Here is a 112,694-nt window from a genome sequence, read left to right as displayed (position 1 = left end):
GGTCAGGCTGACATTCTTTTCCCCCGCCTCGATTGCCACCAGCATTCGGCGGCTGACACCGGACTTTTCGGCCAGCGCGGTCTGGCTCAGGTCGGCGGCATGACGCAAACGACGAACATTTTGGCTGACGTGCTGGAGGACCGAAGCCCGTTGGGTAGAATCTTTGTGCACTATATTGCTCACTGAGTGGGGTTGGGCAGTATACTGCGCAACATTCGGCGCATTGTGCGTCCCCCTCCAGTAGCGTGCAAGGTCATGACGTCGGTGAATTCCCCAAAGGCTTCCTCCCGTTTCACAAGGTTCAGCAAGGCCGAATGCGTGCTGGTGCTGATCACGATGGTCTGGGGCGGAACCTTTCTGCTGGTTCAGCATGCGATGACCGTCAGCGGCCCGATGTTTTTCGTCGGCCTGCGCTTTGCCGCCGCCGCGAGTATCGTCGCCCTGTTCTCCTGGCGTCACCTGCGCGACCTGACCCTGTTCGAACTCAAGGCCGGGTCGTTCATCGGCGTGGCGATCATGCTCGGCTACGGCTTGCAGACAGTCGGATTGCAGAGCATACCCAGCAGCCAGTCGGCATTCATTACCGCGCTGTATGTGCCGTTCGTGCCATTGCTGCAATGGCTGGTGCTGGGGCGGCGTCCGGGGTTGATGCCGAGCATCGGCATCATGCTGGCCTTTACCGGGCTGATGCTGCTGTCCGGGCCGGCCGGTGCGTCGTTCAACTTCAGCCCCGGTGAAATCGCCACCTTGATCAGCGCCGTGGCCATTGCGGCCGAGATCATCCTGATCAGCACCTATGCCGGCCAGGTCGATGTGCGCCGGGTAACGGTGGTGCAACTGGCGGTCACTTCGGTGTTGTCGTTTCTGATGGTGGTGCCGACCAACGAGGCGATTGCGGACTTCTCCTGGCTGCTGCTGTGCAGCGCACTGGGCCTTGGGGCGGCGAGTGCGGCGATTCAGGTGGCGATGAACTGGGCACAGAAAAGCGTGTCACCGACCCGCGCCACGCTGATCTATGCCGGCGAGCCGGTATGGGCCGGGATTGTCGGGCGCATCGCCGGGGAACGCCTGCCGGCGATTGCCCTGGTCGGGGCCGGGTTGATTGTGGCGGCGGTGATTGTCAGCGAATTGAAGACCAAGGGTAAGGCAGCTGCGGTCGAAGAAGAACTGGAGCGGGAAACACAGGGTTAAGCCGTAGCCTCTGCTTTGTTTGTTGAATCGCCTTCGCGGGCAAGCCCGCTCCCACAGGTTCAGAGGCGTTCACATAACTTGTGTACGACGCGGACACTGTGGGAGCGGGCTTGCCCGCGAAGGGGCCGGTCCAGACACCCCCTCTCTGAAACAATGTTAAACAGGGTTTTTCCGTCTACCGTGTAGGATTCTGCGACAGCTTGGCGTTTGGCGATCCGGGAGCTGGCACGTATGATGCTTCACAAACTTCCGCAGATTAGAAGCCTATGTCCCTGATAGTTCTACTGCTTCTGCCTTTCATAGGCAGCTGTTTGGCGGCCGTGTTGCCGCACAATGCCCGTAACGCCGAATCCCTGCTGGCTGGCCTGATCGCCCTGATCGGCAGCGTTCAGGTCGCATTCCTGTACCCGCAGATCGCCCATGGCGGCGTCATTCGCGAAGAGTTTTCCTGGCTGCCCAGCCTGGGCCTGAACTTCGTCCTGCGCATGGACGGTTTCGCCTGGCTGTTCTCCCTGCTGGTGCTGGGCATCGGCACCCTGGTGTCGCTGTACGCCCGCTACTACATGTCGCCGAACGATCCGGTGCCGCGCTTCTTCGCGTTTTTCCTGGCCTTCATGGGCGCCATGCTGGGGCTGGTGATCTCCGGCAACCTGATCCAGATCGTGTTTTTCTGGGAGCTGACCAGCCTCTTCTCGTTCCTTCTGATCGGCTACTGGCACCATCGCGCCGATGCCCGGCGCGGTGCCTACATGGCGCTGATGGTCACCGGTGCGGGCGGTTTGTGCCTGCTGGCGGGGGTCATGCTGCTCGGCCATGTGGTCGGCAGCTATGACCTGGACAAGGTCCTGGCCGCCGGCGACCTGATTCGTGCCCATGACCTCTACCCCGTCCTGTTGCCCCTGATACTGATCGGCGCCCTGAGCAAAAGTGCGCAATTCCCCTTCCACTTCTGGCTGCCCCACGCCATGGCCGCGCCGACGCCCGTATCGGCGTACCTGCACTCGGCGACCATGGTCAAGGCCGGGGTGTTTCTGCTTGCGCGGCTATGGCCGTCGCTTTCGGGCAGTGAAGAATGGTTCTACATCGTCAGCGGCGCCGGTGCCTGCACCCTGTTGCTCGGGGCGTATTGCGCGATGTTCCAGAACGACCTCAAGGGATTGCTGGCCTACTCGACCATCAGCCACCTCGGCCTGATCACCCTGCTGCTCGGCCTGAACAGCCCGCTGGCCGCCGTCGCCGCGGTGTTCCACATCCTCAACCACGCGACGTTCAAGGCCTCGCTGTTCATGGCCGCGGGCATCATCGACCACGAAAGCGGCACCCGCGATATCCGCAAACTCAGCGGCCTGTACAAACTGATGCCGTTCACTGCCACCCTGGCCATGGTCGCCAGCGCCTCGATGGCCGGCGTGCCGTTGCTCAACGGCTTCCTCTCCAAAGAGATGTTCTTCGCCGAAACCGTGTTCATCAATTCCACGCGCTGGGTCGAGCTGAGCCTGCCGATCGTGGCAACGATCGCCGGTACCTTCAGCGTGGCTTACTCCCTGCGTTTCACCGTGGATGTGTTCTTCGGTCCGCCCGCGACCGACTTGCCTCACACCCCCCACGAGCCACCACGCTGGATGCGCGCGCCGGTCGAGCTGCTGGTGTTCACTTGCCTGCTGGTGGGGATCTTCCCGGCGCAGGTGGTCGGCCCGCTGCTCGCCGCGGCGGCGCAACCGGTGGTCGGCGGCGCCCTGCCCGAATACAGCCTGGCGATCTGGCACGGCCTGAACGCGCCGATGATCATGAGCCTGATCGCCTTGTCCTGCGGCACCGTGCTCTATCTGCTGCTGCGCAATCAATTCAAGCGCGGACGCTTCAACCGTCCGCCCGTCTTGGGTCGCCTGGACGGCAAGCACCTGTTCGAATGGGCACTGGTCGCAAGCATGCGCCTGGCCCGCCGCCTGGAGCCGCGGATTGGCACCCGGCGCCTGCAGATGCAGTTGTTCCTGGTGGTGCTCGCCGCCGTGCTGGCTGGCTTGATTCCCATGCTGCACAGCAGCCTGCACTGGGGCGACCGGCCGAAGATCCCCGGGTCGATCGTCTTCGTCACCCTGTGGTTGCTGGCCATCGCCTGTGCCCTTGGCGCGGCGTATCAGGCCAAGTATCACCGTCTGGCGGCCCTGACCATGGTCAGCGTCTGCGGCCTGATGACCTGCGTCACCTTCGTCTGGTTCTCGGCGCCGGACCTGGCCCTGACCCAACTGGCGGTCGAAGTGGTGACCACGGTGCTGATCCTGCTGGGCCTGCGCTGGCTGCCACGACGGATCGAAGAAGTCTCGCCGTTGCCGGGCAGCCTGCGCCGGGCGCGGGTGCGGCGGATCCGCGACTTGCTGCTGTCGACCGTGGTCGGTGTCGGCATGGCGCTGCTGTCCTACGCCATGCTGACGCGCCAGACCCCCAACGACATTTCCTCCTTCTACCTGAGTCGCGCCTTGCCCGAAGGCGGCGGCAGCAACGTGGTCAACGTGATGCTGGTGGACTTCCGCGGTTTCGACACCCTCGGTGAAATCACCGTACTGGTGGCCGTGGCCCTGACCGTCTACGCCCTGCTGCGCCGCTTCCGTCCGCCGAAAGAAAGCCTGCAGCTGCCGGCCCAGCAACGCTTGCTCGCACCGGATGTGGTCACCGACCTGGTCAACCCGCGTCACGCCAGCGACACCGCGCTCGGCTTCATGATGGTGCCGGCGGTGCTGGTGCGCCTGCTGTTGCCGGTGGCGCTGGTGGTGTCGTTCTACCTGTTCATGCGCGGGCACAATCAGCCGGGCGGCGGCTTTGTCGCCGGGCTGGTGATGTCGGTGGCGTTCATCCTGCAATACATGGTTGCCGGCACGCAGTGGGTCGAGGCGCAAATGAGCCTGCGACCGCTGCGCTGGATGGGCACGGGCCTGATGATTGCCACGGCCACCGGCCTGGGTGCGATGCTGGTCGGCTATCCGTTCCTGACCACCCATACCTGGCATTTTTCGTTGCCGCTGCTGGGTGACATTCACCTGGCCAGCGCACTGTTCTTCGACGTCGGCGTGTACGGCGTGGTGGTCGGCTCGACCCTGTTGATCCTCACCGCCCTCGCCCACCAATCGGTGCGTGGTCACAAAACCGCCGCCCAGCCTAAATCCGTTGCCGCCAAGGGAGCCGTCTGATGGAAGAAGTCATCGCAATCGCCATCGGCGTACTGGCCGCGTCCGGCGTCTGGCTGATCCTGCGCCCACGGACGTTCCAGGTGGTCATGGGCCTGTGCCTGCTGTCCTACGGCGTCAACCTGTTCATTTTCAGCATGGGCAGCCTGTTCATCGGCAAGGAGCCGATCATCAAGGACGGCGTACCGCAGGATCTGTTGCACTACACCGACCCGTTGCCGCAAGCGTTGGTGCTAACGGCGATCGTCATCAGTTTCGCCATGACCGCGCTGTTCCTGGTGGTGCTGCTGGCGTCCCGGGGCCTGACCGGCACTGACCATGTGGATGGCCGGGAGCCCAGGGAATGATGGCGATGACCCACCTGATCGTCGCGCCCATCCTGCTGCCGTTGCTGACGGCCGCGATCATGCTGATGCTCGGCGAGAAGCACCGGCCGCTCAAGGCCAGGATCAATCTGTTCTCCAGCCTGCTCGGGCTGGGCATTGCCGTGGCGTTGTTGCAATGGACGCAAACCACCGGCGTGCCAGGCTCCATCGGCGTGTACCTGCCGAGCAACTGGCAAGTGCCGTTCGGCCTGGTGCTGGTGGTCGATCGTCTTTCGGCGCTGATGCTGGTGCTGACCGGCATCATCGGCGTCAGTGCCCTGCTGTTCGCCATGGCTCGCTGGGACAGCGCCGGTTCGAGTTTCCACGCGCTGTTCCAGATCCAGTTGATGGGGCTTTACGGCGCATTCCTCACCGCAGACCTGTTCAACCTGTTCGTGTTCTTCGAGGTGTTGCTGGCCGCGTCCTACGGGTTGATGCTCCACGGCTCGGGCCGGGCGCGGGTGTCGTCGGGGCTGCATTACATCTCGATCAACCTGCTGGCCTCGTCGCTGTTCCTGATTGGCGCGGCGCTGATCTATGGTGTGACCGGCACGCTGAACATGGCCGATCTGGCGGTAAAAATCCCGCTGGTAACCGAAGCTGATCGGGGCTTGCTGCACGCTGGCGCGGGGATCCTGGCCGTCGCTTTTCTGGCCAAGGCCGGCATGTGGCCGCTGAACTTCTGGCTGGTGCCGGCCTATTCCTCGGCCAGCGCACCGGTGGCGGCGATGTTCGCGATCATGACCAAGGTCGGCGTCTACACCTTGCTGCGCCTGTGGACGCTGCTGTTTTCCGCCCAGGCCGGGGCATCGGCGTTCTTTGGCGGGGAGTGGCTGATCTACGGCGGCATGGCGACCATCGTCTGCGCCGCCCTTGCGATCCTCGCCGCGCAACGCCTGGAGCGCATGGCCAGCCTGAGCATTCTGGTGTCGGCAGGCATCCTGCTGTCGACCATCGGTTTCGCCCAGCCGAACCTGGTGGGCGCAGCGCTGTTCTATCTGTTCAGCTCGACCCTGGCGTTGAGCGCGCTGTTCCTGCTGGCCGAACTGATCGAGCGTTCGCGCTCGGCCAACGAGATACAGCTCGAAGATGAAGCCGAACTGCTGCCCCGCCCTCTGGAATCCCTGCATCCCCCCAAAGGCACCAACCTCGACGACGATCAGAAAGCCGTGGTCGGCCAGGTGATCCCGTGGACCATGGCGTTTCTCGGCCTGAGCTTCATCGCCTGCGCCTTGCTGATCATCGGCATGCCGCCGCTCTCCGGGTTTATCGGCAAACTCGGATTGATCGGCGCCCTGCTCAATCCGCTGGGCCTGGGCAACAGCGGCGACACACCGATTTCCAACGCTGCGTGGGGCCTGCTGGTGCTGTTGATTGTGTCGGGGCTGGCGTCGCTGGTCGCCTTCTCGCGCCTGGGCATCCAGCGCTTCTGGACGCCGGCGGAACGACCATCGCCCCTGCTGCGACGCCTGGAATGCGTGCCGATCTTCGCGCTGCTGGGCTTGAGCATTGCACTGACCTTCAAGGCCGGTCCGCTGCTGCGCTACACCCAGGCCGCCGCCGATGCCTTGTACAACCCGCAGCAATACGTGATGGCGGTACTCGACACCCGCGTCGTACCGAACCCCACGGCCAAGGCGGTCCCGCAGGAGGTGCAACCATGAGGCGTCTGTTTCCCGCACCCTTGCTGTCGCTGGCCTTGTGCCTGCTGTGGCTCTTGCTGAACCTGTCGACCAGCCCCGGCAACCTGCTGCTGGGTGCGGCGCTGGGGTTCTGCGCGCCGCTGATGATGCGCAGGTTGCGTCCGCTACCGGTGCGCATCCGTCGTCCCGGGGTGATCCTGCGCCTGGTCCTGCTGGTCGGGCGTGACGTGCTGGTGTCCAACCTCGCCGTGGCCTGGAGTGTGCTCAATGCCGGTCGCCGTCCGCCACGCTCGCAATTCATCAAGGTGCCACTGGACTTACGTGACGCCAACGGCCTGGCCGCGCTGTCGATGATCACCACGGTGGTGCCCGGTACGGTCTGGTCGGAGCTGGCTCTGGACCGCAGCATTCTGCTGTTGCACGTCTTCGACCTGGACGACGAGGCGCTGTTCATCCAGCACTTCAAGGCAACCTACGAGCGTCCGTTGATGGAGATCTTCGAATGAGCCCCTTGCTGGCGAACGCGATCCTGCTGAGCCTGTTCCTGTTTTCCCTGACGATGGTCCTGACCCTGATCCGCCTGTTCAAAGGGCCGTCGGCCCAAGACCGGGTCCTGGCGCTGGACTACCTGTACATCGTCGCGATGCTGATGATGCTGACGCTGGGTATCCGTTATGCCAGTGACACCTACTTCGAGGCGGCGCTGCTGATCGCCCTGTTCGGGTTCGTCGGCTCCTTCGCCCTGGCGAAATTCCTGCTGCGTGGTGAGGTGATCGAATGAATACGCCCTTGTCGTTGTGGGTGGAAATCCCGGTGGCGATCCTGCTGGTGCTCGGCAGCCTGTTTGCCTTGATCGGCGCCACGGGCCTGCTGCGCATGCAGGATTACTTCCAGCGCATGCACCCACCGGCCCTGGCCTCGACGCTCGGGGCCTGGTGCGTGGCGCTGGCTTCGATCATCTATTTTTCGGCGCTCAAGTCCGCGCCGGTCTTACACGCCTGGCTGATTCCGATCCTGCTGGCGATTACCGTGCCCGTGACCACCTTGCTGCTGGCCCGGGCGGCGCTGTTCCGCAAACGCATGGCCGGGGATGATGTGCCGGCGGAGGTGAGTAGTCGGCGGACCGAGAGCGGCAGCTAGACCAAGGATTTGCATCGACTGGACCGGCCTCTTCGCGAGCAAGCCCGCTCCCACAAGGGTGGGTGTCTAACTCAAAAGGTGTGTACGGCACCAGACACTGTGGGAGCGGGCTTGCCCGCGAAGGCGATAGACCTGTCAATGCATCAGGACCGGTCTGTCTCAGACCCAGGCCACCGCCAACAACCCCGCCCCCAACACCACACACAAGGGCGAATAGACCCAGGTGTCCAGCCGGGCAAATTTCGAGTCTTTGACCTCCTTGAAAAAACCCACCAGCTCCGAATCGCCAATGGCCCGGGCAAACAGCAAGATCGCAATGGCGCTGATCACCCACTGCAGCGACCGGTGATGCAAGGGTGGCAGGCACCAACCCACCCGCAAGCACACCAGCATGGCAATCAACAGCAACAGTCCGGCCACCACCAGCGTGACCCAGCCTCGCGGCTTGAACGCCGGCCTCAGTCTTGCGCTGCCCTCCTGCGGTACTTGCGGGACCGCCGCCACCGCCGCCCACTCGCCACCCAACGCCCAATACACATGCACCACACTGATCACGGTGAAGATCGTCACCAGCGACTGAGCCAACAACAGGGTCATGGTTCAGAGATCCTTGAAAGGGATATGAACCGAACATTGTAGGAGCTACCGCAGGCTGCGATGTCTTGATTTTGCTTTTTCATGACGAAGATCAAAAGATCCCGACCTGCGGCAGCGCCTACAGGGCGGCGGAGACTTTATCCGCCACGTCCTTGGGCAGCCAGGCCCGCCAGACGTCTGGATGAGCCTTCATGAACGCCTCTGCCGCCTGGCGCGGCGGTGTATGTTTCTCGCTCATCTCGGCCAGCGCCTTGTTCAGCGGGCCGATCGGAAAGTCGACCTTGGCAAAGAACTCGGCAATCTGCGGATATTGCTTCTGGAAGGGAGTGGACACACCGATCGACAGCTTCGAAGCCAGGGAACGGGTCGGCCGTGGATTGGGGTTGTCGGCGTCGGTCAGGGTCTTCCAGGCCTCGGCGTCGAACGGTGGCTCTTCCAGTTGAATCAGCTTGAAGCGGCCGAGCAACGGCGTGGGCGACCAGTAGTAAAACAGCACCGGCTTGCCACGATGAATGGACGAACTGATCTCTGCATCCAGGGCCGCGCCCGAACCACTGCGGAAGTTCACGTAGCTGTCGTCCAGCCCGTATGCCTTGAGCTTCTGCTTGTTGACCACTTCCGAGGTCCAGCCGATAGGGCTGTTGAGGAAACGTCCCTTGGTCGGAGCTTCCGGGTCCTTGAACACGTCCTTGTAGCGTGGCAGGTCGCTGACGCTGCGCAGGTCCGGCGCCAGCGGCTTGATGCCCTTTACCGGGTCGCCCTTGATCACGTATTCCGGCACCCACCAGCCTTCGGTAGCGCCCTTGACCGTGTCGCCGAGGCTGACGACTTTGCCTTCGGCTTCGGCCTTGACCCAGACCGGGCTGCGACCGGCCCACTCTTCGCCAATGACCTGGATGTCATTGTTGGCCAGCGCGGTTTCCAGGGTGATGGTGGTACCCGGCAAGGTATCGGTGGGTAGCCCGTAGCCCTTCTCGACAATGATGCGCAGGACATCGGTGATCAGGCTGCCGCTTTCCCAGTTCAGGTCGGCGAAGTGGATCGGCGCCTGGGCGGCAAACACCGGGGCGGGTGTCGCCAGCAAACCGAAAGTGGCCAGGACAGCAGCCAGCAACCGTCGAAATCCGTTCATGCTTTTGCACCTCGTGCTGTTCACAGCAATAGCAGGATGGCCTGGCAGTAGACCGCGAAGCCTCTGAATACTCAGTCCAATGACTGTAGTAGAGGTTCCTGCTTTCGAGGTGCGTGGATCAGTTTTCGGAAGTTTCCTGCAAGCGCGCCAGCTCTCGTCTGACCATGCTGGCGTATGGCGCCGGTTGCAGTTGGTAAAGCTGTGACGCCACCCAGTTCAGCCAGGCTCCTTGCAGAAGGGACTTCTGCCCGAACAGCCGCCGCGCTTCGTCTTGAGCGCTGGCCAGGTTCTGTTCGTGGAAGTCGGCGCGGGTCAGGGTCATCACTCGCTGGCCTTGAAGGTCACCAGCTCGCCCTTGCGCCACTTGGCCACTTTGGTGGTCACGGCCTTGAGGGTCTTGGTCAGGCCTTCCTGCAACTGTTGATGGGCGGCAAACACCATCACCACGCTATGACCTTCCTTGAACACTATCCCCTGACCGTCGGGCGTGGTCACGAAGGCGTAATCGCCAATTCCGTAAACCGTCAGCTTGATGTCGCGGAACCTGATGTCCAGCTTGCCGCCTTCGCGACTGGGCAGCACGGAGGCGCTGAAATGATCGCCGACCTTGAGTTTGAGCCCGGGTTTGTCGTCCACCACCAGGGCTGATTCGGTGTCGATTTCGGCAATGTAAATGCCTTCAGCGTTCTGTTCGGTGATGTAAACGAAACGTGACTGAAATTGCTTGACAAGCTTTGCGCGCAAATCGCCCAGCACGAACAAGGCATGCATATCGAGATTACTTACTGCCAAGGAAACATCCCCACATCTGAAAAATGGCGCCGTACGCGAAAATAAACGCACAGCCAAAAAAGCGGCAATGCCGAAGGTGTCGCCAGAGAACCCGGATTGAAGTCCTGAATGAGCAGTGCACTCATTTATCACGAAGCTTGAGAAGACTACTGGAACGTCACTCGCGTCGTCCTGACTGGCGTTCGTCACAGGCTGAAGGAAAACGCCCTTCCTGCTGCCAGAAAATTATGGACTATCAACTTCGGGGAAAAATCTCACCAAGAGAACAAATTTTCCTACATATCATCAGCAAAAAATTGCTTTAGATAAACATCATTCACCCACCAATAAGGGTGATTCTAGAGCAGCGATGCTCCTGAAGACTAGCCAAAACGACGTACATACGTCGGCAAAACAATGAAAAGGACTTCATATGTGCACACTGACACACTTTGCCTATCCCTTGGTACCTGACTCGAAAACAGCAGCGATCTCGCAGCCGATACCGTTCGGCCCCTCTGAGCCGCTTCTCGATGCCCCTCCCCGCCCGCGATTTCAGGTGGTGATGGCGGGCATTGCCTTCTTTCACATCAAGGATATTTCTACAGGCTGTGTAAGAGGTTTCCGAGCCAATCATAACGAAGCCTGCGCCCTCGCCCGGTTTCTTGAATCACACGGTTGACATACCCGCCGCGCTCATTTCCATCGACGTTTGCTCTGCCCGTCGACTTATCTCAGCCGTCGACGGGCAACTACTGCCATACTGCCCGCCCAATAAAACGGATCCGCAACAAATCGGATGGCGTTGACAACAACAATGTATTTCCAGGGGAAGTCTGCAACGTGACGGAATTTGATATCGGCGAGTTTTTTATCCGCGGTGAAGCCAGAGAAGTCGAGGGTGAATTCCAGGCCGTGATTGTCATGCGCGCCAAACCTCCGCTCAAGACCGTGACCTATCACCAGGTCGAAAAAGATCGCTGGTTCAAAACCCCGGATGTCGCTGCCATTGCGGCCCAGGAATCGGCCAGGGAACTGAAGGCGGCGGTCGATGCCGGGGCACTGAAAGCCTGACACCCGGATTGGCGGTCTATGCTCTGTGTTGCGTTTGAACATCGTGATCGAACTCCACCCGTGCGGCGCCCTCCAAATCAGGAGACCGCACATCGCCCCTCGACCCGACTGATGACCTGCAAGGAGATGAAGATGGAATCACCGACACACGACCTGAAAGGCCTGTTCGACCAGCTCGGCCTGGACTCCAGCCAGAAAGCGATCGACGACTTCATTGCCGGCCATTTCCTGCCCGACGACAAGAAGCTCATCGACGCCGAGTTCTGGTCACCGCAGCAGGCCGGCTTCCTCAAGGAACAACTGCGCGAAGACGCAGACTGGGCGCGGGTGGTCGACGACCTGAACCTGCGCATGCATCAGACCCACTGACCATTTCAATGCTGGCTGTCAGGTCTTTCGGCGTTCAATTGCGCCAACCAGGCAGCCTTGCACTCCTGCGCTTCGTCGCGACTGGAGAACGCCGTGCCCCGGCGCTCGCCATTGAGCAACACCACCCAGCAAACCTTGCGTCCCATGGAGCGCAGATTGGCAGGTACGCCGCTGCCGATCATGACCGCGATATCAACTTTGCCTTGCATGCTGCCCCCCGAACTTCATTAGCAACCTAATTAATAGCTATGTTAATTAGGTTGCCAGTGAGGAAACAGCAAAACCCTGCACAGGTTAGTTGCAGGATTTGTAACAATCACCCGGCAACCCGATCCACTGTAGGAGCGAGCTTGCTCGCGATGGTCGTTAACGATGACGCGTGTTTACTGTCTAAACGCGGCGCTCTTGAGTCCATCGCGAGCAAGCTCGCTCCTACAGTTGAACGGCATTACACGGCAACCCGGGGTTCCTAGCGCGGCTTTTCCGGCTTGTAGCCCAGGCGCAAACCGCCCCAATGCCGCCCCTTGAGCATGATCGGCACCGAAAGATCGTGCATCAACTCGCCGGTGTCGCGGGTATAGGTTTGCAGCAGCACCGCCTTCTGATGGCTGCCGCAGCGGATCCCGGTGCGGTCGGCGAACTTGCGTTTGGTCCGGTTCTGCAAGGCATCGACCTGTGCGTCCCCCGTCAGCGGCTGGCTGAACGCATGGTTGTGGGTCGGCACATAACCCTGCTGGGTGCAGGCGATGGCGAACACCAATCCTTCGTGACGCGGCAACAACGGTTCCTGGATCGTTGGCAACACCTGATCGGTGTAGCGGTCGAAACGCGTCTGGTACTTGGCCGGGCTGGTATGGGGGATGACCTGGTAGTTGCGGTCGAACAGATCGTCCAGACTGATTCGACCGGCATCGATATCCGCCTCGAAACGCTCTGCAATCCGGCTCGCGCCTTCCCGGGCCAGGTCATAGATCCGCTGGTGATAATCATCCAGCCCCACCTCGGCCAGTCGCTCGCTGATGGTTTCGGCCTGCCCTTCCATTTGCACCGCCGCCTGGGCCAGGCGCTGAGTCTGCTGGTCGCTGACCGCCAGGTCGCTGCGCATCTGTTCAATGGCATGAAACAGGCTGTCGAGCTGTTCACGGTTGGTGTCTGCGCCCTGGGCGATTTCCCCGACCTGGGACTCGACACTGGCCGCCAGACGGGCAATGTTCTCCAGATGCTGCCCCGTGCGCTCGACCTGCTCGACGCCGGTGTCGAGGTCGCTGGACAGTTGGCGGATCTGCTCCACCACCTGTGTCGTACGTTGCTGGATATCGGCCACCATCTCGCCGACTTCGCCCGTCGCGGTCGCCGTGCGCGCGGCAAGCCCGCGAACCTCATCGGCCACCACGGCAAAACCGCGACCGTGCTCCCCCGCCCGCGCCGCTTCAATGGCGGCGTTCAACGCCAACAGGTTGGTCTGGCTGGCGATGGACTGAATCACCAGGGTCACGCGCTGGATATCATCGCTGCGCAGGCTCAAGGCTTCGATCAGTTCACGGCTGTTACTGGCGCGCTGGCTGAGCTGATGCATGCGGGCAATGGACTCGATCAGTTCAGTACGCCCCATCACGCCGCTTTGATGAGCCTCGCTGGCGGCGCTCAGCGCCTGGCGACTGAGCAGCGAGGTGGCGTGTTCGGTGGTAATCATGACCTCGGCGTTGCTGACGATCTGTGCCGCCGCCGAGAGTTGCGATTGCAGCTTTTGCGCCAATTGCCGAACCGAGAACGCCACCCCGGCGGCCGAGAGCGCGTTATGGCTGGTGGTGTAGGAAAGATCGCGAGTCAAACCGCCGATGGCATCAGCGTTGTCGGGGGAAGCCGCCTGTGGGGTCGCGCGCGAACGCAAACGAGGCAGCCAGATGATCAGTACGGCCAGGGGCAGGCCAAGGTAGAGCGACCAACCGCCCAACGTCATGCCACATAACAACAGCATCAGGGCGATGCTTTGCAGCGTCGGTGTCAGCCAGCGGTTTTTCGGCAACAGCATTGGTGCAGACACTGCCGCAGCCAGAGACCCGTCTCTTGTCATCATCGTCACCCCGGAAAACTTCTAATTGTTGTCTTCGCATTAAACGCCGGCATAAGGCCATTATCCATGAGCCTTTAGTCGCGAACCTTGCAGCAGATCAATAGAAGAATCGGGAAATCGCAGACGACCGAAAACAAAGATCGCAGCCTGCAACAACGCCCTACTTCAATTGCGTAGGAGTTGCCACAGGCTGCGATCTTTTCAAGGCAGCCCGGTTTAACCGGGCTGCCTCACAGAATCAGGCCTGACGCTGGTGCTTGTCGATTTGCTCGTGACGCTCTTGAGCTTCGATGCAGTACTTGGTGGTCGGACTGATCAGCAGGCGCTTGAGGCCAATCGGCTCGCCGCTGTCGTCGCACCAGCCAAAGCTGTCTTCCTTGATGCGCTCAAGGGCTTGTTCCAACTGAGGCAGCATGCGCTGGTCGCGATCGATCGCGTTCACCAGCCAGGTGCGCTCTTCTTCGACCGAAGCCGCGTCTGCCGGATCGGCCGGGGTGTCCAGGCTTTCGATGGCGATGCGGTTCTGTTCGATGCGCTCATGGGTTTCGACTTTCATGTTCTGCAACAGCTCGGAGAAAAAAGCATGTTGCTCGGCATTCATGTAGTCATCCGCCGGCATGGCCAGCAACTTGTCCTTTGTCATTGATATCTCTATAAAAAAACGTGCATTAAGGCGAATTAGGGAGCGTTCCGGCAGACCTTGGCAGGCCATCGGAAAGGCGCCGTTTGTTCCAAGCGCCACCCGGCACTCAATTTACGAGGGGCGGCAGTCTAAGGCCGACTTGAGGCCTCAGCAACTGAAAAGACAGCGAATTTGTCCGACAAAGCCCTGAAAATGCTCTACGGCAGGCTTTGAGGCGGTAATCGGAGTGCGTTTATAGCAAGAAATTCAATCGAGCGGCTGTATATAGAAGACAAACGGCCTGCACGGGGCCATTTTCCCTGCCATTTGCACGACGGCGAACCTCAGCTAAGGTTGTCCTCCCGAAATGGCCATATAAAGGAAAGGACCATGAAGCTGATCGGTATGCTGGACTCGCCCTATGTCAGGCGCGCCGCCATTTCTGCCAAATGCCTGGGAATCACGCTGGAACATCAATCGGTTTCGGTGTTCCGCCATTTCGAACAATTCCGGCAGATCAACCCGGTGGTCAAGGCGCCCACCCTGGTGCTGGATGACGGTGAGGTGTTGATGGACTCGACGCTGATCATCGACTACCTGGAAACCCTGGCCGATAACAGCCTGATGCCCGTCGAACCGACTCAGCGTCTGCGCGCGTTGCGCCTGATCGGCCTGGCGCTGGCCGCCAGCGAAAAGTCCGTGCAGCTTTACTACGAGCGCAACCTGCGGCCGGTGGAAATTCAATTCGAACCTTGGGTGCAGCGGGTCGAAGGACAACTGGTGGCGGCGTATTCGGCGCTGGAGCGGGAGCTGGAAAAGCAGCCGCTGAAGACTGAGGGTGTGATCGAGCAGGACGGCATTACGCTGGCGGTAGCCTGGAGCTTCACCAACCTGGTGGTACCGGACCAGGTGAGTGCGGCGCAGTTTCCGCGGGTCGCCGCGTTCACGGCGTATGCCGAAGGGCTTGAGGTGTTTGTCAGTACGCCGATTGACTGACGGATTCATTTCGCCTCATCGACCGTCATCGCGAGCAAGTCGGATCGCCGCACCGTCGCTCCCACAGGAACGCGTGATTCCCTGTGGGAGCGAGCTTGCTCGCGATGGCTTAAGCAAAAGCGCCGCTTCACCCAAAGGCAGAAGCGGCAGTCGAATCAATGCACAAACAACGCAATCAAGATAATGATCGGGATCGGCACGCCGAGAAAGAACAGCAGTAATGAACGCATGGTAGTTCTCCTGGATTAACGAATCGATGCAGTGGTGACGTAGGTATCGGTTTCCAGATACACCACCGCATCCCGACGACGACCGCCGAAGGTCGCGGCAAGGCTGGCGAAAAACGCACCGGCCAACAGCGCAACGAACATCCACAGCGTGGTCCACGCCGCAACTTTCGCGGCGGTGTCAGCGGCTTGTTGAGCGGCCAGCTTGGCGTCGGCCACGGCTTGCCGGGTGCGGGCATAGACTTCATCGACACGACGTTCGGCGTCGGCCTGGGTGAGGTTGGTCCGCTGCGCGACCAGTTGCGCCAGGTAAGTCCGGTCTTCGGCGGCCAGCTCACCTCTGTTCAGGGAACGCACAAAGATCCGGGTGACGGTGCCCCGGGCCGCATCATCACTGACGGCAACCGGGCGATCATCACGGAACAGGCTGTCGACGAAGTAACCGTACTCATCGCCTTGGGTATTGCCCGCCGCAGTGCCCACGGCTTGCGTCGCGGCACTGGCGGCACCGCCGACCAGGTTCGCCCCGGCCTGCACGCCACCGCCGACCAGACTGCTGACCGACCCGGCGACCAGCGTGGCCGTCACCAGCGTCGCCACGCACCAGGCCAGAAAACCATGGGCCGTGTCGCGAAAGTAAACTTCATCGCCGTGCATGTACGCCCACTTCACCCGCAGTCGCCCGGCGATGTAACCGCCAAGCCCCGAAGCGACAATCTGGGTGAAGGCCAGCCAGACAATGGTCGAGATTCCCAGGCCTTTGGCGCTCACGCCTTCATTGGCCCAAGGCGACACCGCCGAAAAACCCAGGCCGAAGCCAAGCAACACCAGGATCAGCGACAACGCCGCCGCGGCAGCGGCACCCGCGAAAATCGCCCCCCAGGACACGCCGGACAGCGTGGTTGACTCGTCCATGGCGGGATAGAAACCGTCAGAGGATCTATTCATAGTTGTATCGCTCCAGGCAGAAAGATGGTGTTACAACTCTTCGAGGAAGGAATTGCAGTCACCGTGCCAGTCACGCACTTTGAATAAATCGTTGCGCTTCAATCGTTTAGAAAGTTTGAACTTCCCGGCCCCATGCAAACTGCAAGGATCAGGTTGAGCCAACGGGTTTTATGCATGGGTTATTTGCGTTGCCACTGGCGGTCAGACAACCTTTTTTTTTGGGGGGGGCGTTCACTGGTTTTTCGGGAGCTGGCTTGTCGGGTCGCCGCATCGCAGCGATGGTCGTTAACGATTACGCGTGTGAACTGGATAAACGTGGCGCATTTGAGTCCATCGCCAGCAGGCTGGCTCCTACAATTCCCCGGGAATGCGTGAAGCGACCCCGCCCAGATGAAAGTTAATTTATTAAGTCGCGTTTTTTTCTTGGCAAAATGCTCGCAACTTCGTATTGAACTGCAAATCAGGCCAGCCTTATGACCCGCATCTTGACCATCGAAGACGACGCCGTGACCGCCCGGGAAATTGTCGCCGAACTGAGTAGCCACGGCCTCGACGTCGACTGGGTCGACAATGGCCGCGAAGGGCTGGAGCGTGCTGTGAGCGGCAACTATGACCTGATCACCCTCGACCGCATGTTGCCCGAGCTCGATGGCCTGGCGATCGTCACCACGCTGCGGACCATGGGCGTGGCGACACCGATCCTGATGATCAGCGCACTCTCCGACGTCGATGAGCGCGTGCGCGGCTTGCGCGCCGGCGGCGACGACTACCTGACCAAACCCTTCGCCACCGATGAAATGGCCGCCCGGGTCGAAGTCCTGCTGCGCCGGCAGAACACCGTGACCGCCCAGGCCACCACGTTGCGGGTGGCGGATCTGGAGCTGAACCTGATCAGCCACGAAGCGAGCCGCGACGGTCAACTGCTGACGCTGCTGCCCACCGAGTACAAACTGCTGGAATTCCTGATGCGCAATACCGGGCAAATCCTCTCGCGGATGATGATTTTCGAAGAAGTCTGGGGTTACCACTTCGACCCTGGCACCAACCTGATCGACGTACACATCGGCCGTCTGCGCAAGAAAATCGACCCGCCTGGCAATGTTCCACTGATTCGGACCGTGCGAGGCTCGGGTTATGTCATTGCCGAACCCGTCTAAAGGCTGGCGTTCCTCCAGCAGCCGTTTGCTGGCGCTCTACAGTTCGCTGTTCGTGATCTGGAGCGGGATTCTCATGGGGGTCATGTACTACGAGGTTTCCGCTTACCTGGACAACCTGGCCAAGCATTCACTGATGCAGCGCCAGCACCTGTTTTCGCGTTTCTCGGGCGAGCAACTGGTGGACGCCCTCGCCGTCAGCATGGCCTTCGACATCCGCGGCATCGACGCCTACGGCCTGTTCGATGCCCGGCACCACTATCTCAGTGGCGCCCTGCGCTACATTCCGGAGGGCTTGCCGCTCGATGGCAAGATCCACATGCTGCGCGACTGCGATGCCTACGGCGACAATGATGACCAGACGCTGCCCGCCGACAGTTGCGACGCCGTGGCGACCCGCACCCTCGACGGCCGCTGGCTGGTGCTGGTGCGCGACAACGGTTCGCTGTTCGCCGTGACCCGCATCATTCTTCACGCGCTGTTCTGGGGGGTGACCCTGACCATCCTGCCGGGCATCGTCGGCTGGTATCTGCTGCGGCGCCGGCCGTTGCGCCGCATCCGCGGGATCCAGGCCAGTGCCGAAGCCATAGTCGCGGGCGACCTGAGCCGGCGCCTGCCACTGTCCAATCGGCGTGACGAACTGGACATGCTCGCCGCCATCGTCAACGCCATGCTCGAACGCATCGAGCGCCTGATGCATGAGGTCAAGGGCGTGTGCGACAACATCGCCCATGACCTGCGCACGCCCCTGACCCGTCTGCGCGCGCAGCTTTACCGCATGCAGCAGCAAGCCGGCGAAGGCTCACCGCAGGCCATGCAACTGGACCTGGTGCTGGCCGAAGCCGATACGCTGATGGCGCGTTTCCGTGGCCTGCTGCGGATTTCCGAACTGGAAGATCGCCGGCGCCGCTCCGGGTTCGTGCAACTGGACCCCGTGGCGTTGTTGCAGGAACTGCATGAGTTCTACCTGCCCCTGGCGGAAGACGACGGCCTGGTTTTCCAGTTGCACCTCCCCGCGTCATTGCCCTCACTCAACGGCGATCGGGCGCTGCTGTTCGAAGCCGTGGCGAACCTGCTCAGCAACTCGATCAAATTCACCCCACCCGGCGGTGCGGTGATCTTGCGCGGGGTCAATGCTGGCGGGCATACACGGATCGAAGTGCTCGACTCCGGCCCCGGCATTCCCGAGGCGGAGCGTGAAGCGGTATTCCAGCGTTTCTATCGTGCCGAGGCTGGCAATCAAAAGACCGGCTTCGGGCTGGGCCTGTCCATCGTCGCGGCGATTGTCAGCCTGCACGGATTTACGCTGGAGGTGGGCAGCAGCGAACTGGGCGGCGCGCGGCTGGTGCTTGATTGCCGGGAGAGTTTGATTGCACCGGCCTGACAAACGCTTACAAACAATGATCCTCCCACAGGGGATTGGTGGTGTTTTCCGCTGGGTGAATCAGGCCGGGTAGTTGGCCCGCAAGGCCTCAAGTCCACCCTGATAGATGCCGGTAAACAACGCCTCCACCTCCTCATTGCTCACGCCCACCGGTTCAAACCGCCCGGACCAGGTCACCCGCGCGCCATCGCCTTGCGCCTCGACCTTGATCGTCGCCAGATATTCAGTCGCCGGAAAGGGTGCCTGCTCAATCGAGTAGCTGTAGGTTCGGCCCATGTTGTCGAAGGTTTGCAGGCGTTCGATCACCACCGCGCCATCCGCCGTTTGCAGGCTGCGCACGCGCCCGCCGTCACTGAGCTCGCTCCTGGGAATGAACGGCAGCCAGTCCGGCAGCGAGTTGAACCCGCCAATCAATTGCCAGACCTGTTCGGCCGAAACCGGGATGTCGATGAAGGCTGTTGCAGTTGCCATGAAATGCTTTCTCCAATCAATAAGGTTCAGATGGCCAGGCTGTCGACGACACCGCCGTCGACCCGCAAGGCAGCACCGGTGGTGGCCGAGGATAACGGCGAAGCGATGTAGGCCACCAGATTGGCAACCTCCTCGACGTCCGCCACGCGCTGGATGATCGACGTCGGCCGGGCCTTGCGCACGAACGCATCGGCTTCGTCCCGGGCGCTGCGCCCGGATTCGGCCGTGGCGTCCTTGAGCATGTCTTCCAGGCCATCGGTAAAGGTCGGGCCGGGCAGGATCGCGTTGACCGTCACCCCGGTGCCGGCCAGGCGTTTGGCCAGGCCATGGGACACCGCCAGGTTGGCGCTTTTGGTCACGCCATAGTTGATCATGTCCGCCGGTGTCGCCACGCCGGATTCCGAAGACAGGAAGATCACCCGCCCCCAACCCTGCTTGACCATGCCCGGTGTGTAGTGCCGGGACAGGCGCACACCGGAGATCACGTTGACCTCGTAGAAGCGCGTCCACTCACTGTCCGGGGCGTCGTAGAAGTCCACCGTGTTGAAGATCCCGAGGTTGTTCACCAGGATGTCTGCCCGTGGTTCGGCGGCGAACAGTTTCTCGGCGCCTTCGGCGGTGCCCAGGTCGGCGGTCACGCCACGCAATTGCGCAGCAGGAACACGCTGACGGATGCTCGCCAGTGCCTGCTCGACCTTGGCCGTATCGCGGCCGATCACCACCACCGTGGCGCCCGCCTCGGCCAGTGCCTGGCTGATGCCCAGGCCAATGCCGGCGGTACTGCCGCTGACGATTGCCAGTTTTGCGCTCAAATCAATCTTCATGTTCAAGCTCCAATGAGGGGCAAGGGGGCGCGCTCGCAAATCAGCTTCGCCTCACGCAACGCCTGCCAGAAAGCAGCGGGAATCACCGCCGACAACGATTTCGACTTGCTGCGCCAGGGCGGCGTCCATCAAACGCTGCAAGGCGCGATCATGGTCCGGAAGAGTGTAGCGACCGGCCAGCAGAAAACCGTCCGGCTGCGCTTCGCTCAGATCAAGGGTCAGCTCGCAGGGTTCGACCTTGTTCACCCCCCAGGCCCCAGCCCTTGATCACGCCCTCCTCGCGCAAGCAGTGAACCGGGCGCTGGATCGACTCGATCCGTCTGAATAAAGCGCCGAACCTGTGGGAGCGAGCTTGCTCGCGATGAGGGAGCATCAGTAAACGATGATGTGCCTGATGCACCGCAATCGCGAGCAAGCTCGCTCCCACAGGTATTCAGCGAACGCTAGATTCCGCAGGGTTTGCTGCTTTACTGAAAAAACCCACCCCCACCGAGCCATCACCATGAATCGCAACGACCTGCGCCGCGTGGACATGAACCTGTTGGTGATTTTCGAAACCCTGATGTTCGAGAAGAACCTGACCCGGGCCGGGGAAAAGCTGTTCCTCGGTCAACCTGCTGTCAGTGCGTCGCTGGCCAAGTTGCGCGATCTGTTCGACGACCCGTTGCTGGTGCGCAACGGTCGAACCCTGGAGCCGACCCCGCGGGCGTTGCAGATTCTCAAGGAGTTGCAACCGGCGATGGACACCATTTCCGGGGCAGTCAGCCGGGCCAAGGATTTCGAGCCCTCCACCAGTCGCGAGGTGTTTCGCATCGGCCTGTCCGACGACGCCGAATTCGGGCTCTTTCCGCCGCTGCTCAAGCAGATTCGCGAAGAGGCGCAGAACGTTGTGGTGGTGGTGCGCCGGGTGAATTTCCTGCTGATGTCGTCGATGCTGGCCAGCGGCGAGATTTCCGTCGGTATCAGCTACACCACGGAGTTGCCGGCCAACGCCAAGCGCAAGAAATTGCGCGACCTGAGTGTGAAGATCCTGCGCGGCGATGACCGTCCCGGCCCGCTGACCCTCGACGAGTTCTGCGAACGCCCTCACGCACTGGTGTCGTTTTCCGGGGATCTGAGTGGCGCCATCGACAATGACCTGGCCCGCATCGGCCGTTCGCGCCGGGTGGTGCTGGCGGTGCCACAGTTTGCGGGCTTGCGGGCCTTGCTGGCGGGGACTGACATGCTCGCCACCGTACCGGATTACGCGGCCAGTGCGCTGATCGAAGGCAGCAGCCAGTTACGGGCGGACGATGCGCCCTTTGAGATCAACCTGTCCGAACTGTCGATGGTCTGGAACGGGGTCAGCGATAACGATCCGGCAGAACGCTGGTTGCGTTCGAAAATTGCACAGCACATGGCGGCGCCACCGTCGGGGCATTGATCGACTGCAGGAGCACCGGCTCGGATTCGCGCAAGTACACCGGCATGTCGGTCACCGGTGGCATGGCCGGAATCTCGAAGTACATCTGCACCACCCAGCCGCGGTGGTAGCTGGCGTGGTTGACCACATGCATCAGCATCGCGCCGGCGCTCATGGTGCCGCTTTCGCCCGAGACAAAGGTGAACTCCACAGGCCTGTCCAGGGAGGCATCGGTTTGCCGGGCGCTCCAGTCGCAGTACCAGCGATCGATCTCTTTTTGCGCCTGGCGCAGTTCGGACAGGTCGGCATGCAGCAGATCGTGCGAGGTCTTGAAGCCATGTCCCCGGCCTTCAAGATGCGCCCGCCAGATGCAATCCACCACGTAGACATGATTGAGGGTGCCGATCATGTTGTTGAACACCGACACCCGTTGTTTTTTGACTTCGCCCGGAGGAAGCGCCGCAAGGCTGTCAAACAGACGCAGATTGGCCCAGCGTTTGTAATCGGCCAGCAGGCAGGCAGTGCGTACAGTGATCATCAGAGGTCTCCGATGGCAGTAAGCGCACTCCCTAGCATAGACCCGATGCCCGCAAGGCAGGGCCAGCACTGATCATCGGTCGTCAAGGCGTTTCACCACGTGCCCGGCAAGCGCCAGGCAACTGGTCAGCCCCGGTGATTCGATGCCGAACAGATTCACCAGCCCCGGCACGCCATGTTCGGCGCATCCGCTGACGAGAAAATCGGCGGCCGGCTCGGTCGGCCCGCTGATTTTCGGGCGAATGCCGCTGTAGGCCGGTTGCAGGCTGTTGTCCGGCAACCCCGGCCAATAACGGCGGATCGCCTGATAGAAGACCTCGGCCCGGCGGGGTTCGACGCGGTAATCAATGTGCTCGACCCATTCGACATCCGGCCCGAAGCGCGCCTGGCCGCCCAGGTCGAGTGTCATGTGCACGCCCAGTCCGGCGCTCTCCGGGGCCGGATACACCAGGTGCCGAAAGGGTGCCCGGCCGCTGAGACTGAAATAACTGCCCTTGCACCAATGCGCCTGGGGCACGAACTGTGCTGGCAGGCCGACGATAGTGCGCGCCACTTGGGGAGCGGACAGCCCCGCGCAGTTGATCACTTCGCGGCAGCACAGGGTCATGGGTTGGCTGCCGCCCATGTGCAGCTCGAAGCCCTGGTCGATGCACAGGGCCGACAGCAACGGCGTGTGCAAGGCCAGCGTCGCACCGAACCGCTCGGCGTCGCCCTGAAGTGCCAGCATCAGCCCGTGGGAATCGGCGATGCCGGTAGAGGGCGACCACAGTGCCGCGACGCAGGACAACGCCGGTTCAAGCTCCCGCGCCTGCGGGCCATCCAGCCATTGCAGGTCATCGACACCATTGAAACGCCCCTGCTGCAACAGGCGCTGCAAAGCCGCGTGCTGCAGTTCGTCGGTGGCCACGATCAGCTTGCCCACGCGCCGGTAATCGACACCGTGCTCATCGCAATAGGTGTAGAGACGCTGCTTGCCCTCCACGCACAACCGCGCCTTGAGGCTGCCGCCCAGGTAATAGATGCCGGCGTGAATCACTTCTGAATTACGCGAACTGATGCCCGTGCCAATACCCCCTCCAGCCTCGACCACCAGCACGTCCCGCCCGCTCATGGCCAGCTGCCTGGCCACCGCCAACCCGACGACTCCGGCTCCGATCACCACGCTTTGAATATCCACGCTCAACGACCCTGCCTCCTACACCTGCTCTCACCGGCGACGCCTCAGAGCCCTCCTCACGGAACTCTCGTCGACTGCCACGTATCCTAAACTATGTGGTACATCCCTTATGCTTAATGCTGTCGGAGGACACCGTCATGCGCCGCCTATTTATCATCTCTGCACTGGTACTTTGTTTACCCGCAGGCTCGGCTCTGGCCGATGTGGATGCCAAAGATGTCGCTACCTCGGCCGGGGTTTCCGCCTCGCTGTACTCAACGTTCAAAGACGACAAACTCATGATTCCCGCCCGGGATGACGCCTCCAGCTTCGTCGCCAGCGGCGGTGCGATTCGTGGTGCTTATCTGGAGTCGGTGTTGAAAAAGATCCGTCAGGACAATCCCGCCCTCAACAACGCAAGCGACGAAGACCTGGCCCGTGCCATCCTCGTCCAGGAAGGCGTTGCCGCCGATCACTGAAGACCGTCTTCGCCAGCGGTGGGGCTTGTGACACCGGGATAGCGTTTCCAGCCCTGCCTCGCGTGTGTGCCAGTGGACAGGCGTGCCCACCCGGCCACGAGCTGCGCGTTGATACTCACCCCGCCACACACCACGATCACCACGTCATGGGCGTCGGCAATCGCCGGGTGATCCAGGTAGGCGGTCGCCAATGAAACGCCGCACGCCGGCTCGACCAGCTGACGCAAATCATTGGCGTAACGCACCACGCCCATGATCGCCTCATCATCACTGAGCACCACGCACTCATGGGGGAAATCGTCGATGTGCCTGACCGGCCAGGCGGCCACTTGCGCGGCGCCCAGGGACGTGGCAACCGTGTCGATTTTCGGCAATCTGACCGGGTGCCCGGCCGCGACTGCTGCAGCGAACGACGCCGCGCCTTCGGTTTCGCAGGCGACGATGCGGCAATCGGTGTGCCGATGACGAATCAGGCCGGTGAGCAGCCCGGCCAGCAAGCCACCGCCGCCCACCGATGCCACCAGCACATCCACTGGCGGGCAGTCGGCAAGGATTTCATCGACCATCGTGCTGTGCCCTTCCCACAACACAGGGTGGTCAAAGGCCGGCACGAATTCACTGCGTGGGTCCTGGGCGAGTTCCCGGGCCCATTGATTGGCTTCGTCCCAGACCTTGCCGTGCTCGATCACCTCGGCGCCGGTCTTGCTGATCCGCGCCCGAGTGCTGTGCGGGGTGGTGTGCGGCACCACGATACAGGCCTTGAGCCCCAGGCATGCCGCGGCCATGGCCGTGGCCAGTCCCGCATTACCGCCGGAGGGACAGACCACCTTGCGCTTGCCCTGCTGCGCCGCCCGGCTGCACAGCAAGCCGATGCCGCGTATTTTGAACGAGCCGCCAGGTTGCAGGTTTTCCAGTTTCAGCCAGATACGGCGGGTCGGGGTCGAGAGGCCAGGGTGCAGAATCAAAGGCGTGCGGATGTGAAGCATGTCGGTTCCTGTTACACGCCACCGGCTCGCCGAACAGGTCGACGAGCCAGCGGTGAACGGTCCTCTCATGGAAGTTTAGTTCACCCGGTACCGGGGCGACCGTCTCAGCGGGCTGACGCTGGCTGCGATCTTTTACCCATGGAAACTCGAAGGCCAATGAACGATCAAAAGATTGCAGCCTACGACAGCTCCTACGTAAGCCAATTCGTGGAGGCTCCATGAAAATCTCGGCCAAACTGGCGTTTTTCGCCGTCGCCAGCACCCTTGCCTACCTCGCCGTGGCGATCTGGGGGCTGGGTGGTTTCGCGGCTTTCTTCAGCCACGGTTCACTGGTCGTCGTTGCCCTGGCCACCCTGATCATGGCCGTCGCATCGCTGTTCACCGAGGCCAACCTGAGTTCGGGAGAACGCGAAGACCGGGGCAATCGCTGGGTCCTCCCGGTCTTCGGCGTGATCGGCGTGCTCAGCGGCTTTGTGCCGGCTTATACCGACCGCATCGATTTCTGGACCTTTGGAGGTGAAGGCGTGCGCTGGCTCGGGGCCCTGTTGTTCATCGCGGGCGGTGCGCTGCGGTTGTGGCCGGTGTTTGTGCTGGGCAAGCGTTTCAGCGGGCTGGTGGCGATCCAGCCGGGGCACCGACTGGTCACCGAGGGCATTTACCGGCGCCTGCGCAACCCCAGTTACCTGGGGATGATGGTCATCGCCGTGGGCTGGGCGCTGGCGTTTCGCTCAAGCGTCGGTCTGCTGCTGGCGGCGTTGACCCTGATCCCGCTGATTGCCCGGATTCACTCGGAAGAGACCTTGCTGAGAGCGCAGTTCGGCAGCGAATACGAAGCCTATTGCGCCCGCACCTGGCGGCTGGTTCCCGGGCTTTACTGAATGCAACCCTATCCCCTGTGGGAGCGAGCCTGCTCGCGAAAGCGGTGTGTCAGCCAATATCAATAGCCACTGACACGACGTCTTCGCGAGCAGGCTCGCTCCCACATTAGACGGCGTGCAGGCGCAGACCTGCAGCATCCACCTGAACCCGGACCATGTCATAGTCAACCAACGTCCCATGCAACGTCTCGACCGGCTGCTCATGGGTCGCCGTGACAATCACCAAATCCGCCCCCGCCGCTTCAGCCGCCAGAATCCCCACCGTGGCATCTTCAAAAACCAGGCACTGCCCAGCCTCCACGCCCAGGCGCCGGGCCGCGAGTCGGTAACCCGCGGGGTCCGGTTTGCCGGCAGTCACATCCTCGGCGGTGATCATCACGGCAGGCTCTGGAATCCCCGCCGCCGCCATCCGCCGCAACGCCAGTTCCCGTGGGGCGGAGGTGACGATGGCCCACTGCCTGGCCGGCAAGGACCGCAGGAATTTCGCCGCGCCCGCCACTTCGAAGACCCCGTCGACGTCGTCGATTTCCGCTTCGGTGATCCACGCGGCTTCGGCCTCGGCATCCACCCCGGGCAAGCCCAGGCGCCTGATGGTATCGATGGCCCGGGCGCCGTGAATGGTCGGCAGGAAGGATTCGACATCGACACCATGGCGCACGGCCCAGGTGGTCCAGACCCGCTCGGCAGCGGCAATGGACGTCAGGACGGTGCCGTCCATGTCGAACAGAAAGGCACGGTAAGTCGAGTTGAATACAGGGTGATCGGACAAGGAAAGGAACCTCGCAGTTGCCGGACGGATTTGCCCGGCAATGTAGCATCTGCGAACGCCTCAGTTGAGTCGTTTGGACTTGAAGGTCTGGCTCACACAATCGAGCAGCCCACCGATCATCCAGGGCTTCTTGATGAACGAGACCGCGTGCCGCACGCCGGAGCTTTCAGGGGTTTCGAAACCGGACATGATCATGATCGGCTTGTCCGGCCAGCGATCGCCGAACTGGTTGGCCAGGTCCGCGCCATTAAGCGTGCCAGGCATGGTGATGTCTGTCAGCAGCATGCCCACCTGCGGCGCATGCTGTTCCAGATAGACCGCTGCCGCATCCGCACTGGTGTGCGGCTCGACGACAAAACCCTCCTCCTGGAGAATCTCACAGAGAAACTCCAGGATCAGCGGGTCGTCCTCGACCACCAGAATCAACCCGCCAGGACGATGTCCGTCCGCCGTCGGTACTCGACTCATGACCGTGCCGCTCCCTGATTGCCTCAATGATTTCGCGGAATTGGATCCGCTGCCTAAAGGTATGAGCAGCGCAGACCGCGGAAATTCATTTTTGATACAGCCAGGTGACCGGCATCACGCGTCCTGCAGAATCAGGTCGGCGCCCTTTTCCGCCACCATCAACACAGCGGCATGGGTGTTGCCCGACGTCACGTTGGGGAAAATCGACGCATCGACGATGCGCAATCCGTCCAGCCCGTGGACCTTGAGGCGTTTGTCCACCACCGACTTCTGCTCGTCCGGGCCCATGGCGCAGGAACCGCACAAGTGGTAGATCGAGCCGCTGTTTTCGCGGAAGTACTGCAGCATCTGCTCGTCGGTTTCGACCACCGGTCCGGGCAACACCTCTTCGACGGTGATGCCCTTGAGCGCCGGCGCCTGCATGATCTTGCGCATCAGGCGGCTGCCCTGGATCACCTCGTCGATGTCCTTCTGGGTGCTCAGGTAATTGGGGTCGATCAGCGCCGCATCCCGCGGGTTTTTCGAGGCGATTTCGATATGCCCGCGACTGGTCGGCCGGCACGGGTTGAAGCACAACAGGAAGCCTGAGTACGGCTCGGGCTTGAGGCTGGCCTTGTTGTTTTTCGGGATCTGGTACGACAGCGGGTTGAAGTACAACTGCAGGTTCGGGTTGGTCTGCTGCTCGTCGCCACGGAAGAACCCGCCGGCCTGGTTGACGCTCATCGCCAGCGCGCCCTTGCGGGTGAACAGGTACTTCAGGCCCAGTTTGAACTGGCCGAACAGCGAACTGAGCTGGTCGTTCAGCGTCGGGATGTTGGCCTTGTAGTAGTAACTGGCGCACAGGTGATCCTGCAGGTTCTGCCCCACCGCCGGCAGGTGTTTGACCAGCGGGATGTTGTGCCTGGCCAGCAGCGCCTGATCGGCCACGCCGGACAGTTGCAGGATCTTCGGCGTGTCCACGGCACCGGCGCAGAGGATCACTTCCTTGTTGGCGCTGAAGGTTCGCACCACGCCGTGCTGGGTGATGGAGACCCCGGTGGCACGTTGTCGGTCGTCGAACAGTACCCGGTCCACCAGGGCAAAATGCTCGACCGTCAGGTTCGGCCGGCTCAATGCCGGATGCAAATGGGCGAAGCTGCTGGAGCAGCGTTGGCCGTCGCGGGTGTTGACGTCATAGATGCCCGCACCTTCGAATTTCGGACCATTGAAGTCGTCGCTGATGGGGTAGCCCAGTTCGTCGCAGCCCTTGAGGAACACATCACAGATCGGATGGGTCTGGCCCTTCATCGGGGTGATGCTGATCGGGCCGCTGCCGCCGTGGTAATCGCTGTCACCCAGCGGGTGGTTTTCCAGCTTGCGAAAGTACGGCAGCACGTCCTTGAAGCCCCAGCCGTCGTTGCCGTTGGCCGCCCAGTCATCGAAGTCATGGGCCTGTCCACGCACGTAGACCATCGCGTTGATCGAGCCCGAACCACCCTGCACCTTGCCGCGCGGGGCATAGATCTCACGGTTGTTCAGTTGCTTTTGCGGGCGGCTGTAGTACATCCAGTTGAAGGTCGGGTTGTAATACATTTTGGCGAAGCCGACCGGGATCTTGAACCAGAAGGACGAGTCTTTCCCGCCCGCTTCCAGCAGCAGCACCGTGTGTTTCCCGGAAGCCGAGAGGCGATTGGCCAGAACGCAGCCTGCTGCGCCGGCGCCAGCGATGATGTAGTCGTATGTCATGCACGGTTACCGCGTAAGTCGTTGTTCAAAAAAACCGCAATGGGTCACACCCTGTAGGAGCGAGCTTGCTCGCGATGAACCTGAGAACACCGCGGGGTATCAGGCCCTCAGCGTTATCGTTGACGATCATCGCGAGCAAGCTCGCTCCTACAAAAATCTCCCGTCAGCCCCGGGCCGGCGATGTGTCTTTGACATCAGCCGGAGTCGGCGCCATTTGCAGGTGCAACCGCTCACCGGTGTAAGGCGAATGCTTGCGCACCACATCCATGTTCAGCTCCACGCCAAGGCCCGGCTCGGTGGACGGGATGATGTAGCCGTCCTCCCACTGCAAGGGTTTGGTCAGGACTTCGGCATGGAAGCCACCCCAGGTCATGATGCTTTCCTGGATCAGGAAGTTCGGCGTGCAAGTCGCCAACTGGAAGCTCGCCGCCGCGCCAATCGGCCCGTTGTAGAGGTGCGGGGCGATCTGCGCGTAATACGCCTCGGCCATGCTCGCGATCTTCTTCGCTTCCAGCAGGCCGCCGCAGCGTGCAACGTTCATTTGCAGGATCGACGCGCCGCCGGCCTGCAGCAGCTTGAAGAATTCGTACTTGGTGGTCAGGCGTTCACCGGTGGCGATCGGGATGCTGGTCTTGGCCGCGACTTGCGCCATCGCATCTTCCTGGCCTGGCGGCACTGGCTCTTCGAACCACAGCGGGTCGTACTTCTCCAGACGCTTGGCCAGGCGAATGGCCGAGGACGGCACCATCTGCCCGTGGGTGCCGAACAGCAGGTCGCACTTGTCGCCCACCGCTTCGCGGATCTTGCGGCAGAAGGTTTCGCAGCGCTCCAGCACTTGCAGGGAAATCTGGTGACCGGAGTACGCGGTGTACGGCCCGGCCGGGTCGAACTTCACGGCGGTGAAGCCTTTGTTCATGTTTTCGATGGCGCACTCGGCGGCCAGGTCCGGGTCGTCGTAGTCGTACTCACCCTTGCTGTTGACCGGGTACAGGTAGGTGTAGGAGCGCAGTTTTTCGTGGACCTTGCCACCGAGCAACTCGTAGACCGGTTTGTTCGCCGCCTTGCCGATGATGTCCCAGCAGGCCATCTCCAGACCGCTGACCACACCCATCATGGTCAGGTCCGGGCGCTGGGTGAAGCCGCTCGAATAGGCCTGGCGGAAAAAGCGTTCGATGTGGTGCGGGTCCTGGTTCAGCAGGTAGCGCTCGAACACGTCTTCGATGATCGGCAGCATGGCCTTTGGGCCGAAGGTCGCGGCGTAGATTTCGCCGACGCCTTCGATGCCGCAGTCGGTCTTGATCTTGACGAACAGCCAGTACATCCCGCCGATGTGCGGTGGCGGAACAGCAACGATATGGGTTTCAAGGGCGACGATTTTCATCTCAGGCACCTGTCTTCTTATTCATGGATTTACGATTGATGCGCGCACGCAGCGTGAGGGCCGCCAGGGTCCCGAGCAGGCCGACGAACGCGATGTAGCCGAAATACAGCTTGTAGCCAAAGGCACCGGGGAAATGCTCGGTGAGGTAGCCGTTGATCAAGGGAATGAAGGCATCCGGCAGGTAACCCACCACCGAGACGATGCCGATGGCCAGGCCGGTGATGCGCAGCGGAATGTTGCAGGTGTCAAGAATCGCCCAGTACAGCCCGCGAATGGCGTAGGTCATCAGACCGATGAAAATCACCGTGCCGATCAGCAGGCCGAGGCTATTGAGGGCCGGGAACACGATCAGGCCGATCATCGCCAGGGAAGCGAGGAACAACGCGACGACCAGGACCGAAATGTTCGAGAACTTGTCACCCAGCCAGCCGCCACCAATACCGCCGATGGGGCGCATCCACAATTTGAGGGTGGTGATGGTGCCAGCCATGACCGCGGTCATGCCGCCGCCCTGCAGGTAATCGGAGAAACTGTAGGTAGCCCAGAAGATGTGGTAACCGCAGAACACAATGGCGGTAACCAGCCACAGTTCAGGGATTTTCACCAGGATGGCCAGGTCGCTGAGCAGATTGAACTTGCCCTTCTCCACCGCCGCCGTGTCTTCCATCGACTTCGGATCCTTGATCAGCACCAGCACACACCCGATGGCAATACAGGTAAAGGCATAGAGGTAAACCACGTGCTTGAAGCCTTCGGCCGCCGACTCGCCACGGCTTTCGGTGGCGAAGGCGAACAGGCCCAGGGCAACCGTCGCCAGCAAGGCTTCCACCAGACCGCGACCGCCGTCGAGGATACCGAAGAACCGCCCCTGCTCGGAGTGATGGGCAATCATCTTCACCCGCTTGAGCACCGAGGCCCAGAAGGTCAAACCGGTGGTCAGGCCCCAGCAACCGAAGATGATCATCAAACCGGTCATCGACGGCGCGGTGGAGTACCACAGGCCCAGGGCGCCGGTGGCCACCAGCGAGAAGAAAATCAGGAAACGCGGGGCAATGCGGTCGGCCAGCCAGCCGCTCGGCAGGTAACTGAGGAGGAAAATCGTCCCGAGCATCGAGTACAGATAACCGAGCTCGGTGGGGCTGATCTGGAACACTTCGAGCATGGTGGTCTGGTAGACCTGACGCAGGTACAGGATCGGATAGATCGCACCGGCGGCGAGCACCAGCAGCAGCAGTTGGAAATAACGACTTCCCTTGTCGCTGTGGCTTTGTGTACCCGCGTTCGAACCCTGAACAGCGGCAGCAGTGGATGCTTGCTTGGACATTGATGAGACCTCGGGCAACCCGGCGTCCGGGTGCCCCTGATAATTGTTTTTATGGGTGCAGCGTGAGGCATGTTGCCGGTGGATCAATATTTCATGACAACCAGACGGGTCTGGGTGAATTCGAGCATGCCGTGCTTGCCGTCATCACCGCCCAGGCCCGAGCGCTTCCAGCCGGCGTGGAAGCCCTGGTACGGGTCGGCCGGGGTGCGATTGACGTACAGTTCGCCGGCCTCGATGGCGTTGGCGACTTTCTGCGCGGTACGGTAGTTCTCGGTGTACAGCACCGAGGACAGGCCGAACTGATGGTCGTTGGCCATGGCCAGGGCTTCGTCGATGTCGCGGTACTTGAGCACCGGCAGCACCGGGCCGAAGATTTCTTCCTGGATGATTTCCATGCCCTGGCGACAGCCACTGAGCAGGGTTGGCGGGTAGAAATGGCCTTTGCCCTCAGGCAGCACGCCGCCGGTTTCCAGCACCGCGCCGTCGGCGATGGCGCGCTCGACCATGGCGTGGATGTTCTGTTGCGAGCTGGCGTTGACCAATGGCCCCATCAGGCTGGCGTCGGTGGCGCGGTCGCCGAATTTCACGGCACTGATTTTCTCTTTCAGCAGGCCGAGGAACTGGTCGTAGACGCTTTCCTGCACATAGACCCGCTCCACCGCCGTGCACAACTGGCCACAGTGGGTGGTCTTGGAGGCGACGATTGCACTGGCGGCGGCTTCGAGGTCGGCGTCGGCCTCGATGATTGCCGGGGTCTTGCCGCCCAGTTCCAGGGACGGCTTGGCAATGTTGGCCTTGCAGTAGTCGAGCACGATGCGCCCGGCGTTGACGCTGCCGGTCAGGGTAATCAGGCCCACGGCTTTGTGGGTGCAAACCGTGGCGGCGGTGGCGTGATCCATGGTCAGGATATTGATCACACCCGCCGGCATGCCGGATTGCTGTACAGCCTTGGCGATTTCGAAGGCCGAGGTCGGCGTGTTGTTGCTCGGGCGTACGACCACCGTGTTGCCGGCAATCAGCGCCGGAGCGATCTTGCGCAGCAAGGTGTAGACCGGGTAATTGAACGGGATCAGGCAGGCGACCACGCCAATCGGCTCGCGATGCAGAAATAGGTTTTCGTTCGGTGTGTCGCTGGGAATGATCTCGCCTTCGATGCGGCGCGCCCATTCGGCGTGATAACGGGTGATCTGCGCCGCGTAACGGGCTTCGTTGCTGGCATCGCTCACGCTTTTGCCGGACTCGGCGGCCAGGGCTTCACCGATGTTGACCGCGCGGGCCTCGAGCGCATCGGCGAAGGCGCGCAAGTAATCGGCGCGTTCAATGCTGGTGAGCTTGCCCCATACTTTTTGTGCTGCCTGGGCCACTTCGACCGCGGCCGTGGCTTCATCGGCCGTAGCCGCCGAGACGTGGCCCAGCAGCGCTTCGGTCGCGGGGTTGTAGACCGCGATCAGCGCATCGCTGACCGGTTCAATGAAGTGACCGTTAACAAAATTTCGCTCGAGTCGCATGTGAATCGCCCATCGTTGTTTTTTTCAATACCGCCAGTCTTGTCATGCAGACCGGGTTGAACAAACGATTTATTGAGCGGTTAAACATTCGAAAAATGCAGGTTACCCCTGTGAACGGTGTGATCCCCTGTAGGAGCGAGCTTGCTCGCGATGGTGGCAGGGTCACCGGGTTCATCCTGGTTGCCATCGTTATCGTTGACCACCATCGCGAGCAAGCTCGCTCCTACGGGGGGGCGTGGTGTTTCAGGAAGCAGCGGTAGAGGGCTCCAACTGCCTTTGCGCCAACCAGACTTCCTCCTGCAGCCACTGGCTGAAGACCTGCAACTGCGGCATCTCGGTCTGCTCCGGCCGGGTCACCAGCCAGTAGGATTGATGCCCGTCGACGTGCACATTCAGCACCTGGGTCAACTGCCCGCTGGCCAGTTCCGAGGCAACCATGTGCCAGTCGGCAATAGTGATCCCCAGGCCATCGGTGGCAGCCTGGATCGCCAGGTCCAGCAGGTCGAACTCATAACCGCCCTGGGTGTCGACACCGCTGATGCGCGCCGCGTCCAGCCAGTGTTTCCAGGTCAGGTAGCGCTGGTCTTCCCGGGCCAGCACATGCAGCAGCGTCAGGCGATTGAGGTCCAGGCCCTGCTCGCCCCACTCCCGCGCATACAGGGACGGCGCGCACACCGCAATATGCCGCTCCTGTATCAGCAGCGAACTGTCCAGCCCGTCCCATTCGCCATCGCCGAAACGGATCGCACAATCCAGTGTGCTGGTCTCCGCCAGGCTGTCCTGCAAGCGCGTGGTGATGCTCAATTCCAACTCCGGATGCTGCTCGCGCAAGCGCCCCAGTCGCGGCATCAACCAGCGGCTGGTGAAGGTCGGCGGCGCGTTGATGTGCAGACGGTTGGAATGAGTTTTCTGCTGGATGCTGCGCACCGTCAGCTCGATCTTGTCGAACGACTGGTGCAGCGCCCGCAACAGTACCCGGCCGGCGCTGGTCAGTTCGAGGTGATGGTGACGGCGCTCCAGCAGGTTTTCGCCCAGTTGCTCTTCCAGCTGCCGCACCTGGCGACTGACCGCGCTCTGGGTGACGTTGAGCAGTTCGGCGGCACGGGTGAAGCTGCCTGTGCTACCGGCCACTTCGAACGCTTTGAGCGCATTCAGGCCGGGCATTTTGCGTTTCATGAAAGGCTCTCAAGGACCAGTGACAGGGCGCAAGGATCCCATGACGGCGATACATTGTCCTACAGGATTTTTTCAGTAACATGCGTTCGAGGAAGGTTTCAGTGGATTTTTAATCGTTTGTTCATCGCAGCTCAGATCGCAAGACTGGCCGGCATCTCAAATAAAAATAACCGAGAGCTGCCACATGCCCTTCCCTGTTTCCCTGCGCTTTAGTCCTTTGTACCTCGCTCTACTCTGCACCTTTGCGGCCCCTGCCATGGCCGTGCAAGTCACCGACAACCTGGACCTTGGCGGCGCGGTGCGGGCCCGTTGGGACTACGACCCGGATCGCGACATCCAGAAATTCGGCCTGGACACCGTATTCCTCAGCGCCAAGTACAACTCCGACACCTGGATCGGTGAGGCCCAGTACCGTTTCTACGGCCGTTCCTATCCGTACCAGTACACCAGGAACTATGGCGATATCCAGTTCGCCAAGTACGCGTGGGCCGGCTACAGGTTCAACCCCGACCAGCAGGTGCAAGTGGGCCTGAACTCGGTGCCGTTCGGATTGCAGCCGTACTTCGGCAGCACCTTCTACGAAACCCTGGGCAACGTCATCGGCCTGGAAGACGTGCAGCAGGTCGGCGCCAAGTACATCCAGCAAAGCGGCGACTGGAACGTCCAGGCCGGTTACTACCTGCGTCCGGCCTGGCAAGGCAAAGGCACCAGCAATGGCGTCACCTACTCCAGCGTGGTATCGGAAGCCGACAGCTACGTGACCGACGGCAGCGACAACCAGGAACGCCACACCGTGGTGCTGCGCGTGGCCAGGGCGCTGGACCTGGGGCCATGGAAATCCGAGGTCGGCCTGTCCGGCCTGACGTCGAGCATTCAAAACCGCGACACCGACAATGACGGCCGGCGCAATGCCGTCGCGCTGCACTACCTGGGCAAGAACGGCCCCTGGGGCGTGCAGTTGCAGGCAGCGCGCCAGCAGATGTCGCCCCGCAACCCCGGTACCGATGAACTGGTGACTTTCGGCGGTTACGACGGCACCTACAACGTCGCCAGCCGCGGCAACCTGTACGTGGCGGACCTCAGCTATGACGTGGCCGGCAAGTACCTGTTCGACCAGATCAGCGGGGTCAAGCTCTACGCCAACTACAGCGCCTTCGACAAATCCGCCGATGACTTCAAGACCTCTGAGCGGGCGATCCTCGGTACCTCGTTCTCGTTCAGCAAATTGTGGATCGCCACGGAATGGATCTTCGGCAAGAACGATCCGTACATTGGTGGCAGCAGCTATACCCAGAGCCTGGGGGCTGGCGGTACGGATCAGTGGGAAAACCAGTTGTACATGAACATCGGGTATTACTTCTGATCCGGAGGTTTTGGCGTCCATGAGGACGCCTTCGCGGGCAAGCCCACTCCCACAATGTCCGCGTCGTACTAAAAAATCCGTGCACACCAAAGAACCTGTGGGAGCGGGCTTGCCCGCGATGGCGTCAGCCCAAACAACACTTGCATCGGCTCGTTGCCAATAGTCAGATAGACGCTACAAAACACATCAGAAATGAGCCCCCTCCCATGCGTCAACTGCCCTCGCTCAACATGCTGCGCGTCTTCGAAGAGGTCGCGCGGCATCGCAGTTTCAGCCAGGCAGCCCTGGAACTGAGCGTCACCCAGGGCGCCGTCAGCCGGCAGATCAAACAGCTGGAAGATTACCTTGGCGTGGCGCTGTTCGTCCGCACGCCCCAGGGCCTGACCCTGACCGAAACCGGCACCGCCCTCTCCCCGCACCTGGCGCAAGCCTTCGACCACATCGAGCGCGCCCTGCAAGCGGTGCGCGTGCCCAATCTGCGCCAACGCCTGCGCATCGTCGCGCCGCCAACCTGGGCCACGCGCTGGCTTTCCGCTCACCTGCGCGCCTTCGTTCAGCGCTACCCCGATATCAGCCTGAGCGTGACCAACCAGATGGGCCACGAGAGTCTTGCGGAAATCGACTGCCATATCCGCTTCGGCCTCGAAGCCGCCAGCCATTGCAGCAGTCGGTTACTGGTGATGGAGCGGCACATCGCCGTGGCCAGTCCGGAGTTGTTCAATGGCGAGCAGCCACCGGACCTGCGGCAATTTCCATTGCTGCACATCCTGCACGACGGCAAGCGCCTGAAGGTCTGGGAGAACTGGCTGGCGGCCATGGGCCGGGAGGATGTCGATGCCGGGCAAGGGCTGGAGTTCAGCACCCTGGACCAGGTGATCCACACCGCGCTGGCGGGCGGCGGGCTGGCGGTGATCGACCGGCAGATGATCGAAAAGGAACTGGCCAATGGCAGCCTGGTGCCGATCACCCCAGTGGAAGTGGTCGGGCCGTATGGCTATTGGCTGGATGTGGCGAATGACAAGCAGGGCTTGTCGAAGGTGCGGTTGTTCACGCAGTGGCTGGAACTGGTCAGCAATCCCTGACACACCAAGATCCCTTGTAGGAGCGAGCCTGCTCGCGATGGACCAAAGAACACCGCGGGGTATCAGGCTCCTCGCGTTATCGTTCACGACCATCGCGAGCAGGCTCGCTCCTACAGGGGGACGGTGGCGTTCTTCAAACCGTGGCAGCCACTTTCACTGCCACCGCAGCACCAGCTTCCACCGGGCTCTGCGCCTTGCACGCCTGGCTCAAGGTCAGGGATTTGGTCTCCGGCGCCCAGGCCCAGGACAGCAAGGCACCCAGAGACAGAATCGCCGCGAGAATGCCCATGGTCGGGCTCAAACCAATCCCCGCTACGCTCACCGGCAACAGGAAAGTGCTGATCGCCGAACCCAGGCGACTCACCGCCGTGGCCAGGCCGATACCGCTGGCGCGCACTTCAGTCGGGAAGCTCTCGGCCGGGAACACACCCACCAGGTTGCTCACCGCCGACAACACCAGGGTGAACACGCCGAACACCAGCACCATCAGCCACGCCGCACTGCCCGGCAATACCGCCAGCAGGAACAACGCCAGCGCCAGAATGATGAACGAGTTGATCAGGAACCCGCGTCGGGTGAACTTGATGGTGCACCAGATTCCGATCAGTGCGCCGAGGATCAGCAGCATGTTCAGCATCAGTTCGGTGCCGAAGCCTTCGGCCAGGCCCATCGTCTGCAGGATCGACGGCAGGAAGGTGTAGATGGCGAAGTACGGCATCACGATGCACACGAAGAACAGGCAGTTGAACGCCGTGCGCTTGCGGTATTCACGGCTGAACAGCACCGCGTAGCCGGAACGGGTTTCGCTGGACGGGGTCTCGTCGAGTTCGACGTGCTCGCCCAGGTGTTTCTTGACGACGGCCCGGGCCTCGGCAATGCGGCCCTGATTGACCAGCCAGCGCGGCGATTCCGGGGTGCCTATACGGGCGATCAGAATCAGTGCCGCCGGAATGGCCGACGAGGCGAGCATCCAGCGCCAGGCATCATCGCCGAGGCTGAGCATCGCCGTACCGATGAAAGTCGCGGCGACGTAGCCGAAGGTCCAGATCACGCTGAACGAGCCGAGCAACACACCGCGGTGCTTTCTTGGTGCAAACTCAGCCAGCATGGCGTGCCCGACACTGTAATCGCCGCCCAGGCCGATGCCGATCAGCACCCGGCACAGGAACAGCGCCATGGCCGACTCGACGTAGAACTGCATGACCGAGGCGAGGGTGATCAGCACGAAGCTGACCAGGAAGATTTTCTGCCGGCCGACCTTGTCGGAGATCCAGCCGAAGAACAGGCTGCCGAGAAACAGGCCGATCAGGGCCGAAGCGCCGATCAAGCCCTGCCAGAATGCATCCAGCTGCATCTGCGGGCTCAGCAAGGTGAATGCGATACCGATCAGGCCGAGGATATAACCGTCGGTGAAGTGTGCGCCAAACGTCAGGCCGGCGATCTTGATATGAAAGCGGCCGATGGGCAGGTCGTCGATTTTTACCGGTGTTACGGACATGTAATTCTCCAATTGTTGTTATTGACGGAGAAATGAAGCGTGTAACTCCTGTAGGAGCGAGCCTGCTCGCGATGGACTTGAGAACTCCGCGGGGTGTCAGGCTCCCCGCGATATCGTTAACGTCCATCGCGAGCAAGCTCGCTCCTACACAAGGGCGTCGTAGCGTTACAAACCGCCCATCAACAGGTATTTGATTTCCAGGTAGTCATCCAGACCGTATTTCGAACCCTCGCGACCCAGGCCCGATTCCTTGATGCCGCCAAACGGCGCCGCTTCCGTGGAAATGATCCCTTCGTTGATCCCGACCATTCCGGCTTCCAGGCCTTCGGCCATGCGCCAGACGCGGCCGATGTCGCGGCTATAGAAGTAGGCGGACAAACCGAATGGCGTGTCGTTGGCCTTTTGCAGCACCTCGGCTTCATCCTTGAAACGGAAGCAGGCAGCCACCGGTCCGAAGGTTTCATCCTGGGCGATCAGCATGTCGCTGCTGGCTTCGGCAAGAATCGTCGGCTCATAGAACGTACCGCCCAAGGCGTGACGACGACCACCGCACAGGACCTTGGCGCCCTTCTTCACCGCATCGCTCACGTGCAGCTCGACCTTGGCCAGTGCGGCGCCGTTGATCAGCGGGCCTTGTTCGGTTTCACCGTCCAAAGCACTGCCGACGCGCATGGCTGCAACGGCTTCGGCAAGTTTGCCGGTGAAGGCTTCGTACACGCCGTCCTGAATGAAGAAGCGGTTCACGCAAACGCAGGTCTGCCCGGTATTGCGGAATTTCGAAGCCATCGCGCCTTTGACCGCCGCGTCCAGATCGGCGTCGTCGAACACAATGAACGGCGCGTTGCCACCCAGTTCCAGCGAAACTTTCTTCAGGGTGTCGGCGGCCTGGCGCATCAGCAATTTGCCGGTGCGGGTCGAGCCGGTGAACGACAGCTTGCGCACGATGCTCGACGCTTGCAGCGCGCCACCGATCGCCACGGCATCACCGGAAACGATGTTGAACACACCGGCCGGAATCCCGGCCTGCTCGCCCAGCACCGCCAGGGCGAAGGCCGACAGCGGGGTTTCTTCCGAGGGTTTGAGGATCATGGTGCAACCGGCGGCCAGCGCCGGACCGACCTTGCGGGTCACCATGGCCAGGGGGAAATTCCACGGGGTGATCGCCGCGACGACGCCTATGGCTTCCTTGACCACGATGATCCGCGCATCGGCCTTGTGGCTCGGGATCACGTCGCCGTAGGCACGCTTGGCTTCTTCCGCGAACCACTCCAGGAAGCTCGCAGCGTAGACCACTTCGCCCATGGCTTCGGCCAACGGCTTGCCCTGTTCGCGGCTGAGCAGCGTGGCCAGTTCCTTCTGGTTGCACAGCATCAAGTCGCTCCAGCGCTTGAGGCGCTGACTGCGTTCCTTGGCGGTCAACTTGCGCCACGCCGGCAAGGCACGATTGGCCGCTTCGATGGCTAACCGGGTCTCTTCAGCGCCGGCCTTTTACACCTCGACGATCAGCTCGCCGTTGGCCGGGTTCAGCACCGGGTAAGTCTGCCCGCCGCTGGACCATTGGCCATCGATGAAATTGCCGTGACGAATCAACGCGCTCATGCCACGGCCTCGGTCAGGTGGAAGCGCTCCAGCCCCGGACGGGCGGTACGCAGGATGCGCTTGCCGGCGGTGTAATCGTTGATCACGTCGCACGGCGTGTAGTTGCGCTCCAGTTCATGCAGTTCCTCGGCGTCGAGCCTGGTCTCCAGAGCCGCCAGGGCACTGTCGAACTGCTCGGTGGTGTCGGCGCCGACCAGCATGCAATCCACGCCCGGGTGGTTGGCCACCCACGCCTGGGCGATCTGCGCGTTGGACACGCCACGGGCACGGGCTACACGTTGCACCGAATGGGCAATTTCGAACGAGGCTTCGTCGCTGTACATCTGCTGGGTGAAGAAGTCCGTCTGGTTGCGGGTCGACTGTGCGTCGCCGGTCAGCAGGCCACGGGCCAACGGGCTGAACACCGAGACGCCAAGGCCCTGGTCGCGGCAGAACGGGATCATCTCGCGCTCTTCTTCACGGTAGGCGCAGTTCAGTTGCAGCTGCATGTTGATCGGCTTGACCCAGCCATTGCGCTCGCAGGCCATGAGGATTTTTGCCAGTTGCCCGGTGAGCATGGTCGACACGCCGACGTAGCGGGCCTTGCCGGAACGCACGATGTCATTCATCGCGCTCATGGTTTCTTCGACCGGGGTGTTGACGTCGAAGTAGTGCAGCATGAAGACGTCGACGTAATCCATGTCCAGGCGTTTGAGCGAAGCATCGATGCTGTCCATGATGTGCTTGCGCGAGTGGCCGCTGGCATTGATACCGCTGCGGGTGCCGTAGCCGACCTTGGTGGTGATCACCAGGTCTTCGCGCCGGCTCAGGCGCTTGACGATGCGCCCCACCACCTCCTCGCCGACACCGGCGGAATAGAAGTCCGCCAGGTCGATGAAGTTCACGCCGTTGTCCAGTGCGTGCTTGACGATCGGTTCGCTTTTCTTCTCATCGAAGATCCACGGTTTCCAGTCCGGGGTGCCCATGTTCATGGTGCCCAGGCACAGGCGGGAGACTTCAAGGCCGGAATTGCCCAAACGAATGTATTGCATGGCGCGGACCTCAGGCTTTTGGCGTGTAGAAAGGGTTGCTGATGTGATTGACCACATCCTTGAGCTGTGCGGTTTCCGGCTTGCCGGTGAGGGCGGCACGGATCGCGGTGCGGCAGGCGTTGTAGTTGTTCAGGTACACCGCATCGAGGTCGTCGCAGGCCGGGTTAACCCAGTTGGCAGTAACGATGGCCCACTCATCCTCGGCTTCCGGCGGCAGGGTGCCGTCGAGCAGCGCTTCCAGAACGGCCTTGGCGATACCGGCCTGGGACGCGCCCCAGGTCGCATTGCCGTGCAGGTCGCTGCCGATCGCGGCCTTGTTCACATACAGGGTCATCGGCTTGACAGGGATGTTCGGCTGGGCGATCACCATGAACGGGCAATGGCCCTGGCTTGGCGATGCGAGGCTGTTGGCGAACGCCTGCCCTGCCGGGCCGTTGCGCGGGCCGATCAGGATGTTGATGTGCGCGGCGTTCACGCCAGGGCCTTCGAAGCCTTCACCGATGTACAGGTCGAGTTCTTTCATGAGTCGTTACTCTTCAGGGAGTTTTGGTTGATCAGCAGCGCACGCCAGCACGAGGCCTGGCGTGGCAGATGTCTGGGTTCGAAGAGCGCAGCAGATCGCTGGCGAAGACGCGGCAGTGATGATGAGTCATGGTTGCAAACGCTCTTTTTTGTTGTTGATGAGCTGGTTTGCGATTTTTTAACACCGGGGGTTGGCGGGGCTGTAACCATTAAAAGTCATGGGGATATGACTTCAGGTCATACCCTTTGGATCATGTGAAAAAACTGTAGGAGCGAGCTTGCTCGCGATGGAGTGTCAGCCGATGACGGGCTGACTGATACACCATCGCGAGCAAGCTCGCTCCTACAGGGGGCGGGGTGTTCGGGATTACTGCGACATCGCGTCCTTTTTCATTGCATCCTTGGACATCGCATCTTTTTTCATCGCGTCCTTGGACATTGCATCCTTGGACATTGCATCCTTGGACATGGCGTCCTTGGACATCGAATCGGTCTTCTTCATCGCATCTTTATTCATCGCATCCTTGGGCATGGCATCTTTGGACATCGAATCCTTGCTCATGCCGTCGTTACTCATCGTGTCAGCTGCAAACACGGAGGCAGCGCCAACGGCCAGGCACATGGACAGTACAACGGTGGTCAACTTTTTCATGATGAAACTCCCTGGAGCGTGGGTTGTGGAGGTGTGAAAGGGCCAGGCATCCGTCAGCTGCCACCGAACCAGTTGTAGCCCTGGTCTTCCCAATAGCCGCCGCTGTAGGTGTTACTGACGAAAATTGCCTGAATGTGTTTGGGGTTCTTGTAGCCAAGTTTGGTGGGCATGCGCAGCTTCATCGGGAAGCCGTACTCGCGCGGCAGCACCGCGCCGTCCCAGGTCAGCGCGAGCAGGGTTTGCGCGTGCAGCGCAGTGGCCATGTCGATGCTGGTGTAGTAGTCGTCGGCGCATTTGAAGCCGACGTATTTGGCGTCGGTGTCGGCGCCGATGCGCTTGAGGAAATCGCTGAAGCGCACGCCGCCCCAGCGTCCGATCGCGCTCCAGCCTTCGACGCAAATATGCCGGGTGATCTGCTCGGTCTGGGCCATGGCGCGCAGTTCGTCGAGGCGCCAGCTGCGCTTGTCGGCGACCAGGCCGCTGACCTCCAGGCGATAGCTCTCCTCCTCCACTGTCGGTGCCTCGTCGATGCCGTAAAAGGCATTGAAGGGAAACGGCCGGGTGATCATCGATGCGGGATAGGTCGGCGCCATGGCGTTGGGGTTGAACAGCCAGCCCTGTACCCGGTCGTTGAAGCGCGACATGGAGGACAGCGCGGTGTCGACGCTTTCGTTGTCGGTGATGTTGCAACCGGACAACATGGCAACGCCGCCGAGGGTCAGGCCACGCAGCAGGAATGATCGGCGTGAGCGGTCTTCGATTTGCGGGGCGAGGATCTTGCGGGCGTCGGTGAGGATCGAAGACTCGTCCAGTCCGGGGATCTGAATGCGCTTTTTCATGCTTGCTCCTTGCGGCCAACGATCATGGCCAACAGTGTTTTCGGAACCAGCGCGACCATCAGCAGATGCACCGCCACGAAGGCCACCAACAGCGCCATGGCGAAGAAATGCACCCGGCGTGCGCCTTCGTAACCGAACATCAATTCACGCAGCAGCGGGAACTGCACCGACTTCCACAACACCAGCCCGGAGAGCACCAGCAGCGTGATGTCGACCATCACGAACAGGTAGGCGACACGTTGCACCTGGTTGTAATGGTTGAGGTCGGCGTGTCCGAGCTTTCCGCGCAAGGCGGCCCACAGGTCATGCAGCACGCGGCTGGGCGACACCGGGAAGAAACGCCGCTTCAGGCGCCCGCTGAACAGGTTGAAGGCCAAGTAGATCAGACCGTTGATCGCCAGGAACCACATCGCCGCGAAATGCCATTGCAGCGCGCCAGCGAGCCAGCCGCCGAGGGTGATCGACGCGGGAAAGCTGAATTCGTAGAGGGGCGAGGCGTTGTAGATACGCCAACCGCTGGTGACCATCACCAGCACCGCCAGGGCGTTGATCCAGTGGGTCAGGCGTAGCCAGCGTGGATGACTGGCCTTGGGTGAAGCAGTTGACTGCGACATGTCCGGCTCCCGTGTGTTGTTGTTCGTTGGGGCCGAGTATGAGAGCCGGAAGATCGCCAAATCCTCACGTAAAGTTAAATTAAACGTGATAACTCGTACTCGATAACCTGTGGCAGAACCTGTGTGTTTTTTCCGTGGTCCGCCGGATGCGCAATTATGGTTAAATGCCGCCCCTTTCCACGCCACCGACCCGACCCGATGAACCCTGAAGCCCTCGCCACCCTCGACCAGCACCTGCTGACCGCCCTCGCGGCCGCCCCCGCCGAAACCCGTCGCCTGTTCCACGGCCGTGGCCGCTGCTGGCCGGGGTTGGAGCAAGTGACCGTGGACTGGTTGCAAGGCGTGGTATTGGTGGCGTTGTTCAAGGAGCCGGAGACGGCGCAACTGGAGGACTTGAAACAGCGGCTGATGACAATCACTCAGTCTGAACAGTGGGCAAAATCCGGCGCCCATTCGCTATTGCTGCAACATCGCTACCTGTTGCAAAGCACCACCGAATGGCTGCTGGGCGAAGTCATCGAAGAAATGACCATCACCGAGGGTGGCCTGAAGTACCGGGTCGACCTGGGCCGCAAGCAGAACACCGGGCTGTTCCTCGACATGCGTTATGGCCGCAACTGGGTCCGCGCCCATGCACAGGGCAAGCGGGTGCTGAACCTGTTCGCCTACACCTGCGGCTTCTCGGTGGCGGCCATCGAAGGCGGCGCGAGCCACGTGGTCAACCTCGACATGTCCAGCCCGGCCCTGAGCCGTGGCCGCGACAACCACCGGCTCAACGGCCACGACTTGGGCAAGGTCACGTTTCTCGGCCATGACCTGTTCAAGTCCTGGGGCAAAGTCATCGGCAAAGGCCCGTACGACCTGGTGATCATCGACCCGCCGTCGTTCCAGAAAGGCAGCTTTTTGCTGACCAAGGATTACCAGCGGGTGCTGCGTCGGTTGCCGGAATTGCTCAGCCCTGAAGGCACGGTGCTGGCCTGCATGAACGACCCGGCGTTTGGGGCGGACTTCCTGATCGACGGCGTGACCCGCGAAGCACCGAGCTTGCGGTTTGAGCAGCGGCTGGAGAATCCGCCGGAGTTTCCGGATGCGGATGTCGAGTGTGGGTTGAAGGCGTTGGTGTTTCGGCAGTAACACCGATTCGTGCATTCACCAAACCACCAAGGTTCAACGCGGCTGCAACACCAGCGCAAACAACTCGCCATGCCCGTTCACGTTGAGCTTGTGATAGAGGTTGCGCCGGTGCACTTTCACTGTCTCCGGGGAGATGCCCATTTGCTGGGCGATGGCCTTGCTGGAGAAGCCCTGGAGAATCAGGCGCGCGGTTTCGATTTCCCGCACGGTCAGGCGGGCGTCGAAGCGATCGAGCAAGGTCGCCAGATCGCCGGCCGGCGGTTCGGCGACCGGTCCTTCCGGAGGCAACAAATCCAGGTGTCGGCGCATCGCGGACAGCACCCAGTCACGCACGCATAGCAGGCGCCCCTGATCCTCAAGGCCAAAGCGCGTCGAACGCCCGAGGGACAGGCCGAGCACGGCGCCGTCGAGGTTGACCATGAACTGCAACTCGTCGCCACCGACCACGCTGCTGAAGTAACTCAGGTAGTACTCGCTGTGCTGGAACTGGTCGGGGGCCACCGATTCGAGGCTGTGCAAGCCGTCAGCGATGCCAGCGCACACGGCTTGATAGAATGGGTCAAGCAGGTACATGCCAGCGCGGTAGTCCGCCAGTTCTTCCTGCTCGGCACTGTTGCCCTTGGCATCGAAATCAATCAGCAGGCGCGGCACGTGGCCCGGGCGCATCAGCGCCACCAGAGCGTTGTCCAGCGGCACCAGCAGCCGCAGGGTATCGACCAGCGCCCGCCAGAAGCCGTCTCGCCCCACCGTCGTGAAGACCCGCGCCAGCCCCTGGTGCACCGGCAACTCTTTCAACAACGCGTCCACGCACTACCCCTTTTGAGTAACCCATGATGGGAATGGGTGAAGGTCACCCAGGTCGATACGCTGCAAACTCCTGATTACCACCGGCCGCAACAGGCCAGGAGTGCCGCATCATGAGTCGTCACCGCTTGTATTTCAATCTGGGGTTTGGCGCCTGTCTGGCGGTGTCGCTGTCAGCGCTTGCCGTCGAAGCCCCGACCGTGCACGTGTACAACTGGTATGACTACATCGGCCCCACGACCCTGCAGGACTTCAAGCGAGACACCGGGATCGCGCCGGTCTACGACACCTTCGACAGTGCCGAAGTGCTCGAAGGCAAGTTGCTCACCAGCCGCAGCGGCTACGACGTGGTGGTGGCCAGCAACTTCAGTCTGCCCACGCTGATCAAGGCCGGTGCCCTCGCCCCACTGCCCCGCTCGCAGATGCCGGACTTCAAGAACATGGACACCGATCTGCTGGCGAAACTGGCCAGCAACGATCCGGGCAACCAGTACGCCGTGCCGTACCTGTGGGGCACCAACGGCATCGGCTACAACGTCGACAAAGTGCGCGCGGTACTGGGCGACAAGGCGCCGGTGGATTCCTGGGACCTGGTGTTCAAGGAGGAGAACCTGGCCAAACTCGGCGAGTGCGGCGTGGCCATGCTCGACTCGCCGTCGGAGATGCTGCCCGTTGCCCTGCATTACCTCGGCCTGCCGCCCAACAGCACCAACCCCGAAGACTACAAGAAAGCCGAAGCGCTGCTGCTCAAGCTGCGTCCGCACATTGCCTACTTCAACTCGTCGAAGTTCATCAGCGACCTGTCCAACGGCAACATCTGCGTGGCGGTCGGCTGGTCCGGCGCCATGCTCGAAGCCAAGACCACCGCCGAGCAGGCCGGCAACGGCGTGAAAATCGCCTACAGCCTGCCCAAGGAAGGCGCGCCGGTATGGTTCGACACCCTGGTACTGCTCAAGGACGCCCCGCACCCGGAACAAGGGATGGCCTTCATCGAATACCTGATGCGCCCTGAAGTCATCGCCCCGGTCAGCGACCACCTCAACTACCCCAACGGCAACCGCAGCGCGACCACGCTGGTGGCCGAAGCGACCCGCAACAACCCGGCTGTCTACCCGTCAGCCGAAGCCATGGCCACCCTGTTCACCCTCCAGCCCCTGCCGCCGACGACCGAGCGCGTGCGCACGCGAATCTGGAGCAAGGTCAAAAACGGTCAATAGCAAGGACACCGCATACCCCTGTGGGAGCGAGCTTGCTCGCGATAGCGGTGGATCAGTTGCCATAGATGTTGAATGTAACGACCCCATCGCGAGCAAGCTCGCTCCCACAGTGTCCGTGGTGCCCAACAAATATTTTTTTCTGCCACGAATCGAAGATGAGAAAACCCATGAAACCACGCGCTCGCGACCTGAACATCCAATTCGGCCAACTGCAACCCGGTCCGCTCAATGCCATCACCGACGTCCCCGGCGTGCGGATCGGCCACTGTGATGTACGAGGACGCACGGCCAACGGCCGCGACATCCTCACCGGAGTGACCGTCATCGAACCGCGTGCCGGTTCCACCAGCCAGCAACCGTGCTTTGCCGGCGTGCATGTACTCAACGGCAATGGCGATGCCACGGGGCTGGAGTGGATACGCGAAGCGGGCTTGCTGACCAGCCCCATCGCCTTCACCAACACCCACAGCCTGGGCGTGGTGCGCGATGCGCTGATCGTGGTCGACCGCGAACAGCAAGCCGATGACGGGCGCCTCTACTGGAACATGCCGGTGGTGCTGGAAACCTTCGACGGCTTGCTCAACGACATCAACGGTTTTCACGTGAAGCCCGAACACGTAGCCCAAGCCGTGCACTCGGCGGCGGGTGGCCCGGTGGCCGAAGGCAATGTCGGAGGCGGCAGCGGCATGATCTGCCACGAATTCAAGGGCGGCATCGGTACCGCGTCGCGACGCTTGAACAGCGCCCAGGGCGGCTGGACAGTGGGGGCGATTGTCCAGGCCAACCATGGCATCCGCCATGAACTGCGCGTCGACGGGTATCCGGTCGGGCGCTACATGGAACAGGTCGATTCGCCGTTCCTCAAGGCCTCGCTGCCCCATCCGGGCATGGGTTCGATCGTGGTCTGCCTGGCCACCGATGCGCCGCTGCTGCCACACCAGTGCACGCGCCTGGCCCAACGCGCCAGCCTCGGCCTGGCCCGCACCGGCGGTGGCAATGAAGACCACAGCGGCGACATCTTCATCGCCTTCGCCACCGGTAACGATCACGTGCCACCGGCTGCCTACGAGAGCAAGAAAGCGCCGACCACAAACAACCTGAGCATGGTCAACAACGACCACATCAGCGAGCTGTTCCTGGCCGCCACCGAAGCCGTTGAAGAAGCCATCATCAATGCCCTGCTCGCCGCCGACACTGCCGAAGGCAACGGGCACGGGGTGCCGGGGCTGGATGCCGAAACCCTGCTCAAGGCGTTGCGCAGCGCCGGCTGGCCGGGGGATGCGACTAGCGGTACTTGAGTGAAACACTTGGTCTTTTTAGGATGAACTTACGCAGTCGCTTGCTTGTGCAAGCCGCTGCGTAGGTGGTGAGTGCACTGAACCCCTACCAAGCTCACCGCCTGTTTCATGCGCATCTTGAGCCTCGAGGGCTCTACTTCCTCCCCATCAAAGAGCTTTGAGGCTCTTTTTTTGTCTCTGAAAAACCAACACAAATCACTGTGGGAGCGAGCCTGCTCGCGAAAGCGGTGGGTCAGGCAGCTTTGATGCTGGATGTGGCGCCGTCTTCGCGAGCAGGCTCGCTCCCACAATGGATCTAGACCAAACGCAGTTTTGGGCCAAACGCCGGCACTGCATCATCACCCAAACGCTCGCGCACACATTCATTGGCCTTGCGCGTCAACTGGTCCAGATGCCGGTCGCGCTGTTTTTCCGCGTCGGTCATGGCCCGCTTGCCGTGTTTTTGCAGCAGATAGGTATGAATCTGCCGCACCTCCAGCGAGCTGTAGATCGACGCCACGTCCAGCAGCGCCATCAAGCCACCGGTACTGTGATCGCGGGTATTCATCAACACCTGGGTCGCACGCACGCCCACCACCTGAAAACCCATCGCCTCGAAATACGGCACCTTGGCCACCGCGCAGGTCAGCTCGGCATGGGGATAGCGGCCGACCATTTCCCGCAGCATCCGCCGGGCCACACCCTGGCGCCGATACTCGGCCTGCACCGCCATATACGCCACGCCACAGGCCTCGGGGTCGTCCTGCACCGGCAGGTACAGCAAAAAGCCCAGCACCTTGTGCGGATCGTCTACGTCCGTGGCAACGATCAACTCCACGGCAATGCCTTTTTCACCGTTCAGCGCCTCCAGGTACAGGTGCACCTCATAGCCGATCGCGTATTGATAGAGGTTGTACAGCAGGTTGCTGGGCGGGATCGCGACCATACTGATGTCGGTCAGGTTGTCGACCACCATCTGCAGGATCTGGCTATTGATGTGCTCGGGGCACGGGGTCTTGAAGTGGCTGATCAGGGGCATTGCGGTGACAGGCTCCGGGAGGCATGGGCCGCCTATCATAACGCGCCTGACACCTGCGGTCCGAAGGGTGATGGTGGTGTGGCAGGGGATTGGGGAAATGGGTGGGTCAAGCCCCCCCGAACTTGAGGATTGCCACCCACTTCGGCGCTACAGAAAAGTCTTCAATGTTTTGATACAAATCAATCTTCCATATCTCCCGAGACCCTCTGGTGATTGGCGTAGCTCTTGCATAGACCGCATTGCGTACGTCAGCCACATCGGCGCGCCTCGAGGGAAACAATATGAAAAGCCTGCCTGACCTCAAACCGCTCGGTTTCAGCAAAACGGGCATCGCCGCTGTGCTGCTGATCAGCATCGGCACCCTCAACGCCTCACCGCTGGACGATGTCAGCCAACCACCACCGACGGACCCCTCGGCGTATACCAACCCGCCGGCCGACCCCCAGGCCGCGGTGGATGCCATAGAGGCCATGCCACCCACCAACACGGGTGCCTTCGCCCTGCCCAATGGCGTGTATGGTACCCGCACCACGCCGACGACCGACAACGTACTGCCGCCCGCGCTGCAGACATCGTTCAAGATCCCCACCAACGGCAAGCCCAGCCCGTTGTTCGGGGCGCAGCCGTACACCCAGCAATTGCTGTTGTTCGAAGAATTCGGCACGGAAAAACTTGACCCGACACTGCCGCCGCCCACCCTGACCTTCCCGCCTCCGACCGTCGGCCCGGCGCCCGTGCAGGACCCGAACAACATCGCCCGCAGCGGCCCTTCGGCTGCGTCGCTCGAAGCCTTCATGCGCCAGCCGGGGCTGTACCCGTTTCCGTCACAGTTTTCCAACGTGCTGGACCGTAACCCGTGGCAAGCGCAGATCGAAGCCTTCCTCAACCGCCATCCGGTCGGCTCGCCGGCCGAGGGGCGTCCGCCAGGAAAAGGCTGGTCGCACCAGCGCTGGAACGAGTTCTACCCACAGGTCGCCTTCAAGACCGCCCAAGCAGGCGCCAAGCTCAACGGCGGCATGCGCGACCGCCGGCAATTGCACAACTACGCGGTTGGTGAGTTCGGACCGGGTGGCCTCTACTACCAGACCTCGGACATCCCGACCACAACGGGCACCACCAAAGGCATCGACACGCGTTTCCACCCCAACATGCCGATTCAGAACCACAAGGCGCTCTGGACCTTCGACGGCACCTTTCCGGCAAAACTGTTGATGGTGCGCTACGGCCAGGGCGTGCTGATGCGCCACTACAACGCCCTGCCGATCGACCCGTCGGCCAACATGGGTTTTGGCCTGCACACCCTCAGCACCCACGAACACAACGGCCACTCCCCGGCCGAAAGCGACGGCTATGCCAATGCGTTTTTCTTTCCGGGGCAGTACTACGACTATCGTTGGCCGATCCAGTTGGCCGGCTACGACAGCATCAACACCAATGCGCAGGATCCGCGCGCCGCGTTCCCCTGCGCCCCGGGCGAAACCCTGTATGTCAACGATGCCACGCCGGGCCTCAAGACCTGCAACAACGGCAGCATCAAGATTCGTGGCGACTGGCGCGAAACCATGAGCACCCACTGGTTCCACGACCACATGCTCGATTTCACCGCGCAGAACGTCTACAAGGGCAACGCGGTGATGATGAACTATTACAGTGCCATGGACCGTGGCAACGAAGCGCTGGAAGACGGCGTCAACCTGCGCCTGCCCAGCGGTTCGGCGTTGCCCTGGGGCAACCGTGACTACGACGTCAACCTGATGCTGGCCGACAAGGCCTGGGATGCCAATGGCCAGTTGTGGTTCAACCCGTTCAACACCGATGGTTTTCTCGGCGATCAACTCTTGGTCAACTGGCAGTACCAGCCGCGTCTGAAAGTGCGGGCGCGCAGCTATCGTTTCCGTATCCTCAATGGCTCGGTGTCGCGCTTCTTCAGGATCGCGCTGGTGCGTGAAATCGTCGGTACCGGTGGTGAATTCCCTGGCCCGACAGGTTCCGGCCTGTCCTATACCCGCGTGCCCTTCCACATGATCGCCAATGACGGCAACCTAATGGAGCACGCCGTACCGTTCGACGGCAGCCTGGATCTGGACGGTGACGGCGATGTCCAGGACCACAACGCGATCCTGCCCGCCCAAGGTATCGCCGAACGTTACGACATCATCGTCAACTTCGCGAAAAACGGGATTAGCGTTGGCGACAAGCTGTACTTCGTCAACCTGATGGAGCACCAGAACGGCAAGGGGCCGGAACCTGTGCCGCTGAGCCTGGCCGATGTCCTTTCCGGCAAGTACAAGGCGGTGCTCAAGCTGGGCAGCAAAGGGCTGGAATGGGACGGCGGCGACCCGGTGGTGGGCAAGTTCCTGCAGATGGTGGTCCAGCCTTACGCTGGCCAGGACGTGAGCATGAACCCTGCCGACTACGAACCTGCCAAACCGGGCAAACCGGTTGGTAAGGTCATGATCCCGTTGACGATCAATCGCGACGACCCGACGATGCAGGCCAAGCTCAAGGCGGCGCGGCATCGCGAGTTCATCTTCGGTCGCTCCGACGGCACCGACGAAGAACCCTGGACCATCAAGACCGATGGCGGTTTCGGCTACCAAATGGATCCTCGGATCATCAGCGCCGCTCCGCAACTGGCCACCGGTCCGACCCCTGCCGGGTTCTCCGGCGATGGCACCCTGGAAGTTTGGAAAATCAGGAACGGCGGCAACGGCTGGAGCCACCCGGTGCACGTGCATTTCGAAGAAGGCGTCGTCCTGAGCCGCGACGGCAAGGCACCGCCGGAATGGGAAAAATGGGCACGCAAGGACGTCTATCGCATCGGCGAGGGCATCGACAGCTCGGTGGACGTGGACATTGCTATCCGCTTCCGTGAATTCGCCGGGACCTACATGGAGCACTGCCACAACACCCAGCACGAGGACACGTCCATGCTGATGCGTTGGGATGTCGAGCACCCCGGCCAGTTCCAGTTGATGCCAACGCCCCTGCCCGGCTGGGACGGCGTCAACTACGTCAACTCCGCCGCACTGCCGACTTTCCGCACTGGCGATGAACGCGTCGAAGACCTCGCCAACCAGAAACCTGTCGCCAACCCCGACAGCGCCATCAGTAACACCGGCCAACCGCTGACCATCAACGTGCTGGCCAACGACAGCGGCCCTGACGGTAACGTGCCACTTAAAGTGGTGGGGCTGGAGCAACCGGACTCCGGCAAGGGCTCGGTCAGCACCGACGGTCTGCGCGTGATCTACACACCACCGGCCACGATCCCCGCGCCGTTCACCGCGACCTTTACCTATAGGGCCAGCGATGCCAAGAACGCGGAGTCGGCACCGGCGACGGTGTCCGTGGCGGTCTCGGCAGGGGTCGTCGAGAACCTGATCGTCACCAGCGCCACCGTCACCGCCCGCAGCAACAGCCGCTGGTATTGGGTGCTGTCCGGCACCACCTCGCGTGGCACGGGCAATACCATCACGGCGACGGCCACGACCACAACCGGCACGGTGAACCTTGGCGCTGCCACCCTGACGCCTACGGCAACAGGCGCGCGCTGGAATATAGCGGTGACGACCGTCGGCAGTGGCCCATCGCCCAACCCGACAGCGACCATCAAGTCGTCCTTCGGCAAAACCGTGACAGTGCCAGTGCACTAGCGCGGATTGATCGGCGCCCGGTCCATGCAATGTGGACCGGGCGCTTTTTTTTGCGGATCGTACGGTGGGACCGAGAGCCTTTGTATTGACTGTTACAACGCCTTCGCGAGCAAGTCGGATCGCCGCACCGCCGCTCCCACAAGGGATCTGCGCCGAGCATAATTTCTGTGCTCTCTGAAAATCCCTGTGGGAGCGGGCTTGCCCGCGAAGGCGGCCTCACAGTCACCGCTGCGGCGCCACCATCCGAAAGCGGATATTGATCTCGTTGGACACCATACTGTCCGCCCACTCGCCCTCGCCAATCTTGAAGTCGTTACGCTTGAGCACCAGTTGGCCATCGAAGATGCCGATGGAACTCTCCGACCTCAGCTGCACCGGCACACTCACTTCCCGAGTGAGCCCGCGCAAGGACAGTTTGCCGGTGATGGTGTAACGGTTATTGCCGAGGGCCTTGATGGACGTCGATTCGAACGTCGCCACCGGATAAGTCGCGGTGTCGAACCACGCCGGTTTTTGCAGCTCGGTGTTAGCGTCGTCGCTGCCGGCATCGATGCTGCTCAGGTCGATGGTCAGCGCGGCATGGGCGGCACCCGGGTTATCGGTGTCGAAATCGAGATTGGCCTTGAACTTGCCGAAGGTGCCGTAGGTTCTCGACCCCATCTGCTGATAGGTGAAACTCAAGGTGCTGGCCTTGGCGTTGACCTCCTTGTATTCCACGGCTTCAGCGAACAGCACCGGGCCGAACACCAACGTGCCGGCCAGAGCGATGCAACGCGCGGATCGAAGGTTCATGGCACTCTCCGGGAGGACTCCCGTCTTGAGTTGACATGCCGCACACAAAGGCCGGCACCAGATGGACTAAAGCAAACAACCGGCGTTTATTCCACCTCGGCCGTTCAATTGCGACCACCTGCCAATGACCGCCAGCGCTACCCGCACGCCTCGCGTTGCCACGCCCGCCGCAACAGTTCGATCACCTCGGCATCGCAAGTCTGGGAAAAGTCCATGTACCAATGGCCAATCGAAGTGAACCACTCGGGCATCAGTGGGCAAACCAGTTCATCCACCTCGCTGCGCAGCGCCTCCACCGTCTCGATCGGTGCCACCGGCACCGCCACCACAATGCGCGCAGGTTCCTGCACCCGCAGCGCCTGGATCGCCGCCCGCATCGAAGCGCCGGTGGCCAGGCCGTCGTCGATCAGGATCGCCACCTGATCCTTGAGCTGCACCGGCGGCCGCGTGCCACGGTAGACCTGCTCGCGGCGCAGCAACTCGCGGCTTTCCCGTTCGACCACAGCGTCGAATGCAGCCTTGGAAATCGGATGCACCCGCAGCGCCTCTTCATTACGAATCCGGATGCCACCGCTGGCAATCGCGCCCATGGCGTACTCCGGATGGGACGGCACGCCGAGCTTGCGCACCAGCATCAGGTCCAGGCGAACCTTCAGCGCCGTGGCCACCTCATAAGCCACCGGCACACCGCCACGGGGCAAGGCCAGAACGATGACATCGGGGCGATTGGCGTAAGGCAGCAGCGGCTCGATCAAACGCCGCCCGGCCGCTGGCCGGTCTTGCAGGATGGAATGGGACAAGGGGCTCATGTGAAAACCTCCCCAGGCGATTGCGCCTGACTTTTTCAGTCACACCGTCCTTTTGTGGCAAGGGGGCTTTTGTGGCGAGGGGGCTTGCCCCCGTTGGGCCGCGCAGCGGCCCCAATCTCATAACAAACTCAGATCTTTGTGAGCGCTTCGCACTCAAACGGGGGCAAGCCCCCTCGCCACAGGGTTAAGTGAACAGCATGCCCCTCCCGACGCGTCCCGCCTACACCAACCGCTCAATCTTCTGATGCTGCCACACCAATTTGTAATACAGCGTCTGCAACACCAGCATCCCCAGATACGCCACCGGAAACGCCATCCACACCCCTTGCAGCCCGAACTTCGCATCCAGCAGATAGGCCGCCGGCAATTGAATCCCCACCACGCAGACAATGGAAATCGCCACCGGCACCATCACCGTGCCGCTGGCGCGCATGATGCCGCCGATGATCGCCTGGAAGCCAAACACCAACAGGCTCCAGAGCATGATGTGCAACAGGTGCTGGGCCATGGTCCGCGTCGCCTCTTCCGTGAGGAACGACGCCAGCAGCCAATGCGACAGCAGATACCCGAGCACCACCAGACCACCGGTCAGGCACACATTGATCATCAACCCCGTGCGCAGAATAGGCCCCATGCGCTCGATGCGTCCGGCCCCAATCGCCTGTGCGCCAAGAATCGACGCGGTAATCGCAATCGACAGCGCCGGGAACTGCACGTAATTGACGATCTGCGTCACCGCGCCATAGGCCGCCGTCGCCTGGGAACCGTGCTGGTTCACCAGCGCCAGAATCACCAACTCCGACAGCGACAACACCACCATCTGCAACCCGGTGGGCAAACCGATGCGCAGCACCTTGCCGAGAATCGCCATGTCCAGCTTCATCGCCGCAAAAAACTCACGGTCCGGCGCCAGCGGATGGCCCTTGCCAATCAGCCGCCACGCCAGCAACCCCATCGCCACCAGGTTACCCACCAACCCGGCAAACGCCGCACTCTGAATCCCCATCGGCGGCAAGCCAATCCACCCGCGAATCAACGCCGGCGTCAGCGCCAACCCGACCATGGTCGACACCACCAGCGCCAACAACGGCGACAAGGTATCGCTCACCCCGCGCAACAACTGCGTGAACAGCACAAACACCAACAGCGACGGCATGATCCACAACATCACATGGGCATACGCCACCGCATCGTCCAGCACATCCGCCGGCGTCCCCAACCCGACCAACGCCGACCGCGCAAACACACTGCCCACCACCGCCGCCGTCAACCCGATCAACACCCCCAACAACAAGGTTGCCCCGGCAATCGCCTTCACCAGATGCGTCTCCCGCGCCCCCCACGCCTGCCCGATCAACACCCCCGCGCCAGCGCCGAGGCCGATCACCAGGGCGATGAAGAAAAACACGATGGGGAACATCCCCGAGACCGCCGCCAACGCCTGGGTGCCGAGCATCTGGCCGATGTAGATGCTGTTGACCGTGCCGGACATGGATTGCAGGAAGTTCGACAGGACCATCGGGGCGAGGAAAAACAGGTAGGTTTTCCAGAGGGGGCGTTGGGGGTTGGGGGTTTGCATGGGCGAAGATCCATCTCGACGGCAGGAGCGATGATTAAGGATAGCGTGGGTGGCTGAAACCAAGGGGCGATGACCATCTCAGGTCTGTGTCTGGATTTCCAGCGAACTGAGGTGAAAGGTCTGAAGTTTCATCCTCAAAGGTCCTACACAAAGCTCGGAATGCCTCACCTTCCCGCGCTGATCTCGTGAGGCTTATAATCGGCGCCGTCGCCCCAGAATGGCGGCCGGGTTTGGCGACCTGAACACAGAGAATGACCAACTGACGGCCTTGAGCCCATCAAACAGAGATCATTCAAAATGAATCGATACATGCCCCTCACCGGAATCGACCTGGTTCCGGCCTCCCTGCTCATCGACACCCAAGCCCCACTCGACGTCCTGCAAGCCATGGCCGATTACCGGATTCGGACGGTTACACAGGTGCTGGAAAACATCGCCTACCGTTCCGAGCTCGGATGCGACACGGTGGTGCTGGAGGACTTTTCCAAGCTGCTGGTCATTCCGTTGAGGGATGGCTGTGATTTGATGGATGTGATTGGTCGGCGGCTGCGGGCGCAGGCGGCGGAGTAAAAAAAACGGGTGCTCTCGCGCCCGTTTTATTGCTACTCCAGAAAGGGATTACCCATCAGCTTGATTCGAGGCCGCGAAAAACCAATCAGGCGAAGATACTCAATATGCCCGTAACAAAGAGAAGAGCCGCTGGGTAGCGGCTCAACCTGGGAAACCTTCGATGATTTAAACGACTGGACAAGGGAACCGGACGGCCACGAAATGATGGCTACGGTCACCGCTCTCTGGCACCTGCGTTCAGGCACTTGGTGCTGTCAATCAAAGGTATATTTGCCTTCGAGCATGAATGCCGGCTCTCTCCAGTTGGGTCCTCTCACAACTCCGCACCCACTATATTTGATAAACCCGGCATCACACATTTTATGGACAAGGTTCAATAGCCCTATGTTGTTCTCCACATGCGCCCAGTTAGCCAGATTATAAAGACCATCAAGCCGCGGAAGGGAGATGCCTAATTTATTTTTTGTAAGAAATAGAATTACCTCTTCAGGCTTTTCGTTAAGTACGATGGTTGCAATGACGCTCATTATTTTACCCCTCCAAGTTCCTTGTACTCTCGCTCACTTTGCTTTCGATGCGCTTCTATAGCATCAGGTGTATAGAGCAGTTCAAAAGCATCCTTGACTTTGTAATCCTCCAGCGTCGCGGCATGTGTATTATTCCAAATAACGCCCTCGTCATTCGGTTCTACACCGTCTACCACACCTAATGCTCTGAAACGTTCCAGCTCTCTGATTTCATGAGTATAGAAGCGTTTATCCACTTCTGTGACCACCAATTTACCCAACAGAATTTTTTCCAAGCGCTCAATCATGATGGCATTGGCATCCGAAGGCATGAAGCGTCCCGTATGCAATTTGACCAGGTCAATACCCGCTTGGGTCACGGTAGCACTTGTCCAATCGAGATCGAGGATTGGGCCTCCGGCTTTGGCGGGATTGAAAAGTCGACCGCTGTATTTCCCCCTTGTGGTTGCTCCTTCATAAGGACTATTAAAAACAACGTAGATTGGCGGCAGACCGCTTTCGATCGGAAAGCAGTAAATGCAATCCCTGAAATCAGGCAATTCGAACGCGGGAAAGGTTTCAGGCTGCACAAGCAATGGCGACAGCGTCACTCCAGTGTACGTCGGTACTTGCGCAGGTCGGGCAGGCGAAGTTGTCGAATTGCTTCCCAAGTGAATAATGGGAAAACTGAGGATATTGGGCGGCGTATCGTTTGACGTGAAACTGTAGCTGCTGGTCGTTGGATCGAACACCAATGCTCGCACTGGCACTTTTGCCGAGACACTCCCTCCAACCGGGGTTGCAACAAGTGAGTATTGGTTAAGGTCGCCAACAATCCGATAAGGAAGGTCAATGGTTCCTTCGGCAGCGGCGATTTCACTCAGGTTTGGCGGCAGCTTTGGCAAAAAAGTGCTACCGGGTAGTGTGAGTACTGTTTGAGGAAAGCGTTCGCCGTTAGCAAGAGCAGGTGAATAGAGCAAGGCCCCTATCCCAACAGCAGTGGCCGGACTGATAAGTGCTTCCCCCAACCCTGCCAACAACTTAATGCCTTTATGGATCACTGCCTCGAAGGGCCAACCTTCGGCGAAATGGATGGCAATGGCACCCGCCACAGTTCCCGCCTCTATGTCATTACCAATGTGTAGCCTGTAGGTATAAGCGACTTCATCCCTTGCCAAGGCGCGATGGATTTCAGCGTCTGCAGTTGCGGAAGCGTCCTCCAAAATGCGAACGGCCTCGATTAGAATTCGTTTAACGTAGGCGACAGTTAGTGATAACAGGAATTCTTCATAAAAACTTAGTCGTACTTCATCATCATCTTTTTCTGACTCCACATCACCTGCAAAATTCTCGGCAATTGTTTCTCTGCCTAGTGACAATGCGTCCACGCCAATATGTAATATTGCATCGCCCCAACTCCCGTGCATTTCGACCCTTTGCAAAAGCTCAACGATGACCACTTTCTTTTTTAAGGCAGCTTCCAACGCATTTAACTCTTGGGACTCAATGGCTGCGGCTATGCATTTCTCTAGATAACCTCGAATATTCGGGGCTCCACCCGAAAAAACATCCTTTATCTGATCGTACACCGAAAGCAACATCTCCACTAATTGTTGGTATTCGTTTCGGGTATTTTTGACGCTCTCAATACTATACGGCGTAGTAACCGCCGGGACAGCCTTATCCCAAAACAAAATACTATCGAAGCTTGAAGGAAAAACTGAGGCTTCCGCAACTTTAACCGGCAGAGACCCTGACGTTATTAAGGGTGAATTATGATTAACTGCTTTTTGCATATAGCACTCTATGCAACAATATTAATTCCATAGACAGAACAACAGTTATGCCGCAATCACCTAGCAACTTCAACGCATCAACATTTACTACATACGTCGCGCACGAAAGGTTACATCAGACCCAAACAACCTCTGCGACTCTCCAGAAAATCACTCACAGCAAAAGCTGTCGAACTCAATCTGCCATATATGGACTACTAAAATAAAAGAACTGATTTATTTTTATGAAGCCCTTTAAAAATGGCGAATATCGTGTTCGAACGGTTACGCAGGTGCTGGAGAGCATCTACCGATCCGAACTCGGTTGCGACACGGTGGTGCTGGAAGACTTTTCCAAGCTACTGGTCATTCCGTTGCGCGATGGTTGTGATTTGATGGATGTGATTGGCAGACGCTTGCGAGCACAAGCAGCGGAGTAAACGAAAACGGGCGCCTGATCTAATCAGGCGCCCTTTTTGTTTGCGCTGCGTGAAGACGGTTCTGATCACTCCCCCCCCCAAGTGCCAAACGCCCCTGCCCACAGTCAATTAGCTAAACTTCATGAGTAAACCACTTCGCGAAACCCTGAAAATCAGGAGGCGAACCATGAGCAAGCAACCTCAACCCCAAAGCCGCTCCAACCCCCAACCCAGATCCCGTCCGTTGGTGCCGAACCTGCCGAGCAAAACCGGCAACAAGTCGGGCGGCTTGCGCGGTAACTATCCGCCGAAGACGTCGTAATTGCCTCGGGCGTACGACAGGCTTTGCAATGGAGCCTGTCGTACACCCCGTCACTTCAGCATTACTTGCCTCTATATCGGACATTGTTTTCCACAAGCGACGTCGTTCCGGCCAAGAGTGATGGCCAAGGGCTACGCTCTACACGGTTTCTCAAATACACCTCGTGCATGCCGCCGGCAATCGATTTGCCTCAATGGCTCAAGCGATAAAAATCCTGTGGCGAGGGAGCTTGCTCCCTCGCCACAGGGTCGGTGTCAGGCTTGTCTTCCGGTATCAGTCCAACCCCTGCTTCTTCCCGGTTCGATTACATGGAGTAAGCGTACATGCCCTTCCCCCCTCGTTTCCTCGACCACTACCGCAAAGCCGACCGCATCATGCTGGGCCTGATCTGGTTGATGTTCGCTTTCGCGGTGGGCCTGGCGTTCTGGCACGACACCTTCAAGCAGGCGCTGTTGGTGGGTGGCGGTACCAGCGTGTTGCTGACGCTGTTGTATCGCGCCATCGGCGGTTCTCGGTTGATGCGCTGTTTACTCGGCACAGGCTTGATGGTGATGGCGGCATTGCACATCAATCAGGCCGAGGGGGTCATTGAGTCGCACTTCGGGATTTTTGCGTTGTTGGCGGTGCTCACGTTTTATCGGGACTGGCTGCCGATTCTGGTGGCGGCGGTGACGATTGCGCTGCATCACGTGGTGTTTCATGTGTTGCAGCATCAGGGGTTTCCAGTGTTCGTGATGGCGCATCACGGTGGCTGGACGATGGTGTTCGTTCACGCCTTTTATGTGCTGATGGAAACGGTCGCGCTGCTCTATCTGGCGGTGCACAGCCAGGCCGATGCGGTGGAGAGCCAGGACATGCTGGACAAGATGCTCGCCGCTACTTCACAGCTGACAACCGATCCCGGTCAGGGTGACAAGGCGCGGGTGCATGTGTCGCTGGCGCAACGGTTCGATCAGTTCCTGATGCAAATCACCGCGCTGGTGGACGGGGTGGTGCGTGACTCCAACGGCTTGGGTCAGTTGGGCCAGGAGTTGGCCAAGGCCAGCAACACGCTGGAGAAAGGCGCCAAACATCAGTTGACGGAAATCGCGCAGATGACCGGGTCGATGCAGCGCATGGGCGATGCGATGGAGCACATCGTGGTGCAGGTCGAGCATGCCGTTGCACATGCCGGCCAGGCCAGTGTGCAGATCACCCGCGGGCAGGAAAGCGTGAACCGTGCCCGGCAGGAAATCACCCAGCTGGCTTCGCGCCTGGACGGCACCAACCAGACCGTGCAGGTGCTGGCCGGGCAGGCGCAGCAGATCGGTACGGTGCTGGAGGTGATCAGCAGCATTGCCGAGCAGACCAACTTGCTGGCGCTCAACGCGGCGATTGAAGCGGCGCGTGCCGGCGAGCAAGGTCGCGGCTTTGCGGTGGTGGCCGATGAAGTGCGCAGCCTGGCGCAGCGCACGGCGGTGTCCACCAAGGAAATCAGGACCATTATCGAGGCCTTGCAGCAAGGCAGCCGCAAAGCCGTGGAGGCCATGCAGGACAGCCGCGAAGGTGTGGAGCGCTGCGTCGAGGACAGTCAATTGGCGGCAGCCATGTTGCAGGCGGTCGGCAGCGACATCTCGCAGATCGATGAACTCAACGGGCGGATTTTCACGACGACCCGCGAACAATCCACGGCGAGTGTCGAGATTGTCGGGCGCTTGCAGTCGGTGCAGAGCATCGCGCAGAACACGGCGGATGATGTACAGACGCTGGCGTCGAGCAGTCGGCGCTTGCCGCCTATTGCGACTCGGCTGGATGCGTTGGGGCGCACGTTTCATCAGTGATGGAGTCGTGGGTGCCCAATTTGTACTCGATAGCGATCGGCACTTCCGAATTCTGGAGTTTTTCAAATAAATTTGTGAAATAAAATGTGAAGACAGATCAATTAATAATCCTCACACACCCACACAAACCCCAACAAAATAAGGCTTGTTAAACGATCTACCATGTGAAATAAAATGTGAAGATAACTCCGACGAAACGAACTACCATGTCCTTAATCACATCGAAATCCTGGCTGGATCCGGTTCTCCCGGAGTCACTGCCCCCATCGATCATTGATCTTGCCGATGCGTTACCCAGAAAAACCCAGTTTCTAGCCGGGCGACTACCGCCTGAAACCGCCGCACGACTCGGCCGTCTCCTGCAAATCACCAATACGTACTACTCGAACCTGATCGAAGGGCAATACACCGAGCCTGCCGATATGCAGAAAGCACAAACGGCGCCGGTCAAAGATCGCAAGCGGCTCAAAAGCCTGGCGGTTGAACAAATGGCGGTGCAAGCCTTGTTTGAGCGGACGTTGCGCCAGCGAGGCCCCTTTACCTGGGGCGACATGTTCGCACCCGAGTTCGTGAGCGCTGCGCATAACCGGCTTTTTCGCGGCGCCAGTGACGCAGAACGTACGCTGTCAGATGGCTCAATCATGCAGCCCGGTATTCTTCGGTCGGTCACGGGGCAAAACGTGATCGTCGGCAATCATGATGCGCCGCACGCTTCAGTTGTCGAGGCGATGCTGAGACACCTGCAGTCAGGGTTTGGCCGGCAGACGGACCCTCGCCGCCAGCTGATTTCTTCGCTTGCCTACCACCATCGGCTCGCCTGGGTTCACCCCTTTACCGACGGGAATGGTCGGGTTGCACGGCTGATCACTCATTTGCAGTTGGTACATCTGGGGCTGGAGCCAACCCTCTGGTCACTGTCACGCGGCCTTGCTCGACGGCATCAGGATTACTACAGCGCCCTGACCATGGCCGACCGCGCACGAGAGGGTGATTTGGACGGACGGGGTCAATTGTCTCAGCGACGTTATTTCGAATTCATTGAGTTCATGCTGCAGGTTTGTCACGACCAGGTCGACTACATGATTGCCGCAGTGGACCCATCCCGACTGCGTGAACGTGTAATACGTGCGTTTCGCTACAACGAGAGACTTCTACAGCAAGGTATCCGTCCGGAAAGTGCACCTGCGATTATCGCGCTAATCACCCAGGGCAGCTTGCCGCGCAATGAAATCAAGACGTTCACCGGCCTGACACCGCGCCCGGCAATCGACGAGTTATCCAGGCTTGTAAAAGTCGGCCTGGTAGAAAGCCGAACACCGAAATCCAGAATCGTGACCCCCGGCCTGCCCGCCTGGTTTGCCCAGGATGTCTTTCCAGACTTGCATCGACGTTTTCAGTAGCAAATAGCCTCAGCAAGATAGCGGTACTGATGCATTGGCACGCCAAGCCCACCTATCGCATAAATATTGCTCTACAGACTCATTAGATCTACATTTGAATCTATAGATGCAAGACAAGGACACGAACATGGCCGTCCCCGCCCAAGCCCAATCCTTCAGCAAAAACCAATGCGTCACCGGCCTTCGCGCCGCGGTGAGCATTCTGGAAAAGTGGCAGGCCAGCAGCGACCAGGCCTGTCGCATCCTGCGTATTTCCCGCAGCACCTACACCCGCGCCCGGCAGCGCGATGTGGAGTGGGCTGTGGCGCTGGATGCGGACCAGATGCAGCGCATCAGCTTCGTGCTGAACATTCACGCCACGCTGCGCCTGGTGTTCGACAACCCGGACAACGTGTACGGCTTTGCCTCGATGGCCAATGACAATGAGTTTTTCAATGGCCGCAGCCCGTTGGAGATCATGGCCCAGGGCGACATGATTGCGCTGTATGAAACCTTCCGCCGCATCGACATGTTGCGGGGTGCGCAATGGTGATGGCGAGTGAGCTGGCGGTGTTTGCCAGTCAGTCGCTGCAAGCTTATCGCCTGGTCAATTCGAAGTTTCCGCCCATAGCGTTGTTTGATGACGTCGCGGACGCGGATGAGTTTGAGGTGCTGTTCGAGATTCAGGCGCTGACCAATCCGCGGTTGAAGAATGAAGTGGGTCAGCTTGAGTTGATTGCGCGCAGCGAGATCCCGTTCGGGATTGCCGGTTGCTCTTACGCCATCGCGCCGTTTACCCATGTGAATCCGGCGGGGTCGCGCTTCAGTGACGGCAGTTTCGGGGTGTTGTACCTGGCGGATTCGATGGAAGCGGCGCTGGCCGAAGTGCGGCATCACCAGGCTCTGTATTGGTCGAAGGTGCCGAGCCTGAACTATGAGCGGTTTGTGTTTCGCGGGTTGGCCTGTGCCTTTGGCGATGGCGGAATGAAGGACGCCACCGCCCTGCCGTTGACCGATCCGGTGTATGCGTCGGACGATTACAGCCATTCCCGCGTGCTGGGGCGGGCGGTGCGGGACGCCGGTTGTCCCGGTTTGCGTTATCACTCGGTGCGCATGCCGGGCAGTCATTGCTGGGCGTTGATGACACCGAGGCCGGTCTCTTCGATTGTGCAGACGGCGCATTACGAGATGGTGTGGAATGGGCAGATCACCAGTGTCAGCCAGATCAGCGAGGCTTGAGCCCCGTTGTCAGGCACATGAAAACCTGTGGGAGCGAGCTTGCTCGCGATTGCTGTGTGTCAATCGACACAGATGTTGAATGTGAAACTGCCATCGCGAGCAAGCTCGCTCCCACATGGATCTGCGATCCATTGACCGCATCGATAGTCACCATCAGTTCAATGAAGTTCTCTTAAAAAATCCCCGGCGTAACATCTGCTCCATACCAACCCATAAGCACCCCGGAGCACACCATCATGAAACGCCAGACCCTCCTCAGCATCGCTTTCTCGGTTTTCGCAGTTAACGCTTTTGCCGCAAACTCTGCTCAACCTGTGGTCGCTGAAGGCGGCTCGGATCGTCTGATTGAAAGCCGTGTGGCTGAAGGTGGTTCCGATCGACTGATCGAGAATCGTGTGGCCGAAGGTGGTTCGGATCGCCTGATCGAAAACCGCGTCGCCGAAGGTGGCTCCGATCGCCTGATCGAGAATCGTGTGGCCGAAGGTGGTTCGGACCGTCTGATCGAAAACCGCGTCGCCGAAGGTGGCTCCGACCGTCTGATCGAAAACCGCGTCGCCGAAGGTGATTCGGATCGCCTGATCGAAAACCGCGTTGCCGAAGGCGGTTCGGATCGTCTGCTCGAAAGCCGCGCTGTCTGAATGCAGTGCTTTACCGCAGGACTCAACGAAAAGCCCGGCCTCAACCGCCGGGCTTTTTCGTGCGCATAGAATAAATCAGTCCCAACTACTTCAGCGCCCCCCCCTGTAGTGCCTGCTCTTCTTTCATTCAGGATAAAAGGTATATTCACGCGACAAACGGTACCCGTTTTTCGCCACGACCTGTCATTTGTTACAGTTGTCACGCCCCCACTTGTGCCCCCTAATGAACCTGTCGTCTACAGAGGGGACTTGCCCCACTCCTTGCGATGAATTGAAGCAATCAAATCTTCTCTTTGGAGTTTCCGCCGTGAACGAATTTCAAAACGATGCGATTCTCAAGTCCAAATTCGAAAACGATAGATCCCGCACGGGCAGCGTCGAACTCCTGCCTGCGCCAATGGTGATGGAGCGGGATGAACGTACCACCATTCTTTATGAAGGCGAGATCGAAGAGTCGGGGGCGATTACTCGACTGGCGGTCTATCCAGGCATGGCGCGCGGCGACCGCATAAAACTGACCTGGGAGAACACTTCAACCGAAATAGTGAAAAAATACTCAACCGAGCTGAAAGTCAGCGATCCTGAATCCTTTATCGACATCACAGTGCCGAAGAGTTTTGTGTGCTATTTCATCAATAATCTCGGAAGGTTTCAGGTCACGTATAAGGTCTTCCCCGCCGCTGGTGGCCCCCCGCTGCCTTCCGAATCAACCATCGTCACATCCGTCAAGTTAACGGGTTCCGTGATCCCCGCCCCAAAGGCTCCCGAAGCCAAAGATGGAAATCTGAGCTCGCAGCATGATTACCCCGATGGATTGACCATTCTACTCAGTCCCAAGTTGACAATTAACTGCACCTGGACGAGCTACGGTCGGGATGGCCGAATCCTTTATCTTGAGAGATGGAATCCGGAAAGTGACGAGAAGACGGTCGTAGTACCTGAAGTACTGAAACTCATAGAGACAGGCGGAGAAGTTCGTGTCAGCTCCTTTAGTAACAACCTGGAAGATTATATTTTCGACTCCTTGCCTCTGGTTCTGAAGGTGTTGTAACGCTCGACTGCAACTTCTGCTCAACCTGTAGTCGCTGAAGGCGGCTCGGATCGTCTGATCGAAAGCCGCGCTGTCTGAATGCAGTGCTTTACCGCAGGACTCAACGAAAAGCCCGGCCTCAACCGCCGGGCTTTTTCGTGCGGGTGATCAATTCGTCCGTTGTTCATGCGCTTTCGCATAGCGCGTCAGGCCAATCTTGATGCCGACCAGGATGGGCGCGGCAAAGACGAACAACAGGGCCACGGCGAAAAATGCCGTGTCGAAGGCAATCACCGTGGCCTGACCCGACACCGCCTTGCCCAACAGGCTGGTGGCTGCCCGGCCGGCGGCCACCGGGTCCATGCCCTTCCCCGCCAGCATCGCGGTGGTGGTCGTCAGCCGCTCGACGAGCGCGTGCCCCCCCGGAGTGACGTGGGTGCCGAGGACCACGCCGTTGGTGACGGCGTGATTCTCGATCAGGGTCTGCAGCCCGGCGACGCCCATCAGGCCACCCAGCTGGCGCCCTGTGTTGAACAGGCCGATGCCGCTGGCCAGGTTGCGGCTGTTGAGGTGGGTGAAGGCAATCAGTGTGATCGACAGAAACAGGAAGCCCAGGCCCAGGCCGCGCAGCAGGATGGCCGCCATCATGTCATCGCTGCCGCTTTCGCTGGTGGAGCCGGACAGCATCCACATAGCCGCCATGATCAGCAAGATGCCCAAGGGCACGGTGGCCACAGGCGGCACGCGGCGGGCCTGGAACAACCAGGCGGCGATGAGCAGCGACCCGACAAAAAAACCGCCGCTGGGCAATAGAAGCAACCCGGCATCGGTCGGTGTGAAAGCGAGTACCGACAGGGCGAACGCCGGGATCAGGTAGGCGCTGCCGAACAGCGCGGCACCGGCGACGAAACTGACGATAAAGGCAAAGGTGAAATCGCTCGATTTGAACAGGCTGAAGTCAAGCAGCCCCTGGCCTCCGGTAAGGACCTGTTGGCCGATAAAGCCCAGCAGCGCGGCGGTACCGATCACCGTCAGCACCAGAATGCGCGGTTCCTCGAACCAGTCCCAGCGGCTGCCCTGGCTGAGCACGTAGGTGAAACAGAACAGGGCCGCAGCGAGCAACGAGAACCCGAGCCAGTCAAACGAAGGTTGCCGGCCCCTGGCGGGCATGGGGTGGTCGGCGATGAACAAAAGGCCCGTCGCGGCCAAAGCCAGCGGCACCACGCTGAAGAAAATCCAAGTCCAGGAATGGCTGTCGATCAACCACCCTTGCAGGGCCGGTGCGAGGGTCGCGGACGCGACCACGGCCGCCATGGCGAACAGGGCTTGCAGGATCGGCTGAAGGGCCCGCGGATAACCGCGAAAGATGATCGCCTGGCCCGCCACCAGCAAAGCACCGCCGGCGAAGCCTTGCAGGATGCGCAGTGCGATCAGCAGCTCCAGCCAGGCGCTGACGGCAGCCACGCAGCACGCCAGACCCATGACCAGGGTGGCGCCGATGAGCACGTTGCGTGGAGAAAACCGCTGCATCAGCCAGGGGGCGAGCATGAACCCGATCAGCTTGAGGGCGATGTAGCCGACATCCAGCCAGGCGAACTCGTCAGGCGTGGCATAGGTGTCGCCGATGATGTCGCCGCGTCCGAGGGCGAGCACGGTGCTGGCGATCGCCTCGGTCAACGCGGCCAGGACGATGCCCGCGATCAGCAGCACGCCGGTCGTCGGCCTGGCGCGACTCATGAGCCGGCCCCTTGCGCAACCTCTACCCGCGCGGACAGCCCCGGCACGATGCGGCCCGGTAGCGGATTGTCAGCCAGGCGGATCTTCACCGGAACGCGCTGTACGACACGTACGAAGTTCCCGGTGGCGTTGTCGGGCGGCAGCAGGCTGAACGCCGAGCCACTGCCCGGTGCAAAGCTGTCGACCACGCCGGCCAGTGCCGCATCGGGATAGCCATCGACCGTGACGCGCACGGGCTGACCAGGGCGAATCTGTTCGAGCTGGGTTTCCTTGAAATTGGCCACGACCCACACATCGTTGACCGGCACGATATCGAGCAAGGCGACACCCGGTGTGACGAAGCGGCCGAGGCGAACCTGACGATTGCCGACCACGCCATCCACAGGCGCATGCACCACGGTGTGATCGAGATCGATCCGGGCGAGATCACGGGCCGCTTCAGCCTGGGCCACCGCTGCCACGGCCGCCTCTCTTTGCGCGACAAACACAGTGATGCGTTGCTGTTGCGCCTCGACCGTTGCCGAAGCGGCCGATACCGACGCCACGGCTCTGGATTGTGCCGTGCCGGTTTCATCGACCAGTGCCTGGCTCACGGCGTTGCTGACGATCAGTTTGCGGCTGCGGTCGTGGGTCTTGGCCGCCAGGCTCATGTCGGCGGTGGCCGAGCGTCTTTGTGCTTCAGCCTGCCTGATCAGCGCATGCTGAAGCCGGATCTGCGCGTCGACATGGGTCAGGTTCGCCCGGGCGGCGCTGACATTGGCCTCGGCTTGCGCGAGTTTGGCGCGATAGTCGCGGTCATCGATACGAAACAGCACATCACCCGCGCGCACGCTCTGGTTGTCCTCGACCTCGAGCGCCGTGACATAGCCGGCGACCTTGGCGGCCAGCGAAGTGACGTCGCCGCGGACATAGGCGTTGTCGGTCGAGGTCACGCCACGGGTAAACGCCATGGCGCCCCAAACCGCCACGACCATCACGGCCGCGACACACAGCAACAGGCCGATGGTCTTGCGCTGGCTGCGCCGCACCACGACCACCGGCGTTGCGGTGGCAATGGCGGCCTTGTCCTGGAGCGAGTTCATTTTTTCATATCCTGTTCAATGCCAAGAGCCAGGCAGCCACGGGGCGGCAGGGTCTGCCGCCCGGCTGTCGAGCCTTCATGAGCGGGTTGATCGGCTCACTGTTTGATCGGGGTGACGAGCACCTTTTCCTCGGTGTCGAGGACGAACACCGCCAACAGGCGTGCCGGTTGGGTATCACTGGCGTTGGCGCTGACCAGGTGCACGGAACCCGGCTCCTCTACGAAGTTTTCGCCGACCTTGTAGATATGTTCCGGCTGGCCTTTGACGTGGATGCGAAACGAACCTTCCAGCACCGTTGCATAGATGAAGGCCGTTTTCGGATGGGTGTGGGCCGGTGACGCGGCACCCGGCCCATACTCGACGACTACGCCCCTCATGCTCTTGCCGGGGATATTGGGAATGGGACGGTCGAACACCACCGTCACCTTGCCGGGGGGCGGCTCGGCGGCCGAGGCGGCGCTGATCGAGAGCGCTGCGAACACAGCGGCCATTAGCAATCGGGTAACCATGGGATGTCTCCTGGATGCATAGGGAAATGAGAGGTGAGATCCGTTACTGCGCTGTCGACCGGGCCAGCCAGTCGTCGAAGCGAATCGCCCCCAGGCGTGCGTTCTTGCTGGTGACCAGCGATTGATCGTCGAGCACGGCGCCGAAGTAACGGGCATGTACATCCGGCACGACCTTGCGGCTGTCCTGGGTGGCTCGCAGATAGCGCCTGGCCAGTTCGTCGATCGGCATGGTTTCCGGGCCGCCCACTTCAACCGTGCCATTGAGCGGTGCTGCCAGCACGACATCGGCCAGCGCCGCTACCACGTCGTCGGACGCAATCGGCTGGATCAGCGCCGGCGAAGCATGAATCTCATCGCCGACGGTGAACGACTGGACAATGCCGGCGGCAAACTCGGAGAACTGCGTGGCACGCACAATGCTGTAGGGAATGCCGGACGCCTTGATAAGGGCCTCCTGCGCGACCTTGGCCCGGAAATAACCGGTATCGGGAAGCCGTTCGCTGCCGACAATCGACAGGGCCACGTGATGACGAACCCCGGCAGCGGCTTCGGCGGCCAGCAGGTTACGACTGGAGGTCTGGAAGAAATCGAGAACCGCCTGGTCTTCCCACGAGGGTGCGTTCGCCACATCGACCACCACGTCAGCACCATCCATCGCTTCGGCCAGGCCTTCGCGGGTGATGCTGTTCACGCCCGTACTGGGGCTGGCGGCGAGCGCATCATGACCGCGCTCGCGAAGGGTGTTCACAAGTTTCGATCCGATGAGGCCGGAGCCTCCGATGACGACGATCTTCATGACTGTTCTCCACTTGTCGACTGCAACCATTGCGTCGGTGTAGAGAGATTGCCTGCACGGGCAAGGCAAGTCCTTGCGCCAGGCTTGGGTTTGCCTTGGCGAGCGCTTGGATTTTTGTCCAAGGCAACTGACGGTCGTCCAGCCCCCTTGCCGCTGACGGTGCAGCGGCTGTCGAGCTGCCGTATCATCCTTTTCAGTCACAACCAGCCGCCTGGGGATGCCCGTCTTGCCATTCAGTTTTGAAGATTACGTACTCGATCAGGAACGCCGGGAGCTGACCCTGCGCGGGCAAGTCGTGGCCGTCGGACCGCAGGTTTTCGACCTGTTGCTGCTGTTCGTCAACAATCCCGACCGCGTCGTCAGCAAGGACGAATTGCTCAAGGCGGTGTGGGGCGAGCGGATCGTTTCGGAATCGACGATCACCAGCCACATCAATGCCGTGCGCAAGGCCATCGGCGATACCGGTGAGGAGCAGCGCCTGGTACGCACCGTCGCCCGCAAAGGCTACCGCTTCGTTGGCCAGATCAACGGCGACTTGACCGGGCAAGCGCGACAGCCCGAAGACGATGAACGCCCGACCGCCGCCCAGAAGCCAATCCCCTCACCGGCGCTGGTCCTGCCGGAAAAACCCTCGATCACCGTCCTGCCCTTCCAGAACCTGAGCGGTGATCCGGAGCAGGAATACTTCGCCGACGGCGTCGTGGAGGACATCATCGCCGCCCTGTCGCGCCTTCGCTGGCTGTTCGTCATCGCGCGCAATTCGAGCTTCACCTACAAGGGCCAGACGGTGGACGCGCGGGGCGTTGGCCAGGCGCTGGGCGTTCGCTACGTGCTCGAAGGCAGTGTGCGCAAGAGCGGGAACAAGCTGCGCATTACCGGGCAACTGATCGACGCGACAAGCGGCACGCACATCTGGGCCGAGCGCTTCGAAGGCCTGCTGGACGATATCTTCGAGCTGCAGGACCAAATCACCGAAAGCGTCGTGGGCGCGATCGCGCCGCAACTGGAGCGGGCAGAAATCGAACGCGCCAAGCGCAAGCCGACGGAAAGCCTGGACGCCTACGACTACTACCTGCGGGCCATGGCCAAACTGCACAGCGGCAGCCGGGAAGCCATCGAGCAGGCGCTGCCGATGTTCTACCAGGCCATCGAACTCGATGGAGAATTTGCCTCAGCCTATGGCATGGCTGCCTGGTGCCACTTCTGGCGCAAGCTCAATGGCTGGATGGTCGATCGGCCTGCGGAAATCGCCGAGGGCATACGGTTGGCGCGGCTGGCGGTGGCCCTGGGCCGCGATGATGCCGTCGCATTGACCCGGGGCGGACATGCGCTGGCCCATCTCGCCGGCGAAGTCGACGGCGGCATTGCACTGCTCGACCGGGCGCGCCTGCTCAACCCCAACCTCGCCCCCGCCTGGTTTCTGGGCGGTATCCTGCGGGCGCTGCGCGGTGAAACGGACGCGGCCATCGAGCATTTGAACCATGCCGTTCGCTTGAGCCCGCTGGACCCGGAAATGTTCAGGATGCAGGTCGGCATGGCGCTCGCGCATTTCTTCGCCGGGGACTTCGATGCCGCTGCGGCTTGGGCGGACAAGGCTCTGGGCAACCTGCCCAGCCTGCTGGTCGCCGCGGCACTGGTGGCGGCCAGTCATGCGCTCGGTGGTCGAATGGACAAAGCGAATCTGGCGATGCAACGCCTGCTAGCGCTGGATCCCTCTTTGCGCCTGTGCACCCTCAAGGACTGGCTGCCCATTCAACGGCCTGAGGATTTCGCCCGTTTCGTCGATGGATTGCGCCTGGCGGGATTGCCGGAGTAAACGCGACACCCCCTGTAGGAGCGAGCTTGCTCGCGATGGACGTGAAGACAACGCGTTTAATCAGAAATCCCGCGTCATCGTTAACGACCATCGCGAGCAAGCTCGCTCCTACAATAGTTGCACATTGCTACGGTAGGCTAAGCTTTGAGCAACTCGTTGCTCATGATGCTCGGTTCTGCAGGTTTTGGGGGTTTCTGGAGAGCGTCTGCAACAGCGATCTCAGACTGGCCAAAACCTTTCACGCAGGATTGCCGTGATGACCGAGCCCCTCCTCAGCTTTGATGCACTCAAACGCGCCGCTGCCGCCGGCGAAATCGACACCGTGCTGGTCTGCATGGTCGACATGCAGGGACGCCTGGTCGGCAAGCGCTTCCAGGTCGAATTTTTCATCGACAGCGGCCACGAAGAAACCCATTGCTGCAACTACCTGTTGGCCGACGACATCGACATGGAGCCGGTGCCGGGTTACGCCGCGGCCAGCTGGAGCAAGGGCTACGGTGATTTCGTGCTCAAGCCGGACATGTCCACCCTGCGCCGCGTGCCCTGGCTGGAATGCACGGCGCTGGTGCTGTGCGACGTGCTCGATCATCACCATCGCCAGGACCTGCCCCACAGCCCGCGGGCGATTCTGAAAAAGCAGGTCGAGCGCCTGCGCGAGCGTGGCTATACCGGCATGTTTGCCTCGGAACTCGAGTTCTATCTGTTCGATGAGAGCTACGAGGCCATCCACAAGCGCAACTATCACAAACCGAAAACCGCCGGCCATTACATCGAGGACTACAACATCCTCCAGACCACCCGCGAGGAGCCGGTGCTGCGGGCGATTCGCAAGCATTTGCAGGCCTCGGGCATTCCCGTGGAAAACTCCAAGGGCGAATGGGGCCCAGGCCAGGAAGAGATCAACATCCGCTACGCCGATGCAATGACCATGGCCGACCACCACGTCATCATCAAGCACGCCTGCAAAGAGATCGCGCAGTTGCAGGGCAAGGCGATCACCTTCATGGCCAAGTGGCGCTACGACGCCGCCGGTTCCAGCAGTCATATCCATAATTCACTGTGGGACAAGAACGCGAAGAAGCCGCTGTTCTTCGACGCGAAAGCCGAGTTCGGCATGTCGAAACTGATGCGTGCCTGGGTCGCCGGGCAGCTCAAATACGCCAACGACATCACCTGTTTTCTCGCGCCCTACATCAACTCCTACAAGCGCTTCCAGGCCGGCACCTTTGCGCCGACGCGGGCGGTGTGGAGCCGCGACAATCGCACCGCGGGCTTTCGCTTGTGTGCCGAAGGCAGCAAGTCCATCCGCATCGAATGCCGCATCGGCGGCGCCGACCTCAACCCCTATCTGGCCTTCGCCGCGTTGATCGCGGCGGGCCTGGCCGGCATCGACGAAAAGCTCGATCTCGTGCCGCCATTTGAAGGTGATGCCTACCAGGACGAGCATTTGCCGGAAGTGTCCAAGACCCTGCGCGAGGCGAGCGCCGCCCTCAAGGCCTCCGGCATGTTGCGCGAGGCGTTCGGCGATGAGGTGGTCGACCATTACGTGCACACCGCCGAGTGGGAACAGAAAGAGTACGACCGGCGAATCACCGACTGGGAACTGCAGCGCGGCTTCGAGCGCTATTGAGAACATCATGACTGCGAAGGTGCAATTGATCTCCCCGGTCGATGGCCGGGTGTACGTCGAACGAGAGATGGCCGATGCAACGCAGGTCGAGCAGGCGCTGACCGCCGCTGCCAGCGCACAGTCGGCATGGCAACGCCGCTCACTGAGCGAACGCGCAGCATTTTGCAGTGCCGCAGTGGACGCGATGTTGTCGATGCAGGCGGACATCGTGCCGGAACTGGCCTGGCAGATGGGTCGCCCGGTGCGTTATGGCGCCAGCGAACTGCGCGGTTTTGCCGAACGCGCCCGGCACATGATCGCCATCGCGCCGCAAGCGCTGGCCGCTGTAGAGCCGGTGCCTGTGGCGGGTTTTCGACGCTACATCAAGCGCGAGCCGCTGGGCACGGTGCTGGTGGTCGCGCCGTGGAACTACCCCTATTTGACGGCGGTTAACACGATCATCCCGGCGTTGATGGCCGGCAACAGCGTGATCCTCAAGCATGCGTCGCAGACGCTGCTGGTGGGCGAGCGTTTCGCCGAGGCCATGCGCCGCGCCCATCTGCCGGACGGCCTGTTCCACAACCTGCTGCTCGATCATCGGCAGACCGCCGCGATCATTGATTCGGGTCGGGTACAGCAGGTCAACTTCACCGGTTCAGTCGATGCCGGCAAGGCCATGGAAAGCGCCGCCACGGGACGCTTCATCGGCGTGGGCCTGGAGCTCGGCGGCAAGGATCCGGCCTACGTGCGGGCTGACGCCAACCTCGAGCATGCGGTGGAAAACCTGGTGGACGGCAGTTTCTTCAATTCCGGGCAGAGTTGCTGCGCCGTGGAACGCATCTACGTCGACCAGAAAATCTTCCCGGTATTTGTCGAGCGCTTCGCCGAACTGACCCGCCAGTACGTGCTAGGCAACCCGCTGGACGAAGCCACCACCCTCGGTCCGATGGTGACACCGGGTGCCGCGTTTTTCGTTCGTGGCCAGATCGCCGAAGCGTTGGCCCAGGGCGCGACGGCGCTGATCGATCCGCAGGCCTTTCCCGCCGACGTGCCGGGCAGTGCCTACCTCGCGCCCCAGGTCCTGGTCGATGTCAGCCATCAAATGTCGGTCATGCGCGATGAGAGCTTTGGCCCGGTGGTCGGCATCATGCCGGTGGCCAGCGATGACGAGGCCATTGCCTTGATGAACGACAGTGAGTTCGGGCTCAGCGCGTCCATCTGGACCCGGGACCTCGCAGCGGCCGAACGTCTGGGCAACCAGGTCGCCACCGGCACGCTGTTCATGAACCGCTGCGATTACCTGGACCCGGCGCTGGCCTGGACCGGCGTGAAGAACAGCGGGCGCGGCGTCACCCTGTCGCCACTGGGCTACGAGCACCTGACCCGAGCCAAATCCTTTCATCTGCGTCACGAGGTGTAGACCATGAACCTGACTGGAAACTGGAACTACCCCACGAGCGTTCGGTTCGGCGTCGGGCGCATCGCCGAGCTGGCCGACGCCTGTCGCAGCCAGGGGATCCAGCGACCCTTGCTGGTCACCGACAGCGGCCTGGCCCGCGCACCGATCACCACGGCGGCACTGGAGGCTCTGCGCGCCGCCGGCCTGGGTGTGGCGTTGTTCTGTGACCTCAAGCCCAACCCGGTCGAGGCCAACCTGGCTGGCGGGCTCGACGCCTGGCGCGCCGGCAAACATGACGGTGTGATCGCCTTCGGCGGCGGCAGTGGCCTGGATATGGGCAAGCTGATTGCCTTCATGAGCGGCCAGACCCGCCCGGTCTGGGACTTCGAAGATATCGGCGACTACTGGACCCGCGCCGACGACAGCCGCATCGCCCCGGTCATTGCCGTGCCGACCACGGCGGGGACCGGCTCGGAAGTCGGGCGTGCGGCGGTGATCATCGACGAGCGCACCCACACCAAACGCATCATCTTTCACCCGAAAATGATGCCGCGCGTGGTCATCAGTGACCCCGCCCTCACCGTCGGCATGCCCGCCAAGGTCACCGCCGGCACGGGCATGGACGCGTTATCGCATTGCCTGGAAGCGTACTGCGCCCCCGGTTTTCATCCCCTGGCCGATGGCATTGCGGTGGAAGGCATGCGCTTGGTAGCCAACGCCCTGGTGAAAGCGGTACACACGCCGTCGGACCTCGAGGCGCGCGCGCAAATGCTCGCGGCGGCGGCCATGGGCGCCACGGCATTCCAGAAAGGCCTGGGCGGGATGCATGCGCTCTCCCATCCGGTGGGTGCGCTGTACGACACCCATCACGGCATGACCAACGCCACCTTCATGCCCTATGTCCTGCAATTCAATCGTACAGCCATCGAGGAGCGCATCACCCGCCTGGCGGCGTACCTACGCCTGCCCTCGCCGGGGTTCGACAGCTTCCTGGCCTTCGTCCTCAAACTGCGCAAGGACATTGGCGTGCCCCATACCCTGGTTGAACTGGGCGTGGATGACCGGCAGGCGGACCTGATCGCGGACATGGCGATTGTCGACCCCTCGGCAGGTGGCAACCCGCTGCCCTTGACCCGGGACGGTGTGGCAAAGATTTTCGACGCGGCACTTCACGGCCGTCTGTAGGAGCGAGCCTGCTCGCGATGGACGTCAACGATGACGCGGGGAGCCTGACACCCCGCGTCGTCCTCCAGTCCATCGCGAGCAGGCTCGCTCCTACAGAAAACCAAGGTCGAGCCTACGGCGGCTCAGTTCGGCCTGTCCAAAACCTGAAAAGGGGCACACAACAATGAACCCAACAAGCCAGCCGGGCACCGACACCCACGACGATGACGTCAAGGTGCTGCACAGCATGGGCTACGCCCAGCAACTCTCACGACGAATGGGTGTTTTCTCCAACTTCGCCATTTCCTTTTCGATCATCTGCATCCTCTCCGGCGGCATCAACTCACTGGCCCAGGGCACCTCGGGCGCCGGTGGCATATCCATCGGGATCGGCTGGCCGATCGGCTGCCTGATCTCCGGGGTATTCGCCATGGCCATGGCGCAGATTTCCTCGGCCTACCCCACCGCCGGCGGCCTGTACCACTGGGGCTCGATCCTCGGTAACCGCTTCACTGGCTGGCTGACCGCGTGGTTCAACCTGCTGGGGCTGGTCACGGTGCTGGGCGCGATCAACGTCGGCACCTATTACTTCTTTTTCGGTGCCTTCGGACCGGCACTGGGCATGGAGGACACGACCACGGTCAGGGTGATTTTCCTGGCAATCCTCACGGGCCTGCAGGCCTTGTGCAACCACTTGGGTATCGGCCTGACCGCCAAGCTCACCGACTTCTCCGGCTACCTGATCTTCGCCACGGCGCTGGCGCTGACCATCGTCTGCCTGATCTCGGCACCCAGCTACGAATTCGCACGGCTGTGGACCTTCGGCAACTATTCCGGCGAAGCGGGCGGCAGCGTCTGGCCGCAGGTCTCCAACGGCTGGGTTTTCATGCTCGGCCTGCTGTTGCCGATCTACACCATCACCGGCTATGACGCCTCGGCGCATACCTCCGAGGAAACCCGCAACGCGGCCATGTCGGTGCCCCGCGGCATGGTCATGTCGGTGGTCTGGTCGCTGCTGTTCGGCTGGCTGATGCTCAGCGCGTTCGTGCTGATGCTGCCGAACATGGACGAGGCTGCCAAACAAGGCTGGAACGTGTTTTTCTGGGCCATGAACACCCAGGTCAATCCGACCTTGAAACTGGTGCTTTTCGTGGCGATATTCATCTCGCAGGTGCTCTGCGGACTGGCCACGGTCACCTCGGTTTCGCGCATGATCTTCGCCTTCTCCCGGGACGGCGGCCTGCCCTGCTCCAAAGCCCTGTCCTCGGTCTCGCCGACCTTTCGCAGCCCGGTGGCGGCCATCTGGACCGGTGCCACCCTTGCCGTACTGTTCGACTGGGGCTCGTCGGTGATCTCGGTCGGGGCAACGCCGGTCTACACAATCGTGGTGTCCTGCACGGTGATCTTCCTGTTCTTCTCCTTCGCCATCCCCATCGTGCTCGGCCTGTTCACCTACGGGACTTCGAAGTGGCCGACCATGGGGCCATGGAACATGGGGCGATTCTGGTACTCGGTGTTCGCCATCCTCTCGATCCTGTCGATGATCATCATTTTCGTCATCGGCATCCAGCCACCGAACGATTGGGCGCTGTACATCACCATCGGCTTCCTGGTGCTGACCGCTATCGTCTGGTTCGGATTTGAAGCCCGACGCTTCCAGGGGCCACCGGTGGGCGACATGATCGTCAAGCGCCAGGCTGAAATCGCCGCGGCGGAAGCGGCGTTGAACCGGAAATAGAGCGAGCAATGAGTAACCTGTGGGAGCGAGCTTGCTCGCGATGGCGGCGTGTCAGGCGCCATGGATGCTGGATGTGCCGGCCTTATCGCGAGCAAGCTCGCTCCCACAGGGTTTGTGGTGTTCCAACGCTTGGCTGACTGGCATTAGCCGCATCTGCCAGGCTTTTTTGTATGGCGATGATTTATCCTGTGCCCCCCGATTTCATCCCGGAGACACCTGTGCCCGCCCTCACCTCCCGCGAGGTTTACCAGCCGTTGCGCGATGCCGCCCAAGGTATTCGCACCTTCAAGCGTATCGATGAGTACTGCACGTCGAACCTTGTACGGGTCGACATCGACGGCTGGCGCCTGTTGCTCGACGTCGATGCCGGTCACTTGCGCCACTGCCTGCACGGCCAATGCCCCGATGGCCGCGAGTATGCGTTCGACAACGGGCAGCGCTTCGGCACCGACCCGGTGAGTTTGCTCAGCACCTGGGAACTGGCGCAGATTGAGCGGTTACTGGCCTGAATCATTCGCAACCTGTCGTTCCCTGGCCGCACTTGTGATACACAAGCCGGAGTGATTTTTGCGTCCAAGGAGATTCCGTCCATGCCCCGTTCCCCACGCCTTTCGCACTGGCTGGCCTGCACCCTGCTCGGTTTGTTTGCTGGCGGTGCCCAGGCCGGCACGACGCCCCCGGCACCCGATGCCCTGCAACCCTTGCTGGCGACGATGAACGAGCGCTTGAACATCAGTGAGCTGGTGGCGCTGACCAAGTGGGACAGCGGCAAACCGGTCCAGGACAATGTCCGGGAAGCGCAAGTCATCGCCAACGCGCGCAAGCAGGCGGATCAGCGCAAGCTTGACCCCGACGAAGTCGCCGACCTGATCGCTGCCCAGATCGAAGCCAGCAAACTGGTGCAATACGGCCGGCTCGCACAATGGCAAGCAGCGCACAAGGCACCGGACACGCCACGACCGGACCTCAACAACGACATCCGGCCCAAACTCGACAAACTGCAGAACCTGCTACTCACGCAGTACGCCGCGTTCCTGCCCTACCGCAAAGACCCGAACTGCCCGCAATGGCTGGCCACCGAACGCTCCGCGCTGATCAAGGATTACCTGCATGGGCAGGCGATGATTCGTGCGACGGGCGAGTTGTGTATTGCGGGGCGATAACGTCATATGAGCCGGGTTGAAACCCTCGCCAAAATCCTGCTCGGCCCGTTGCTGCTGATTCAGGGCCTGTACACGCGACGGGTGACGCCGAAGCTGCCGGAGGCCGAAGGTGAACGCCAGGGCGTGGCCGGCAGCGGCGATGTTCTGCGGTTGTTGATTGTCGGCGACAGCGCTGCGGCGGGGGTGGGTGCGGTGACTCAAGGTGAAGCCCTCAGCGGTCGGCTGGTGGAGCGCCTGGCCGAGGATTATCAGGTGTCGTGGAAACTCTGGGCGCGCACCGGTCTGGATTCGCAAGGGTTGCTGGAGCTGCTCGAACAGCACGCCCCCGAGCCGTTCGATGTGGCGATTTTGTCGATTGGCGTCAACGATGTCACCAGTTCGCTCACCCTGGATCAGTGGCTCGCTCGGCAACAGCGCTTGATGACGCTGTTGTGCGACAGGTTCGCGGTGAGGCAGATTGTGGTGTCGCCGCTTCCACCGATGCACCTGTTCCCCGCCCTGCCGCAGCCACTGCGCTGGTTTCTGGGGTTCAGGGCGCGTCGCTTCAACGCACATCTTGCGGATCTGGCCGCCGGCGTGGATCAATGCACGATACTGACCACCCCGCTGGCGCCCGAACCGGGCTTGATGGCCAGCGATGGTTTTCATCCGGGACCGATGCTTTATCGTCAATGGGCCGACGATGCCGCCAGGGTTATCGATCAACGCTTTCGCACCACAACAATAAAAACAGGAGTTGAAGATGTCTGAGCTGAACCTGAACCCCAATGTCGCAGCGTCCCTGAAGCAGTGGCACGCAATGCTCGGCAACCGCGACTTGAGCGCGTTGCCCGAACTGCTCGATCCGCAGGCGGTGTTCCGCTCGCCGATGGCGCACACGCCGTATCCGGGGGCGCCGGTGGTGTCGATGATCCTCAACACAGTCATGAACGTGTTCGAGGATTTTGCCTATCACCGCGAGCTGGCGACGGCGGATGGCTTGAACGTGATTCTCGAATTCAGCGCCCGGGTCGGCGAGAAAGAGCTCAAGGGCATCGACATGATCCGCTTCAACGAACAGGGCAGGATTGTCGAGTTTGAAGTGATGGTGCGGCCGCTGAGTGGCTTGCAGGCGCTGGGTGAGGAAATGGGCCGGCGGTTGGGGGCTTATCTGAAGGCCAGTAAGGCCTGATTTCCTGATTCCCCCCCCCTGTAGGAGCGAGCCTGCTCGCGATGGACTCAAGAGCGCTGCGTTTAGTCAGTAAACACGCGGCATCGTTAACGTCCATCGCGAGCAGGCTCGCTCCTACAGGTTTTGTGTACAAGCCAAAGGCTTCACACCATCGGCTGATGACTGGTCACGCAGTGTATGCCGCCACCACCGGCAGAGATCGCGTCGATGTCTAGCTGCACCACTTCACGCTCCGGGTAAAGTTCGGACAGCAGGTCGAAAGCCTTGGCATCCGCTTGCTTGTCGCCGAATTGCGGCGCAATGATCGCGCCGTTGATCACGAAGTAGTTGATGTAGCCGGCGGCGAAGTCCGGGTTGTCCTTGCTGAACCGGCTGTTGCGCGGGTTGAGCGGTGGCGAAACGGTATGCACCTGCAATTTGCGGCCATCGGCATCCGTGGCGTTTTCCAGGATCTGCAGATGGGCGCGAGTGACTTTGTAGTCGTAGGACTCGGGGTCGTTGTCGAGGTTGGCGATCACCACCCCGGGCTTGACGAAGCGTGCATAGAAGTCGACGTGGGCGTCGGTGATGTCCTTGCCCTTGATGCCCGGCAGCCAGATGATTTCGCGCAGGCCCAGGCGTTCCTTCAGCTCCGCTTCGACCTCGGCCTTGCTCCAGTCGGGGTTGCGATTGCGGTTGATCCAGCTGCTTTCGGTCATGATCCCCGTGCCGTGACCGTCCACTTCGATGCCACCGCCCTCGCCCACCAGTTCGCTGCGCCGGTAATCCGCCCTGGCGTTTTGCGCGACCTGTGCGGCCAATTGCGCATCGTCCTCATGCTGCTGTTTGTTGCCCCAGCCGTTGAAGTTGAAGTCCACGGCGCCGAGGTTGCCGTTGTCATCGACGACAAAGTTGGCGCCGATGTCGCGCATCCAGATGTCGTCCAGTTCGGTGATCACGAAGGTGGTGTTGTGGCTGCCGCATTTGGCTTCGGCCAGGCGCCGTTCGCTCTGGCGACAGAACACCGTGACCGGCTCGTATTCGGCGATGCTGCGGGCGATCCGGCCAAGGGCGTCTTGCACGTGGGGCGTGAAGTCCTCCCAGATCGCGGCCTGTGCCCCGAAGGCGATGAAGGCCCGCTGGTGTTTGTCCCCTTCATCGGGCATGTACCCGTTGCCTTTGCCGGCCGCGCGCACCGGCATGGCCCCCAAGCCCAATCCCATGGACGCCACCGCGCCCAGTCCGGCGATGACCGATACCTGCTTGATGAATGTTCGACGTGTCGGCATGTGTTTTCCTGAAATCCGGGATTTGGCCGGCCCGCGGGCCGGCCGGTGATCAATTGACCGTAGCGGTCTTGAACTTGGTCCAGGTGCGCATGCGCGCACGCATGTCGGCCTGGGGAATGTCCTTGCCGGGAATCAACCGCGCGTAGGTGGCTTCATCGAGGTAGATGTCCGGGTTGTTGCGCATCGCGGCATCGACGTCCGGCCGCGCCTTGGCGTTGGAGGTCGGGTAGCCGGTGAAGTTGCTGATGGCCGCCATGTTTTGCGGGCGCATCACGAAGTTGATGAAAGCGTAGGCGTATTCCGGGTGCCGGGCGTCGACGGGAATGGCCATGGTGTCCATCCACACCGTGGTGCCTTCACGGGGAATGCGGTAGTGGAAGGTGGTTTTCTTACCGGCGCTGTCAGCCGTGCGCTGCGCCTGGGTCATGTCGCCGCTGTAGCCGAGGGACATGCACAGGTTGCCATTGACCAGATCGGTCACCGGTTGCGACTGGAATTTGCGCACGTACGGCCGCATCTTCATCAGCAACTCACTGGCCGCCGCCAGATCCGCCGGTTTGCCGCTGCGCGGGTCGCGGCCGAGGTAGTTGAGCACCACCGCCAGCACTTCGTCCGGCGAGTCGATCATCGAGATGCCGCAATCGGCAAACTTCGCCGCCAGCTCCGGCTTGAACAGCATGTCCAGGCTGTTGACCGGTGCGTCCGGCGCACGCCGAGCGACCTGTTCGGCGTTGTAGGTCAGGCCGATGGTGCCCCAGGTGTAGGGAACCGTGGCGTTGCTCGAATGCTCATAGCGCGAGCGCAGCTTCTGCAACCCGGGCTCGACGTCGTTCAAGGCAGTGATTCTGGATTGATCCAGCGGTTGCAGGCTGCCGGCGCGCATCAGGCGTTCGGCCACGGTGTCACCGGGGAAGATCAGGTCGTAACCGCTGCCGCCAGCGAGCATCTTGGCTTCCAGGGTTTCACTGCCGTCCATGACGTCGTAGATCACCTTGATCCCGGTTTCGGCGGTGAACTTGCTCAGGGTGTCCTCGGCAAAATAATCGGCCCAGTTGTACAGCCGCAGGGTTTTCTCCTCGGCGTGCAACGCAGGCATCGCACAGGTCAGCGCCAGCCCCATGGCCAGGCACAGCTTGTTGATCGTATTCATGTCACACCCCTTGGGTTGTCCAGCGTGAGTGGATCTGGCGACCGTCCTGGGTCAGCAAGGCGCCGTACATGTCCGGACGGCGGTCGCGGTAGATGCCCCAGGTCAGGCGGTCTTCGCGCATGGCCGCCAGGTCCAGGGTGTGGACCAGCACGCCGGTGCTGTCGCGGTCGGCTTCGGCGAGCAACTTGCCCTTGTGATTGCAGATGAACGACGAGCCGTAGAAGCTCATTTGCAGGGTCGGGTCGGTGGTCGCCGCTTCCCGGCCGACACGGTTGGCCGCTACCACCGGCAGCAGGTTGGCGGCGGCGTGGCCGCGCATGGTCATCTGCCAGTGATCGCGGGAATCGAGCGTGGCGCAGCCAGGTTCGGAGCCGATGGCGGTCGGGAACAACAGCACTTCGGCGCCCATCAAGGCCAGGCAGCGGGCGGTTTCGGGGAACCACTGGTCCCAGCAGATGCCCAGGCCGATGCGCCCGAACGCGGTGTCCCAGACCCGGAACCCGCTGTCGCCGGGGCTGAAGTATTCCTTCTCCTGATAGCCGATGGCGTTGGGGATGTGGGTCTTTCGATACACGCCCAATAGGCGTCCGTCGGCGTCGGCCACGCTCAACGAATTGAAGTAGGCATTGCCGGCCTTCTCGTACCAGCTCAGCGGCAGCACCACGCCCAACTCTTTGGCCAATGCGGCAAAGCGCTTGAGCACGTGGCTGTCGCGATACTCCTCGGCCAGGGCCAGGTGCTTGTGGTGTTGCTCGATGCAGAAGTACGGCGTGGCGAACAGCTCCTGCAACAGGATGACCTGCGCGCCCTTGGCCGCGGCCTCGCGGACCAATTGCTCAGCCTGGTCGAGGTTGTGTTTCAGGTCCCAGGTGCAGGGCATTTGCGTGGTGGCGATGGTCAACAGTGTCATGGCATCAACCCCGCACCGGCCAGGCCGGCTGTTGCTGGGTGATGCAATGCACACCGCCGCCGCCATGGGCCAGATGGTTGATCCGCACCGGCACCACTTCACGACCGGGGAACGCCTGCGCCAACACTTCGGCAGCGGCCTTGTCGGCATCGATGCCGTAGGCCGGCATGATGATCGCGCCGTTGGCGATGTAGAAATTGGTGTAGGAAGCGCAGAACACTTCGGCCTCGGTGTCCACCGCATCGGTGGCTTCATAGAGTTCGATCAGCTCGAATTGGCGGCCTTGAGCATCGGTGGCCAGTTCAAGGGCACGACGATTCTCCCGGGCGACTTCGGCGTACACCGATTGTTGGTCGTGGGTGGCGTCCACCAGCAACACGCCAGGGCGGGCGAAGGCGCACACGCCATCGACGTGGCCGTCGGTCATGTCACCGGTCACGTAGTCCGGATCGCCCGGCAGCCAGATGGTTTTCTTCACGCCCAACAGGCGGGTGAAGATCTCTTCGATCTCGGCCTTGGTCACGCCCGGGTTGCGGTTAGGGTTGAGCAGCACCGACTCGGTGGTGATCAGCGTGCCCTCGCCGTCCACATGGATGGCGCCACCCTCGTTGCTCAGCGCCGTGCCGAAACACTCCAGGCCCAGATGGTTGAGCGCGCGGCGGGCCAGGCTTTCGTCCAGATCGTGGGCCGATTTGCCGCCCCACGCATTGAAGCGCCAGCTCACACCGGCCAGGCCTTGCTGCGGGTGGCAGACGAAGCTCGGGCCGGAGTCGCGGCACCAGCTGTCGTTGACCGCCAGTTCGATCAACTCGATGTTCGGTCCGCACAAGGCTTTGGCGCTGGCGACCGCTGAAGGATCGACCACCAGTTTCACCGGCTCGAAACGGGCGATGGCGTTGGCCACCCGGGCGAAGTCCTCTTGAACCTGGGGCAGCGTCACCCGCCAGCCCGACTCCCACAGGGTCTTGTTGTGCGGCCAGACCATCCAGGTGGCGGCGTGGGTGACCCATTCGGCCGGCATCGTCCAACCGCTGTTTTGAATACCGTTCTGCTGCATGACAAGTACCTCTGAGTTAAGTCATTGTGTTCAATGAAAACGCCCTTGGCGGTCTTGGCATGCATGCTACGGCTGGCAAAACGGGCAAACAAACGATGGATTTTGCAGGCAACTGATTAGAGGAACTTATCGATATGCTCAAACACTGGCCGCCCCTGAGCACCCTGCGCGGCTTCGAAGCCGCCGCCCGGCTGGGCAGTTTTCACAAGGCCGCCGAAGAGTTGCACCTCACCCAGTCGGCGATCAGCCAGCAGATCCGCAGCCTTGAGGCGTACCTGGAGCAACCGCTGTTCTATCGCAGCGGGCGCAGCGTCAGCCTGACCGATGCCGGTCACGATCTGCTGAGCACCACCCAGGCGTTGTTGCAGCAACTGGCGGTGGGCATTCGCCGGCTGGGGCAATACCAGAAACCCAATCAACTGGTGCTCAACACCACCCCGGCGTTTGCCCGGCACTGGTTGTTGCCACGCCTGGGGGATTTCCGTCGACAGCATCCGCAGGTCGATCTGTGGATCTTCAGCACCGATGAAGTGCCGGACATGGCCAGCCAGACCATCGACCTGGCGGTGCGCGACGACATCAGTTCCCAGGCCGAATGCAGTTTCAAGGTGCTGCACGCCGACCGCCTCTATCCGGCGTGTCACCCGAGCCTGTTGGCCGTGCCGGTGCAACAGCGCACCACCCTGCATGGCGAGCGGGAAATGGACTGGAGCCACTGGGCGGTGGAATCGGGCATTGATGTGGGGCAGATGGATCAGGGGCTGAACTTTTCCGATCCGGGGCTGCTGCTGGACGCCGCCTGCACCGGGCTCGGCATTGCGCTGGTGAGCCAGTTGCTGAGTCGGCAGGCGCGGGCCACCGGGCTGTTGCAGCCGATGGTGGAGCAAACCATCCGCGGCCCGAACTGGGCGCTACTGACCCACCGTGACAGCGAGAACACGGCGATGGCGCGCAGCTTCACTCAATGGCTGGTGGAGAACCTGGGCGAGTGATTACTGCGCCGGAAAAGTTTGCAGATAGGCCAACAGGTCTTCGATTTTTTCCGGATCGCTCAGCCCCCAGAAAATCATGCGCGTGCCGGGCACCACTTTCTTCGGCGCTTCGAGGTAGGCGATCAGGGTTTCGCGATCCCAGACCAGGTTGGCGGACTTCATCGCGTCGGAATACACATAGTCCGTGGTGACGGCGGAGTGGCGACCGATCACGCCATTGAGCTGCGGGCCGAAGAAGGCGCGAGCCGATTCGCCGATCTGATGGCAGCCGCTGCAGAGGCGCTTGTACACTTTCTCCCCGGCCTGGACATCGCCCGCAGCCAGGGTGGGTGTGCCGAACAGGCCAGCGCTGAGCGCCAGGGCGAGGGTCAGGGCGGCGATTTTCTTCATGTTGCGTTTCCAGTCTGCGAATGCTCGCTATTGGAACATGACAGCTGAGGATCTCCAAAACGGTCAGGTGGGCACTGCCCCTGTAGGAGCGAGCCTGCTCGCGATGAATTCGAAGGCGCCGTGGGGTGTCAGGCTCGCCGCGTTATCGTTGACGACCATCGCGAGCAGGCTCGCTCCTACAGGGGATCTGTGTACTGACTTATTTTTTGCTGTGCGAGGTATTGAGTTCAATCGCCGCCTGAACCAACGCCGTCAGCGCCTTTTCATCGATCTGCTCACCCTCGCGGATATCAATCGCACGTCGGGTATTGCCTTCAAGGCTTGCATTGAACAGCTTCGACGGATCGTCCAGCGACGCGCCCTTGGCGAAGGTCAGCTTCACCACTTGCTTGTAAGTCTCGCCGGTGCAGAGGATGCCGGCACGGGACCACACCGGCACGCGCCACTTCCACTCTTCGATCACTTCGGGGTCGGCCTGCCGGATGATCTTGCGCAGGCGGGCCAGGGTCTCGCCGCGCCAGTCGGCCAGCTCGCGGATTCGCTCGTCGATCAGCGCCGAGGCTTCGTTTGATTCAACCTTGTCCGTTTTCATCACTGTCTGCACCCTCATCATGATGGTTGTGACCGATGAGGGTAGACGCTGTTGGCGGGTTTTCACGGTGACGAACCTCGAGCCCGGCGCTGAAGGCCAGGAAGTCGGCAGGGACAGTACGCCAATCCGACAAGCTCCCTCGCCACAATTGTTCATTTGTCATCGAATTGTCATGCACCGTCCGCCATACTCAGCTCATCCAATGCGTGCTTTAACTTTCTGCTGCCTCTCCCGGCGGCTTTTTTTTGCCTGAAATTGCGCTTACAGGCATTCCTGCGCCGCACGCTCGAAACTGGACGGTACGAACGCCGACGCCAGCAGCTTGCGCTCGTACAGGAACACCTTGCCGCCGTTCGAGGCCTTGTAGGTTTCAAGCACGTTGTCCGCCGCCACTTTGCTCGATACGACGATCCGGTAGCTGCGCTGGGTCTGCGACACCGTGGGCGCCAGTGCATCGTGCTGCAACTTCGGCACCACGCAATGGGTGTACGCCTCGGGCGACTTGCTGGTCTGCAAGGTCATGGTCGGATTGTTCGGCGTGGCACAACCGGCCAGCAACAGCGAGGCGAAGGCCAGGGTCGGGGCAAAAAAAGTGCGCATGAATCAGGTCCTGAAAAGCAATCTACGGTGAATGGGCTTGCCCGCCGTTCCGCGGACGTCGGGCTGGTTAATGGGTTGCTGCGGTTAATCCGGCGGATACCAGCACCTTCAACGACGCATCGAATTGCTTCAATGCAGTCAGTTGCAGGTCGCGTTGCTGTTCGATTTGCGCGGCAATCTCGGGCGCGGCCTTGTCATGCACCCACACCGACGGCAGCTGTTTTTCCACCGCGCCTTCGGCCTTGCCGATGTATTGCAGGCTGGCGTCGTAGAACCGCGCGGCGAAACGCGCCTCGACCCGGTCGTTACGCTGGGTCAGCAACTGGTTGTGGGTATCGAGCATCACCACGACATCGGGATGGGCCTGCACCAGGGCATCAAGGTTGTCGTAGACCGTCACCGACAGAAAGCTCTTGTGCAACGAACTCAGCAGCCAATCGATGGCCAGTTGCGGATCGGAGCTGTCGACGAAGGCCTGGCGAATTCGCGCATCCAGTGCGTGCTTCGCGCCGTTGACGGCCACCGAGTGGTATTGCTCAAGGTATTGCAGGTTTTCCACGGTGTTTTCGCTGTAGAGCACCCCGACCGTCTGACCGTATTGCAACCCGCCCTGGCTACCGGTGATGGGCGGCAGGTGACAGGCGCGTTCGTCCTCGGCAAAGGCCGATGCGGTAGACGCAACACTGCCCAGCAACAAGACAATCACAGCCAGTCGGGTCAAGATTTTCATCGCGCAGGTTCCTTGAGCAGCGTGTTCAATGCCGGCAATTTTCCGCCTTTGCGCAAAAAACAGAACTTGCGATGCTTGATGGTGACTATTGACTGAACCAATAGTGCGGCGACGCCAGCACAGGCCTCTGGCGCAAACTTACCGGTCAATGTCGAACAAGCGGCTGTGCCGGGCGCCCACTGTTGATTACAGTGGCGACTGCCCTCAAAACCTGATCAAGGAGCGAAACAATGGTGACCTGCTACCTGAAATACGTGCTCGACCCCTACCAGCTCGACGCCTTCGAGCACTACGGCAAGTTGTGGATCCCCCTGGTGGAGAAGTTCGGCGGCCAGCACCACGGCTATTTTTTACCTTCGGAGGGCGCCAACAACATCGCCCTGGCGCTGTTCACCTTTCCCAGCCTGGCGGCCTACGAGCATTACCGGCAGCAATCGATGAACGATCCTGCGTGCATCGCGGCGTTCAAATACGCCGAAGACCGGAAATTCATCCTCAGCTACGAGCGTTCGTTCATGCGGCCGGTGTTTGCCTGAAAGGCTCGCTGACTCAATCTTTTTTCAGATCCAGGCAGTAGGTGTAGTAACCGGGGTCGCGCACCCAGCCCAGGGATTCATACAGGCGCTGGGCGGTGAAATTGTCGGTGGCGGTTTCCAGGGTCATGCCTTTGCCACCGGCCAGCCTTGCAAAATCCCGGGCGGTGCTCATCAGCAAGGTGCCGACGCCTTTGCCCCGGGCAGCGGGCGTGGTGAACAGATCACCCAGCAGCCAGGTACGATGGGCGTCAATCGAGGAAAAGGTCGGGAACAGCTGGACGAAGCCGAGGTTTTCACCGTCGGTGTCCCGGGCAAGAAAAATCACCGATTCATCCCGGGCGATGCGCTCGGCGATGAAGGCGCGCGACTGCACCAGGTTCGACGGCTGCTCGTAGAACATCCGGTAAGCGTCAAACAGAGGGGCGATCTGGTCGATATGCGATGCGTCGGCGCGCAGGGCCTGAATAGCCATGAGGGTGCTCCATTGCGGTCTCAAGGATTTACAGACTAGCAATGGCCAGGAAACAACGACGCACTTTTTTCCTGAAAGCACCGCCGTCCACTGTGGGAGCGAGCTTGCTCGCGATAGCGGTATTTCATTCAACATTGAAGTCGACTGATACTCCGCTATCGCGAGCAAGCTCGCTCCCACATTGGATCTCCATATTGGATTGCGGATTGCGGTCAGACCCGCACGTTACGCCCTGGCAAGGAGGTCCGCTGGCTGCTCTCCCAGCCCTCGACCAACCCAACCGGTACATCCGCTGACGGCAGCATCTGCACGCCACGCACCAGATCGGACGCCCGCTCGGCCAGCATGATGGTCGGCGCATTGAGGTTGCCGTTCGGCTCGGTCGGGAACACCGACGAATCGATCACCCGCAGACCGGCGATGCCGCGCACGCGCAATTCGGAATCAACCACCGCCATGTCATCCTCGCCCATGCGGCATGAACCGCAAGGATGGTAGGTGCTTTCCAGGTTGTCGCGCACGAAGGCATCGAGGTCTTCGTCGCTGGTCACCTGCGCGCCCGGGGCGATTTCGCCGTCGCGGAAGCGGTCCATGGCTTTCTGGCCGATGATCTCGCGGGTCAGGCGAATGCAGCGGCGGAAGCCTTCGCGGTCCTCTTCCCGCTCCAGATAGTTGAAGCGAATCTCCGGATGCTCGTACGGGTCGGCCGAGCGAACCCGCACGTAACCACGACTTTTCGGTTTGTTGGGACCAGTGAGCACCATGAAGCCATGGCCCTTGATCGGTTTGTTGCCGTCGTAGCGCATCGCTGCCGGCAGAAAGTGGAACTGGATGTCCGGCCAGCGCAGGCCCTTCTCGGAGCGAATGAAGCCACCGGCCTCGAAGTGGTTGGTGGCGCCCAGGCCGTCCTTGAACAGCAGCCAGCGCAGACCGATCATCAGCTTGCTCAGCGGGTCCATCTTGCTGTTGAGGGTCACCGGTTCCTTACAGCCGAACTGGATGTACACCTCGGCGTGATCCTGCAGGTTCTCCCCTACCCCCGGCAAGTCATGGCGCACGCCAATCCCGGCCTTGCGCAGGACGTCCGCAGGGCCGATGCCGGAGCGTTGCAGCAGGTGCGGCGAGCCGATCGGGCCGGACGAGATCAGCACTTCGCGGTTGCAAAGCACCTGGTGGGTCTGGCCGCCGTGGTCATACATGACCCCCACCGCACGCTTGCCTTCGAGGATGACCTGGCGGGTCATCGCATGGGTGATCACCGTCAGGTTCGGACGGCCCATGGCCGGACGCAGATAGGCATTGGCCGTGGAGCAGCGCACGCCATTCTTCACGGTCATGTGCATCGCACCGAAACCTTCCTGCATGTAGCCGTTGCAGTCTTCGGTCTTGATGTAGCCCGCCTCCGCGCCGGCTTCGACCCAGGCGCCGTACAGCGGGTTTTTCATGTGGTTGCCGTTGGTGGTGTGCAGCGGTCCGGTCTGCCCGCGATAGCTGTCGCCGCCCGACTCATAGCTCTCGGCGCGCTTGAAGTACGGCAGGCAGTTGCGATAGCCCCAGCCTTCGGCGCCCAGGGATTCCCACTCGTCGAAATCCAGCGCATGGCCACGGATGTACACCAGGCCGTTGATCGAGGACGAACCGCCCAGCACCTTGCCCCGTGGGCAGTGAATGCGCCGGCCGTTGAGGAAAGTCTCCGGCTCGGTCTCGTAGCGCCAGTTGTACTTCTTGGTGTTCATCGGGATCGAGAAGGCACTGGGCATCTGGATCACTACGCTCTTGTCGCTGCCGCCGAATTCCAGGACCAGCACCGAGGTGGCCGGGTCTTCGCTCAGGCGGTTGGCCAACACACAACCTGCCGAGCCTGCGCCAATGATGATGTAGTCGTATTTTTGCGTGGTCATGCTTATCTCCCGACCGTCGATTCAGTGAATACCGGCAGTGGCTGCTGTTTGTGGGTCAGCGTGTCGCCGGTGGTGTATTGCGGGGAGGTTTTCTCGATCTGCTGGATCACCGCTTCTTCGCGCTTGAGGTCGATCGAGCGGCTCAGCCAGTAGTACGCCAGGCCCGAGACGATCAACCCGACCAGCCAGGCGATGTCGATACTGCCCAGTGCCTTGGCGAACGGGCCGACATACACCTCGCGCTGTTCAACGCCGTCGAAGATGTAGAAGAACGGAATCATCGAGATAAAACCGATGGCGTAGGCGGCGATGCCGCGCAGTCCCCAGCTGCCATAGATGTTGCCGTGGGGCATGAAGAAGTGCGGGATGGCGTAGCGGCCCTTGCGCACGAAGAAGTAATCGGTGAGGTTGACCGAGGTCCAGGGCACCAGGAAGTACAGCATCACCACCAGGTAAATCCCCAGCACCGACAGGCCTTTGCCCGAACTCTGGATGCTCAGGGCCACGCCTAGTTGCAGCAGGATCACGAAGCCGATGGCCAGGATGCGGGCCTTGCGGGTGGGTTCGATGTGCTTGATCGAGTCGACGCAGGTCAGCGTGGTCAGCTTGGCGCTGTAGATGTTCATCGCGATCACCGGCAGGAACGCCAGGATGGTGACGACCACCACCGCCGTACCCATCAGTGGCGACACGGTGTTGCCGACTTGCCCCAGGGCCACCAGCACGTCAGTGGTATGCAGGTGATCGGCCAGCCAGCCACCCACGGAAATCATCCATGCACCGGACAGCGAAGCCCCGAGGAACACCACCGCGATCAGCTTGCCGCTGGAAGTGTTTTTCGGCAGGTAGCGCGAGTAGTCCGACACATAGGGCGCATAGGCGATGTTGTAGCTGGCGGCCGCCGCAAACTGCGCAATGAAACCGGTCCAGTTGAAACCCAGCGGCTCCCGGGCCACTTCGCCTTCCGCGAGTGCCGGCAGCACCGCATCCGGCACCCAGCCCATCAGCACCGCCATGGTCACCAGGCCATACAGCGGCAACGACAGGAACAGTGCCCATTTGAAGCTGCGGTGCATCCAGTCATGGCCGAGAATCGCCAGCACCGCCGCCGGGATGGTCACCGCCACCGCGATCACCGCAGGGCTGAAACCGAACAGCGTGTGCAGCCCCTGCATCATCAGCACCAGGTTGACGATGTTGAAACCGGCGAACACGAACAGCGTCGCCAGCAGCACCAGGATCACCCCGCGATAACCGAACTGCGCACGGGACTGGATCATCTGCGGCAGGCCCAGGTGCGGGCCTTGCGAACCGTGAAACGCCATGAACAGCGTGCCGAACATGATGCCCAGCGTGCCGGCAAGCGTGGTCCAGAGCGCGGTCAGGCCGACGCTCGGGCCGACGAAGCCGATGGTCATGGTGAAGAAGGTGAAGTTGCCGAGGAACCAGAACGGCCCCTGGCTCGACAGTTTGTCGGTGCGCTCGTTCTCGGGGATGAAATCGATCGAATGGCTTTCGACGACGGGTTTGTCATCGAGGCTGGACACGCTCGGGGCTGACTTGGCGTTAGTGTTCATGATGGTCTCTTATTGTTGGAAGATCATGACGAGATAACCGCGTTCTTTCGGGTGAACGACTCCCGGGGCGCGTCCTTGCCGTTCCCGAATTTCAAAGGTGCAATTGCTTTCAACTTTGGCGCAAAACCTGTGGGAGCGAGCTTGCTCGCGATGGGGGCGTGACATGCAACATTGATGTTGGCTGACAGTCCGCTATCGCGAGCAAGCTCGCTCCCACAGGGATTGCATTGTTCCTTGTCTTAACTGATCAGCGTCAGCCTGGCAGCGTGATCCAGACCGCCTTGGTTTCGAGCAGGTAATCGAGCTGCTCGGCGCCCAGGTCCTTGCCGAACCCGGACTGTTTGTAGCCACCGAACGGCATCGACGGGTCGAGGGTGCCGTGGGCGTTGACGTAGACCGAACCGGCCTTGAGGCGCGGGATCAGGCTGTGCACTTTGCCAAGGTCGTTGGAATACAGTGCGGCTGCCAGGCCGTAAGGCGAGTCGTTGGCCAGGGCCAGGGCCTCTTCTTCATCGTCGAAAGGTGCGGTGACCAGCACCGGGCCGAAGATCTCTTCCTGGACAATGCGCATGTCGTTGCGGCAATGGGCGAAGATGGTCGGCTCGACGAAGAAGCCTGGGCCATCGACCGCTTGTCCGCCGTAGACCAGTTTCGCGCCTTCAGCCTTGCCGGTCTCGATGTACTCGGTCACGCGCTGCTTTTGCAGGGCCGAAACCAGTGGGCCGATGAAGCAGTCCGGGTCCAGGCCCGGGGCCATTTTCAGGGTGCGTGTGTAGGCGATCAGCTCACCCAGGAATTGGTCGTAGACACTGCTATGAATATAGGCCCGTGTACCGGCGTCGCATACCTGCCCGGAGTTGAAAAACACGCCGTTGGCGACCGCTTGGGCGGCGGCCGGGATGTCGGCGTCGGCGCAGACGATGACCGGTGATTTGCCACCGAGTTCGAGGGTCAGGCGCTTCATGTCATCCAGCGCTGCGCGGCCGACAGTCTGGCCGACCGGGGTCGAGCCGGTGAAGGTCAGTTTGTCGATGCCGGGGTGGGTGGCCATGGCCGCACCGACCACACTGCCGCGCCCGGTGACGATGTTGATCACGCCGTCGGGGATGCCCGCTTCCTGCACCAGTTCAGCGAAACGCAGGGCCGACAACGAGGTCAGTTCGGCGGGTTTGACTACCACTGTGCAACCGGTTGCCAGCGCCGCGCCGAGCTTCCAGGCCATGGTCTGCAGCGGGAAGTTCCACGGCACGATGGCGCCGACCACGCCGACCGCTTCCTTGCGGGTGTAAGCCAGGTAGTTGCCCGGCAACGAAGGTTCGACGGTACGGCCGTGCAGCTTGGTGGCCCAGCCGGCGAAGTAACGCAGGGTGTCGACGGTGCCCTGGATGTCCACGTCCTTGGCGAAGGCCACGGATTTGCCCATGTCGATGGATTCGATTTCCGCCAGTTCGGCAGCGTTCCGTTCGATCAGGTCGGCCAGGCGCTGCATCATGCGCTCGCGTTCGGCCGGTTTGGCCTGGCGCCAGACGCCGCCGTCGAACTGCGCGCGGGCGGCTTGCACGGCGCGGTCCAGGTCAGCGGTGGTGCCCATGGGAATGCGGGTGATCAGGCCTTCGGTCGAAGGTTCGATGACATCGGAGGTCTGGCCGTCGCTGGCTTCGACCCAGGCGCCGCCGATGAACATTTTCTGGACCTTGCTGAGAAAGGTCTGGGTGGCTTCGCTGACGCCGAATTTCTGCAGGTAACTCTTGACGATCGTGTCCATTTTTATTCTCTCTGCCCGGCAGTCAGGTCCTGCCGGGGCTCTGGTTTTTGAGCTCTGGTTTCTGAGCTTTATGGTTTCGATGATCAGGCTGGAGTCGACTCGCTCTCGGCGGCGGCCCGCACCTTGCCACGTTCGTGGAAGATGAAACCGATGCTGTTGAGCAGCAGTTGCGCGGCGAGGATCGAGGTCATGCCGGTGGGGTCGTACACCGGCGCCACTTCCACCAGGTCCATGCCGACGATGTTGCCCTTGCTGCGTTTGGCCAGGGCCTGGATGATTTCCAGCACTTCGTAGTAGAGGAAGCCGCCGTGGCTCGGGGTGCCGGTGCCGGGGGCGATGGACGGATCGAAACCGTCGATGTCGATGGTGATGTAGTAGTTGATGTTCTGCGGGATCAGCGCCAGCACACCCTCGACGCCGAGGCGGCGCACGTCGCGCACCGAGAGGATTTTCGAGCCGGCTTCATGGGCCGCTTCGTAGTCGTCACGGTTGGACGACGACACGTTGCGGATGCCCATCTGGGTCATGCCGACGATATGGTTCATTTCCGAAGCGCGGCGCAGCGGGTTGCCGTGGCCGTAGCGCACACCGTGGCGCTCGTCGACGAAATCCAGGTGCGCATCGAAGTGGATGATGTGGATCGGGCCGCGGCCCTCGAAGGCCTTGATCACCGGCGCGTGCACCGAGTGATCGCCGCCGAGCACCACCGGCATCACGCCGGCATCGAGGATCTTGCGCACGGCGTATTCGGTGTTCTTGTTGCTGGTGGCCATGTCGGTGTGGACGATGTCGGCATCACCGACGTCGACCATGCGCACATCCGATGCGGTGAGGTACATCACGTCATCTTCGTGATCGTAGGCGCCGGCGTGGCCGAAGGAAAACAGCGTCGATGCTTCACGAATACCGCGGGGTCCGAAGCGTGCGCCGGAGCGCCACTGGGTGCCCATGTCGTTGGGCACGCCCAGCACCGCGACGTCGGCATCCAGTGCATCCCAATCGGTGCACACCGGGGATTTGCCAAAGGTGCAATGACCCACGAATGGCAGGTTCAGGCGACCGGATTCATAACCGTTGTTCGACATTTCTAGCCTCTCCACTTCTTGTTATCGGCCTGGCGGACTGCAAGGCGACCGCCGTTGGAAAGACTATGGGCGCAGGTTTTCGTGGAAAAAATGCTAAACATCAGATACTCATATCGGCATTCCCGATGCGTCCACCGGCCAGAGGTCCAAGATGATCCAGCTGCACGATGTCGACCTGAAACTGCTCAGGGTGTTTGCCACGATTGTCCGCTGCGGCGGTTTCTCGGCCGCGCAGGCGGCGCTCAATGCCGGGCAGTCGACCATCAGTGAGCAGATGACCCACCTGGAAACCCGCCTGGGGGTCAAACTCTGCCAGCGCGGGCGCAGCGGCTTTCGCCTGACCGAACAGGGCGTGGCGATTCATGAAGCCACCCAGCGCCTGCTGTCGGCGGTGGAAAACTTCTGCATGGACGCCGACGTGCTCAAGCAGCACATCAGCGGCAAGCTCAACCTGGGGATCATCGACACCACCATCACCGACCCCGACTCGCCGATCCCGCGCACCACCCAGCGCTTCGTCTCACGGGGCCATGACGTGCACCTGAACGTGTACGTCGGTACCCCGGCGGAACTCGAGGAACGGGTGCTCGACGGTCGACTCCATCTCGCCATCGGGCACTTCCCGATCCATGTGCCGGGGCTGCTGCAATCGCCGCTGTACCAGGAAGCCCTGGGCTTGTATTGCGGGCGGCGCCACCCGCTGTTTGGCAGCCAGGCTGAAGGTGCGGAACTGCTCGAAGAAGTCGCCGCCGGGCGCATCGTCGTGCGTGGCTACATGCAGCAATACGACCTCGAGCACCTGGGCGTGAGCAAGGCGGCCGCCACCGTCGATAACATCGAGGCTTCGGCCATCCTGATCATCTCCGGCGCCTATGTGGGCTTCCTGCCCGAGCACTTCGCCAGCCAGTGGGTCAAGAGCGGCGAGATGCATCAACTGGCAGCCGCGAGCCTGCGCCTGAAGTCACCCTTCGATGTGATCACCCGGCGCGGTACGGCGCCGCCGCCCATCCTCCAGGCTTTCCTTGAGGACCTGGCCGCCAGCGCCCGTAAAACCGCCAAGCCGTGATATGACACTCGCCAAATTGAAATTTTGCCGGGCATACTGATTTTAGTTCGCCAACCTTGCAGGCCCGTCATGCGCATCCACGTCACCTTCATCGACCGCGTCGGCATTACCCAGGAAGTGCTGGCCCTGCTCGGTGGACGCAGTTTCAACCTGGACGCCGTGGAGATGGTCCCGCCGAACGTCTACATCGATGCGCCGACCCTCGGCACCGAGGTGCTCGAAGAGCTGCGCGAAGCCCTTTTCGATGTGCGCGGTGTGCAGGCCGTGACCATGGTCGACATCCTTCCGGGGCAACGCCGGCGCCTGCAACTGGACGCCTTGCTGGCCGCCAGTTCCGACCCGGTGCTGGCGGTGGATGACCGTGGTCATGTGCTGCTGGCCAACCCGGCGCTGATCGCCCTGTGCGGTCGCGAACCGGCTGGTGAGTCGCTGACCGCCCTGTTCGACGATGCCGATTTGCAGCGCACCCTGATCGCCCATCATTTCCGCCTGCCGATGCACGAGGTCAGTCTCGGCGGCCAGACCTTGCTCCTCGACGCGATGCCGATCACCGACGCCGGCGCCCTGCTCACCCTGTATCAACCCAATCGCATCGGCGAACGCCTGTCGGCGCTGCACCACGACCATGCCGAAGGCTTCGATGCGCTGCTCGGCGAATCGCCGCCGATCCGTGCGCTCAAGGCCCGCGCGCAACGGGTCGCGGCATTGGATGCGCCACTGTTGATCCAGGGTGAAACCGGCACCGGCAAGGAGCTGGTGGCCCGTGCCTGCCATGCCATCAGCCCGCGTCACGACGCGCCATTCCTGGCCCTGAACTGCGCGGCACTGCCGGAAAGCCTCGCTGAAAGCGAGCTGTTCGGCTACGCCCCCGGCGCCTTCACCGGCGCGCAACGGGGCGGCAAGCTCGGCCTGCTGGAACTGGCGGACCAGGGCACGGTATTCCTCGATGAAGTGGGGGAAATGTCGCCTTACCTGCAAGCCAAGTTGCTGCGTTTCTTGAGCGATGGCTGCTTCCGTCGGGTAGGTGGCGACAAGGAAGTACGGGTCAATGTGCGGGTGCTCAGCGCGACCCATCGCGACCTGGAAAAAATGGTCGCCGAAGGACGTTTCCGCGAAGACCTGTTCTACCGCCTCAACGTGCTCAACCTGCAAGTGCCGCCGCTGCGCGAGCGCGGTCATGACATCCTGCTGATGGCCAATCACTTCATGCAACAGGCCTGCGCGCAGATCCAGCGACCGGCCTGTCGCTTGGCGCCGAGCACCTTCAGTGCCCTGCTCGGCAACCGCTGGCCGGGCAACGTGCGACAACTGCAAAACGTGATCTTTCGCGCGGCGGCGATCTGCGAAAATCCTTTGGTGGACATCGACGACCTCGACATCGCCCGCACCGCCGTCGAGCGGCAAAACGACGGTGAAGTGGGCAGCCTGGAAGAAGCGGTTGGCGACTTTGAAAAGAACCTGCTGGAACAGCTTTATCGCAGTTATCCGTCCAGTCGGTTGCTCGCTGCGCGGTTGCAGACCTCCCATAGCGCGATCGCGACTCGCCTGCGCAAGTACGGGATTCCCGCCAAACCCTGAGTTATCTGTCAGAACACATTGTCACCGACAACACATTCCCCTGTGGGAGCGAGCTTGCTCGCGATGAGGGAGTGTCAGTCAATATCAATGTGACTGTCATGCCGCTATCGCGAGCAAGCTCGCTCCCACAGGGGACTAAGCCGTGCGCAAGATCGTCGTTCGCAAATCGATACAGCGTAGCGAAATCAAGACAAAACCTTTCCCACCCGCAATTACGGCGTCTGCGCCCACTGCCTTGTTTGCCTGTATTGATTTCAATACAGATGAAATCTCTCACGCTTAATAAAATCACTTCAAGCCATTGATTTAAAACAACTAATAAACCTTGGCACCGCCCTTGCTATCACTTCTCCAACCCCGCTCGTCGCCCCGCCACGAGCCTTAAAACAATAAGGAGTTGAGATGAGCCAATTGCGTTTTACCGTCGATCACGAATGGTTGCGCCTTGAGAGCAATGGCCTGGTCACCGTCGGCATCACGGCGTTTGCCCAGCAGGCGCTGGGGGATGTGGTGTTCGTTCAGGTGCCTGAACTGGGCGCCTTCGGTGCCGGCGCTGAAGTGTCGGTGCTGGAGTCGGTGAAAGCCGCCAGCAGCATCGGCATGCCGCTGGACGGTGAGGTGGTCGAGGTCAACGACACGCTGGAGAGCAGCCCGGAACTGGTCAACGAAGACCCGTTGGGCGAAGGCTGGTTCTTTCGCTTCAAACCGGTCGATGTCGAGGCGTTGAGCGATTTGCTGGATCAAGACGCCTATGCACGCCTGACCGCCGAACACGCCGACGCTTGAAGCCCCCACGAATCCACAAAAAGGACCACACCATGTTCAGCAAACACGACCAGATCAAAGGCTACGACGACGAACTGCTGGCGGCGATGAATGCCGAGGATGCGCGGCAGGAACACCATATCGAACTGATCGCCTCGGAAAACTACACCAGCCAGCGGGTGATGCAGGCCCAGGGCAGCGGCCTGACCAACAAGTACGCCGAAGGGTATCCGGGCAAGCGTTACTACGGCGGCTGCGAGCACGTCGATGTGGTCGAACAACTGGCCATCGACCGCGCCAGACAACTGTTCGGCGCCGATTACGCCAACGTCCAGCCGCACTCCGGCAGCCAGGCCAACGCCGCGGTTTATCTGGCGTTGCTGCAAGCGGGCGACACCGTGCTCGGCATGAGCCTGGCCCACGGCGGCCACTTGACCCACGGCGCCAAGGTGAGTTTTTCCGGAAAGCTGTACAACGCCGTGCAGTACGGCATCGACACCGCCACCGGCCTGATCGATTACGACGAAGTCGAGCGTCTGGCACTGGAGCACAAGCCGAAGATGATCATCGCCGGCTTCTCGGCCTATTCGAAGACCCTGGACTTCCCGCGCTTCCGTCAGATTGCGGACAAGGTCGGCGCCTACTTCTTCGTCGACATGGCTCACGTCGCCGGGCTGGTGGCCACGGGTCTGTACCCGAACCCGCTGCCCTACGCCGACGTGGTCACCACCACCACGCACAAGACCCTGCGCGGCCCCCGAGGCGGTCTGATTCTGGCCAAGGCCAACCAGGAGCTGGAGAAGAAGCTCAACGCCGCCGTGTTCCCCGGCGGTCAGGGCGGCCCGCTGATGCACGTGATCGCCGCCAAGGCCGTGTGCTTCAAGGAAGCGCTGGAGCCGGCATTCAAGACGTATCAGGCGCAGGTGATCCGCAACGCCCAGGCCATGGCGCAGGTGTTTATCGAGCGCGGTTATGACGTGGTGTCCGGCGGTACCGACAACCACCTGTTCCTGGTCAGCCTGATCCGCCAGGGCCTGACCGGCAAGGACGCCGACGCCGCCCTCGGGCGTGCCGGCATCACCGTGAACAAGAACGCCGTGCCCAACGATCCGCAATCGCCCTTCGTGACCTCCGGCCTGCGCATCGGTACGCCGGCGATCACCAGCCGTGGCTTCAAGGAAGCGCAAAGCATCGCCCTGGCCGGGTGGATCTGCGACATCCTCGATCACTTGGGCGATGCCGACATCGAAGCCAATGTCGCCCGCCAGGCGGCGGCCCTGTGTGCGGACTTCCCGGTTTACCGCGACTAAGCACACAACACAAAACCCTGTGGGAAAAAACCTGTGGGAGCGAGCTTGCTCGCGATGGCGGACTTTCATTCAACATTAATGCTGAATGTAATGGCCTCATCGCGAGCAAGCTCGCTCCCACAGGGTCTCCCACAGGTTCAGTACCCTGCTGCACAAGGAAAACACCATGAACGCCATTGTCGAATCGACCTGCAACAGCCCGGCCAAGGTGGAGGTCGGCACCAAGCTGCGCGGCGCCGAAAAGGTCGCGCGGATTCCGGTGAAGATCATTCCCACGGATGAATTCCCGCGCAAACCCGACTGGATTCGCGTGCGCATGCCGATCTCACCTGAGGTCGAGCGGATCAAGCAACTGCTGCGCAAGCACAAGCTGCACAGCGTCTGCGAAGAAGCCTCGTGCCCCAACCTTGGCGAGTGTTTTTCCGGTGGCACCGCGACCTTCATGATCATGGGCGACATCTGCACCCGGCGCTGTCCGTTCTGCGATGTCGGCCATGGCCGGCCCAGGCCGCTGGACGTCAACGAGCCGATGAACCTGGCCGTGGCCATCGCCGAACTGCGCCTGAAGTACGTGGTGATCACCTCGGTGGATCGCGACGATTTGCGTGACGGCGGCGCCCAGCACTTTGTCGATTGCCTGCGCGAGATCCGCAAGCTGTCCCCCGGCGTGCAGCTGGAGACCCTGGTGCCGGACTATCGCGGACGCATGGACGTGGCCCTGGCGATCACCGCCACTGAGCCGCCGAATGTGTTCAACCACAACCTGGAAACCGTACCGCGCCTGTACAAGGCCGCGCGCCCCGGCTCAGACTTCGAGTGGTCGCTGGACCTGCTGCAGAAATTCAAGCTCGCCGTGCCCCACGTACCGACCAAATCCGGCCTGATGCTGGGCCTGGGCGAAACCGACGAGGAAGTCATCGAAGTCATGCAACGCATGCGCGAGCACGACATCGACATGCTGACCCTCGGCCAGTACCTGCAGCCCTCGCGCAGTCACCTGCCGGTGCAGCGCTTCGTGCACCCGGACACCTTTGCCTGGTTCGCCGAGAAAGGCACGCGCATGGGCTTCAAGAACGTGGCGTCCGGGCCGCTGGTGCGTTCGTCCTATCACGCCGATCAACAACTTCATGGAGGTGCCGGCGGTTTCCAGCCATGATGGAGTGACTGGTCATGCATGGAGCCGTTCCCGATGCCGCGTTCACCCTGTCTGTTGTTGCTGTGCCTGAGCCTTGCCCTGCCGTGCATGGCCGACGACTCGAAACCCGGGCACATGGTGTATGTGCGCAGCGTCGACCCGGGCATCGAGCAGGACATCCGCTATGCCAGCGCGCACAATTTCACCGGGCACCCGCTCGACGGTTACCAGGCGGCGCAGTGCCTGCTGTCGCAGGACGCTGCGAAGGCCCTGGCCCGGGTGCAAAGCTCACTGAAAGCCGAAGGCTACGGCTTGAAAGTGTTCGACTGCTATCGCCCGACCCGCGCGGTGGCGGACATGGGCCGCTTCGCCAGCGAACCCGGCGACCCGCTCAAGACCGAGTTCTATCCACGGGTCGACAAGCAGGACTTCTGGCGCCTGGGTTACGTGGCCCGGGTGTCCAATCACTCCCGGGGCAACACCGTCGACCTGACGATGACCGGCCCCGACGCCCTCCCCGCCGACACCTGGACGCCTTCGGTGAAACCGGTGGATTGCACGGCACCTTACGGCGAGCGCTGGCACGACGGCGCGCTCGACATGGGCACCGGTTTCGATTGCTTCGATGAGCGCGCGCACACCGACTCGGCGCTGATCAACGCCACGGCCAAGGCCAATCGCCAGCGACTGACCGATGCCATGGCCAAGGAAGGCTTTGTGGGCTATTCGGCCGAGTGGTGGCACTTCACGTACAGCGGCAATCCGCCGAAGCCGGACGTCATGGACTTCCCCATCACGCCGCTTGCACCATGAACATTCTGCTCAAGGCCCTGTTGATGGCGTTTTTTCCGCTGGCCGCCATGGCCCAGGGACTCGACGGCAGCGACCAACTGATCGTGGTCACCAGTAAAGGCTGGAATGACATCCAGGGTACTGCCCAGCGCTATGAACGGCACGGGCAGACCTTACGCAAATTCGAAGCGCCCTTTGCCGTCGTTCTCGGCAAGAACGGCATGGGCTGGGGCAAGGGGCTGCTCGACAGCGGGCCACCTGAAGGACCGGTCAAACAGGAAGGCGATGGCAAGGCGCCAGCTGGCATGTTCAAGCTGGGCACGGCGTTTGGCTACGCGCCTTCGGCCGATACCCGCCTGCCCTATCTGTCGCTGACACCGAGCATAGAATGCGTGGATGACAGCCAATCGACTCGCTACAACGAACTGGTCGACGGCACGCTGGTCGCCAAGGACTGGAGCAGTTCCGAACGCATGCGCCGCAACGATGACTTATACCGCCAGGGCATTTTCATCCAGCACAACACCCCGGCCTCTCCCGCTGCCGGCTCGTGCATTTTCTTCCACATCTGGCGCGGCCCCACGGCGCCGACCCGTGGCTGTACGGCCATGGACCCGGCGGATATTGCGCGGCTGCTGGATTGGCTGGACCCTGGCAAATCCCCGGTGCTGGTGCAACTGCCTGAAGCGCAGTACGAGCAGTTGCGTGAGCGTTGGAAACTTCCCGAACGCCAGTAAACGCCGAACCCTGTGGCGAGGGGGCTTGCCCCCGTTGGGCTGCGAAGCGGCCCCAAAAGATGGGACTGCTGCGCAGTCCAACGGGGGCAAGCCCCCTCGCCACAAAAGCGGGTGTTAAACCCGGTCAGCCACCACAGCACTCATCGACGGCTTGGCCAGCGCGTAATAGATCACACCCGGCACCAACAAGCCGACGATCCAGGAAATGTCCACGCCGCCCAGTTGCGCAACCATCGGCCCGGAGTAGAAATGGGTGTCGACAAAGGGCAGCTGGATCAACACGCCGATCACGTACACGCTGATCCCGAGCACGTTCCAGCGACCGTAGCGGCCGTTCGGGTCGGACAGCGCCGGGATGTCGTAGCGTTCCTTGTTGATGAAGTAGTAGTCCACCAGGTTGATCGCGCTCCACGGGGTGAAGAACGTCAGCAGGAACAGGATGAAGTACTTGAACGAGTTGAGGAACGAGTACTGCCCCGCCAACGCCAGTGCGGTGGACGCCGCGACGATCAGCAGCACAAACAGCATGCGCTGGCGGGCGCTGATTTCCAGGCGGCGACGGAAGCCACTGATGATGGTGGCAATGCACATGAAGCTGCCGTAGGCGTTGAGGGTGGACACCGTGACCTTGCCGAACACAATGCTCAGGTACAGCAAGGACGCGATCACACCGCTACTGCCCAGACCGACAATGGTCGCCACTTCGTGCCCACGGAAATTCGCCCCGGCCAGTGCGGCGGCGAACACCCCGAGCACCATCGAAGCCTGAGCCCCCAGCACCGTACCGAGACCGACAGCGGCGAAGGTTTTCCACGACGACGTCTTGCTCGGCAGGTAGCGCGAGTAGTCCGCCACATAAGGGCCGAAAGCGATCTGCCAGGACGCCGAGAGCGACACCGCCAGCAGGAACGTGCTCCAGCTGAAATGACGGTTGTCGAGCAGCAGGCCGATGTCGTTGAGGGTCATCAACCGGGTGAACAGGTAGGCGAAGGCGATGATGCCCAGCACGCTGGTCACCCGCCCGACCAGGTGAATCACCCGATAGCCGAAGATCGTCAGGAACGCGATGCACGCCGCGAAAATCAGGATGCCGGCGCTGTCGCTGACACTGATCAACTGCGCAATCGCCTGCCCCGACAGCACCGCGCCGGTGGCGCTGAAACCGAGGTACATCAGGCACACCAGGACAATCGGGATCGCCGCGCCATACACCCCGAACTGCACGCGGCTGGAAATCATCTGCGGCAGCCCGAGCTTCGGCCCTTGCGCCGCGTGCAGCGCCACCACGGCGCCGCCGAGCACCTGTCCGATCAGCAGGCCGATCAGCGACCAGAACACATCGCCGCCCAGTACCACGGCCAGGGCACCGGTGACGATGGCGGTGATTTGCAGGTTGGCGCCAAGCCACAGGGTGAACTGGCTGTAGAGGCTGCCGTGACGCTCAGCCTCAGGAATGAAATCGATCGAGCGGGTCTCGATCAGGGGACTGCGTTGCGCACTCATGACGGTGTTTCCTTTGAGGAACTGTTTTTGTTGTCGGGGGTGTACTTAAAAAGTCTTGGTGGCGCTGGCAACGACCGTGGCCGAACACAGGTCGTCATAGCCATACCAACTGCTGCACTCGCTTTTCGACAAGTCCGTGTCGACGTAGCTCAGGCCCCAGGTCACGCCGACGAAGTCGCGTGTCAGCTTGGCCTCCCACTCGTAGTAAGACTCGCGGTTATCACCACTGGCGGACCAGAACGCGGGGTCTTTCACATCGTTGCGTCCAAAGCGCAGGTCCAGGCCGACTTCAGCCGGCAGATCGATTTTGTAGCCCAGGTAGGTGTAAAGGGTGTCCTGGTCCTCGCCGAAGAAGTTCGGTGTGTCCTTTGAGTAATAGGCACCGAGCTTGACGCCATACACATCGACAATGGCGTACACCTCACTGAGGTTGAATTCGGAGTTTTTCGGGTAGTCGTACTTGATGTAGCCCAGGTCCAGGCTGATGGCCTCGGTCGCCTGCCAGAAGTAACCCGCGTAGTACTCCAGCTCCTGCCGGGTATCGAAGTCGCCACCGAAATCCACGTTGGAGGTCCAGGCGCCGATGTACAGGCCACTGCTGTGCAGCAGCGTTGCCCCGCCCTGCACGGCCGGATCCCCCAGGGTTTGCGAGATGCCACGGGTACGGTAGTCGCTGACCACGCCCAGGGTCATGTCAAGGCTGAAGTCATCGTTGAGGGCCAGGGCGTGGCTGCTCAGGGGGGCCAATGCCAGTGCGGCGAGGGTCAATGCTGAAAGTGCGTTCATACAGTTCTCTTGTTGTTATGGCGTACGGGGAATTTCAGGCATGGCGATGCCAGGCCCCTCGCGCTACGAGGGGCTGGCGGTTTTTGCGTGTGTCGGGTGTTCGCAGGTCAGGACGCGGGGGCGTAGACCTGCTTGCCGGCGAAGAAGGTGTTCAGGACCTTGGTTTCGAACAGGTCGTCATCGCTGACCTTGAACACATCGCGGTCGAGAATGATCAGGTCAGCCTGCTTGCCCGGTGCCAGCGAGCCGATCTGCTTGTCCAGACCCAGGGTTTTCGCGGCATTGAGGGTGTAGGCATAGAACATGGTCTGGCGGTCGATGCTTTCCTTGGCATTGAGTACGCCCAACGGTCCTTTGCGCGTGCTGGCCTGGGCAATGGCGTTGAACGGATTGGCGCTCGACACCGGCCAGTCGCTGCCACCGGCAATCGTTGCACCGGCGTCATGCAGGGACCGCGCGGGATACTGGTAACCGTAGGCAAAGGCACTGATGTAAGGTTTGACCAGTTCGACGGTGTAGGACTCGCCGGTGGCCCACAGCAGTTGCATCGAGGCGATCACGCCCAGTTGCTTGAAGCGCGGAAACTCCTTGGGATTGACCAGTTGCAGGTGCGCGACGCTGTGCGGCACTGGCTTCGGGCTGAGCTTGCGCGCATAGGCCACGCCATTGAGCGCTTCACGCACCGCGCGGTCGCCGACGGCGTGCATGTGCACGATCCAGCCGCGTTTTTCCGCCGCCACCACCAGTTCACCGAAGTGCGCCGGGTCGGTCAGCAACTGACCATTTTTATGGCTGTTCTTGAACGGCACGATGACCGCTGCGGTCTGCCCCGGGAACTCGAGGATGCCGTCGACAAAGACCTTGATGCCGGGGAACGTCAGGTTAGGCACGCCCTCGAACTGCTTCATCACTGTGGCGATCACTTCCAGGTCGGCGGGTTTGCTCTTCGGGTTGGTGACCATCAGCGCGGCGACGTGGGCGCTGAGTTCGCCGTTCTGCGCCAGTTCCTTGTACAGCGGCAGTACGCCGACGCTTTCGGCGGTGGCATGGAAATCGAACATCGAATCTTCGCTACCGCCGTTCGCCGCCGCGTCCATCCAGGCGGTGACGCCGAATTGATTGTTGATCTTCACCGCCTTGCGAGCGGCCTTGAGCATGGCCTCCGGGGTGGGCGCCGGAATACCGTTGCGCACCACGTCCCAACGGGATTCGGCAAAGTAGCCATTAGGGGTGAAGTCCGCTTCATGGCCGACGTAACCGCGCTCTTTCTCCGGCAGGCTCTTGACCAGTGCCGCGTCGATGTTCAGACGCTTGAGCATCGCGTTGTTGGCCCAACCGGTGTGGCCGTCGATGCCGCTGAAGACGACAGGCTGATCGGCCCAGCGCCCCTGATTGAACACCTTGCCCAGTTCACGGCTTTTTTCCCAATAGGCCGAACTGACCCCGGCGACGCTGATCACATCGCCAGCCCGGGCACGCCCGGCCTTGTCCTCTTCGATCAGCCACTGCTCCAGTTCGGGCAGCGGTTTGACTTCGTCCAGCAGGTTGGCCTTCATGCTGTCGAACGCCCCCACCACCGGGTGGCTGTGGGTGTCGATCATGCCTGGCATCAACACCTTGCCCGCCAGGTCGATGCGCTGGGTCTTGGCATCGGCCAGGGCGTTGATTTCGGCATCACTGCCGACTTTCAGAATCTTGCCGTCTTGCACCGCAACAGCCTGCACCAGCGCCTGGCCGGGTTCGGCGGTAAAGACCTTGCCGTTGAACAACACCAGGTCAGCGGCGGCCATCGCCTGCACCGACGACAAGGCCAGTGCGGCGGCCAACAGGTTTGGAATCAATCGCATCGGAACGCTCTCTAGTTTTTATTGGGCGGATCGGGAAGTAACAGCCTGGGAAACCACGTTTGGCGCAAGCCCCGGGAACGGCGCCTTGGCCCACACGACCTTGCCGCCGACCAGCGTCAGCAGCACGCCATTGCGGCCCAGCGCCTCCTCGGGCACCTGCATGAAGTTCTTGTCGAGCACGATCAGGTCAGCGAACTTGCCGACTTCGACCGAGCCCAGCACCGCATCCAGCTTCAGCTGTTGGGCGGCATTGAGGGTGATGCTGCGCAGCACTTCGGCTCGCGACATAGCCGGATCGTTGTTGAGTCGCCCGGCATACTTGGGTCCATAGCTATGCGGATTGGTGGGGTCGCCGGAGCGGGTAACACCGACTTTCAGCGCCAGGAACTCATCGAGGGGATCGACCGGCCAGTCGCTGCCAAACGCCACACGGCCACCGGCATGGGCGATGCTGCCCGAGGGCTCCATGCGTTCGAATCGCTCGGCGCCGAGGTGATCGCTGGTGCCGTCGACCGTGGACGGTGCCTGCTGCGCCCACTGGAACGACATGGTGGCCGTGACGTCCAGTGCCTTGAAGCGTGGGTAGTCGGCAGGATCGACCGACTCGGCGTGGGCGATGGCCGGGCGCAAGTCCTGACCGGGCAGTTCCTTGCGCACGTAGGCGACGCTGTCCAGTGCATCGCGCACCGCGCGCTCGCCGGTGGCGTGCAGGTGCGGATCGAAACCGGCCTTGACCGCTTGCAGCAACAGCGGATTGAGCACCTGCGGCGGGAAGTACAATTCGCCCAGGTTCTTGCCCGGCGTCCACTTCGGCGCCTGTTCGGTGCCGCTGTTGTGCAGATACGGGGTCAACAGGGCGCCGGTGTCCGCCGGGGCATTGATGATGCCGTCCATGAACAGTTTGACGTGGCGCATGTTCACGCCCGGCGCGACATGCACTTCGCCCTGGTCGTAGGTGTTGGCCAGGGCCTTGGCCTCGGCGATGGTTTTGACCGGGTCGGCGGCAGCGGCGGCCGGGTCCAGCTTGATCGCCAGCAAGGCCCGGGCGGTCAGTTCGCCGGACTTTTGCAGGTTGGTGAAGGCCTTGGAGCTTTCCGGTCCCGACAGGGCATCGAAGAAGCTGGTGATGCCCTGTTGGCGCATGGCGTCGAGGGCCGCACGGGTCTGGTTGAGTTTTTCTGCATCAGTGGCGGGCGGCACCATGGCAGCCAACGACTCGGCGGCGCCGTCCTCGCAGATGCCGTTCGGATTGCCGGCGCTGTCACGTCGGTACTTGCCGTCTTCGGGGTCGGGGGTGTTCTTGTTGATCCCGGCCAGTTCCAGGCCGCGAGAGTTGGTCAGCACGGTGTGAAAATCGGTGGAGCGCACCTGGATCGGACGCCGGGTCTTGAGCGCGTCCAGGGTCGATTTGTCGGCGTCGCCGTCAAGCCCGGTCATGCCCATGCGGTCCCAGCTGCCGACTTCCAGCCAGACATCCGGTCCCTTGTCCTTCTCGGCATCGAGACAGGCCTGGATGCTCGCCTGAAACTGCGCGCGGGTCATGGTCTGGTATTTCAGGTCGCACAAGGTCATGGCGCGACCGCCATCCCCCGGGTGCATGTGCGCATCGACGAAGCCCGGCATCAGCATGCGCCCGGCCAGGTCGATCAGTTGTGTCTGCTTGCCGATGTAGCCATCGACCCCGGCATCGCTGCCGACGTAGACGATCTTGCCGCCCGAAATGGCGATGGCCTGCTGCACGGAATTCTGGCCATCGACCGTGTAGACGTAGCCATTGCGCATGACCGTGTCGGCGGGTGTCGCCGCCAACGCCATGCCGGAGAATGTCGTGGTCGCCGCAATGGCGACAAAAAGCCTGGAAAGTCTCAAATGCCTCACCCCTGTTCTTATTGTTTTGAAGCGGCCCGAACGGCTGCACAAGCCCTTGTATAGACAGGGCCTACCCTATAGGGCGTAGCGTTCGAATGGACCTCTGCAAATGAGGAGGGGTCAGGCAAATAATTGAAACGGCTGGGATTAATCCCGGCGCACGGACTCCGTCAGCGCGCCCGGCGAGCGCAGGACCGAGCCCAGTTCCACCTTGCTTTTCACACCGAGCTGCAAGTAGCAGTTACGCAGATAGGTGCGCACGGTCGCGGGGCTCAGGGCGAGGAGTTTGGCGATCTCTTTGTAGGAATGGCCGGCGGCGAACAGCATCGCTGCGCTGCGTTCCCGTGGTGCCAGGCCGTCTCCGCCCGAGGGCGCATCGAGGGACAGGATGACGTGCTCGGCGTTGGGGCTGAGGGTCAGGGCGCAGCGGCCCAGACGGATCACACAGGGAGCTTTGGACAATTGCGCAATGACGTCGACCGGCAGTGTCGAACCGCTCCAGCCGGGCAGTTCGCGCTGAATCGCGGCACACAACCGGGCGCCGACATAGAGCAGACTGCCGTCCATGCGCGCGATCCCGGAGTCGCTCGCGCCATTGTCGGTGTCGAAGCGGATCATGTCCTGCACCTGAAACCGCCACAGCTGGAACAGGTGTTCGCAGTAAGCCGAAAACAGCTCGCCTTCCGTTTCATTGAAGGCCTGCTCATGCTCACCACGGTAGAGGCAGACGAAGAACATCAAGCCGCTTTCCGGCAGCTCGAAGGTGATGCACATCAAATGAAACAGGTCGTGACGCCGGGCGAAGTCGTTGACCGCTTCGCAGGGGTCGTTGAAACCGCTGTCGCGCAACACCTCGCCGGGTTGATTCAAGGTGGTATGGGAGAATTTGTCGTTGGCCGCGACCGGATGCCATTCGGCGACAAAGGATTCGGGCAGGTTGATGCGTCCGTGCATCCAGCTTTGCGGGTTGGTGTTGCTCGGTGGCGACATTTCGCCCCACCACGCAGAGGTGAAGGGCACCAGTTGAGCGAAGGTTTGCAGGCCATCGGCGATGAACCGCGACGCCCCGCTTTCCCGTGCCAGCCGTCCCAGGTGCAACACACAATGATTGAACGCCTTCAGCGTGGCCAGCGACCTGTTGCCGTCAACCTTGTTTGCCCCCCCCATTTTTGCGATCCCGTTCACTGCATGGTCTGTTGCCGCGACGATGCCATAGGCTCGGGAATGGCGTCCAGCTCGCCGTGACATCAACGGTTACAAACTGCTGTTCAATCCGTACAACTGTGGCCGGCGGTCCTGATGCAGGTCGTTGCGGGCGCTGATGCGCTTGTTGCGCGCTTCGGCGAGGTTCAGCGTCGCCAGCAGGATCTGCTCGCCGCCCTGCTCCGCCGGACCGGCCAAGGGGTAACCGTCGGCATCGACGATGACCGACCCTTGCACCCAGCCGACCCCGCGCTCATGGCCATAGCGATCGCATGCGGCGATGAACATGCGGTTCACCGAGGCATTGGCCTGCACCCGCAAGACTTCCGCCGGGCGCTCGGTCTGCGGCCGCGGACCGTCGGGCCAGTTGACCGGCGCGCACAACAGATCGGCGCCGGCCAGCGCCGCAAGACGCACCCACTCGGGGAATTCCAGGTCGTAGCAGATCAGCATGCCGAGCCGTCCATGCGTCGTTTCGATCACCGGAGGCGGCATATCGCCGGCGGTGAAGATGTCCTTTTCGGCATCCCACAGGTGCGCCTTGCGGTACACCGCGCGCAGGCCATTGGCGTCGATCATCGCCGCGCTGTTGGCCAGCTCATCGCCGGGCAGGCGTTCGCAGAAGCCGCCGACGATCACCAGGTTCAGCTCACGGGCCAGGGCCTGCCACAACTGCAAGGTCGGACCGTCAACGGTTTCCGCCAGGCTCAGCGCTTCGTCGCGGTCGGCAAACACATAGCCGCTCTGCACCAGCTCAGGCAGCACGACGACTTGCGCCCCCTGGTGCGTCGCCTGGCGAATCGCGCGCTCGGTGAGCGTGCGGTTGTAGGCCAGGTCACCTATTTTCGGTGCCAGTTGGCAACAGGCGACCACGGTATTTTTTGCGTTGTTCAACGCCCTGCCTCCGCAGATGAATGGGTCATGGCGACGATGTCGCTCTCGCTCAGTGCATCGATCACCCGGCGTTCGGCGGCCAGGTCAATCGAGCGGCTGAGCAGGTAATAGGTCAGCCCCGACACCACCAGGCCCACCAGCCAGGCAATGTCCACGCCTTCGAGCACCCGCGCCAGCGGGCCGACAAACACCTCTTTGCCGGCGGCGGCATCGAAGATGTAGAAGAACGGCACCATCGCGGCGAAGCCGATCAGGTACGAGACGATGCCGCGAAATTGCCAGGCGCCGTAGATGCCCTTCGGCGTGAAGAAATGCGGGATCGCATAGCGGCCCTTGCGCACGAAGAAGTAGTCCACCAGGTTGACGGCGGTCCACGGCACGAGGAAGTACAGCAACAGCACCAGGAAGGTGTTCAACAGCGCGATGCCGTCCCCTTTGATCGACAGCACGCAGGTCAACAGAACCACGCTGATCACACTGATCGACAGCACGCGGGCGCGGGGTGTCGGGGTGATTTTCCTGATCGAGTCGACACCGGTCAGCAGTGTCAGCATGGCGCTGTAGGTGTTGAGCGCGATGATCGGCAGGAAGCCCGCCACCGAGACGATCACCAGCAGATTGCCCAACCCCGGCACCATGGAAGAACCGACCTGATTCAACGCCACCAGTGCATCCGCGGCTTTCAACTGCTGCGCCAGCCAGGCGCCGAGGCCGATCATCCAGCTGCCGGACAACGAGGCACCGATGAACACTGCCGCGATCAGTTTCACCCGGCTGGTGTTTTTCGGCAGGTAACGGGAATAGTCGGACACGTAGGGTGCATAGGAAATGTTGTAGCTGGCACCGATGGCGAACAGCGTGGCGAAGGCCACCCAGTTGAAGCCCAGATCGGTCGCCGGCGTGACGCCTTCCTGACCCGCACCGAACATCAGGGCGATGGTCACCAGGGCGTACAGCGGCAAGGTCGCCAGCAAGGCCCACTTGAACGCCTTGTGCATCAGGTCGTGGCCGTAGATCGACAACAGCGCACCGATCAGCACCACGGTGACGGCGACGATGGTCGGGTCGATGCCGAACACATGTTCAAGGCCGTTCATGATCAGCGAGATGTTCACCACGTTGAATCCGACGAACACGAACATGGTCGCCATCAACGCCAGGATCACCCCGCGATAGCCGAACTGGGCGCGGGACTGGATCATCTGCGGCAGGCCCATTTCCGGGCCCTGGGAGCCGTGGAACGCCATGAAAATGGTGCCGAACATGATGCCCAGGGCACCGGCGAGCAGGGTCCACAGTGCGGACAAGCCGAGGCTCGGGCCGACAAAGCCGATGGAGATGGTGAAGAAGTGGAAGTTGCCCAGGAACCAGAACGGCCCCTGGCTGCCGAGTTTGGCGTGACGTTCGTTTTCCGGAATGTAATCGATGGAGTGGCCTTCGATGGCCAATCCGCCACTCGCCTCGGCGGCGCGCGCAGACACTGGGGAACCTGACATACGATTGTTCCTATGCGGGTGTTTGTTGTTTTTGTGGTTACAGCGCTCGCTACGACGTCCAGATCAGGTGAAACTCCAGAAAAAGCTGACGATGACGCTGGTTTCACGGCAATGTAGGGCGTGAGTTCGGGCAGTAAAATATCGCAGGCACACTGTTCACATAGATCAGCGCCTATGTAATCGAGAACCGGGAGCCCCCATGCTGGGAACTGTAACGGAGCTGGATCTGCGTCTGATCCGGGTATTTCTGACCGTCGTCGAGGCCGGCGGCATCTCGGCGGCGCAAACCGCCCTCAACACCACGCAACCGACGATCAGCGCGCAATTGGCGACGCTGGAAGCGCGGGTCGGTTTTCGTCTGTGCGAACGCGGGCGTGGCGGGTTTTCCGTCACGCCCAAAGGCACGCAGTTCATCGAGGCGGCCCGACGCTTGCTGGCGGCGGCCGAAGGATTCCGGGTCGAGGTACAGCACATCAACCGCAAAGTCTCGGGCAGCATCAACATCGGCCTGCTGGGGCAAATCGATCCGGTGGCGAACAAGAAAATCGGCCTGGCCATTGCCCGTTTGCGGGCTCGGCACGAGGGGCTGTACTTCCATTTCACCGAGCTGTCGTCGTCCCTGCTGGAAGAGAAAATCATCAACGGCCATATCGACCTGGCCATTGGTTACTTCTGGCACCGCTTGCCCAGCATCGATTATTTCCCGCTGTTCCCGGAAACCCAGATTGCCTACTGCGCCCCCTCGCATCCGCTGTTCGGCAAGGTCGGCGCACTGACCCGCGAAGATGTCAGCGGCTTTGACTGGGTCTGGCCGAGCCATCCGCTGCCGGAGATGCCGGCCCCCACCTCCCTCGAACGCCTGACCGTGCTCACCGACAGCATGGACGGCGCCGCCCTGCTGATCCTGTCCGGCCAGCACCTGGGGTTTCTGCCACAGCACTACGCGACCCGGCATGAACAGCTGGGGCAATTGCACCCGCTGAACCCGGATCTGCTGCGTTATGAGGTGAGCTTTCATGCGGCGGTGCGGCATTCATCTCGTCAGAAGGATCTGGTGAGTGCGTTCCTCAACGAGCTGATGGAGATTTTCGGAGCGGTGTAGATCCCTGTGGGAGCGGGCTTGCTCGCGAAAGCGGTGTATCAGCCAACATCAATGCTGGCTGTAATGACGCCATCGCGAGCAAGCTCGCTCCCACAGGGGTTGGTGGGTGTACGCAAAATCTGCGAGCAACCGGGATTACTGTGGGAGCCTGCTCGCGAAGGCGGTGGGTCAGCTGACATCAACGCTGGCTGTAATGGCGCCTTCGCGAGCAGGCTCGCTCCCACAGGGTTAGTGGGTGTACGCA

General features: G+C 61.4%; 108 protein-coding genes and 2 pseudogenes (1 of these 110 running past the window's edge). 50 read left to right on the top strand and 60 right to left on the bottom strand.

All coding sequences use genetic code 11. The annotated features are described in order from the left end of the window. Positions 1–171: the 5' end (the start) of a helix-turn-helix domain-containing protein gene (locus Q8X48_RS21960; RefSeq protein ID WP_015094515.1), read on the bottom strand. It extends 393 nt beyond the left edge of the window; 171 of the gene's 564 nt are visible here — the first part of the coding sequence; it begins with the start codon at positions 169–171; its stop codon lies off the left edge, out of view. A gap of 84 nt (positions 172–255) precedes the next feature. On the opposite strand from Q8X48_RS21960, the gene Q8X48_RS21955 reads away from it, so the two are divergent. The 7 genes from Q8X48_RS21955 to Q8X48_RS21925 all read left to right on the top strand — a co-directional run bounded on the left by Q8X48_RS21955 (position 256) and on the right by Q8X48_RS21925 (position 7,521). Then, positions 256–1,191 (top strand): DMT family transporter, encoded by a 936-nt coding sequence (locus Q8X48_RS21955; protein ID WP_407801495.1) that lies wholly within the window; start codon positions 256–258, stop codon positions 1,189–1,191. 266 nt (positions 1,192–1,457) lie between these two features. After that, entirely contained in the window at positions 1,458–4,376 is a 2,919-nt protein-coding gene (locus Q8X48_RS21950; protein ID WP_407801494.1) for a monovalent cation/H+ antiporter subunit A, read from the top strand. Next, positions 4,376–4,720 carry a Na+/H+ antiporter subunit C gene (locus Q8X48_RS21945; protein ID WP_007973781.1) on the top strand — a complete coding sequence of 115 codons (345 nt, stop codon included), beginning with the start codon at positions 4,376–4,378 and terminating at the stop codon, positions 4,718–4,720. The genes Q8X48_RS21950 and Q8X48_RS21945 overlap by 1 nt, the downstream gene beginning before the upstream one ends. Then, a complete protein-coding gene (locus Q8X48_RS21940) occupies positions 4,717–6,402 on the top strand; it encodes a monovalent cation/H+ antiporter subunit D (RefSeq protein ID WP_407801493.1) in 1,686 nt (561 codons plus the stop codon). Before Q8X48_RS21945 ends, Q8X48_RS21940 begins: the two co-directional genes overlap by 4 nt. Beyond that, positions 6,399–6,887 (top strand): Na+/H+ antiporter subunit E, encoded by a 489-nt coding sequence (locus Q8X48_RS21935; protein WP_407801492.1) that lies wholly within the window; start codon positions 6,399–6,401, stop codon positions 6,885–6,887. Before Q8X48_RS21940 ends, Q8X48_RS21935 begins: the two co-directional genes overlap by 4 nt. Next, positions 6,884–7,162 (top strand): K+/H+ antiporter subunit F, encoded by a 279-nt coding sequence (locus Q8X48_RS21930; protein ID WP_015094510.1) that lies wholly within the window; start codon positions 6,884–6,886, stop codon positions 7,160–7,162. Before Q8X48_RS21935 ends, Q8X48_RS21930 begins: the two co-directional genes overlap by 4 nt. Next, a complete protein-coding gene (locus Q8X48_RS21925) occupies positions 7,159–7,521 on the top strand; it encodes a Na+/H+ antiporter subunit G (protein ID WP_218483711.1) in 363 nt (120 codons plus the stop codon). The genes Q8X48_RS21930 and Q8X48_RS21925 overlap by 4 nt, the downstream gene beginning before the upstream one ends. Positions 7,522–7,680: 159 nt before the next feature. Here Q8X48_RS21925 and Q8X48_RS21920 read toward each other — a convergent pair whose 3' ends face one another. From Q8X48_RS21920 to Q8X48_RS21905, 4 genes are all read right to left on the bottom strand, one after another. After that, a complete protein-coding gene (locus Q8X48_RS21920; protein WP_407801491.1) occupies positions 7,681–8,118 on the bottom strand; it encodes a DUF3995 domain-containing protein in 438 nt (145 codons plus the stop codon). Positions 8,119–8,236: 118 nt separating this feature from the next. Then, a complete protein-coding gene (locus Q8X48_RS21915; RefSeq protein WP_407801490.1) occupies positions 8,237–9,250 on the bottom strand; it encodes an ABC transporter substrate-binding protein in 1,014 nt (337 codons plus the stop codon). Between the two features lie 118 nt (positions 9,251–9,368). Beyond that, positions 9,369–9,572, bottom strand: a complete 204-nt coding sequence (locus tag Q8X48_RS21910; RefSeq protein ID WP_217835626.1) for a hypothetical protein — start codon at positions 9,570–9,572, stop codon at positions 9,369–9,371. Beyond that, positions 9,572–10,042, bottom strand: coding sequence for a hypothetical protein (locus Q8X48_RS21905; RefSeq protein WP_407801489.1), 471 nt, complete (start codon positions 10,040–10,042; stop codon positions 9,572–9,574). The genes Q8X48_RS21910 and Q8X48_RS21905 overlap by 1 nt, the downstream gene beginning before the upstream one ends. Positions 10,043–10,454: 412 nt before the next feature. Between Q8X48_RS21905 and Q8X48_RS21900 the strand changes: the two genes are divergently transcribed. From Q8X48_RS21900 to Q8X48_RS21890, 3 genes are all read left to right on the top strand, one after another. Beyond that, positions 10,455–10,703 carry a hypothetical protein gene (locus Q8X48_RS21900; RefSeq protein WP_095967986.1) on the top strand — a complete coding sequence of 83 codons (249 nt, stop codon included), beginning with the start codon at positions 10,455–10,457 and terminating at the stop codon, positions 10,701–10,703. 161 nt (positions 10,704–10,864) lie between these two features. Further along, positions 10,865–11,095 carry a hypothetical protein gene (locus Q8X48_RS21895; RefSeq protein ID WP_007973761.1) on the top strand — a complete coding sequence of 77 codons (231 nt, stop codon included), beginning with the start codon at positions 10,865–10,867 and terminating at the stop codon, positions 11,093–11,095. 132 nt (positions 11,096–11,227) lie between these two features. Next, positions 11,228–11,464, top strand: a complete 237-nt coding sequence (locus tag Q8X48_RS21890; protein WP_015094504.1) for a DUF2789 domain-containing protein — start codon at positions 11,228–11,230, stop codon at positions 11,462–11,464. Between the two features lie 5 nt (positions 11,465–11,469). Here the strand turns inward: Q8X48_RS21890 and Q8X48_RS21885 are convergent, their stop codons facing one another. The 3 genes from Q8X48_RS21885 to Q8X48_RS21875 all read right to left on the bottom strand — a co-directional run bounded on the left by Q8X48_RS21885 (position 11,470) and on the right by Q8X48_RS21875 (position 14,181). Next, positions 11,470–11,673, bottom strand: a complete 204-nt coding sequence (locus Q8X48_RS21885) for a hypothetical protein (protein WP_095967987.1) — start codon at positions 11,671–11,673, stop codon at positions 11,470–11,472. Positions 11,674–11,933: 260 nt separating this feature from the next. Further along, on the bottom strand, positions 11,934–13,076 hold the full coding sequence (locus Q8X48_RS21880; protein ID WP_407801532.1) for a methyl-accepting chemotaxis protein: 1,143 nt from the start codon (positions 13,074–13,076) through the stop codon (positions 11,934–11,936). 700 nt (positions 13,077–13,776) lie between these two features. Further along, the gene (locus Q8X48_RS21875) at positions 13,777–14,181 is read right to left on the bottom strand and encodes a TraR/DksA family transcriptional regulator (RefSeq protein ID WP_007935965.1); all 405 of its coding nucleotides are present in this window, start codon (positions 14,179–14,181) and stop codon (positions 13,777–13,779) included. 369 nt (positions 14,182–14,550) lie between these two features. Here Q8X48_RS21875 and Q8X48_RS21870 point away from each other — a divergent pair, with 369 nt between their 5' ends. Next, a complete protein-coding gene (locus tag Q8X48_RS21870) occupies positions 14,551–15,156 on the top strand; it encodes a glutathione S-transferase (protein ID WP_407801488.1) in 606 nt (201 codons plus the stop codon). A 245-nt stretch (positions 15,157–15,401) separates the two neighbouring features. Here the strand turns inward: Q8X48_RS21870 and Q8X48_RS21865 are convergent, their stop codons facing one another. Further along, on the bottom strand, positions 15,402–16,331 hold the full coding sequence (locus tag Q8X48_RS21865; RefSeq protein ID WP_407801487.1) for a hypothetical protein: 930 nt from the start codon (positions 16,329–16,331) through the stop codon (positions 15,402–15,404). Positions 16,332–16,804: 473 nt separating this feature from the next. Between Q8X48_RS21865 and Q8X48_RS21860 the strand changes: the two genes are divergently transcribed. Both Q8X48_RS21860 and Q8X48_RS21855 read left to right on the top strand, forming a co-directional pair. Further along, the gene (locus tag Q8X48_RS21860) at positions 16,805–17,488 is read left to right on the top strand and encodes a response regulator transcription factor (RefSeq protein ID WP_020796732.1); all 684 of its coding nucleotides are present in this window, start codon (positions 16,805–16,807) and stop codon (positions 17,486–17,488) included. Then, positions 17,466–18,869 (top strand): sensor histidine kinase, encoded by a 1,404-nt coding sequence (locus Q8X48_RS21855; protein ID WP_407801486.1) that lies wholly within the window; start codon positions 17,466–17,468, stop codon positions 18,867–18,869. The genes Q8X48_RS21860 and Q8X48_RS21855 overlap by 23 nt, the downstream gene beginning before the upstream one ends. A 60-nt stretch (positions 18,870–18,929) precedes the next feature. On the opposite strand, the gene Q8X48_RS21850 is transcribed toward Q8X48_RS21855, so the two are convergent. From Q8X48_RS21850 to Q8X48_RS21840, 3 genes and pseudogenes are all read right to left on the bottom strand, one after another. After that, entirely contained in the window at positions 18,930–19,340 is a 411-nt protein-coding gene (locus Q8X48_RS21850; RefSeq protein WP_407801485.1) for an SRPBCC family protein, read from the bottom strand. Between the two features lie 26 nt (positions 19,341–19,366). Further along, complete coding sequence (locus Q8X48_RS21845; protein ID WP_007973742.1) at positions 19,367–20,164, bottom strand: SDR family NAD(P)-dependent oxidoreductase; 798 nt, start codon at positions 20,162–20,164, stop codon at positions 19,367–19,369. A 54-nt stretch (positions 20,165–20,218) separates the two neighbouring features. Then, a pseudogene (locus tag Q8X48_RS21840) lies at positions 20,219–20,534 on the bottom strand (hypothetical protein); the annotation flags it as partial. Between the two features lie 132 nt (positions 20,535–20,666). Here Q8X48_RS21840 and Q8X48_RS21835 point away from each other — a divergent pair. Then, entirely contained in the window at positions 20,667–21,587 is a 921-nt protein-coding gene (locus Q8X48_RS21835) for a LysR family transcriptional regulator (RefSeq protein WP_015094492.1), read from the top strand. Here Q8X48_RS21835 and Q8X48_RS21830 read toward each other — a convergent pair. Then, positions 21,508–22,104 carry a DinB family protein gene (locus Q8X48_RS21830; protein ID WP_407801484.1) on the bottom strand — a complete coding sequence of 199 codons (597 nt, stop codon included), beginning with the start codon at positions 22,102–22,104 and terminating at the stop codon, positions 21,508–21,510. The genes Q8X48_RS21835 and Q8X48_RS21830 overlap by 80 nt on opposite strands. Before the next feature lie 72 nt (positions 22,105–22,176). Beyond that, positions 22,177–23,286, bottom strand: coding sequence for an NAD(P)/FAD-dependent oxidoreductase (locus Q8X48_RS21825; protein ID WP_407801483.1), 1,110 nt, complete (start codon positions 23,284–23,286; stop codon positions 22,177–22,179). A gap of 131 nt (positions 23,287–23,417) precedes the next feature. Here Q8X48_RS21825 and Q8X48_RS21820 point away from each other — a divergent pair, with 131 nt between their 5' ends. Continuing rightward, the gene (locus Q8X48_RS21820) at positions 23,418–23,738 is read left to right on the top strand and encodes a DUF2388 domain-containing protein (protein WP_095967997.1); all 321 of its coding nucleotides are present in this window, start codon (positions 23,418–23,420) and stop codon (positions 23,736–23,738) included. On the opposite strand, the gene Q8X48_RS21815 is transcribed toward Q8X48_RS21820, so the two are convergent. After that, positions 23,732–24,724 (bottom strand): pyridoxal-phosphate dependent enzyme, encoded by a 993-nt coding sequence (locus Q8X48_RS21815; protein WP_407801482.1) that lies wholly within the window; start codon positions 24,722–24,724, stop codon positions 23,732–23,734. The two genes, Q8X48_RS21820 and Q8X48_RS21815, sit on opposite strands and share 7 nt — an antisense overlap. A 218-nt stretch (positions 24,725–24,942) precedes the next feature. On the opposite strand from Q8X48_RS21815, the gene Q8X48_RS21810 reads away from it, so the two are divergent. Beyond that, the gene (locus Q8X48_RS21810; RefSeq protein ID WP_407801481.1) at positions 24,943–25,602 is read left to right on the top strand and encodes a methyltransferase family protein; all 660 of its coding nucleotides are present in this window, start codon (positions 24,943–24,945) and stop codon (positions 25,600–25,602) included. 106 nt (positions 25,603–25,708) lie between these two features. On the opposite strand, the gene Q8X48_RS21805 is transcribed toward Q8X48_RS21810, so the two are convergent. The 7 genes from Q8X48_RS21805 to Q8X48_RS21775 form a co-directional block, all read right to left on the bottom strand. Further along, positions 25,709–26,371 carry an HAD-IA family hydrolase gene (locus tag Q8X48_RS21805; protein ID WP_407801480.1) on the bottom strand — a complete coding sequence of 221 codons (663 nt, stop codon included), beginning with the start codon at positions 26,369–26,371 and terminating at the stop codon, positions 25,709–25,711. Between the two features lie 60 nt (positions 26,372–26,431). Next, positions 26,432–26,839 (bottom strand): response regulator, encoded by a 408-nt coding sequence (locus Q8X48_RS21800; RefSeq protein WP_407801479.1) that lies wholly within the window; start codon positions 26,837–26,839, stop codon positions 26,432–26,434. 114 nt (positions 26,840–26,953) lie between these two features. Further along, on the bottom strand, positions 26,954–28,564 hold the full coding sequence (locus Q8X48_RS21795) for a GMC family oxidoreductase (protein WP_407801478.1): 1,611 nt from the start codon (positions 28,562–28,564) through the stop codon (positions 26,954–26,956). A 163-nt stretch (positions 28,565–28,727) separates the two neighbouring features. After that, positions 28,728–29,945 carry a mandelate racemase/muconate lactonizing enzyme family protein gene (locus Q8X48_RS21790; RefSeq protein ID WP_407801477.1) on the bottom strand — a complete coding sequence of 406 codons (1,218 nt, stop codon included), beginning with the start codon at positions 29,943–29,945 and terminating at the stop codon, positions 28,728–28,730. A gap of 1 nt (position 29,946) precedes the next feature. Then, the gene (locus Q8X48_RS21785; RefSeq protein ID WP_407801476.1) at positions 29,947–31,269 is read right to left on the bottom strand and encodes an MFS transporter; all 1,323 of its coding nucleotides are present in this window, start codon (positions 31,267–31,269) and stop codon (positions 29,947–29,949) included. 83 nt (positions 31,270–31,352) lie between these two features. Next, positions 31,353–32,777 carry an aldehyde dehydrogenase gene (gene aldA / locus Q8X48_RS21780; RefSeq protein ID WP_126046297.1) on the bottom strand — a complete coding sequence of 475 codons (1,425 nt, stop codon included), beginning with the start codon at positions 32,775–32,777 and terminating at the stop codon, positions 31,353–31,355. Positions 32,778–33,020: 243 nt separating this feature from the next. Beyond that, positions 33,021–33,953 (bottom strand): LysR substrate-binding domain-containing protein, encoded by a 933-nt coding sequence (locus tag Q8X48_RS21775; protein WP_126046298.1) that lies wholly within the window; start codon positions 33,951–33,953, stop codon positions 33,021–33,023. Positions 33,954–34,137: 184 nt separating this feature from the next. Here Q8X48_RS21775 and Q8X48_RS21770 point away from each other — a divergent pair, with 184 nt between their 5' ends. Both Q8X48_RS21770 and Q8X48_RS21765 read left to right on the top strand, forming a co-directional pair. Further along, positions 34,138–35,316 (top strand): hypothetical protein, encoded by a 1,179-nt coding sequence (locus Q8X48_RS21770; protein WP_126046299.1) that lies wholly within the window; start codon positions 34,138–34,140, stop codon positions 35,314–35,316. Positions 35,317–35,522: 206 nt separating this feature from the next. Then, entirely contained in the window at positions 35,523–36,398 is an 876-nt protein-coding gene (locus Q8X48_RS21765; protein WP_126046300.1) for a LysR substrate-binding domain-containing protein, read from the top strand. A gap of 133 nt (positions 36,399–36,531) precedes the next feature. Here the strand turns inward: Q8X48_RS21765 and Q8X48_RS21760 are convergent, their stop codons facing one another. The 7 genes and pseudogenes from Q8X48_RS21760 to Q8X48_RS21730 form a co-directional block, all read right to left on the bottom strand. Next, entirely contained in the window at positions 36,532–37,896 is a 1,365-nt protein-coding gene (locus tag Q8X48_RS21760) for an MFS transporter (protein WP_407801475.1), read from the bottom strand. Between the two features lie 165 nt (positions 37,897–38,061). Continuing rightward, positions 38,062–39,495: pseudogene (locus Q8X48_RS21755) on the bottom strand (NAD-dependent succinate-semialdehyde dehydrogenase). Further along, positions 39,492–40,526 carry an aldo/keto reductase gene (locus tag Q8X48_RS21750; RefSeq protein WP_407801474.1) on the bottom strand — a complete coding sequence of 345 codons (1,035 nt, stop codon included), beginning with the start codon at positions 40,524–40,526 and terminating at the stop codon, positions 39,492–39,494. Before Q8X48_RS21750 ends, Q8X48_RS21755 begins: the two are co-directional and overlap by 4 nt. A 10-nt stretch (positions 40,527–40,536) precedes the next feature. Continuing rightward, a complete protein-coding gene (fae, locus tag Q8X48_RS21745) occupies positions 40,537–41,049 on the bottom strand; it encodes a formaldehyde-activating enzyme (protein ID WP_075948975.1) in 513 nt (170 codons plus the stop codon). Between the two features lie 366 nt (positions 41,050–41,415). Further along, entirely contained in the window at positions 41,416–41,700 is a 285-nt protein-coding gene (locus Q8X48_RS21740; RefSeq protein ID WP_407801473.1) for a pentapeptide MXKDX repeat protein, read from the bottom strand. A 53-nt stretch (positions 41,701–41,753) separates the two neighbouring features. After that, positions 41,754–42,539 carry a molybdopterin-dependent oxidoreductase gene (locus Q8X48_RS21735; RefSeq protein ID WP_015094481.1) on the bottom strand — a complete coding sequence of 262 codons (786 nt, stop codon included), beginning with the start codon at positions 42,537–42,539 and terminating at the stop codon, positions 41,754–41,756. Then, positions 42,536–43,153 (bottom strand): cytochrome b/b6 domain-containing protein, encoded by a 618-nt coding sequence (locus Q8X48_RS21730; protein WP_407801472.1) that lies wholly within the window; start codon positions 43,151–43,153, stop codon positions 42,536–42,538. The genes Q8X48_RS21735 and Q8X48_RS21730 overlap by 4 nt, the downstream gene beginning before the upstream one ends. A gap of 198 nt (positions 43,154–43,351) precedes the next feature. On the opposite strand from Q8X48_RS21730, the gene Q8X48_RS21725 reads away from it, so the two are divergent. Then, a complete protein-coding gene (locus Q8X48_RS21725) occupies positions 43,352–44,287 on the top strand; it encodes a class I SAM-dependent methyltransferase (RefSeq protein WP_407801471.1) in 936 nt (311 codons plus the stop codon). Positions 44,288–44,320: 33 nt separating this feature from the next. On the opposite strand, the gene Q8X48_RS21720 is transcribed toward Q8X48_RS21725, so the two are convergent. Next, entirely contained in the window at positions 44,321–45,094 is a 774-nt protein-coding gene (locus Q8X48_RS21720; protein WP_126046311.1) for a helix-turn-helix transcriptional regulator, read from the bottom strand. Between the two features lie 110 nt (positions 45,095–45,204). Here Q8X48_RS21720 and Q8X48_RS21715 point away from each other — a divergent pair, with 110 nt between their 5' ends. Continuing rightward, positions 45,205–46,308, top strand: a complete 1,104-nt coding sequence (locus Q8X48_RS21715) for an extracellular solute-binding protein (RefSeq protein WP_407801470.1) — start codon at positions 45,205–45,207, stop codon at positions 46,306–46,308. 167 nt (positions 46,309–46,475) lie between these two features. Further along, positions 46,476–47,606, top strand: a complete 1,131-nt coding sequence (locus Q8X48_RS21710) for a DmpA family aminopeptidase (RefSeq protein ID WP_407801469.1) — start codon at positions 46,476–46,478, stop codon at positions 47,604–47,606. Between the two features lie 295 nt (positions 47,607–47,901). Here the strand turns inward: Q8X48_RS21710 and Q8X48_RS21705 are convergent, their stop codons facing one another. After that, positions 47,902–48,624: a GNAT family N-acetyltransferase gene (locus Q8X48_RS21705; protein WP_407801468.1), complete on the bottom strand. Its 723-nt coding sequence runs from the start codon at positions 48,622–48,624 to the stop codon at positions 47,902–47,904. 281 nt (positions 48,625–48,905) lie between these two features. Here Q8X48_RS21705 and Q8X48_RS21700 point away from each other — a divergent pair, with 281 nt between their 5' ends. Beyond that, the gene (locus tag Q8X48_RS21700) at positions 48,906–52,280 is read left to right on the top strand and encodes an Ig-like domain-containing protein (protein WP_407801467.1); all 3,375 of its coding nucleotides are present in this window, start codon (positions 48,906–48,908) and stop codon (positions 52,278–52,280) included. A gap of 222 nt (positions 52,281–52,502) precedes the next feature. Here the strand turns inward: Q8X48_RS21700 and Q8X48_RS21695 are convergent, their stop codons facing one another. The 3 genes from Q8X48_RS21695 to Q8X48_RS21685 form a co-directional block, all read right to left on the bottom strand. Then, complete coding sequence (locus tag Q8X48_RS21695; RefSeq protein ID WP_218480406.1) at positions 52,503–53,072, bottom strand: YceI family protein; 570 nt, start codon at positions 53,070–53,072, stop codon at positions 52,503–52,505. Between the two features lie 137 nt (positions 53,073–53,209). After that, the gene (locus tag Q8X48_RS21690; protein WP_407801466.1) at positions 53,210–53,881 is read right to left on the bottom strand and encodes a phosphoribosyltransferase; all 672 of its coding nucleotides are present in this window, start codon (positions 53,879–53,881) and stop codon (positions 53,210–53,212) included. Positions 53,882–54,101: 220 nt separating this feature from the next. Next, positions 54,102–55,460, bottom strand: a complete 1,359-nt coding sequence (locus Q8X48_RS21685; RefSeq protein WP_407801465.1) for an MATE family efflux transporter — start codon at positions 55,458–55,460, stop codon at positions 54,102–54,104. Between the two features lie 297 nt (positions 55,461–55,757). Here Q8X48_RS21685 and Q8X48_RS21680 point away from each other — a divergent pair, with 297 nt between their 5' ends. Continuing rightward, positions 55,758–56,030 (top strand): hypothetical protein, encoded by a 273-nt coding sequence (locus Q8X48_RS21680; protein WP_095946406.1) that lies wholly within the window; start codon positions 55,758–55,760, stop codon positions 56,028–56,030. Between the two features lie 254 nt (positions 56,031–56,284). Here the strand turns inward: Q8X48_RS21680 and Q8X48_RS21675 are convergent, their stop codons facing one another. Together Q8X48_RS21675 and Q8X48_RS21670 are read right to left on the bottom strand one after the other, a co-directional pair. After that, the gene (locus Q8X48_RS21675) at positions 56,285–56,557 is read right to left on the bottom strand and encodes a hypothetical protein (protein WP_126046319.1); all 273 of its coding nucleotides are present in this window, start codon (positions 56,555–56,557) and stop codon (positions 56,285–56,287) included. Continuing rightward, entirely contained in the window at positions 56,557–58,332 is a 1,776-nt protein-coding gene (locus tag Q8X48_RS21670) for an S-type pyocin domain-containing protein (RefSeq protein WP_407801464.1), read from the bottom strand. Before Q8X48_RS21670 ends, Q8X48_RS21675 begins: the two co-directional genes overlap by 1 nt. A 224-nt stretch (positions 58,333–58,556) precedes the next feature. On the opposite strand from Q8X48_RS21670, the gene Q8X48_RS21665 reads away from it, so the two are divergent. From Q8X48_RS21665 to Q8X48_RS21630, 8 genes are all read left to right on the top strand, one after another. Continuing rightward, positions 58,557–58,751, top strand: coding sequence for a hypothetical protein (locus tag Q8X48_RS21665; protein ID WP_407801534.1), 195 nt, complete (start codon positions 58,557–58,559; stop codon positions 58,749–58,751). 166 nt (positions 58,752–58,917) lie between these two features. Beyond that, positions 58,918–59,052 (top strand): hypothetical protein, encoded by a 135-nt coding sequence (locus Q8X48_RS21660; protein WP_407801463.1) that lies wholly within the window; start codon positions 58,918–58,920, stop codon positions 59,050–59,052. 323 nt (positions 59,053–59,375) lie between these two features. After that, positions 59,376–60,872, top strand: a complete 1,497-nt coding sequence (locus tag Q8X48_RS21655) for a methyl-accepting chemotaxis protein (RefSeq protein ID WP_407801462.1) — start codon at positions 59,376–59,378, stop codon at positions 60,870–60,872. Positions 60,873–61,078: 206 nt separating this feature from the next. Beyond that, positions 61,079–62,272, top strand: coding sequence for a Fic family protein (locus tag Q8X48_RS21650; protein ID WP_407801461.1), 1,194 nt, complete (start codon positions 61,079–61,081; stop codon positions 62,270–62,272). A gap of 127 nt (positions 62,273–62,399) precedes the next feature. After that, positions 62,400–62,804, top strand: coding sequence for an antitoxin Xre-like helix-turn-helix domain-containing protein (locus tag Q8X48_RS21645; protein WP_102674010.1), 405 nt, complete (start codon positions 62,400–62,402; stop codon positions 62,802–62,804). Continuing rightward, complete coding sequence (locus Q8X48_RS21640) at positions 62,798–63,490, top strand: RES family NAD+ phosphorylase (RefSeq protein ID WP_407801460.1); 693 nt, start codon at positions 62,798–62,800, stop codon at positions 63,488–63,490. The genes Q8X48_RS21645 and Q8X48_RS21640 overlap by 7 nt, the downstream gene beginning before the upstream one ends. Before the next feature lie 236 nt (positions 63,491–63,726). Continuing rightward, positions 63,727–64,128: a hypothetical protein gene (locus Q8X48_RS21635; RefSeq protein ID WP_407801459.1), complete on the top strand. Its 402-nt coding sequence runs from the start codon at positions 63,727–63,729 to the stop codon at positions 64,126–64,128. A gap of 307 nt (positions 64,129–64,435) precedes the next feature. Then, the gene (locus tag Q8X48_RS21630) at positions 64,436–65,179 is read left to right on the top strand and encodes a hypothetical protein (RefSeq protein ID WP_407801458.1); all 744 of its coding nucleotides are present in this window, start codon (positions 64,436–64,438) and stop codon (positions 65,177–65,179) included. 147 nt (positions 65,180–65,326) lie between these two features. Here the strand turns inward: Q8X48_RS21630 and Q8X48_RS21625 are convergent, their stop codons facing one another. The 4 genes from Q8X48_RS21625 to Q8X48_RS21610 form a co-directional block, all read right to left on the bottom strand. Continuing rightward, complete coding sequence (locus tag Q8X48_RS21625; protein WP_407801457.1) at positions 65,327–66,895, bottom strand: DHA2 family efflux MFS transporter permease subunit; 1,569 nt, start codon at positions 66,893–66,895, stop codon at positions 65,327–65,329. Further along, on the bottom strand, positions 66,892–67,977 hold the full coding sequence (locus tag Q8X48_RS21620) for an HlyD family secretion protein (protein ID WP_407801456.1): 1,086 nt from the start codon (positions 67,975–67,977) through the stop codon (positions 66,892–66,894). Before Q8X48_RS21620 ends, Q8X48_RS21625 begins: the two co-directional genes overlap by 4 nt. A gap of 95 nt (positions 67,978–68,072) precedes the next feature. Next, positions 68,073–68,486 (bottom strand): cupin domain-containing protein, encoded by a 414-nt coding sequence (locus Q8X48_RS21615; RefSeq protein WP_095966436.1) that lies wholly within the window; start codon positions 68,484–68,486, stop codon positions 68,073–68,075. A 43-nt stretch (positions 68,487–68,529) separates the two neighbouring features. Then, the gene (locus tag Q8X48_RS21610; RefSeq protein WP_407801455.1) at positions 68,530–69,282 is read right to left on the bottom strand and encodes an SDR family oxidoreductase; all 753 of its coding nucleotides are present in this window, start codon (positions 69,280–69,282) and stop codon (positions 68,530–68,532) included. Between the two features lie 226 nt (positions 69,283–69,508). Here Q8X48_RS21610 and Q8X48_RS21605 point away from each other — a divergent pair, with 226 nt between their 5' ends. From Q8X48_RS21605 to Q8X48_RS21565, 9 genes are all read left to right on the top strand, one after another. Next, positions 69,509–71,098, top strand: a complete 1,590-nt coding sequence (locus Q8X48_RS21605; protein ID WP_407801454.1) for a winged helix-turn-helix domain-containing tetratricopeptide repeat protein — start codon at positions 69,509–69,511, stop codon at positions 71,096–71,098. 256 nt (positions 71,099–71,354) lie between these two features. After that, on the top strand, positions 71,355–72,728 hold the full coding sequence (locus tag Q8X48_RS21600; RefSeq protein ID WP_407801453.1) for a glutamine synthetase family protein: 1,374 nt from the start codon (positions 71,355–71,357) through the stop codon (positions 72,726–72,728). Between the two features lie 7 nt (positions 72,729–72,735). Next, complete coding sequence (locus tag Q8X48_RS21595) at positions 72,736–74,127, top strand: aldehyde dehydrogenase family protein (RefSeq protein ID WP_407801452.1); 1,392 nt, start codon at positions 72,736–72,738, stop codon at positions 74,125–74,127. Between the two features lie 3 nt (positions 74,128–74,130). Further along, a complete protein-coding gene (locus Q8X48_RS21590) occupies positions 74,131–75,291 on the top strand; it encodes an iron-containing alcohol dehydrogenase (RefSeq protein ID WP_407801451.1) in 1,161 nt (386 codons plus the stop codon). Positions 75,292–75,454: 163 nt separating this feature from the next. Beyond that, complete coding sequence (locus tag Q8X48_RS21585; RefSeq protein ID WP_407801450.1) at positions 75,455–77,008, top strand: amino acid permease; 1,554 nt, start codon at positions 75,455–75,457, stop codon at positions 77,006–77,008. Between the two features lie 218 nt (positions 77,009–77,226). Continuing rightward, the gene (locus tag Q8X48_RS21580; protein ID WP_407801449.1) at positions 77,227–77,517 is read left to right on the top strand and encodes a DUF7693 family protein; all 291 of its coding nucleotides are present in this window, start codon (positions 77,227–77,229) and stop codon (positions 77,515–77,517) included. Between the two features lie 81 nt (positions 77,518–77,598). Continuing rightward, complete coding sequence (locus Q8X48_RS21575; protein WP_407801448.1) at positions 77,599–78,171, top strand: chorismate mutase; 573 nt, start codon at positions 77,599–77,601, stop codon at positions 78,169–78,171. Between the two features lie 6 nt (positions 78,172–78,177). Continuing rightward, positions 78,178–78,921, top strand: coding sequence for an SGNH/GDSL hydrolase family protein (locus Q8X48_RS21570; protein WP_407801447.1), 744 nt, complete (start codon positions 78,178–78,180; stop codon positions 78,919–78,921). Continuing rightward, positions 78,914–79,342 (top strand): nuclear transport factor 2 family protein, encoded by a 429-nt coding sequence (locus Q8X48_RS21565; RefSeq protein WP_102699154.1) that lies wholly within the window; start codon positions 78,914–78,916, stop codon positions 79,340–79,342. Before Q8X48_RS21570 ends, Q8X48_RS21565 begins: the two co-directional genes overlap by 8 nt. Before the next feature lie 143 nt (positions 79,343–79,485). Here Q8X48_RS21565 and Q8X48_RS21560 read toward each other — a convergent pair whose 3' ends face one another. Genes Q8X48_RS21560 through Q8X48_RS21545 form a run of 4 tightly spaced genes read right to left on the bottom strand, consistent with a single transcriptional unit; the run spans position 79,486 to position 83,727 of the window. Further along, positions 79,486–80,610 (bottom strand): agmatine deiminase family protein, encoded by a 1,125-nt coding sequence (locus tag Q8X48_RS21560; RefSeq protein WP_407801446.1) that lies wholly within the window; start codon positions 80,608–80,610, stop codon positions 79,486–79,488. Positions 80,611–80,659: 49 nt separating this feature from the next. Then, a complete protein-coding gene (locus tag Q8X48_RS21555; RefSeq protein ID WP_407801445.1) occupies positions 80,660–81,760 on the bottom strand; it encodes an extracellular solute-binding protein in 1,101 nt (366 codons plus the stop codon). Position 81,761: 1 nt separating this feature from the next. Beyond that, positions 81,762–82,670 (bottom strand): N-carbamoylputrescine amidase, encoded by a 909-nt coding sequence (aguB, locus tag Q8X48_RS21550; RefSeq protein WP_407801444.1) that lies wholly within the window; start codon positions 82,668–82,670, stop codon positions 81,762–81,764. Between the two features lie 4 nt (positions 82,671–82,674). Further along, positions 82,675–83,727: an agmatine deiminase family protein gene (locus Q8X48_RS21545; protein ID WP_407801443.1), complete on the bottom strand. Its 1,053-nt coding sequence runs from the start codon at positions 83,725–83,727 to the stop codon at positions 82,675–82,677. Positions 83,728–83,861: 134 nt separating this feature from the next. Here Q8X48_RS21545 and Q8X48_RS21540 point away from each other — a divergent pair, with 134 nt between their 5' ends. Next, a complete protein-coding gene (locus Q8X48_RS21540) occupies positions 83,862–84,719 on the top strand; it encodes a LysR substrate-binding domain-containing protein (RefSeq protein WP_116581395.1) in 858 nt (285 codons plus the stop codon). Here Q8X48_RS21540 and Q8X48_RS21535 read toward each other — a convergent pair whose 3' ends face one another. The 4 genes from Q8X48_RS21535 to Q8X48_RS21520 all read right to left on the bottom strand — a co-directional run bounded on the left by Q8X48_RS21535 (position 84,720) and on the right by Q8X48_RS21520 (position 87,031). Then, complete coding sequence (locus Q8X48_RS21535; protein WP_102673971.1) at positions 84,720–85,109, bottom strand: c-type cytochrome; 390 nt, start codon at positions 85,107–85,109, stop codon at positions 84,720–84,722. It lies immediately after the preceding gene. A 199-nt stretch (positions 85,110–85,308) separates the two neighbouring features. Continuing rightward, positions 85,309–85,701, bottom strand: a complete 393-nt coding sequence (locus Q8X48_RS21530) for a DUF1801 domain-containing protein (protein ID WP_407801442.1) — start codon at positions 85,699–85,701, stop codon at positions 85,309–85,311. Between the two features lie 261 nt (positions 85,702–85,962). After that, positions 85,963–86,301 (bottom strand): hypothetical protein, encoded by a 339-nt coding sequence (locus Q8X48_RS21525; protein ID WP_407801441.1) that lies wholly within the window; start codon positions 86,299–86,301, stop codon positions 85,963–85,965. Positions 86,302–86,368: 67 nt separating this feature from the next. Continuing rightward, positions 86,369–87,031 carry an ATPase gene (locus Q8X48_RS21520; RefSeq protein WP_407801440.1) on the bottom strand — a complete coding sequence of 221 codons (663 nt, stop codon included), beginning with the start codon at positions 87,029–87,031 and terminating at the stop codon, positions 86,369–86,371. A gap of 230 nt (positions 87,032–87,261) precedes the next feature. Here Q8X48_RS21520 and Q8X48_RS21515 point away from each other — a divergent pair, with 230 nt between their 5' ends. Beyond that, complete coding sequence (locus tag Q8X48_RS21515) at positions 87,262–87,567, top strand: NIPSNAP family protein (protein ID WP_007980671.1); 306 nt, start codon at positions 87,262–87,264, stop codon at positions 87,565–87,567. Between the two features lie 13 nt (positions 87,568–87,580). Here Q8X48_RS21515 and Q8X48_RS21510 read toward each other — a convergent pair whose 3' ends face one another. The 5 genes from Q8X48_RS21510 to speB form a co-directional block, all read right to left on the bottom strand. After that, positions 87,581–88,039: a GNAT family N-acetyltransferase gene (locus Q8X48_RS21510; protein WP_407801439.1), complete on the bottom strand. Its 459-nt coding sequence runs from the start codon at positions 88,037–88,039 to the stop codon at positions 87,581–87,583. A 212-nt stretch (positions 88,040–88,251) separates the two neighbouring features. Beyond that, positions 88,252–89,940: a choline dehydrogenase gene (betA, locus tag Q8X48_RS21505; protein ID WP_217835674.1), complete on the bottom strand. Its 1,689-nt coding sequence runs from the start codon at positions 89,938–89,940 to the stop codon at positions 88,252–88,254. Between the two features lie 2 nt (positions 89,941–89,942). Then, a complete protein-coding gene (locus Q8X48_RS21500; protein WP_407801438.1) occupies positions 89,943–91,517 on the bottom strand; it encodes a purine-cytosine permease family protein in 1,575 nt (524 codons plus the stop codon). A 253-nt stretch (positions 91,518–91,770) separates the two neighbouring features. Continuing rightward, positions 91,771–93,282: an aldehyde dehydrogenase family protein gene (locus Q8X48_RS21495; RefSeq protein WP_407801437.1), complete on the bottom strand. Its 1,512-nt coding sequence runs from the start codon at positions 93,280–93,282 to the stop codon at positions 91,771–91,773. An 83-nt stretch (positions 93,283–93,365) separates the two neighbouring features. Further along, positions 93,366–94,367: an agmatinase gene (gene speB, locus Q8X48_RS21490; protein WP_104447745.1), complete on the bottom strand. Its 1,002-nt coding sequence runs from the start codon at positions 94,365–94,367 to the stop codon at positions 93,366–93,368. 151 nt (positions 94,368–94,518) lie between these two features. Here speB and Q8X48_RS21485 point away from each other — a divergent pair, with 151 nt between their 5' ends. The 7 genes from Q8X48_RS21485 to Q8X48_RS21455 all read left to right on the top strand — a co-directional run bounded on the left by Q8X48_RS21485 (position 94,519) and on the right by Q8X48_RS21455 (position 101,750). Further along, on the top strand, positions 94,519–95,433 hold the full coding sequence (locus Q8X48_RS21485) for a LysR family transcriptional regulator (protein WP_015094432.1): 915 nt from the start codon (positions 94,519–94,521) through the stop codon (positions 95,431–95,433). Between the two features lie 69 nt (positions 95,434–95,502). Continuing rightward, positions 95,503–97,011 carry a sigma-54-dependent transcriptional regulator gene (locus tag Q8X48_RS21480; protein ID WP_407801436.1) on the top strand — a complete coding sequence of 503 codons (1,509 nt, stop codon included), beginning with the start codon at positions 95,503–95,505 and terminating at the stop codon, positions 97,009–97,011. Between the two features lie 402 nt (positions 97,012–97,413). Then, on the top strand, positions 97,414–97,797 hold the full coding sequence (gene gcvH / locus Q8X48_RS21475; RefSeq protein WP_015094430.1) for a glycine cleavage system protein GcvH: 384 nt from the start codon (positions 97,414–97,416) through the stop codon (positions 97,795–97,797). A 32-nt stretch (positions 97,798–97,829) separates the two neighbouring features. Then, on the top strand, positions 97,830–99,086 hold the full coding sequence (gene glyA / locus Q8X48_RS21470; RefSeq protein WP_407801435.1) for a serine hydroxymethyltransferase: 1,257 nt from the start codon (positions 97,830–97,832) through the stop codon (positions 99,084–99,086). A 166-nt stretch (positions 99,087–99,252) separates the two neighbouring features. Next, entirely contained in the window at positions 99,253–100,242 is a 990-nt protein-coding gene (gene lipA, locus Q8X48_RS21465; RefSeq protein WP_407801434.1) for a lipoyl synthase, read from the top strand. Positions 100,243–100,275: 33 nt separating this feature from the next. Beyond that, a complete protein-coding gene (locus Q8X48_RS21460; RefSeq protein WP_407801433.1) occupies positions 100,276–101,034 on the top strand; it encodes a M15 family metallopeptidase in 759 nt (252 codons plus the stop codon). Next, the gene (locus tag Q8X48_RS21455; RefSeq protein WP_407801432.1) at positions 101,031–101,750 is read left to right on the top strand and encodes a L,D-transpeptidase family protein; all 720 of its coding nucleotides are present in this window, start codon (positions 101,031–101,033) and stop codon (positions 101,748–101,750) included. Before Q8X48_RS21460 ends, Q8X48_RS21455 begins: the two co-directional genes overlap by 4 nt. A gap of 114 nt (positions 101,751–101,864) precedes the next feature. On the opposite strand, the gene Q8X48_RS21450 is transcribed toward Q8X48_RS21455, so the two are convergent. The 7 genes from Q8X48_RS21450 to Q8X48_RS21420 form a co-directional block, all read right to left on the bottom strand. Next, complete coding sequence (locus Q8X48_RS21450; RefSeq protein ID WP_407801431.1) at positions 101,865–103,253, bottom strand: purine-cytosine permease family protein; 1,389 nt, start codon at positions 103,251–103,253, stop codon at positions 101,865–101,867. Between the two features lie 45 nt (positions 103,254–103,298). Next, complete coding sequence (locus tag Q8X48_RS21445) at positions 103,299–104,039, bottom strand: TorF family putative porin (protein ID WP_407801430.1); 741 nt, start codon at positions 104,037–104,039, stop codon at positions 103,299–103,301. Positions 104,040–104,146: 107 nt separating this feature from the next. Next, entirely contained in the window at positions 104,147–105,886 is a 1,740-nt protein-coding gene (locus Q8X48_RS21440) for an amidohydrolase (RefSeq protein ID WP_407801429.1), read from the bottom strand. 18 nt (positions 105,887–105,904) lie between these two features. Continuing rightward, positions 105,905–107,701, bottom strand: coding sequence for an amidohydrolase (locus tag Q8X48_RS21435; RefSeq protein ID WP_407801531.1), 1,797 nt, complete (start codon positions 107,699–107,701; stop codon positions 105,905–105,907). A 201-nt stretch (positions 107,702–107,902) separates the two neighbouring features. Further along, complete coding sequence (locus tag Q8X48_RS21430; RefSeq protein ID WP_407801428.1) at positions 107,903–108,922, bottom strand: helix-turn-helix transcriptional regulator; 1,020 nt, start codon at positions 108,920–108,922, stop codon at positions 107,903–107,905. Between the two features lie 87 nt (positions 108,923–109,009). Further along, positions 109,010–109,852, bottom strand: coding sequence for a nitrilase-related carbon-nitrogen hydrolase (locus Q8X48_RS21425; RefSeq protein WP_407801427.1), 843 nt, complete (start codon positions 109,850–109,852; stop codon positions 109,010–109,012). Next, entirely contained in the window at positions 109,849–111,348 is a 1,500-nt protein-coding gene (locus Q8X48_RS21420) for a purine-cytosine permease family protein (RefSeq protein WP_407801426.1), read from the bottom strand. Before Q8X48_RS21420 ends, Q8X48_RS21425 begins: the two co-directional genes overlap by 4 nt. A gap of 199 nt (positions 111,349–111,547) precedes the next feature. Here Q8X48_RS21420 and Q8X48_RS21415 point away from each other — a divergent pair, with 199 nt between their 5' ends. Beyond that, the gene (locus tag Q8X48_RS21415) at positions 111,548–112,450 is read left to right on the top strand and encodes a LysR family transcriptional regulator (protein WP_407801425.1); all 903 of its coding nucleotides are present in this window, start codon (positions 111,548–111,550) and stop codon (positions 112,448–112,450) included. Positions 112,451–112,694 lie beyond the last annotated feature (244 nt).

It is taken from the genome of Pseudomonas sp. QLc11A, assembly GCF_052112305.1.
Taxonomy (GTDB): Bacteria; Pseudomonadota; Gammaproteobacteria; order Pseudomonadales; family Pseudomonadaceae; genus Aquipseudomonas; species Aquipseudomonas laurylsulfatiphila.
The sequence above is the reverse complement of the archived record's forward strand: the minus strand, read 5'-3'. Positions and strand labels throughout refer to the sequence as shown.

Excerpts from the sequence above, each read along its gene's own strand:
- Q8X48_RS21955 (WP_407801495.1), top strand. The coding sequence starts at position 256 with ATGACGTCGGTGAATTCCCCAAAGGCTTCCTCCCGTTTCACAAGGTTC.
- Q8X48_RS21950 (WP_407801494.1), top strand. The coding sequence starts at position 1,458 with ATGTCCCTGATAGTTCTACTGCTTCTGCCTTTCATAGGCAGCTGTTTG.
- Q8X48_RS21945 (WP_007973781.1), top strand. The coding sequence starts at position 4,376 with ATGGAAGAAGTCATCGCAATCGCCATCGGCGTACTGGCCGCGTCCGGC.
- Q8X48_RS21940 (WP_407801493.1), top strand. The coding sequence starts at position 4,717 with ATGATGGCGATGACCCACCTGATCGTCGCGCCCATCCTGCTGCCGTTG.
- Q8X48_RS21935 (WP_407801492.1), top strand. The coding sequence starts at position 6,399 with ATGAGGCGTCTGTTTCCCGCACCCTTGCTGTCGCTGGCCTTGTGCCTG.
- Q8X48_RS21930 (WP_015094510.1), top strand. The coding sequence starts at position 6,884 with ATGAGCCCCTTGCTGGCGAACGCGATCCTGCTGAGCCTGTTCCTGTTT.
- Q8X48_RS21925 (WP_218483711.1), top strand. The coding sequence starts at position 7,159 with ATGAATACGCCCTTGTCGTTGTGGGTGGAAATCCCGGTGGCGATCCTG.
- Q8X48_RS21920 (WP_407801491.1), bottom strand. The coding sequence starts at position 8,118 with ATGACCCTGTTGTTGGCTCAGTCGCTGGTGACGATCTTCACCGTGATC.
- Q8X48_RS21915 (WP_407801490.1), bottom strand. The coding sequence starts at position 9,250 with ATGAACGGATTTCGACGGTTGCTGGCTGCTGTCCTGGCCACTTTCGGT.
- Q8X48_RS21910 (WP_217835626.1), bottom strand. The coding sequence starts at position 9,572 with ATGACCCTGACCCGCGCCGACTTCCACGAACAGAACCTGGCCAGCGCT.
- Q8X48_RS21900 (WP_095967986.1), top strand. The coding sequence starts at position 10,455 with ATGTGCACACTGACACACTTTGCCTATCCCTTGGTACCTGACTCGAAA.
- Q8X48_RS21890 (WP_015094504.1), top strand. The coding sequence starts at position 11,228 with ATGGAATCACCGACACACGACCTGAAAGGCCTGTTCGACCAGCTCGGC.
- Q8X48_RS21885 (WP_095967987.1), bottom strand. The coding sequence starts at position 11,673 with ATGCAAGGCAAAGTTGATATCGCGGTCATGATCGGCAGCGGCGTACCT.
- Q8X48_RS21880 (WP_407801532.1), bottom strand. The coding sequence starts at position 13,076 with ATGGGGCGTACTGAACTGATCGAGTCCATTGCCCGCATGCATCAGCTC.
- Q8X48_RS21875 (WP_007935965.1), bottom strand. The coding sequence starts at position 14,181 with ATGACAAAGGACAAGTTGCTGGCCATGCCGGCGGATGACTACATGAAT.
- Q8X48_RS21870 (WP_407801488.1), top strand. The coding sequence starts at position 14,551 with ATGAAGCTGATCGGTATGCTGGACTCGCCCTATGTCAGGCGCGCCGCC.
- Q8X48_RS21865 (WP_407801487.1), bottom strand. The coding sequence starts at position 16,331 with ATGAATAGATCCTCTGACGGTTTCTATCCCGCCATGGACGAGTCAACC.
- Q8X48_RS21860 (WP_020796732.1), top strand. The coding sequence starts at position 16,805 with ATGACCCGCATCTTGACCATCGAAGACGACGCCGTGACCGCCCGGGAA.
- Q8X48_RS21855 (WP_407801486.1), top strand. The coding sequence starts at position 17,466 with ATGTCATTGCCGAACCCGTCTAAAGGCTGGCGTTCCTCCAGCAGCCGT.
- Q8X48_RS21850 (WP_407801485.1), bottom strand. The coding sequence starts at position 19,340 with ATGGCAACTGCAACAGCCTTCATCGACATCCCGGTTTCGGCCGAACAG.
- Q8X48_RS21845 (WP_007973742.1), bottom strand. The coding sequence starts at position 20,164 with ATGAAGATTGATTTGAGCGCAAAACTGGCAATCGTCAGCGGCAGTACC.
- Q8X48_RS21835 (WP_015094492.1), top strand. The coding sequence starts at position 20,667 with ATGAATCGCAACGACCTGCGCCGCGTGGACATGAACCTGTTGGTGATT.
- Q8X48_RS21830 (WP_407801484.1), bottom strand. The coding sequence starts at position 22,104 with ATGATCACTGTACGCACTGCCTGCCTGCTGGCCGATTACAAACGCTGG.
- Q8X48_RS21820 (WP_095967997.1), top strand. The coding sequence starts at position 23,418 with ATGCGCCGCCTATTTATCATCTCTGCACTGGTACTTTGTTTACCCGCA.
- Q8X48_RS21815 (WP_407801482.1), bottom strand. The coding sequence starts at position 24,724 with ATGCTTCACATCCGCACGCCTTTGATTCTGCACCCTGGCCTCTCGACC.
- Q8X48_RS21810 (WP_407801481.1), top strand. The coding sequence starts at position 24,943 with ATGAAAATCTCGGCCAAACTGGCGTTTTTCGCCGTCGCCAGCACCCTT.
- Q8X48_RS21800 (WP_407801479.1), bottom strand. The coding sequence starts at position 26,839 with ATGAGTCGAGTACCGACGGCGGACGGACATCGTCCTGGCGGGTTGATT.
- Q8X48_RS21795 (WP_407801478.1), bottom strand. The coding sequence starts at position 28,564 with ATGACATACGACTACATCATCGCTGGCGCCGGCGCAGCAGGCTGCGTT.
- Q8X48_RS21790 (WP_407801477.1), bottom strand. The coding sequence starts at position 29,945 with ATGAAAATCGTCGCCCTTGAAACCCATATCGTTGCTGTTCCGCCACCG.
- Q8X48_RS21785 (WP_407801476.1), bottom strand. The coding sequence starts at position 31,269 with ATGTCCAAGCAAGCATCCACTGCTGCCGCTGTTCAGGGTTCGAACGCG.
- aldA (WP_126046297.1), bottom strand. The coding sequence starts at position 32,777 with ATGCGACTCGAGCGAAATTTTGTTAACGGTCACTTCATTGAACCGGTC.
- Q8X48_RS21775 (WP_126046298.1), bottom strand. The coding sequence starts at position 33,953 with ATGAAACGCAAAATGCCCGGCCTGAATGCGCTCAAAGCGTTCGAAGTG.
- Q8X48_RS21770 (WP_126046299.1), top strand. The coding sequence starts at position 34,138 with ATGCCCTTCCCTGTTTCCCTGCGCTTTAGTCCTTTGTACCTCGCTCTA.
- Q8X48_RS21765 (WP_126046300.1), top strand. The coding sequence starts at position 35,523 with ATGCGTCAACTGCCCTCGCTCAACATGCTGCGCGTCTTCGAAGAGGTC.
- Q8X48_RS21760 (WP_407801475.1), bottom strand. The coding sequence starts at position 37,896 with ATGTCCGTAACACCGGTAAAAATCGACGACCTGCCCATCGGCCGCTTT.
- Q8X48_RS21750 (WP_407801474.1), bottom strand. The coding sequence starts at position 40,526 with ATGCAATACATTCGTTTGGGCAATTCCGGCCTTGAAGTCTCCCGCCTG.
- fae (WP_075948975.1), bottom strand. The coding sequence starts at position 41,049 with ATGAAAGAACTCGACCTGTACATCGGTGAAGGCTTCGAAGGCCCTGGC.
- Q8X48_RS21740 (WP_407801473.1), bottom strand. The coding sequence starts at position 41,700 with ATGAAAAAGTTGACCACCGTTGTACTGTCCATGTGCCTGGCCGTTGGC.
- Q8X48_RS21735 (WP_015094481.1), bottom strand. The coding sequence starts at position 42,539 with ATGAAAAAGCGCATTCAGATCCCCGGACTGGACGAGTCTTCGATCCTC.
- Q8X48_RS21730 (WP_407801472.1), bottom strand. The coding sequence starts at position 43,153 with ATGTCGCAGTCAACTGCTTCACCCAAGGCCAGTCATCCACGCTGGCTA.
- Q8X48_RS21725 (WP_407801471.1), top strand. The coding sequence starts at position 43,352 with ATGAACCCTGAAGCCCTCGCCACCCTCGACCAGCACCTGCTGACCGCC.
- Q8X48_RS21715 (WP_407801470.1), top strand. The coding sequence starts at position 45,205 with ATGAGTCGTCACCGCTTGTATTTCAATCTGGGGTTTGGCGCCTGTCTG.
- Q8X48_RS21710 (WP_407801469.1), top strand. The coding sequence starts at position 46,476 with ATGAAACCACGCGCTCGCGACCTGAACATCCAATTCGGCCAACTGCAA.
- Q8X48_RS21705 (WP_407801468.1), bottom strand. The coding sequence starts at position 48,624 with ATGCCCCTGATCAGCCACTTCAAGACCCCGTGCCCCGAGCACATCAAT.
- Q8X48_RS21700 (WP_407801467.1), top strand. The coding sequence starts at position 48,906 with ATGAAAAGCCTGCCTGACCTCAAACCGCTCGGTTTCAGCAAAACGGGC.
- Q8X48_RS21695 (WP_218480406.1), bottom strand. The coding sequence starts at position 53,072 with ATGAACCTTCGATCCGCGCGTTGCATCGCTCTGGCCGGCACGTTGGTG.
- Q8X48_RS21690 (WP_407801466.1), bottom strand. The coding sequence starts at position 53,881 with ATGAGCCCCTTGTCCCATTCCATCCTGCAAGACCGGCCAGCGGCCGGG.
- Q8X48_RS21685 (WP_407801465.1), bottom strand. The coding sequence starts at position 55,460 with ATGCAAACCCCCAACCCCCAACGCCCCCTCTGGAAAACCTACCTGTTT.
- Q8X48_RS21680 (WP_095946406.1), top strand. The coding sequence starts at position 55,758 with ATGAATCGATACATGCCCCTCACCGGAATCGACCTGGTTCCGGCCTCC.
- Q8X48_RS21675 (WP_126046319.1), bottom strand. The coding sequence starts at position 56,557 with ATGAGCGTCATTGCAACCATCGTACTTAACGAAAAGCCTGAAGAGGTA.
- Q8X48_RS21670 (WP_407801464.1), bottom strand. The coding sequence starts at position 58,332 with ATGCAAAAAGCAGTTAATCATAATTCACCCTTAATAACGTCAGGGTCT.
- Q8X48_RS21665 (WP_407801534.1), top strand. The coding sequence starts at position 58,557 with ATGAAGCCCTTTAAAAATGGCGAATATCGTGTTCGAACGGTTACGCAG.
- Q8X48_RS21660 (WP_407801463.1), top strand. The coding sequence starts at position 58,918 with ATGAGCAAGCAACCTCAACCCCAAAGCCGCTCCAACCCCCAACCCAGA.
- Q8X48_RS21655 (WP_407801462.1), top strand. The coding sequence starts at position 59,376 with ATGCCCTTCCCCCCTCGTTTCCTCGACCACTACCGCAAAGCCGACCGC.
- Q8X48_RS21650 (WP_407801461.1), top strand. The coding sequence starts at position 61,079 with ATGTCCTTAATCACATCGAAATCCTGGCTGGATCCGGTTCTCCCGGAG.
- Q8X48_RS21645 (WP_102674010.1), top strand. The coding sequence starts at position 62,400 with ATGGCCGTCCCCGCCCAAGCCCAATCCTTCAGCAAAAACCAATGCGTC.
- Q8X48_RS21640 (WP_407801460.1), top strand. The coding sequence starts at position 62,798 with ATGGTGATGGCGAGTGAGCTGGCGGTGTTTGCCAGTCAGTCGCTGCAA.
- Q8X48_RS21635 (WP_407801459.1), top strand. The coding sequence starts at position 63,727 with ATGAAACGCCAGACCCTCCTCAGCATCGCTTTCTCGGTTTTCGCAGTT.
- Q8X48_RS21625 (WP_407801457.1), bottom strand. The coding sequence starts at position 66,895 with ATGAGTCGCGCCAGGCCGACGACCGGCGTGCTGCTGATCGCGGGCATC.
- Q8X48_RS21620 (WP_407801456.1), bottom strand. The coding sequence starts at position 67,977 with ATGAACTCGCTCCAGGACAAGGCCGCCATTGCCACCGCAACGCCGGTG.
- Q8X48_RS21615 (WP_095966436.1), bottom strand. The coding sequence starts at position 68,486 with ATGGTTACCCGATTGCTAATGGCCGCTGTGTTCGCAGCGCTCTCGATC.
- Q8X48_RS21610 (WP_407801455.1), bottom strand. The coding sequence starts at position 69,282 with ATGAAGATCGTCGTCATCGGAGGCTCCGGCCTCATCGGATCGAAACTT.
- Q8X48_RS21600 (WP_407801453.1), top strand. The coding sequence starts at position 71,355 with ATGACCGAGCCCCTCCTCAGCTTTGATGCACTCAAACGCGCCGCTGCC.
- Q8X48_RS21595 (WP_407801452.1), top strand. The coding sequence starts at position 72,736 with ATGACTGCGAAGGTGCAATTGATCTCCCCGGTCGATGGCCGGGTGTAC.
- Q8X48_RS21590 (WP_407801451.1), top strand. The coding sequence starts at position 74,131 with ATGAACCTGACTGGAAACTGGAACTACCCCACGAGCGTTCGGTTCGGC.
- Q8X48_RS21585 (WP_407801450.1), top strand. The coding sequence starts at position 75,455 with ATGAACCCAACAAGCCAGCCGGGCACCGACACCCACGACGATGACGTC.
- Q8X48_RS21575 (WP_407801448.1), top strand. The coding sequence starts at position 77,599 with ATGCCCCGTTCCCCACGCCTTTCGCACTGGCTGGCCTGCACCCTGCTC.
- Q8X48_RS21570 (WP_407801447.1), top strand. The coding sequence starts at position 78,178 with ATGAGCCGGGTTGAAACCCTCGCCAAAATCCTGCTCGGCCCGTTGCTG.
- Q8X48_RS21565 (WP_102699154.1), top strand. The coding sequence starts at position 78,914 with ATGTCTGAGCTGAACCTGAACCCCAATGTCGCAGCGTCCCTGAAGCAG.
- Q8X48_RS21560 (WP_407801446.1), bottom strand. The coding sequence starts at position 80,610 with ATGCCGACACGTCGAACATTCATCAAGCAGGTATCGGTCATCGCCGGA.
- Q8X48_RS21555 (WP_407801445.1), bottom strand. The coding sequence starts at position 81,760 with ATGAATACGATCAACAAGCTGTGCCTGGCCATGGGGCTGGCGCTGACC.
- aguB (WP_407801444.1), bottom strand. The coding sequence starts at position 82,670 with ATGACACTGTTGACCATCGCCACCACGCAAATGCCCTGCACCTGGGAC.
- Q8X48_RS21545 (WP_407801443.1), bottom strand. The coding sequence starts at position 83,727 with ATGCAGCAGAACGGTATTCAAAACAGCGGTTGGACGATGCCGGCCGAA.
- Q8X48_RS21540 (WP_116581395.1), top strand. The coding sequence starts at position 83,862 with ATGCTCAAACACTGGCCGCCCCTGAGCACCCTGCGCGGCTTCGAAGCC.
- Q8X48_RS21535 (WP_102673971.1), bottom strand. The coding sequence starts at position 85,109 with ATGAAGAAAATCGCCGCCCTGACCCTCGCCCTGGCGCTCAGCGCTGGC.
- Q8X48_RS21530 (WP_407801442.1), bottom strand. The coding sequence starts at position 85,701 with ATGAAAACGGACAAGGTTGAATCAAACGAAGCCTCGGCGCTGATCGAC.
- Q8X48_RS21525 (WP_407801441.1), bottom strand. The coding sequence starts at position 86,301 with ATGCGCACTTTTTTTGCCCCGACCCTGGCCTTCGCCTCGCTGTTGCTG.
- Q8X48_RS21520 (WP_407801440.1), bottom strand. The coding sequence starts at position 87,031 with ATGAAAATCTTGACCCGACTGGCTGTGATTGTCTTGTTGCTGGGCAGT.
- Q8X48_RS21515 (WP_007980671.1), top strand. The coding sequence starts at position 87,262 with ATGGTGACCTGCTACCTGAAATACGTGCTCGACCCCTACCAGCTCGAC.
- Q8X48_RS21510 (WP_407801439.1), bottom strand. The coding sequence starts at position 88,039 with ATGGCTATTCAGGCCCTGCGCGCCGACGCATCGCATATCGACCAGATC.
- betA (WP_217835674.1), bottom strand. The coding sequence starts at position 89,940 with ATGACCACGCAAAAATACGACTACATCATCATTGGCGCAGGCTCGGCA.
- Q8X48_RS21500 (WP_407801438.1), bottom strand. The coding sequence starts at position 91,517 with ATGAACACTAACGCCAAGTCAGCCCCGAGCGTGTCCAGCCTCGATGAC.
- Q8X48_RS21495 (WP_407801437.1), bottom strand. The coding sequence starts at position 93,282 with ATGGACACGATCGTCAAGAGTTACCTGCAGAAATTCGGCGTCAGCGAA.
- speB (WP_104447745.1), bottom strand. The coding sequence starts at position 94,367 with ATGTCGAACAACGGTTATGAATCCGGTCGCCTGAACCTGCCATTCGTG.
- Q8X48_RS21485 (WP_015094432.1), top strand. The coding sequence starts at position 94,519 with ATGATCCAGCTGCACGATGTCGACCTGAAACTGCTCAGGGTGTTTGCC.
- Q8X48_RS21480 (WP_407801436.1), top strand. The coding sequence starts at position 95,503 with ATGCGCATCCACGTCACCTTCATCGACCGCGTCGGCATTACCCAGGAA.
- gcvH (WP_015094430.1), top strand. The coding sequence starts at position 97,414 with ATGAGCCAATTGCGTTTTACCGTCGATCACGAATGGTTGCGCCTTGAG.
- glyA (WP_407801435.1), top strand. The coding sequence starts at position 97,830 with ATGTTCAGCAAACACGACCAGATCAAAGGCTACGACGACGAACTGCTG.
- lipA (WP_407801434.1), top strand. The coding sequence starts at position 99,253 with ATGAACGCCATTGTCGAATCGACCTGCAACAGCCCGGCCAAGGTGGAG.
- Q8X48_RS21460 (WP_407801433.1), top strand. The coding sequence starts at position 100,276 with ATGCCGCGTTCACCCTGTCTGTTGTTGCTGTGCCTGAGCCTTGCCCTG.
- Q8X48_RS21455 (WP_407801432.1), top strand. The coding sequence starts at position 101,031 with ATGAACATTCTGCTCAAGGCCCTGTTGATGGCGTTTTTTCCGCTGGCC.
- Q8X48_RS21450 (WP_407801431.1), bottom strand. The coding sequence starts at position 103,253 with ATGAGTGCGCAACGCAGTCCCCTGATCGAGACCCGCTCGATCGATTTC.
- Q8X48_RS21445 (WP_407801430.1), bottom strand. The coding sequence starts at position 104,039 with ATGAACGCACTTTCAGCATTGACCCTCGCCGCACTGGCATTGGCCCCC.
- Q8X48_RS21440 (WP_407801429.1), bottom strand. The coding sequence starts at position 105,886 with ATGCGATTGATTCCAAACCTGTTGGCCGCCGCACTGGCCTTGTCGTCG.
- Q8X48_RS21435 (WP_407801531.1), bottom strand. The coding sequence starts at position 107,701 with ATGGCGTTGGCGGCGACACCCGCCGACACGGTCATGCGCAATGGCTAC.
- Q8X48_RS21430 (WP_407801428.1), bottom strand. The coding sequence starts at position 108,922 with ATGGGGGGGGCAAACAAGGTTGACGGCAACAGGTCGCTGGCCACGCTG.
- Q8X48_RS21420 (WP_407801426.1), bottom strand. The coding sequence starts at position 111,348 with ATGTCAGGTTCCCCAGTGTCTGCGCGCGCCGCCGAGGCGAGTGGCGGA.
- Q8X48_RS21415 (WP_407801425.1), top strand. The coding sequence starts at position 111,548 with ATGCTGGGAACTGTAACGGAGCTGGATCTGCGTCTGATCCGGGTATTT.